This is a genomic window from Asprobacillus argus (genome assembly GCF_032248395.1).
Classification (GTDB): Bacteria; Bacteroidota; Bacteroidia; order Flavobacteriales; family Flavobacteriaceae; genus Polaribacter; species Polaribacter argus.
In genome coordinates this window covers 634,387-749,729 of sequence record NZ_JAVTTO010000002.1, presented here as the reverse complement: position 1 = coordinate 749,729, position 115,343 = coordinate 634,387, and the positions used below count along the sequence as shown (strand labels likewise).

Below are 115,343 nucleotides of genomic sequence, written 5' to 3'. Positions count from 1 at the left end.
AAGTTAAATTGGGATACCAATGGTTGTCGTGAATCATCTAGTCAAAGAAGGACGGGTAGATTCTTTTATAGCTCGAATGCATCCTCTTTGTCTGATTTTAAAGGAGAAGTGGAAATATCTACTTCATTGAATAACATGAAGCTAAAAGATCTTACTGGACCAGTATCCATAAACTCAATAGGAGGAAATGTTACCATAGAATTTGATAAAAAGAAGCCTATGAAGTTGTATTCTATTTATAGTAATAACGGATTTATTGATATCACATTACCAAGTGATTCTGATATTTCAGTAGATGCTCAAGGAGCAGCCATCTATAGTGACATTGATTTTAATGTATTAAGTGATACAGAAGAGAGGAATAAGCAAAAGATGAGACTTAAATTGAAGAACGGTAGAACCAAAATGAAACTTGATGCAGGCTTAGGAAATATCTATTTAAGAAAGAAGTAAAAAGGTATTATTTGAATTAAAAAAGCCGCTACAATTGTAGCGGCTTTTTTGATATTTAATTGTTTACGAGCACCCATTCTCCTTTATCAATTAAAGGGATTGCTTGTTTGTATTTTACGACCTTTTCTTCACCACTCATCACATTTTTAATGGTGACGCGTTCGTTTCTTCCAATCTTCGGTTGCTCACGCACAATAGTTTCCACAGGTTCATGTTGTTGTTGACGTGAATTTTCAATAGCTTGTTGCGTAGAGTTCTGAACCTCATCTTTTTGTAGACTTAATTTTTCTCTTTTTTGTTGACGTGCTTCAGATATTTGATTATCTGCTTGCATAGGTAATTCTCCTTTGAACAAGAAAGATAGCACCTCTCTGTTTACTTTGTCAATAGTTAACTTAAACAATTCGAACGCTTCAAATTTATAGATCAATAAAGGATCTTTTTGCTCATAAGACGCATTTTGAACAGATTGTTTTAACTCATCCATTTTACGTAGATGATCTTTCCAATTCTCATCGATAATCGCAAGCGTAATATTTTTCTCAAAATCTGTTACTAATGATTTTCCTTCAGATTCATAAGCTTCTTTTAAATTCGTAACTACCTGAAGTGTCTTAGTACCATCTGTAAAAGGAACAACGATACGCTCATATTTGTCTCCCTCGTTTTCAAATACATTTTTGATTACAGGATAGGCGAGTATGGCATTTCTTCCAATACGCTCTTTATAATGAGCTGAAATCGTCTCGTATAATGGGTCAATAAGTTCTTGATCAGACTTCGCATTAAACTCTTCTTCAGAGAATGGAGAAGTCATAGATGAAAAACGAATTAACTCAAACTCGAAATTTTGGAAATTCTTTTCAGGCTTGTTTTGAGTTACGATTGCTTCACAAGTATCGTAGATCATATTAGAAATATCAATTTGAAGTTTTGTACCATCTAAAGCATGACGCCTTCTTTTGTATACAAATTCACGTTGAGCGTTCATTATATCATCATACTCTAATAATCGCTTACGAATACCAAAGTTGTTTTCTTCCACTTTTTTCTGAGCTCTTTCGATAGATTTTGTAATCATAGAATGCTGAATTACTTCACCTTCTTTTAAGCCCATTCTATCCATCATCTTCGCAATTCTATCAGAACCAAATAGACGCATTAAGTTATCATCTAAGGCTACATAGAATTGAGAAGATCCAACATCTCCCTGACGACCTGCTCTACCACGTAACTGCCTATCTACACGTCTAGAGTCGTGTCTCTCGGTACCTACAATAGCTAAACCTCCTGAAGCTTTTACTTCATCGGAAAGCTTAATATCGGTACCACGACCAGCCATATTTGTTGCAATGGTTACAACTCCAGGGTTACCCGCTTCAGCAACAACGTCCGCTTCACGCTTATGTAGTTTTGCATTTAAAATATTATGAGGAATCTTACGCATTTGAAGCATTCTACCTAATAACTCAGAAATCTCCACTGAAGTAGTACCCACTAATACGGGTCTTCCTTGCTTCACTAGTTCTACAACATCATCAATAACTGCGTTGTATTTTTCTCTTGTGGTTTTATATACTAAATCTTGTCTATCGTCTCTTTGTATTGGTTTGTTTGTTGGAATTTCTACAACATCCAATTTGTAAATCTCCCAAAACTCACCTGCTTCTGTAATTGCCGTACCTGTCATACCAGATAACTTGCGATACATTCTAAAGTAATTCTGAAGCGTTACTGTTGCAAATGTTTGCGTAGCATCTTCAATTTTCACATTCTCTTTAGCTTCAATTGCTTGATGCAGTCCATCTGAATAACGACGCCCATCCATAATACGACCTGTCTGTTCGTCAACAATCATTACTTTATTCTCAACTACAACATACTCAACATCTTTTTCAAAAACAGTATACGCTTTTAAAAGCTGATTCATAGTGTGAATACGCTCGCTCTTTATACTAAATTCTTGATATAAGTCATCTTTCTTTTGTGCCTTCTTTTCTGGGCTTTCTTCACTTTCATCAATTTCTCCAATCTTTATGCCTATATCTGGTAAGACAAAGAAATTCTCATCACTTGTTTTTGTAGATAAATGTGCGATACCTTTATCTGAAAGATCAATAGAATTATTTTTTTCTTCAACCACAAACCACAATTCGGCATCTACCTCTGGCATCAACTTATTATTGTCTGCCATATAGGTATTCTCTGTTTTCTGAAGAATTTGTTTTATCCCTTCTTGAGATAAGAATTTAATTAAGGCTTTATTTTTAGGTAACCCTCTGTATACTCTTAATAGTAGAAAGCCTCCTTCTTTGGTATCTCCAGCTGCAATTAGTTTTTTAGCTTCTGCTAAAACTCCTACTAAATATTTACTTTGTAGTGATACAATATCTGAAACTAAAGGTTTTAACTCGTTAAATTCATGTCTGTCACCTTGAGGAACTGGGCCAGATATGATTAAAGGTGTTCTAGCGTCATCAATTAATACCGAATCTACCTCATCAATAATGGCATAATTAGGTGCTCTCTGTACAAGATCTTCTTTAGCATTGGCCATATTATCACGCAAATAATCGAAACCAAATTCATTGTTAGTTCCATAGGTAATATCTGCATTATATGCCTTTCTTCTATCTTCTGAATTAGGTTGATGAAAATCAATACAATCAGTGCTTAATCCATGAAATTCAAAAATGGGAGCCATCCATGCTCTATCACGCTTTGCTAAATAATCATTTACTGTAACAACATGTACTCCTTTTCCTGTTAGCGCATTTAAATATACGGGTAGGGTAGATACCAATGTTTTTCCTTCTCCGGTCATCATCTCAGCAATCTTACCTTGATGTAATACGGAACCACCAATTAACTGAACGTCATAATGTATCATATCCCAAGTGACTGGTTTACCAGCAGCATCCCAGGAATTCTGCCAAAACGCTTTATCACCTTCTAAAACAATATGCTCTCTAGTGGCAGATAACTCCCTATCAAAAGGAGTGGCGCTTACTTCAATCTCTTCATTGTTTACAAAACGAGTAGCTGTTTCTTTAACAACAGCAAAAGCTTCAGGCATCAATGCTTCTAAAATAGCTTCAGATGCTTGATAAGCATCATCTTTTAACGTGTCTATTTCTGTATAAATAGCTTCTTGTCTTTCTATTTCTGCTGTAGTTGCTTCTTCAGTTAGTTTTTCAATTTGCTCGTCAAAAGTTTTGGTAGCTTCCTTTATCTTTAACTTGAACTCAAGTGTTTTTGCTCTAAGGTCATCATTGGATAAGCTAGAAATAGCACTTTCAAAAGCATTGACATTATCTACAACAGGTTGTAGAATTTTTAAATCTTTCTTTTGTTTGTCTCCAACAAAGACTTTAATGACAGAGTTTAGTATACTCATTGTATTATAATATTTTATATTTTGACCTCACGGATCAAAAAGGATTTAAAAGTAAACAAAAAAAAAGCCTCGATAGAGACTTTTTAATTGTATTTTATTGTTTTAGTATTCATCTTCATTCCAGAGATAATCCTCTTCCGTAGGATAATCTGGCCAGATCTCAATGATTGAATCATAAGCGTCTCCTTCATCTTCAATCTCTTGTAAATTTTCTGCAACTTCTAAAGGTGCACCTGTTCTAATAGCGTAATCTATTAATTCGTCTTTAGTAGCTGGCCAAGGCGCATCTGCTAAATATGAGGCTAATTCTAGAGTCCAATACATTTCTATAGATTTTATTTTCTGCAAAAATAAATTTTTTACTGAAATAGCCAAGTTTTTTTATAGAAATATAAATCAATAAAAAAAGAACGTCTTAATATTTTTCAGGAATCCACTTTACTTCCTTAGCTGATAAGTCATTCGACAACTTTCGTGCCAGCACAAAAAGGTAGTCAGAAAGTCGGTTTAAGTACATCAAAATGTCAGAACTTAAAGGTTCTTGCCCATGTAAAGTAACTACCAAGCGTTCTGAACGCCTACAAATACACCTTGCGATATGACAGAATGACACCGTCTGATGCCCTCCGGGTAAAATGAAATGCGTCATTTGAGGAAGATCATTGTTCATTGCATCAATTTCTTGTTCTAAAAAAGAGATGGACGACGTATTTACTTTTAAAATATTTAATCGCTCCTTTCCACTTTTTAATGTTTCCTTTTCTGGTGGAGTAGCCAACATTGCACCTAATGTAAATAGATCGTGTTGTATTTTAATAAGTGATTGTTCGGTATGAATATCAATTTCCTGATCTTTGATAAGACCAATATAGGAGCTTAATTCATCTATGGTTCCATAAGATTCTATTCGTAAGTGATCTTTAGGAACTCTACTTCCTCCAAATAATGCAGTTGTACCTTTGTCACCTGTTTTTGTATATATCTTCATCGTGTTTCCTGTATAAGGCTTTTACAAATTTAAAGCTTTAAACTCTGACAATAAAATGTTCTTTGGCTTGTTCTTTTCTGAAGAATGCAATTCCCCAGAAGAATGTGTCTACAGTTACAGTTACATCGTCATGTTGCTTTATTTCCTCCCATGATGCTCTCATTTCTTTAGACCAGTTAATATCATCGAATATAAAAACAGATTTATTATGCACCGTTTTAAGGCAGGTTTCAAAATAACGGAGCGTTGCTTCTTTTGTATGATTTCCATCAAAATATATAAGGTCTAAGGTTTTATTAGTTGTTACTTTTTTAAGAGAAATATCGAAGGGGGCGACAATCAATTTAATATTTTTTAGCCTTAATTGGTTAAATTGACTTTTTGCAATAGATGCTGTATTCGGACATCCTTCTAGAGTTGTTATAGAACCTTCATTGTTTCCCAGTGATAATGCTACCGTTGAGATTCCAACTGAAGTGCCTATTTCTAACATGTCTTTAGACGAAAAATAAGAGACTATTTTTACTAGGAGTTTTCCTTTCTTTTTTGATATTCCTGCAATTTTCGCAATATCCGAAACTTTACGAAGATTAGTCTTGAAAATCGTAGATCCTGCACCGAAATCTTGTACTTCAATTTGCTGATTATTGGAAAGAAGTTGTTGTCTATTTGCTAAAAAACTGGACCACTCAGAAAACTTCTTTTTGGAGTACAAGCACTTGGTTACAAAATCATATATAAAGGGAGAATGTATTCCATGCTGATTTGTAGATCTGAAAAAAAAGAGTAAATACCTCCGAAACTTTGTGAACATAACAAACAATGATGGAACGAAATTAATAGAAAATTTGCTAGAATAGGCTGAGAAAATTTATATTTGTGAGTATAATTAATTTTCTGAATGAGAAAACTTGCCTTTTTGCTTTTTGCTTTTTCTTTTTTTTGCTCCTGTATTCCAAGTAAAGACTTAGTGTATTTACAAGGAGAACCCTTGTCAAAAAAGGAGATCCATAGGATAAATAATATACCTTATAAACTACAGGTTAATGATATCATCATTATTGATATCAAGGCTGCAGATAGTAAATTGGTGGCATTGTTCAATAAAAAGCAAGCGAATGGCGCAAATCAAGAAGCACAGAATGGAGGGGGTTACTTTTCAGGATTTACGGTAGATGCTCATGGAAATATTAGAGTGCCATATATTGGAGAAATAAATGTTTTAGGATATACAACCAAAGAAGTACGATTGAAGATTGAAGGAGAACTTGCCAAGTTATTTAAAAAAGCGGAAGATATTTTCGTTTCTGTTAAGTTAGATGGTATTCGATATACGATATTCGGAGAAGTGGCAAATCCTGGACCAAAGGTGCTCTACCAAAATAAGGTGAGTATCATAGATGCTATTTCAAATGCGGGAGATATAGCCTTAACAGGAGATAAAAAGAAAGTTGAAGTGTTAAGACTTTCTCTGGGCGGACGAAAGAAGTTTTTAATAGATCTAACAAAAATTGAAGCATTGGATTCAGAAGTTTTTTACATTGAACCTAACGATTATATAAATGTGATTCCTCTTAAACAAAAATCTTGGGGAACAGGTACAACTGGACTACAATCCCTGACCACTATTATATCTGTTTTCACTTTAGTTACATCTACTATTTTATTAGTAAGAGGATTATAGTTTTATGGCCGAAAATAAAAAATACTTAGATACTAGCTCATTACAAAACTCTATTGATGTTAAGGCCTACTTTTTTAAAGTTCTAGGCTATTGGCAATTGTTTTTAGTGACTATCACTATAGCATTGATTATTGCTAGGTTCATGAACGGTTATAAGCAAAAGAGATATAGCCTTTCTACAATGATCTCTGTTAAGGAAGAAACGAATCCTTTATTTTCTACTGGAACAAATTTAACTTTTAATTGGGGTGGAGCTAGTGATTTATTAGAGACTGTAAAGATTATTTTAAACTCGAGATCTCATAATGAGAAAGTTGTTTCTAAACTTAGATTTTATGTCGACTATTTAAAAGAGGGTAGATACTTTTTGGAGGATATTTATGGCAAAACACCTTTTGAAATAGATATTGATACCAGCAAATACTTTATTGGAGATACAAAAATAAAGCTGGAAGTAAAAGATGCAAATACCATTGCCGTATCGTTTGACTTTAATGAGAATGGGAATCATAGGTTGTATAATTATGGGCAAAGTAATGACATAAACTACTCAACTCAAGAAAAGAAATTTTATCAAGAATACGATGTGAAATCTTTGATTTCATCTCCATTTTTCACATTTAAAGTGGTGCCGCGTGAAATCTTAAAACCAGGACAAATGTTTTATGTTCGGTTTAGAAACTTCAATGGGGTAGTAGGAGGATATAGAATCGTAAAAGTATCGAACGTAACAGATGGTTCTTCTTTATTACGATTGAGAATGCAAGGAGTTAATAAGAACAGGATCGTAACGTATTTAAACGCTTCTGTAAAGATCTTAGAAGAGACCAAAAGAGAACAGAAAATTTTATATGCCACAAATACTAAAGAGTATATAGATAAACTTCTTAAAAAGGAATCAGACAGCTTAAAGAACTTGGCTATAGAACTAGGTAACTATAAGAAGAAAAATAATATTTATGACCTATCCTTAGAAGGAGAGGAAGTATTTGCACAGACACTTGGTATAAGCGAGGAAATTAGGAAAATTAAGAATAGTCTGGAAGATCTAAATGCGCTAGAATCCTATTTAAGATCTCATACAACATATGATAATAATATTCCTGTCCCTGCGTCTATTAGAGTTGCTGACACTAAAATTCCAAATGGTATTAATGAATTGATTCTAAAATCTAAGATTAAAGAAACATTAAAAAATACAGTTACACCAAGCCACCCAGAATATAGAAAAATAGAGAATCAGATAAAGTTGACGAAGGATATTTTATTTGAAAATATTACTAATAATAAAACTTCATATAACAAGATAAAGATTAAACTAGAAGGAAGATTGTCGGGATATAATTCTAAGTTGAACGCCCTACCACAAAAAGAACAGGACCTTCTAAAAATTCAAAGAAATTATAGCATTTTTGAATCTAACTATACCTTGTTAAAACAGAAAAGTTATGAGGCGGGAACTGCCATTGCTGCCAATGTCTCTGATGTGAAAGTTATTGATACGGCTATTGACTTAGGACAAGGACCTATTTATCCTAAACCTCAATTTAATTATGTAGTGGCACTCATGCTAGGGATTGTTTTTCCGTTGTTCTATATTATTATTAGAGAACTTTTGGACAATAAGATTCATCAGGTAGAGGATATTGAAAAAAGGTATAGCATTCCTGTGTTGGGTGTTATCGGTAGAAATAGAAATTCAAATAATCTAGCGGTTTTTGAGAGACCGAAATCTTCTGTAGCTGAGTCTTTTAGAGCGATACGGTCTAACGTTCAGTTTCTGTTTAAAAACGAGATTAGTAAAAGATCTAAAACATTATTATTAACATCTTCTGTAAGTGGAGAAGGAAAGACAATGGTATCTATTAATATGGCTACAGTCTTTGCCTTAAGTGGAAAGAAAACAGTGTTGATTGGATTGGATCTTAGAAAGCCTAAAATATTCGGAGATTTTGACCTAAAGAACGATGTCGGCATTGTTAACTATTTAATTAATCAAAAATCTATAGAAGACATTATTACGAACACTAAAATTCCTAACTTAGATTTGATTTTATCAGGACCCATACCTCCAAATCCATCTGAACTTCTATTAGGAGAAAATTGTGATAGGTTATTTGATTACCTAAATAAGGAGTATGACTATATCGTGATAGATACTCCTCCGGTTGGCTTGGTATCTGATGCACTTGAATTATTTAGATATGCTGACGCGATTGCCTATGTGGTTAGACAGAATTATTCTGAAAAGGGAATGATGAGAATGATCGATGATAAGTATAGAAATAAAGAGGTTACCAATATCAGTTATATCTTTAATGACTTTACTCTAAAGAACAAATATGGTTATGGTTACGGTTATGGTTATGGCTATGGTTACGGATACGGTTATGGTTATGGTAAGTATGGAAATGGATATCACGAAAATGAAAAACCAGTAACCTTTACGAGCAGGATTATTAACTTCTTTAAACCAAAGAAATAACTAAACTACTTTTTCTCCATTCAGATAGATGGATGCTATTTGATGATTTCCAAAATTATATGGAATAGCACCATAGCTAAGTATATTTTTCGTTATTATAAAGTTTGCCTTTTTTCCTTTGGTAATACTTCCAACACTATTGCTCAAATCCATGGCATAAGCTCCATTTATGGTTGCAGCATTAATGGCTTCTTCAGGAGTCATTTTCATCTTTATGGAAGCAGCGGCAACGACAAAATTCATATTTCCTGATGGTGAGGATCCTGGGTTAAAATCACTGGCCAAGGCCAACGCTAAACCACTGTCGATTATTTTTCTGGCTGGTGTATACGGTATGCTTAAAAAGAAAGAACAACTGGGTAAGGCAACAGATATCATGTCAGGGTTTTCCTTCAAAATAGCTAAATCAGCGTCTGTTAATACTTCTAAATGATCAACCGAAAGTGCTCCGTGTTGTGCACTCTTAGCAATACCTCCTATAGCATTGAATTGATTGACATGTACTTTTGGAACCAACCCATAGTTTTTTCCGGCTAATAAAATTTTATTTAGGTCTTCCGTTGAAAAGTATCCTTGCTCACAAAAACAATCAATAAAGTCTGCCAATTCTTCTTTTGCAATAAGAGGAAGCATTTCATCTATGATAAGATCTAAATATGCCTCTTTATCACTTTTGAATTCACCAGGAACTGCATGGGCTCCTAAAAATGTCGCTTTAATAGGAACCGAATAATTTTCTCGAAGCCTTTTAATAACTCTCAACATTTTAATCTCAGCATCCACAGTTAATCCATAGCCAGATTTTATTTCAATAGCACCTGTCCCTAAAGCAATTAATTCTTCAAGCCTCACTTTGGATTGCTCATACAATTCTTCTTCCGAAGTTTCTTGAAGCTTTTTCGCGGAGTTGAGAATACCGCCGCCTCTGTTTGCAATCTCTTCATACGATAACCCATTAATTCTATCCACAAATTCTTGTTCTCGGTTACCGGCAAAAACTAAATGCGTATGACTATCGCACCAAGAGGGTAAAATCATGCTGTCTTTTACATCAATAATTTCGTCGGCTTCGTTACTTGTCAAATCACTCATTGACCCGTAATCTAGGATAAGATCATCTTTGATTAATAAAAAAGCATTCTTTATAGTGGGTAAAATACTCATTTCTTTTCCAGAAACTTTCATAACTGAAGGTTGTCTAATTTGAATTAGTTCTTTTATATTTAGGAATAATGTTGTCATCTAAATTGAGTATTTTAGCTACGCAAACATACACAAAACTTATAGAATGATATCAACAAAAGAGTATGCTCCTTATTTTTCCAGATATATAAATCCGACTTTGACAAATGGAAAATCCATGATTGAAAATTTGATAGATAGTCAACAAAGATTTGAAGATGTATTACGCAACGTTCCTAAAGAAAAGCACTTGTTTTCATATGCAGAAGGTAAGTGGACGTTAAAAGAACTCATTCAACATATTATAGATACAGAACGAATATTTTGTTATAGAGCACTCTGTTTTTCGAGAAATGATGCAACTTCATTACCCGGTTTTGATCAAGATCTTTTCATTAACGAAGGCAATGCTAATGAGAGAATGTACGAAGCTCTTTTAGATGAAATGGCAGTTGTTAGGATGGCAACTATCCATTTGTTCAAAAGTTTTTCTGATGAGGCATTAGAAAGGGTAGGAGTAGGTTCTGGGAATAATATGTCGGTAAGAGCTGCAGGAATTATTATCTCTGGTCATCAAAATCATCATGTACAAATTGCAAAGGAAAGATACCTAGAATAAAAAGGACCTTGAAATTCAACAAGGCCTTTACATGATTATACCTAAATTTTAGTACTCGATCTTATCTTCTTTTTGAGACCATTTTTGAAAGGGCTCTAAAGCAATCGCTCTACCTACCTGTTCAAATGGAATACTCCTTTTTTCGTAAGGTAGCGGTATCTCTTTATAAATAAACTCATCATCAAATCCTATATTGGCTGCATCCACTTGATTACTCCCGTAATACACTTTATCAGGTCTTGACCAGTATATAGCTCCTAAACACATAGGGCAAGGTTCGCAAGACGTATATACAATACATCCATCTAACTGAAAAGAACCTAAATTACTACAAGCATCTCTTATAGCAGTAACTTCTGCATGTGCAGTGGGGTCATTAGTAGATGTTACCTTATTATTTCCTCTTCCAATAATTTTACCATCTTTAACAACAATACAACCAAATGGACCACCTTCGTTGTTTTGCATTCCTTTTAAAGCTGCTTTTACAGCTTCACTCATAAATTCTTCGTGATTTGTCATCTTTCTTATTTTAAACTACCGGTCATATCTTCTGGCTTTACCCACTCATCATACTGTTCAGGTGTTACATAGCCCAATCTTACAGCTTCTTCTTTTAAAGTAGTTCCGTTCGCATGTGCTGTATTAGCGATCTCTGCAGCTTTATAGTAGCCAATCTTTGTATTTAAAGCAGTAACTAACATTAGAGAGTTGTTTACCAATTCTGTAATTCTACCATGATTAGGTTCAATACCAGCAGCACAATTTTCATCAAAAGAAACACATGCATCTCCAATCAACTGAGCAGATTGCAATACGTTTGCAGCCATCATTGGTTTAAATACATTTAATTCATAATGTCCTTGAGTTCCACCGACGGTAACGGCCACGTCATTACCCATTACTTGCGCGCAAACCATGGTCATAGCTTCTGCCTGAGTAGGATTCACTTTTCCTGGCATAATAGAAGAACCCGGTTCATTGGCAGGTATGATGATCTCACCAATTCCAGAACGAGGACCTGAAGCCATCATTCGAATATCATTTGCAATTTTATTTAGAGAGACAGCAATTTGCTTTAAAGCGCCATGTGTTTCAACCAAGGCGTCGTGGGCCGCTAATGCCTCAAATTTGTTTTCGGCAGTTACAAAAGGCAATCCTGTAAATTCTGCAATATACTTTGCAACTAATACATCATAACCAGCAGGAGTATTTAATCCTGTTCCTACGGCTGTTCCACCTAAAGCTAACTGAGATAAATGTTCTAGTGTATTGTGTAGCGCTTTTAAACCAAAATTTAACTGGGCTACATATCCTGAAAACTCTTGACCCAAGGTTAGGGGAGTTGCATCCATTAAATGTGTACGTCCAATCTTTACAACATTCTTAAAAGCATCTGCTTTGGCCTGTAAAGTATCTCTTAATTGTTCAACTCCAGGAATCGTTGTTTCTACAATCTTTTTATAAGCAGCGATATGCATTCCGGTAGGGAAGGTGTCATTAGATGATTGTGACTTGTTTACATCATCATTAGGTTGTATAGTTTTCTCTCCTTCACCAATAACGTTACCAGCTAGTTCATGCGCTCTATTTGCAATCACTTCATTAACATTCATATTAGACTGAGTCCCCGAACCAGTTTGCCAAATAACCAAAGGAAACTGATCGTCGTGTTTACCTGCTAAAATTTCATTACAAACTTGTGCGATTAAATCTCTTTTTTCACTTGCTAAAACACCTAATTCTGCATTGGTGTAGGCAGCAGCTTTTTTAAGGTAAGCAAAGCCATACACTACTTCTAAAGGCATGGAACCGGCAGGTCCAATTTTAAAATTATTTCTTGACCGTTCTGTTTGAGCTCCCCAATATTTATCAGCAGGAACTTCAACGTTACCCATAGTATCTTTCTCTATTCTATACTTCATAATTTTGCTACTATTTTTGATCCTACAAAATTACAAAATCTAAGCCGATTCGTTATTAACAATTCTCGCTATTTCTTTGTTGAAATAATTTTTCAAATACTAGTTAGTATTCAAAATATGTTTTACTTTTGTGGAATAATAATTAGAAATAAAAAAGATGTTAGATTTTTCTCAATTTTCAGGATTTGTTTTATTCATGTTTATTTTTACAGCTGGTTTTTGGTTGTTAATATTCTTACTAACATTTGTAGTTCCTTATTGGATAGGCGGAACGATTTGGGAGAACATTAAATTAAAAAGAGAAGCAAGAAAGGCTGCTGAAGGAAAGTAGTGCTTAAATATATATAATAAAAAAGGCTCGCATTTGCGAGCCTTTTTTATTTTGCTATCCTCCGAATTCTTCTCCGCCTTCATCATCTCCGCCTCCTCTTCGTTGTCTATTTCTTTGATTCTTCTTTTGATTAAAACGATAGGTGAAATTCAATGAAATTTGACGTACTCTCCATTGAAATTCCTGATCGTTAATACTTGAAGGGTTATCTATACTAGGGTTATAGGTAATCGATTGTCTTTTTCTTGAATTGAAAACATCACTAACATTGAAAACTAATGTTCCCTTTTCTTTAAGAATATCTTTACTGAACGCAAGGTTCATGGAAAAGATCCCCTTTATTTCACTTTGTGCTGTTTCTCTTGGTCCTCTGTAGAACAATCTTGTTTGCCATTGTATTTTAGCTGGTAATGTAATTCTAGCATTGAATCTGGTAAACCAACTACTGTTTTTGTTTCCTAAGTCCTGCTCTACAGGAGTAGATGTGATAACTCCACCTGCATCCTGTGTAAATTGTTCATAGGTGTAAAAACCTTTTGTTTCTGATTGGAATACATTAAAACTAGCCGATAAACGTACTTTTCTAGAAGGATTGTAGTTGGTAGTCAACTCAAAGCCATATCTATCTTCAGAAGCTAAATTAATAGGCTCTCTGATCGTAACAATCTCGTTAGCTCCTCCTATACCAATAGGTCTTATTTCGTCTCTAGAAACACGAGAAATATTGTTTACTGAATGCTGGTAATAAATAGAGGAATTTAAAGTGACTTTTCCAACCTTTTGTAAATACCCTAGATCAAAAGAGTTGGTAAACGTAGGAATTAATCCAGGATTTCCTTTAAAAATTACATTCTGACTGTTTCTTGACTCAAAAGGATTTAAAAACCAAAATCTAGGCCTTCTTAAACGTCTGCTATATCCTAAGGTAAAGCTTTGTTTTTCAGAAGTTTCTAGTCCTAAATTAACAGTTGGGAATAGTTCTGTGTAATTGTAATCAAAATTATCACCTGTATTGGTAAGCCTTACTTTAACATCCGTTATTTCCGTCCGTAGCCCTAATAGAAATGAGAATTTTTTAATCTTGCTCCCATATTGGGAATACAAAGCATTCACATTTTGTTTAAAAACAAGATTGTTTGAAGGGTCTGGAGTAAGCGTTGGTGTCACTAAAAAATCTGATGTTAGATCTTGGTAGCTTCCTCTAAAGCCAGCCTCAAACTGAGAGCTCTCACCAATAGGTAATACATAATCTGTTTGTAATAATGTGTTTTTAGAGTTTTCAGTAGTAATATTATTTTCTATACCTGTAGCGTCATTAATAAATGCAGTTTCTATTTCTTCACTATCGCTGTATTGAAAGTCTGCTGTAAACTTATGCCCGCTTTTATTAATATTGTTCGTGTAGTTCAAAGAAAACTGTGTTGTTTTATCTGTTTCACTTTCATTTTGAATACGAATATCAGCAAGTGTTTGAGCTCCAACGGCATCAAAGACACTAATATTATTATTAGAAAGACTACCATTATCGGCATCTCTAAGGAAAAATGTACCTGTTAAAGAGCTTTTATTTGTTAGAAAATACTCTAGTCCTAAATTTATGTTGTAATTACTACGATCTCTTTCAAACTCCCTATCTTCAATCCGTAAGCTATTAACAACTCCGTTTTCTAGGGTAGATAATTTAGTTAGAGAATTTCCAGGTCCGGTTCTTTTGCTATAACCTACATTGGTGAAAAGGTTTATTTTTTTTGTTCTGTAATTGATATTTGCAGCTACTCTATACTGTTTAGGGTCACCAATAGTTGTATTTATAGAACCGTTAAATCCGGTTGCTTTCCCTTTTCTCAAAATAATATTAAGAATACCAGCCGTTCCTTCTGCATCATATCGTGCAGACGGAGAGGTAATTACTTCAACACGTTCAATAGCATCAGCCGGCAATTGTCTTAAGGCGTCTGTTCCACTTAAACCGACTAGTGCAGATGGTTTCCCATCAATTAAAATTCGAACATTTTCGTTTCCTCTTAAACTCACATTTCCTTCTACATCAACATTTACAGAAGGGACATTGTCCAGGACATCGGAAGCAGTACCACCTTTTACGGTCATGTCTTTACCAACATTATAAATACGTTTGTCTAGACGTATTTCTACAGTAGATTTCTCAGCCACTATATTAATTTCATCTAGTCGCTCTGAACCTTCAGCTAAAGTTATTACCCCGAAGTTCGTGTTCTTGTCAAGTAATTTTGGTGGTAGTTTTTTTGTTTTAAACGAGATATACTCAAAGCTTATCTCGTACGTGCCCTTAGGTGTTTTTATTGAAAAATTCCCTTTCTCATCGGTGATTCCTCCACTTATTTTTTTTGTCTTTACATGTTTTAAAACAATAGTTGCATACTCAAGAGGTTCTTTGGTTTTTGCATCAATGATCTTTCCTGAAATAGTAATCTGTGGGGGTGTTGGTCTTTGTGCATGAAGTATTGAGGTTCCCATCACAATAACAGCCAACAACAGTAAGGTTTTTTTCATTATATAGTATTAGTCGTTTTTTCTTCGACTGCAAAAGTCTGATTAAGTTTAACGATGAGTTGTTAATTATATGTTAAACAAAGTCACGTCTTGTTAAAGACAACAAAATCATAAAATTTGTTTAATATTTTCTGGAGGTCTACCAATCCTGACTTTTTCATTATTGATAACAATGGGTCTTTCAATAAGCTTAGGATTTTCAATCATTGCTTTAATCAATTCGTCATCTGAAAGTTCTTTCCCTTTGTAGTTTTCCTTCCAGACGACCTCGCCTTTTCTTATGAGATCTATGGGTGAGATATCCAATAACGAAATTATAGAAGAAAGCTCCTCGAAACTGGGAACCTCTTTCAAGTATTCAATAATTTCAAACTGTTTTCCAGATTCTTGTACTATTGCTAATCCTTCTCTCGACTTTCTGCAGCGTGGGTTGTGGTAAATTTTAATCATTAGTTTTTCGGTATAAATCATAAATATCTCCAGCATTATATAGAGAGTCTATATCTCTTTGAGATATGTAAAATATTTTTCTATTGTAAAAGTCTCCGACTTTGTTTTTTTCCTTTTCATAACTATACTCTGAGGGAGTTCCTCCTTCATAGACATAATTACAAAAATTAAGCTGCAAAGTATCGTTCTTTACTTCCTGAACTTCACCAAAGTAATAGGTTTCATCATCATTCTTAAACACCAATACATCTTTAGGTTCTGGGTTAGCCATATTATAAGCAACTTCTTTATCATGTGCATCAATAGAATACATTCCCCAAGAAATTAAAGCTATAATAATCGCACTACCAGAGAATAAATAAAACGGAATTTTAAATCCGCTTTTCTCTAGCTTAATCCTTTCTAACGTTCTTTTTGGAATATGTTTTTTAGGTAATTCCTCTTCACAGTTTCCACAAATAGTGAATATTTTTTTTGAAACGGGAAAAAGTGGAATCCAAAATATATGTACGTATTTACTATACCCCGTAATATGCATTTCGTTAGATTCGCAATTTTCACATTTGATCCCTTTTAATCGTTTAACGCCAAATTTCTTGGCGCCTGTTCCATAAATTATCATTTTTTTTTAGTTTAGTTAGTTGCTCAAGTTACTTTATTTTTAATAAGGTTTTATCTGTTCGGTAAAAAGTAGTTTTTGACAACGTATCAAACTTTGTAGAACTGAAGCTTTTTTTTAGATTTTGATTCGGATAAACAATGTTTGCGAGATCTAAAAGTGTATGAAAAGTATTTATGGTTTGAACTCTTTTGGATGTATGACTCAAAAGGTTTTCTATTTTGTAATGATACTGCTCTTTGTACTGCTTTGAATTCCATACAAATAAAGGAATTTCAATTTCATATTTTGTTGGATTGATATATGCATGCATTAATTTGTTGGCACTATCATCATATAAATTCTCACCATGATCTGATATGTAGTAAAGATAGGAGATGGCACTTTGTGCTTTTAATTGTGCTATAAATTCACTTAAAATATGATCTGTATATAAAATCGAATTATCGTAGCTATTTATAATTTTATCTTTATTAGCAATATCGGTAGAGTTCTCTATAGAAAGCCCTTTTGCAAGATTTGGAGTAAATTTTTCGAACTCTTTAGGGTATCTGTAATTATATCTGAAATGACTACCTAACGTATGAAGGACAATAAATTTTTTACGAGAGGTATTGTCTTTTAATACTTTCTCCAATTGAGGAATTAAACCTTCATCATAGTTCAACGCATCTAAGGATACAGAGGTGTTTTTGTATTCATCTGCCAACCCAGAATAAAAACCAAACACACTTCCAATACCACTAGGGACATTAGTAAGCCAATAGGTTTTGAAGCCTACTTCTTTAAAAGGAGTAATAACGGCGGGTTCTTCAAATTTTACCGAAGCGTTTTCTGGAGTTGCCCTTGTGAGCATAAAAGGAATACTTAACGAAGTTAAATTGGCATTACTATTTACATTATTGAAAGGGATAATATTAGCAATAGTGTCTAGGTTTGGTGTAGTGTTTCTTTGATATCCATATAAACTAAAATTGTGTTTTCGTGCAGTTTCTCCAATAACTAAGACATAAATTTCCTGTTCTCTTAAACTGTCATTTTTTACAGCATTAAACTTAAAATTCTTAACATTTTCTATGTAGTTTTTCCTTTTTTGCAATCCTGTGTAGGCTCCATTAGTCTTCATTAAGACATCCGTTGGGTATATCTTGCGTAATTGTACTCTTAATGAATAGTTCGCCATACCTACGGTCTCAGAAAAGTTATCATTCAACTTAGAAGCCATCATATAATTTCGAGCGTATAATCCTGCAAATATTAACAATGAAAAAGCAAGTATTCGCACCCGTACTTTTTTAGATAATTTGTAATCCTTAGACATAAAATAGGTCAGGAAGAAAATGAAAACAATGGCGATAATTAAAGATAAGATGGTTATAATTCCACCATCTAATAACTCAGAAGCCTCTCCATAATTTGTAAAAAAAACGGAAGCTACGGCTTCTTCCGAAGACGGAGCTTTAAATGTGTATACATTGTACAACTCGAATAGTAAGAAAGGTGATAATAAAAAAACCAACCAGCCATACCATTTAGGTTTTAAAAAACTTAATGGAAATATTATAATTGCCAAACCTAAAGCCAGATATACCACTTTTTTTGTGAGGGTACCCACCACTGAATCTTCGCCAACAAGCACAAGTAAAAGGTTAGGAAGCATACAAATGATCACTAAAACACATAAAAGAATGAAATTTTTCTTACTTCTCATTCTTCTGCCCATTTAACATCAAGTATGCTTTTAAGAAAGAGTTGATGTTTCCATCCATTACGGCATCTACATTTCCAGTTTCATGAGATGTTCTAACATCCTTTACCAATTTATAAGGATGCATAACGTAATTACGTATTTGACTTCCCCATTCATTTTTTAATTTGTTAGCTTCTATATCATCTCGGGCGGCTTGTCTTTTTTGAAGTTCTATTTCGTATAATTGAGACTTTAACATTTGCATTGCCGTTGCCCTATTGTCATGTTGTGATCTAGAATTTGAACATGAAATCTGAATGCCCGTAGGTTTGTGGGTTAATTGTACCTTGGTTTCCACCTTATTAACGTTCTGTCCACCAGCTCCACTCGATCGAGCCGTAGTTATTTCTATATCTGCTGGGTTTACTTCTATTTCGATAGAATCGTCGGCAACAGGATATACGTATACCGAAGCAAAAGAAGTATGTCGTTTAGCATTACTATCGAATGGAGAGATACGAACCAACCTATGTACACCATTTTCACCTTTTAACCAACCAAAAGCATAATCGCCATCAAACTCAATGGTAACCGTTTTAATACCTGCTGTATCCCCTTCTTGATAATTCAATGTTTTCGCTTTGAGCCCTTGTTTATCAGCCCACATGCTATACATACGCATCAACATTTCTGCCCAATCACAACTTTCTGTACCTCCGGCGCCAGCAGTAATCTGTAATACAGCACTAAGGTTATCACCTTCATCAGATAGCATGTTTTTAAATTCAATATCTTCTAGAAAAGAAAGTGCTTTTTCAAATTGATCTTGTATTTCTAGTTCTTCTATTTCACCCTCTTTATAGAAATCATATAGTACAAGTAGATCATCATTAAGAGTAACAATCTGATTATAATCTTCTACCCATTTTTTCTTTAAACGTAAAGATTTCATAAGAATTTCCGCTTCTTTTGGATTGTTCCAAAAGTCAGGGTTTGCAGTTTTCTCCTCTTCATTGCTAATTTCTATAAGCTTTTTCTCGATTTCTAAATAAGATTTCAGCTTAGAAATGCGCTCAGCAATATCTTTTAATTGATCTTGTGTTACCATATTTTGAACAAAAATAAATTAAATATTTACAATTCTAGGTTCTTATTAATAATTGTATTTTTATGAACTCTTTTTTAAAGATCCTTACTTATGAAGAAATTTATGTTGCTGCTTTTTTTGGTAGCTTATAGCAATTACGGGTTTTCACAGTTCTTAGCAAAAAACCAAAAAGTAACCAAGCATGAGGGTTATATGGATTTTTATTATGATAGTGGTTCTGACAAGATATACCTACAAATAGATGCATTGGAACAAGAGTTCTTGTATGTCTACGCACTTTCTGAGGGTATAGGTTCAAATGATATTGGTTTAGATAGAGGTCAATTAGGAGATGGGGTAGTTGTGTATTTTAAAAAAGCGGGAAATAAGCTGTTATTAATTCAACCGAATCAAACCTATAGAGCAATTACCGATAATAATGAAGAAAAGCAATCTGTAAAAGAAGCCTTTGCAAAATCTGTATTGCATGGATTTAAGATCGAAGAAGAGAAAAATGGTGTTTATCTAGTAGACGCAACGTCTTTTTTTATGAGAGATTCTCATGGTGTTGCCAGAAGACTTTCTAGAAACGGTCAAGGAAATTATAAATTGGATGCTTCGAAAAGCGCATTCAACATGGATCGAACCAAAGCTTTTCCAAAGAATAGTGAAGTAGATGTCATGATCACTTTTAAGGGAACCCCTAAGGGATTCAATATCCGAAGTGTAGCACCTGATGCCTCTCTTGTTACCGTAAACATGCATCATTCTTTTGTTGAACTACCTGACAATAATTATAAACCTAGAAAGTTTGATACACGATCAGGATCCTATGGGATGACCTTCTTGGATTATGCTACACCGGTAGATCAACCTATTAAAAAAAGATTTATCTACAGGCATAGATTGGAGAAGAAAAACCCCAAAGCAGCTGTTAGTGAGGCTATAGAGCCTATTATATATTATTTAGATAGAGGTACACCAGAACCTGTTAGATCTGCTTTGCTGGATGGAGGAAGATGGTGGAATCAAGCTTTTGAAGCTATTGGGTATAGAGATGCATTTCAGGTTAAAATGCTTCCTGAAGGGGCAGATCCTTTAGATGTAAGATATAATGTTATTCAGTGGGTACATAGATCCACGAGAGGATGGAGTTATGGTGGGTCTGTTTCTGATCCGAGAACAGGAGAAATTATAAAGGGACACGTTAGTTTAGGGTCATTGCGAATTAGACAGGACTTTTTAATCGCTCAAGCGTTGCAGGCTCCGTATAAGAGTAATAATAAGAATGATGACTTTGCTTTACAGATGGCCATAGCAAGAATACGACAACTTTCGGCCCATGAAATAGGACATACACTAGGTTTTGCACATAACTTTGCCGCGAGCACCAACGGAAGAGCTTCTGTAATGGATTACCCACACCCAATGTTATCTCTTAAAAATGGTAAGATCGATTTTTCTAAAGCGTATGACAACAAAATAGGGGCTTGGGATAAAGTTACGGTTGCATATTCTTATCAAGATTTTGAAGGAGATGAAGAGGTTCAATTGCGTAAGCTATTAGAAGATGCATTTGCTAAAGGGTTACGTTATATTTCTGATGCTGATGCAAGACCAAAAGGAGGGGCGCACGCTTATGGTCATTTGTGGGATAATGGGAGCGATATTGTGCAAGAGCTCAATAACATTTTAAATATTCGAAAATTTGCTATCAGTAAATTCTCAGTAGACAACATAAAATCTTCTCAGCCGTATTCTGTATTAGAAGATGTTTTTGTTCCGCTATACTTCTTTCATAGATATCAAACCGAAGGTGTTGTGAAAATGATTGGAGGCTTGGATTACAACTATGCTGTAAAAGGAGGGAACCAGACTATTGTAAAGAGAATAGATGGTAAAGAAGAGCGAAATGCTTTGACTGCTGTTTTAAGAACACTTGACGTTAAAGAGATTGGTATTCCTAAGAACATTCTATCTATTTTTCCGCCTAGAGCTATGGGGTATGGTAGAAGTAGAGAATCTTTTAAAAGCAAGAATGGAGTGGCATTTGATCCTTTTGGAGCAGTAGAGACATCTTCTCAAATGACATTGGAGCTCTTATTACATCCAGAGAGAGTTTCAAGATTGGTACAGCATAAAAGTTTAAATAAAGATCAGATTGGATTGGTAGAGGTTTTAGACCAGCTCATTAAAGAATCCATAAATAAAAAGTACAAAGATCCTTATTATCAAGAGTTGCAAAATGTAGTGAATGTACAGGTGTTAAACCAATTGTTTAGTTTGATCTCAAATAAAAACACATACAAACAAGTTACTGCAATAACGAGAGCAAAGCTATTGGAGATTAAAGATATCTATAGGTCTTCTAAGCGAAAAGGGCTTGAGAAAATCTATGGAGATGAGATGGTGACTATGATCAATAGTTTTATGAAGAATCCAAAGAGCTACAAGAAAATAAATTCACCTAAAATACCAGATGGTTCCCCAATTGGAAATTAATATGAAAGAAATCGACCTAATAAGCGATACAGTAACAAGACCTTCATCGGAGATGTTAAATGCAATGATGACGGCTAAAGTTGGAGATGATGTTTTTAAAAACGACCCAACAGTAAATGAATTACAAGAAAAGGCAGCTGCCATGTTCGGTATGGAAGATGCGTTGTTTTTTCCTTCTGGAACGATGGCAAATCAAGCAGCCATAAAGCTGCATACCCAGCCTGGAGATAAATTATTTTGTGATAAATGGGCGCATGTCTACAATTACGAGGGAGGAGGCGTAGCTTTTAATTCGGGAGTTACTTGCAGCCTTATTGATGGAGATAGAGGAATGTTCACAGCCGATCAACTGAAGGATGCAGTAGCAGGAAGAGCAGATATACATGTACCATTTTCAAGGCTTGTTTGTATTGAAAATACAACCAATAAAGGAGGAGGAGCTTGTTGGGATTTTAACGAGCTGAAGCGCATTGAGAAAATTTGTAGGGACCATCAACTGGATTATCATTTAGATGGAGCAAGATTGTTCAATGCACTGGTAGCAAAGAATGAATCGGCAATACAATATGGAGCATTATTTGATACTATTTCCATATGTCTATCAAAAGGATTGGGAGCTCCTGTAGGTTCTATTTTACTAGGAACTAAGACACATATAGCTAAAGCACTTCGCATAAGAAAACTGTTGGGAGGGGCTATGCGGCAAGTTGGATTTTTGGCCGCGGCTGGTATTTATGCTTTAGAAAATAATGTGGAGAGATTGACTGAAGATCATCAAAAAGCAACGCAGATAGGTGACTTACTAAATTCGCTAGATTATGTGAAAAAAGTAGAACCTATAGAGACTAACATCGTTATCTTTTATGTCCATGATGAAATTGGTGATATGAATTTTATTGAAAACATGAAGTCCAAGGGAATATTACTAACTCCAATGGGGCAAGGTAAGATCAGAATAGTAACCCATTTAGATTTTACAGATGATATGTTAAAAAAATTGCTACATGAGTTACAATCTTTTAAATAAAAAAAAGCAGCTTTAAAGCTGCTTTTTTTTATTCGTTATTTTCTTCCAACTTACTAAGTTCTTTATAATTCTTATTTAGTTTCTTAAGTAGTATTCCGTACAATAAGTAATAGATCAACCATAAGATTAACACCATAAGACCAATTGTCAATATCTGCGTAACGATAAGAACAGCAATCATTTTACCTCCTGTTAAATTAGTATTCTCCACACCAGTAAGTAATGAAAAACCGTCAGGAGTATTAATGATTAAAATATTTAAAATAATACTCAATATAATAACGCTAATGATATTGTAATACACATACCATTTCACAGTCTTACGAGTCTTTAAAATTTTACGCATCAAAGTTTTCGTATTGTCAATGGTGGTTATAGCGGAATAATTTCTATAAAAAAGTACTAGAAATAGTAGAATTACGGCATAGTGCAAATAGGTAGTGTAGTTCAAGAAACTCATTAAATTGAGTCGTTCATAAGGTTCGAACCCACCTGCTTGTGTCACTACATAGTTGATGCCTATCCAAAAGGCAAATTCTAATAGGCCTATGATAAATATCCATTTTACGATAGACGTTGATTTGGATTGAGACATCTTGTAAATGTCTAACGCGGTCAACTTTTCTACTGATTCTGGTTGATTGTCCCAGGCTTTTTTATATTGATCTAAATCCATAGTACTCATATGTTATGGGTTTAATATGTTTTTAAGTTTTTCTTTTGCTCTATTCATTTTCACTCTAGCATTCACTTCAGAAATACCAAGAGTTTCAGAAATTTCTTTATAAGGCTTACTTTCTAAATATAAGAAAATGAGCGCTTTATCGATATCATTTAAAAGATGTATCGCCTTGTACAAAGCTTTTAATTGTCGTTCTTCAGTATCGTCATAATCATGAGACTGAATTTTGAAAGCCACGTCACTTATATCTTGTGTTTTAATGGTTCTGGTCGACTTTCTGTACAGTGAAATAGCTGTATTTAACGCAACTCTATACATCCATGTGCTAAACTTAGAGTCTCCTCTAAATTTTTCATAATTCTTCCACAGTTGAATGGTGATTTCCTGAAATAGGTCTTTATGCGCGTCCTGATTTGTAGTATAAATCCTACAAACCTTGTGAACGATGTTTTGATTCTTTTCAAAATCTAACAAAAAGCTTTCTTCAGTTTTTTTATCCACTCTTTAAGTGATTAGTTTTATCATAAGTAGCTGTAAAGGTAAAAAAGTTACAAAAACTTAGTTTTTTATTAAATATAAAATAAAATAGTACCTTTGTTTAATAAATAAGAGAATATCTTGAACAGCATAAAAACGGATTTTACAATTAAAGACCTTGAAAATATTTCAGGAGTTAAGGCGCATACGATACGTATTTGGGAAAAGAGGTATGGACTTCTAAACCCTCAGAGAACAGACACCAATATTCGTTATTATTCGAACGAGAACCTGACAAAACTTTTAAATATTGTTTTACTCAATAAGAATAATTATAAGATTTCAAAAATTGCCAAGATGCCGGAAGAGGCAATTACGTTAAGTGCTAGAGAACTTGCCTTTAAAGTTGCTGTAAATGATGAAGCAATAAACGCTTTTAAAATTGCTATGTTCCAGTTTGATAAGACCTTATTTAATAACACATATAATAAGTTGTTACATAAAAAGACGTTTAGAGATATCTTTAAGGATGTCTTTATGCCTTTTTTACAGCATATAGGACTGCTTTGGCAAACTGAAACGCTGTTGCCCGCGCACGAGCATTTTATTTCAAATTTGATTGCTCAGAAGATTCAGATAAATATTGAAAAACTTCAATATAATGTTTCTAACTCTTCAACCACATATGTTTTGTTCCTTCCAGAAAATGAGATTCATGAATTAGGATTACTTTACTTAAATTATGAGTTGGTGCTTCGAGGGAACCATACTATATATCTTGGGCAAAGTTTACCTATAGATAACCTAAACTATTTTTTCGACGGTGATCAGAAAATTTGCTTTATCACTTCATTAACCGTTCAGCCTTATGATGACAAAGTAGAAGATTATTTTGAACATTTGAACGATGTTTTAAAAGGAAGTGAGCATAAGCTAATAGCCGTTGGAAGGAAGACTACGGAAGTTCAAAATCATTCATTTGAAGCGAATATAGACCTGTATCTTAGCATCTCCGATTTGTTAAATGTATTATAAAAGTCCTCTCTTTTCATAAAACTGTTTAACATTTTATTATATTTGTTAAACAGATGAATAAAACCGTTCACATTATTGGCTCAGGATTTTCCGCTCTTGCGGCTTCTTGTTACATGGCGAAAGCTGGATATAAAGTTACTGTACTTGAAAAGAATGCTACTGTTGGTGGACGCGCTAGGCAACTAAAAAAAGATGGTTTTACATTTGACATTGGCCCAACTTGGTATTGGATGCCAGATGTTTTTGAGCGCTTTTTTGGAGATTTTGGAAAAAAACCTTCAGATTATTATGACCTTGAAAAATTAGACCCAGCATATAGTGTATATTTTAAAGATGGAACTTCTGTGAATATTAGCGCAGTATTGGAAGAAATATATGAACTGTTCGAGTCTGAAGAAAAAGGAAGTTCCGAGCATTTGCAGAGATTTTTAAAGTCAGCAAAATTCAACTATAAAACGGCTATTGAAGACCTTGTTTATAAACCAGGAGTTTCACCGTTAGAATTAGTTACTCCAGTGACAATAACAAGGGTTACTCAGTTTTTTTCTACTATTTCAAAAACAGTTAGAAAAAAAATTAAAAGTAATAAGTTAATACAAATTCTTGAGTTTCCGGTTTTGTTTTTAGGGGCTAAGCCTACTAATACACCGGCCTTTTACAATTTTATGAACTATGCCGATTTTGGGTTAGGCACATGGCATCCAAGAGGCGGAATGTATAAGGTAATTGAGGCTATGGTTAGTTTGGCGAAAGATCTGGGAGTGCGTTTTGTCACCAATGCGAATGTGGAAAAGATTAACGTAAACCATAAAGGAGCTGTGGAAAGCATTATAGTGAATTCAGAGAAGGTTGAAGCAAACCTTGTGCTAAGTGGAGCAGACTATCATCATACTGAAACCTTGTTGGACGCACAATTTAGACAATACTCAGAAAAGTATTGGGAAAAGAAGATCTTTGCGCCATCTTCATTGTTATTTTATGTTGGTTTTGACAAAAAGTTAAAGAATGTAAATCATCATACGTTGTTCTTTGATGCAGATTTTGATGCCCATGCTGTAGAAATTTACGACCAACCCGCGTGGCCAAAAGATCCTTTATTTTATGCCAGTTTTCCTAGTAGAACGGATTTAGATTGTGCTCCAGAAGGTAAAGAAGCCGGTATTTTTTTAATACCCTTAGCACCTGGTATAGAGGATACCCATGCATTGCGTGCAAAATATTTTGACATAATTATTGAAAGATTTGAACGCCTCACAAATCAGGGAGTTAAAAATAATATTATCTTTAAAGAGTCTTTTTGCGTAAATGACTTTATAAAGGATTATAATTCTTACAAAGGGAATGCATACGGTATGGCAAATACACTCTTGCAAACTGCATTCTTAAGGCCAAAAATTAAAAGCAAAAAAGTACATAATTTATATTTCACAGGTCAGTTAACTGTGCCAGGTCCCGGGGTTCCCCCGTCGCTAATTTCTGGAAAGATAGCTTCTGAGTTAATCCTAAAAAAACACTCGTAAAATGAAACAATTATTTGATGAAGTCTCTTTTGATTGTAGTAGAATAGTTACTAAGAAGTATAGCACCTCATTTTCTATGGCGGTTAAAATGCTTTCCCCTAAAATACGAACGGCCATTTATAATATTTATGGATTTGTGCGATTAGCAGATGAAATTGTTGATTCGTTTCATGATTTTAATAAGGAGGAATTGTTGTTAGATTTTGAGCGCCAGTACTATCAAGCCTACAAAACAGGGATAAGTCTTAATCCTATTTTAAATGCTTTTCAAAAGACGGTAAAGCGATATGGCATATCTGATGATATGGTTCAGGCATTTTTGAAAAGCATGAAAGCTGATCTTTATAAATCCACGTATAATACAAAAGAGGAGTACGATGAGTACATTTATGGGTCTGCAGATGTTGTAGGTTTAATGTGTTTAAAGGTTTTTGTGGATGGGAACGAAGAGAAGTTTAATGAACTAAAAGATGCCGCCATGAGATTAGGTTCAGCTTTTCAAAAAGTAAACTTCTTACGAGACCTTAAAGATGATTATGAACTGTTGAATAGATCCTATTTTCCAAATATTAACTTAGCTTCCTTAGATGCAGGGTCTAAGCAATTAATTATAGATGAAATAGAAGCTGATTTTGAATATGCTTTTAACCATGGTGTTTTAAAGTTGCCAGTTGAGGCTAAATTTGGTGTCTATATGGCATATAGGTATTATCGAAGATTATTAAAGAAATTGAAAAAAGTACCTTCAGCAAAAATTATTGAAACGCGAGTACGGATTTCTGACCCAATGAAGCTAAATTTATTGGCTAGAAGTTATGTGAAGTATAAACTAAATATGATATAAAGTTATGTTATTTGCATTGATCACTATTGCTACTTTTTTAACCATGGAGGGCATTACGTGGTGCACACATAAGTTTGTAATGCACGGTTTTATGTGGTATTTTCATGAAGATCATCACCAACCGAGATATGAAAATCCGCTGGAGAGAAATGATATCTTTTTTGTAATATTTGCCGCACCAAGTATTGCACTGTTCTATTTTGGAATTAACCCCACATTGAACTATATGTTCTTCATTGGCCTTGGGATACTTTTCTATGGAATAGCTTACTTTTTAGTGCACGACGTGTTGATACATCAGAGATTTAAATGGTTTAAGAATACTAATAATCGTTATTTAAAGGGGTTGAGAAAGGCTCATAAGATTCATCATAAGAAATTATATAAACACGATGGAGAGTGCTTTGGAATGTTATTTGTTCCTTTCAAATACTTTCAAAAACCTAGGATCTAGTGTATCTTTATTTACTTCTTAATATTGCTTCTTTGAGTATACCATTAGCCTATTCTTTCAATAAGAAAATGCGGTTTATAAAGCATTGGAAAATTGTCATACTTTCTCTCATATTAATTTCAAGTATTTTTTTGGTTTGGGATGCCATATTTACAAAGAATGGTGTTTGGGGATTTAACCCAGACTATCATTTAAATATACTGCTCTTTGGTATGCCTCTAGAGGAGTGGCTATTCTTTTTTTGCATTCCGTATGCAAGTGTTTTTATTCATTATTCACTAGTATATTTTAAACCTAAAGCAATCTTACCTAAACCACTAACAAGAGTAATTACTCTTTGTTTGATCGTTATTCTCGCAGTTGTTATTTATAATAATGTTGACAGGGATTATACGTTTGTCAATTATACGTTTCTAGTATTTGCACTTGCTATTGGTTTACGATATGGGATTGTGTATTTGCAACGATTTTATATTTCTTTTTTGATAATACTCATCCCTTTTTTTATTGTCAATGGAATCCTTACTGGTACGGGATTAGAAGAACCAGTAGTATGGTATAATAATAATGAGAATTTAGGAATACGATTACTGACCATTCCTATTGAAGATATTGGCTATGCATTTACCATGATCTTTGGAAATATCTTTTTAATAGAAAAGTTTAAAAGAGCATCTTCGGACTAAGCTATTTGTTTCTCTAATGCCAAAAAGTGTGTGGTCTTATGATAAGTTAAAGGAAAAATGTGTAACTCACATTTATACAATGTGTTATCTTTTTTTTTGTTTACAATAATTGCTTTAAAAGGTTTATTTTCTCTTAGCTTTTTTCGGATATGATCTTTTGATTCTTGGCTCGTTTCTTTTGTCTGTAAGAAAGACGGCGTATTACGTAAAGCATTATTCTTGGTATATCCAGTCATCTCTGTGAAACCATCATTTACCCATAAGATGTTTCTGGTTAGATCTGTCAGTACTAATGCTTCGTAGGTATTATTGAGAAGGATTTGATCAATTTCATTCTCCCATTTATATTTGGATGCAAAACTTTTAAGAGTACTAAGGTCTTGTTTTTTTTGCAATTCTTTTAAAGTATTAAAATAGCCAAGACCGCTTAGATCCCAACTTAAAAGAGGTGTAGTTTTCATATTAATTTAGTTAGTTATATCCTTTCTTTATGGCATTTTTACGTTCGTCATTACGTTCTTTCAAATACCATAATTCGGTGCCATCTTTTGCTTGTGATTTAATAGCACCAACTTCTGTTAATAAAATTCTTAGATCATCGTCTGAGTAGGCTCCAATTCTTTTTCTTAATGTAACATACTTTCTTTCAGGATATTTCTTATGATTTAGTAACTCGATGAGGTAATCTTTCACATTTTCTCTACTCGTGTTCTGCAAATAATACATTTCCTTATTGTGTTTGAATTGCGACCTTTGAAGTAAGTAATTGATAAGACCAGTAAGCAGTCCACCAACTAATACACCAATTAAGGCCCATATTTCAGGTCCAAGAGTAGCTTCAAAAAACAAGGGTAGTAACATGCTTATCCTCTATATATATTTTCGTAAAGATCATTGTATATTCCTTTAATGATCTTGCGTTTCATTTTCATAGTTGGAGTTAAGTGACCTCCATCAATGGACCATTCATCTGGCGTAAGTTCAAACTTTTTAATTTGCTCCCATTTGCCGAAATTAACATTACAAGCATCAACCTCTTTTTGAATTCTAGCAATTACGATGTCTGAACTGGCAATTTCTTTATGGGTCTTACCAATATTTTTCCCTTTTCTATCTATCCAATCTTGAATGAACACAAAATTAGGCTGAATAAGAGCAGCTGGCATTTTCTCTCCTTCACCAACCACCATAATTTGTTCAATAAAACGAGATTGTTTTAATTCTCCTTCTAAAAGAGCAGGAGCGACATATTTACCGCCCGAAGTTTTGAACATTTCCTTTTTCCGATCTGTGATCTTTAAAAAGCCATCCTCGCAAACTTCTCCAATATCTCCAGTATGGAAATAGTCACCTGTCATTACTTCCTTGGTTTTTTCAGGATCTTTATAATAGCCTTGCATCACATTTGGGCCTTTCACCAAAATCTCTCCATCCTCTGCAATTTTTACTTCAACTTCATCAATAATTCTACCAACGGTCCCTATTTTGAAACCTTTGTTTTTTTGATCATTTACTGATACAACTGGTGATGTTTCTGTTAAACCGTATCCCTCCATTATTGGCATACCGGCAGCGGCAAAAAATCGAGTTAACCGAGGCTGCAACGCGGCACTTCCAGATACCATAAGATCCAATCTACCACCTAAGCCTTCTTTTATTTTTGAGAATATTAATTTTCGGGCAATTCCTAGTTTTTTCTCATACCACCATCCATTTGCGCCATAAGGTTCATATTTTAGACCTATTTCCATAGCCCAATAGAATAATTTTTGCTTGATACCTGACAAATCTTCACCACGGCCATAGATCTTATCAAATACTTTCTCATAAAGTCTTGGTACAGCTGTCATAACATGAGGTTTTACCTCTTTAAGATTGTCGCTCATGGCTTCTATAGACTCTGCAAAATACACCGTGATTCCACAATATTGATAAAGGTATAGCATCATTCTTTCAAAAATGTGGCATACGGGAAGGAAGCTTAACGATACAGCTTGGCCTTTTTCTAGAGGCACTCTCTTGTCACTGGCTAATACATTAGAAACAATATTTCCATGCGAAAGCATAACACCTTTAGGCCTTCCTGTGGTACCAGAAGTATAGATCAATGTAGCTAGGCTTGATGATGTAACACTATTCTTTCGTTCATCAACTTCAGTTTGGTTCGAAGTATCGCTACCCAACTCTAAAACATCAGTCCAACTTTTTTCTCCTTTTATCATGTCAAAAGTAAATACCTCTTTCAGTTTGGTATTTCCTTTGATCTGGTTTAATTTTTCTAAGATCGTTTCATCAGAAACAAAACAATAAGTAGCTTCTGAATGATTTAAAATATACTCGTAGTCTTCTTTAGAAATAGTTGGGTAGATAGGCACATTCTGAGCGCCAGTTTGCAAAATACCAATATCTACAACATTCCATTCTGTTCTATTGTTAGTTGATATAACTGCAACTTTATCATTAGGTTGGACACCTAATCGTAATAAACCTCTGCTAACAGCATTGGCCTTATTTATATATTCTTTTGAAGAGGTTGCTTCCCATTTTCCATCATATTTGGTAACAAAAGCTTTTTCTAAATTGAACTTTTTTTCCGCATAATATGGGAAATCAAATAATCGAGTGATTTCTATTGACATGTTTTGACTTGTTTGTAGCAAGCAAAATACAAAAAAGCAAAGGAACCCACAACAAACTAATACTCTTAGCCAGCGTAAATTTTGTCAAATAGAGATTGGTATTTATTCTTGATTATTTTTCTACGCATTTTCAGGGTAGGAGTAAGATGCCCTGACTCTACGGACCATTCGTCAGGTGTTATTTCAAACTTTTTTATTTGTTCCCATTTTCCAAAGCCATGGTTACAAGTGTCGATCTCTTTTTGAATACGATCGATAAGCCTTTGATCTGTGGTTATACCTTTAACAGGATATGACTTTCTTTTGGCCCACTCTTGAACAAATTCAAAATTGACTTGTATAAGAGCGGCTGGCATTTTTTGACTTTCTCCAATAACCATAACCTGTTCTATAAACCTGGATTTTTTCAACTCACTTTCTAAAACAGCAGGAGCAATGTACTTGCCTCCAGAGGTCTTGAATATCTCTTTTTTACGGTCTGTAATTGTTAAAAAACCATCAGTATCTAGCTTTCCAATGTCTCCTGTATGCAAATAATTAGCTTGAATGGTCTCTTGTGTTAGCTCGCCATTCTTATAATATCCTTGCATTACGTTATGTCCCTTGATCAATATTTCTCCGTCTTCTGCAATTTTAATTGCTACTCCTTTCAATGGTTTTCCTACAGTACCAATTTTAAGTCCATTGTTTCGCAGATCGTTTAAGGTTGCTCCAGGAGAAGATTCTGTCATACCGTATCCTTCAAAAATGGGAATTCCTGCAGCTGTAAAAACCCGAATCAATCTGTCTTGCAAAGGCGCACTACCTGAAAGCATGAACTGTAATTCTCCTCCCAAAGCTTGACGCCATTTGGAGAATATCAATTTTTTTGCAATACCTAGCTTAAAATGGTACCAAGCTCCATTTTTCCTATAAGGTTTGTACTGTTCACCTAAGGAAAGCGCCCAAAAGAAAAGCTTTTTCTTGACACCTGATAATTGACTTCCTTTATCTACGATCTTATCAAAAATCTTTTCTAAAAGCCTAGGTACAACGGCCAAAAAATGTGGTTTTACTTCTCGAATAGTATCTCCAAGAGTTTCTATACTTTCAGCAAAGTACACCTCAAAACCCATATATTGGTAGTAATAAGAGGCCGCTCTTTCAAAAACATGACAGATAGGTAAATAGCTGATGACTCTTTTATTTTCCCCCTCTAGATCTAATCTATCTGCGGTAGCATAAATGTTGTCAACCAAATTTTGATGAGACAACATCACGCCTTTAGGTGTACCTGTAGTTCCAGAAGTATAAATAATAGTTGCTAGATCGGTTGGTAATACGTTTGACTTTAAGTTTTCAACCTTAGATTGACTCATTTCATCTTTACCAATGGTTAGAAAACTTTCCCACCCCGACTCATTATCTAATTCTTCAAAACTATATATCCCTATTAATTGGGTTTGATCTTTTACGTTGGTTACTTTTTTAAATAAGTCATTATCAGAAACAAAGCAATATTTAGCATCGCTATGATTTAAAATATACGCGTAGTCTTTCTCAGACAATGTTGCATACAGAGGCACATTTAATGCTCCAGTTTGAAGGATTCCAATATCTAGAATATGCCATTTTGGTTGATTATTTGTAGTAATAACCGCAATTTTATCGCCAGGGTTGATTCCTAATTGCAAGAGAGATCTACTAACATTATTGGCAAGTTCAATGTATTCTTCAGTCGAAACATTTTTCCAGACATTATCAGATTTATAAACAAAACAATTGTTAAGTGGAGTGTTTTCCATTTGATATCGAGGGAAATCAAATAGTAGCGATATAGAAGAGTTCATATGTGAAGGTTAGTGACAGCCCAATATATCAAAAAAGAAAAACACCTACAATATGCAGGTGTTTATAAAATTGTAGTTGATTTGAAAGCTTATCTGTTATCTAAAAGATATCTGTTAAAGCTTTTTCCGTTGATCTTTGTATATTTTGAATTGATATCGTATGCTACTTTCATTCCTTTAATATCGAATTCTCCACGTACGTTCGTATATTTGATATTTAAATCCTCTTGAAAATCTGTATTGTTAAAGGATACACCGTCTTTAAATTTAGTGTATTTAAACGTTGCTGTTTCTTTAAAAACCGCTTTCGCAAAACTCACATTATTATCAAATTCAGCGTATTTAAATGTTGTGTCATCTTCAAACTTTGCTCCTGCAAACGACGCTTGTTCATCAAATTTTGAATACTTGAACATCGCTTTTCTCTCGAAAGTACAACCCTTAAAAATGGCATCATCTTTAAAACTAGCTACAAAGGTATAACCACTGTTTTCAGAGTCTGGAATGTATGCCAATACATTATCTTCAAACGTACAGTTTACGAAGGAAACTTTTGATTTAATGTAATGTTTTACCGTATTACTACCTCCATTTTTCCACCAACTGTTTCGTTTTCTTTTAGGTAGGTCAACCAATTTTTCTTCCATGTAAGTGAAGTCTAGATCACCAACAATCGTTGCATTGTTGTAAGATATGTCTTTTCCATTTTTCATATCTTTCATAATGTCTGAAGCTTTTATGGTCTTCTGAGCAAAACCGACAGAAGTCATTAAGAAAGCCATTAATGCTATTAGAGTAATTTTATTTTTCATGGTATTATAAGTTTTCATTCACTCTAAAGACATCCCATCTTTTTATTTGTGACAGTTGCCTATTTGTTTTTCTTTTCAATCCACTTTCTAGCATTTACAAAAGCCTCTAACCATGGAGAAACTTCATCTTTCCTTTCTTTAGGATAGTTTGCCCAGTTCCACTGAAATGTAGAACGTTCTATATGCGGCATCGTTACTAAATGTCTCCCAGTTGCATCACACATCATCGCAGTATTAAAGTCAGAACCATTTGGATTATGCGGGTATCCGTCATAGCTATACTTAGCAACAATATCGTATTGATCTTCCGAATAAGGCAACTTGAATTTGCCCTCTCCGTGAGATATCCAAACTCCCAATGTCGTTCCCGCTAATGAGGATAACATTATCGAGCTGTTTTCTTGGATCTTCACAGAGGTAAAGGCACTTTCGTGTTTACCAGAATCGTTATAAGTTAATTTACCATGTACATCATGATCAGGGTTAATAAGATCTAATTCCATCCACAATTGGCACCCATTGCAGATACCTACGGATAATGTATCTTCTTTATTAAAAAAGTTCTTTAAAGCGGTGTTGGCCTTCTCATTGTATTTGATGGCACCTGCCCAACCTTTGGCAGAACCTAATACATCTGAATTCGAAAAGCCTCCGACAGCGCCTATAAACTGAATATCTTCTAAGGTTTCTCTTCCAGATATTAGATCCGTCATATGTACGTCTTTGACATCAAATCCAGCTAAATACATTGCGTTTGCCATTTCCCGCTCAGAGTTACTTCCTTTTTCACGTAAAATTGCAGCTTTCGGTCTATTGGCAGGAGAAGTATCAACAACATCAGCTATCTTTCCTGTAAAGTGTTCTGGAAATCTATATTGTAATGGTTGATGTTTGTAGTTATCATATCGATCTTGAGCCAATCCTTTTGCGGTTTGTTTTTGATCAAGAAGAAACGAGGTTTTATACCAGGTATCTCTTAATTCTGATACCATCAAAGAATAATTCGTATGATTATTTTGAATATGCAAAGTATCACCTTCCGTAACTTCTCCAATTTTGATAGCAGTAATGTTGTTTGCAGCTAGTACTTGCTCAATACTATCGTCCTTGGCTTGTATGACAATTCCACTATTTTCAGAGAATAACAATTTAATATCATCTGATTCTCCTAATTCGGTAAGATCCAAGGTAGCCCCCGTATCTGTATTTGCAAAGCACAATTCAAGTAGAGTTGTAATTAATCCACCAGAAGCTACATCGTGACCAGCAATGATCTGCTCATTTCTTATAAGGCTCTGTATTGTATTGAATACATTCTTTACATATGTAGCATCTTTAACTGTCGGAGCATCATTCCCTATTTTATTGACAATTTGAGCAAATGAACTTCCTCCAAGTTTAAAATCGTCTTGAGAAATATTGATATAATAAATGGACCCACCATTTTTCTGAAATACCGGCTCAACAATTTTGGTAATATCATTACAGTTACCAGCAGCAGAAATAATAACCGTACCAGGAGAAATAACTTCTTCGTTCGGATATTTTTGCTTCATTGATAACGAATCTTTTCCCGTCGGAACATTGATTCCCAAATCGATTGAAAACTCTGAAATAGCTTTTACTGCTTTATATAAACGAGCATCCTCACCTTCATTCTTGCAAGGCCACATCCAGTTTGCCGATAAAGAGATAGATTGTAAACCTTCTTTTAACGGTGCCCAAATAATATTTGTTAACGCTTCGCTTATGGAATTTCTACTTCCAGCTACCGGATCGATCAACCCTGAAATAGGGGAGTGTCCGATAGAAGTGGCAATACCTTCGTTGCTGTTGTAATCTAAAGCCATAACACCAACATTGTTTAACGGAATTTGCAAAGCTCCAACACATTGTTGTTTTGCTACCTTACCACCAACACAACGATCTACTTTATTTGTTAACCAGTCTTTACATGCAACCGCTTCGAGTTGTAAAACTTGTGATAAATAATTGTGAAATTCAGAAGAATTATAAGCAACAGCTTCATAATTTCTGTCAATTGTTTGATCGGTCATGATCGTTTTAGGAGAGCTCCCAAACATATCTTCTAGACCTAAATCCATAGGTTTGTTACCATTAGTAGAAGATTCAAAGGTGAAGCGATCATTTCCAGTAACATCTCCAACTTCATACATAGGAGAACGTTCTCTTTCTGCAATGCGTTCCAACGTATCAATATGTTCTTCAGCAATAACCAATCCCATTCTTTCTTGAGATTCATTACCAATGATTTCTTTGTTCGATAGTGTAGGGTCTCCAACAGGTAATTTATCTAAGTCTATTTTACCTCCAGTTTCTTCTACCAATTCTGACAAACAATTTAGATGTCCACCAGCTCCATGATCATGAATAGAAACAATAAAATTTTCTTCACTTTCTACCATACCACGAACAGCGTTAGCAGCACGCTTTTGCATTTCAGGATTTGATCGTTGTACAGCATTCAATTCTATTCCAGAAGAGAATTCACCTGTATCAGCAGAAGAAACAGCCGCTCCTCCCATTCCAATTCTATAATTATCTCCTCCAAGAATAACGATCTTATCGCCAGTTTCTGGTGTATCTTTTAATGCTTGACTTTGCTTTCCATATCCAATTCCTCCGGCTTGCATGATTACTTTATCAAAACCCAATTTTCTGGCATCCTCTTCATGTTCAAATGTCAGTACGGATCCTACGATTAATGGTTGTCCAAACTTGTTCCCGAAATCTGATGCTCCATTAGAAGCTTTGATCAGAATATCCATTGGTGTTTGATATAACCATTTACGTTCTTCTAAATTTTCCCAAGGTCTATTTTTCTCTAATCGAGAATAAGAAGTCATATATACCGCCGTTCCTGCTAAAGGAATTGACCCTTTTCCACCAGCCAATCGATCTCTAATTTCTCCACCAGAACCTGTAGCTGCACCGTTGAATGGTTCTACCGTAGTAGGGAAGTTATGCGTTTCAGCTTTTAAGGAGATTACAGAATCAAATTCTTCTATTTGATAATAATCTGGAATATCTGCTCTTTTAGGCGCAAATTGTTCCACTTTTGGGCCTTTAATAAATGCAACATTGTCTTTATATGCAGAAACAATGTCATTAGGATTTTGTTTTGATGTTTCTTTAATCATTTTAAACAACGAAGAAGGTTGCTCTTCTCCATCAATAACAAAAGTTCCATTAAATATTTTGTGTCTACAATGCTCCGAATTTACTTGAGAGAATCCGAAAACTTCAGAATCTGTTAATTTTCGACCTATCTTGTTGGACAAGTTCTCGAGATATTCTACTTCGTCCAAGCTTAATGCTAGACCTTCTTGCTGATTATAGGCTCCTATATCATCAATCTCTAAAATAGGTTCGGGTTGTATATCAATAGTAAATGTTTCCTGATGTAAACCATTAAATTTTTGAAGGATCATAGGGTCGAAGTCAGAAAAATCCTCATTTACATGTTTAAATTCTTCAATTCTCATGATACCCGAAACACCCATGTTTTGAGTAATTTCTACGGCATTGGTACTCCAGGGAGTAATCATTGCTGCTCTAGGGCCAATAAAAAAGGCGTCTAAAGACGCCGAATTTATTTTATGTTGGTTGCCAAAAAGCCACGTTAATTTTGATATGTTTTCAGCTGTTAGTTCTTCTGCTGTTTGAACAGCAAAAACTTTGCTGTTTACGTTTCCAAAGAAATTAATCATTCTATCTAAGTTTGATATTATATAAGAAAGTGTAAAGTTAAAATATTAGGATGAATTGAAAGGTAAAAACAAGCTATTATTTTGCGATTTTTAAACGGTTTATCAACATCTCAAAATCATTTATAATAAGAGACCTGTCGTTACTGAACAACTATCTTTTTAGTGATATTCTGCTGGTCATTACTAATTTTCACTAAATAGATTCCTTGTTTTAAGTTGCTTATTTCTAGCTTGTTATTTGCCAAGGTAGGATTGTTCAAAGATTGAATTTCTTTTCCTAAAATAGAATACACTTTTATCCGTTTGATAGTAATTGAACTAGGAATACGTAAAGTAACTTTATTGATCGTTGACGGATTTGGGTATATAGATACCTGTTCTAGTGATGAAAAGGTTTCAACAGATAGTACAGATCCCCAGATTGTTTGTACGTACTCAGGATGATCGATAAATGGATTTCTATTACCTTGAAAAGTATATGCAGCATCATTCCTAGTAATTTCACGTTGACTTACCGGATCATCTGTGTGCCATTTATAAAGTAGTTTTATATACCAATCCTCATACACTTGATCATTTGTGCCATTTAAGGGATTATTAACTGATGCATCATGACTATCCCAGGTAGCATCTGTTACTACATCCTCATATCTTGTAGCGAAATAAAGAAGCATTCTAGCGATATCTCCTTTAAACTCATCAATGGGCTCAAATACAGTTCCTGAATGGGTGTCAAAAGTGTTGGGCCCTCTTTTCGAACCGTTATTGGTGGTATAATCAGGATTTGAAACTTCACCGAAAGGAAAACTACCTCGAATACCATTTACATACCCATCCGATGGTACTACATGATGAATGTCTGTTCTCATAGGTACTTGAGAGTTAAAAAAACCTTGAGGAAAAATATGTTCTCTATTATAGCAGTCATTTTCTGAATTATAATTTCCGCAAGTTCTACCATTATGACTATAATTATAAGGATCTGCTCCGGCTGGGTTTTCAGAGTACATATCTAACACTGTATTGTCATTTTCATAAAAACTGTCGTTATCTGAAGTTACGTAAGCATTGTATAATGCACCGTACCCCTGATCTATATGTCCGTTAGAAATGATTGCTTTTAATTGCGTTTTTAAGGTGTATCCACTTCCCGTTGCTGTATCATAATATCCATTTGGGATTTGAGAAAATACAGATATGGTCACAAAAAGAGTACTAAGTAAGAGTAGTTTTTTAAAAATCATAAAGAGGTTTGATCATTTTTAATGTGACAAAGTTACTAATATAATTCTCTGAAACGGATATGTTTTAAGCATAAAAAAAGTGCCATTAAGGCACTTTTTTATCTAATTATAGATATGTATTAAATTTTGATGAACTTTTTAGAGACTGCTCCTGTATCCGTTGTAGCATTGATAATATAAACACCGCTTTTAAGAGAAGAAACATCTATAGTGTCGTTTACTTGATCAAGCGTTCCTTCTAATATCTTTTTTCCAATAAGGTTGTAGATGGATACTTTTAATGTTTTCGTTGTCGAAATATGTATGGTATTTCCACTTACAGGGTTCGGGAAAATTTTAAATGAATCCAAAGTATCATCACCCAAACTCGCCGTACTAGTGTAACTTCCTAAGTCATCTACAGTATCTACAGGAAAGCTATCCCATTCATTAGCTTCATCGAAGGTAGTGGTAGGTCCTGTTACTGAAGACTTTCTACGCAATGTAGTGTTTTGTGCAAAATTTCCTGTACCGCCGTCAAATACACCAATTATATCAATAAGTGCATTGTCTTTAAATAACCCTACAGGGTCATTTCCATTGAAGTTTAAAGGCTCTCCAAATGGAGCAGTACCATTATTTGGAACTGTTATATCAGCCTCGGCTAAAATGGTAGCATCGATTGCTGCGCCATTAATAACAACAACAACATCTCCGGATGTTAGCATACCAGACAAATCATATCTTGTAGACCAAGATCCAGAACCGTTAGATTGCCTTCTCAAATTGTATAAAGAAAGGTCTATAGTGCTACCTGTTATATTTGCTATTTCAATGGCTTTGTTATTTCCTGATCCTTCTATGTATTCTGAAAAGAACAATTCGTTTCCACTACTAGAAGCATTTGTGGTACCATTAACTGGTGTGCTTGCAGCTGATTGATTACCTACTGCGTCCTTTGCCTTGACAGTTACTGCATAGGTCGTAGATGCCGTCAGACCAGAAACATCATACATAGTGGCAGTTGTGGTTGACCCTTCTAAATTCCCATCTAAATACACATCGTATCCAGTTACTGCAGTATTATCTGTCGAAGCTGTCCAGGTAATTGAAAATGCAGTATCCGTTTCATTACTGATAGCAACATTTGTAGGAACTGTTGGCGCTTCAGTATCTTCTAAAGTAGTTCCGTTTACAGCTGTACTTTGCGCAGAAGCATTATCGGCAAGATCTTTTGCTGATACTCGAATGGCATACGTTGTATTTGAATTTAAATTACTTAAGGTAGTAGAAGTACTAGAAACAGCAGTGGATAAGTTTCCATCTACATAAATTTCATAACTCGTAACTCCAACATTATCTGTAGAAGCTGTCCATGAAATATCTAAGGAGAATGTTGTTTCATTACTAACAGTAACATTAGTAGGCACCGTTGGAGCTTCTGAGTCTACGCTAGTATAGATTCCCCAGGTATCTTCAGCTTCTGGGCCTCCCCATATTCTGGTTGCTAACCTTGGGTTGTCAATAAATGGGTTTCTATTTCCTTGTGCATAGGTATTCCCAGTGTTTTCATGGTAGGTATTTCGTTGTCTTTCAAAATCGGAAACAGGATCATCGACATTCCACTGTAAGAAAAGATCGATCATATCATCAGGAGTACCAGTACTACTTCCAACACCGACAAACGTTGGCTTACACTGATTTCCATATCGTAAATACATATACATGATCATTCTTGCTACATCGCCTTTCCATTCGTCTCCGGGGTACCATCCATCGTTAACAGCTCCAGAGTTTCCTGACCCGATTGCGAACTTTTTATTTCCTCTTGACGAATTCGTAGGAGAGTCGCACGGTCTTAAATTGTGTGCATCTGCATATGGAGGTCCACTGGTTCCAGAGGCATCTAGATCGGGATCTGCCAATGAATTTGCAAATACGTGTTCTCTATTCCAAAGCCCTATACAACTTCCGCCACCACAGGTATCATTAATACCTCTTTCTCTATCATTATTTGAGTCTCCATCGGAACCATTTTCCCAACCATAGATAAGCAGTACTTCGGCACTATTAGTAGGGTTTACATCTGTAGCCATAGAAGCATTCCATATACCAGGAGAATAGGATAAACTATTGGTGTGGGTATTAATGATCTTAGTAGCTAATACATTCTTTAACGCAACTCCGGTTAGATTTAAATCTAGTCCATTGTAATATGCTTCTTGTGAAAAAGCATATGACGAAAGCACTATAAGTATAGTACTTAAAATTCTTTTCAACATGTAATTGTTTTTGGGGTGTTAGTATTTTTTTACCAGGGTATTTAATTAATCTTTCTTAAGTAGGGCCATATAAAATCCGTCATATCCGGATGTATGGGCAAATACTTTATTATCTTTTACAAAAGTAAAGTTTTTTCCTAATTCTGATGATAAGAATGTTTCAACTTGATTTTGATTTTCGGATGGTAACACAGAACAGGTTGCATAAACTAACTTTCCGCCTGGTTTTACCATCTTTGAATATTCTTGTAAGATTTCCTGCTGAGTTTCTCGAATAGCATCTAAAAATTCTGGTTGTAACTTCCATTTAGAATCAGGATTACGTCTTAAAACACCTAGTCCCGAACAAGGTGCATCTATAAGCACTCTATCAGCTTTTCCTTGTAATTTTTTAAGCGGCTTTGTAGATTCTATAACGCGATTAGTAATGTTATGCACTCCGTTTCGCTTTGCCCTGATCTTCAGTTTTTTCAATTTACTTTCATAAATATCCATAGCTATTATTTGCCCTTTGTTTTCCATTAAGGAGGCAAGGTGTAGCGTTTTTCCACCTGCGCCCGCACAGGTATCTACTACTTTCATTCCAGGAGCAACATCTAAATACGCTGCAACTAATTGCGAAGATGCATCTTGGACTTCAAATAAGCCATCTTTAAATGCTTGTGTTCTAAAAACATTTGCACGCTCTACAAGTTTCAATGCATCATCATGTCCAGAAATAAATTCAGTAATGATATTTTCTGTACGTAACTTCTTTTGTAAATCCTCTTTTGAAGTTTTTAAGGTATTTGTTCTTAAGATAACATCGGCCTGTTTGTTCAATGCTGTTATTTCTTTAGACCAAATCGTTTCACCAATTTCAGATACGCCAATTTCATCGATCCAATCAGGAATCGACTCTTTATACTTTCTAATTTTAGACAGTTCGTCAAACCTGCCTTTTATTCTTCTTGTTGGAGTTGGTTCGATCTGATTCCAATCTGGTAACTGAATTCCTTTTAAAACGCACCAAACAGAAAACAAACGCCATAAGTTTGGCCTGTCAAAAGGCTCTTTTACTTCAGCAATTTCAGCATATAAACGCTTCCATCGTACAATGTCATAAATCGTTTCTGCAACAAACTTTCGATCTCGACTTCCCCAACGTTTATCTCTTTTTAGTGCTTTTTCTACCGCTTTATCCGCGTATACACCTTCATTAAAGATATCTCTGATTGAATCAATAACTGTAAATACTAAATTTCTATGTAACCTCACGTAACCCTCATTAATAAATAGGCTGCAAAGGTATAAATAACCACTAACTTTTGATTCTTTATTTGATTTATTATTGTGATATTCTGTATTTTCGTTACGGATCGAATAAAATTGTTTTCAGATTGAGTTTATTGAATCAACCTATATCATATTTAAAAGGAGTAACTGTAAACAAGGCTAATTTACTATTAACTGAATTGGGTATAAGAACCTGTAATGATTTATTACACTTTTTCCCATTTAGATATATAGATAGAACGCGATATTATAAGATAAATGAACTGCTAAATACCAATTCTGAAGTACAGATTCTTGGTAAGATAATTAGCGTAAAATCAGTAGCACAAAAAAGAGGGAGTAGGCTTGTTGCTAAATTTTCGGATGGTACAGGGACCATAGAGCTTATATGGTTTAAAGGACAAAAATGGATCAAAGATTCTTTAAAAATCAATGAATCGTACGTTATCTATGGAAAGCTAAATTTTTACAATGGTAATTTTAGTATTCCTCATCCCGAAATGGAATTGGAAAAAGAAGCAAACAAGAAAATAAAATCCAAACTACAAGCTGTTTATCCGTCTACTGAAAAGCTACAGGATAAAAATGTGACCAATCGTGTTATTAGAGGATATATACAAACGTTATTAAAGGAAATATTCGAGGTACTTGGTGAGAGTTTGTCAAATGATTTTAAAGGGAAGTATAGTTTAATCTCCAAAAGAGATGCTCTTTTAAATATTCACTTTCCCAAAAGTAATGATGCTTTAGCGAAGGCCCAATACAGATTGAAATTTGAAGAGTTATTTTTTATTCAATTGCAATTGTTGAGAAAGAAGTTAATAAACAAGCAAAAAATCAAAGGATATGTTTTTGAAAGCATTGGAGAGCATTTTAATAACTTCTATGCCAATTATTTACCATTTGATCTAACCAATGCGCAAAAAAGAGTTTTAAAAGAAATACGCAAAGATGTTGCTTCTAATGCGCATATGAATAGATTGTTACAGGGAGATGTTGGTTCGGGAAAAACCATTGTAGCATTACTCTCGATGCTCATCGCTATCGACAATGGTTACCAGGCTACAATTATGGCCCCCACAGAGATATTGGCGATTCAACATTACAATGCGATGAAAGAGTTATTGGAGCATGTGAACATCGATATTGCTTTGCTAACAGGATCTACAAAAGCCAAGCAACGAAGAGAAATTCACGAAAAATTAGAAGACAATTCATTAAAGATTTTGATTGGAACCCATGCTTTAATTGAGGATAAGGTGAAGTTTCATAACCTTGGAATTGCAATAATAGATGAGCAGCATAGATTCGGTGTGGCGCAGCGTTCTAAGTTATGGCAAAAGAATGAGTTGCCTCCTCATATTTTGGTTATGACGGCAACACCTATACCTAGAACACTTGCTATGAGCGTTTACGGTGATCTAGATATTTCCGTGATAGATGAATTACCTCCTGGTCGTAAAGAAGTAAAGACTGTACATCGGTATGATAGTAATCGATTATCGGTATTTAAGTTTATTAAAGACGAAATTACCAAAGGAAGACAGGTGTATGTGGTATATCCGTTAATCCAAGAATCTGAGGCTATGGATTACAAAGACCTAATGGATGGTTACGAGAGTATTTCACGGGAATTCCCATCTCCAAAATATCAAATCAGTATCGTACATGGAAAAATGAAGCCCGCTGATAAGGACTATGAAATGAATCGATTTGTAAAAGGAGAAACGCATATTATGGTAGCTACTACGGTTATTGAAGTAGGTGTAAATGTTCCTAATGCTAGTGTTATGATTGTTGAAAGCGCAGAGCGCTTTGGATTAAGTCAACTGCATCAGTTAAGAGGCAGAGTAGGACGAGGAGCCGATCAGAGTTACTGTATACTACTTACAAGCTTTAAACTATCTGCAGATGCCAAGGTAAGATTGAAAACGATGGTAGACACGTCAGATGGATTCAAAATATCAGAAGTGGACCTTAAATTAAGAGGGCCTGGAAACATGATGGGAACCCAACAAAGTGGTGTACTCAATTTAAAAATAGCAGATGTTGTAAAAGATACTCCTATTTTACAACAAGCAAGAAATGCAGCTATTGAATTACTGGATGATGATCCGAACCTTTCTAAAGAGACTAACGAAGAGATCTTACGGACCTATTCTTTACTTAAAAGAACTTCAGGAATTTGGTCTAATATTAGTTAATAGCAGGAATTAATCAACACTTTTACAATTCGTCCTTAAAAAAATACAACTCGGTAATTTTTAGTTTATAGAACCTTATGTGTGTTGCACATTTGTATCATAATTAACCAATAAAACAATAATTATGAAAATTTTTGCAACAGTATTAACAGCAGTAATGATGTTTTCAGCAGGTATAACATCAACTAAAAAACAACGTGTAACGGCTACCGTAGTAAATGTATCAACAGATAGTGGTAAGGTAAGTTTTGCGCTATATGACAAAGCGAATTTTATGAGACAACCATTACAGTCTAAAAATGGAAAAATTGTGGATGGAAAAAGCACAGTAACTTTTGAGAATGTAGCACCTGGCGATTATGCCATTATTTGTTTCCATGATAAAAATGATAATGATACCATGGATTTTGAAACAAATGGAATGCCTATGGAAGATTATGGAGCTACCAATAACATCATGAATTTTGGTCCGCCAAAATATGACGATGCAAAGTTTACTGTATCAGATAAAGACGTAACGTTTGAAATTAAGTTTTAAAAAAACAAACAACAGGTTTCAGAACTTTAACTAAATTTATATCCAAGAACCTAAATAATTCTCAAAGATGAACAAGTATAAAGATGTTTTTACCATGAAGAACCTCAAAAAAGGTTTTATAGTATGTTTTAAAATAACATTGGTATTTACCTTTTTATTTGGAGTGATCTTTCAGGAGTTTTCTTTAGAAGGATTATGGAAATCATTTATCATCTCAGGATTGTTCTCTTTTGGAATGGGGTTTGGAAATGGATTTATAAATAACTATTTGAATACCAAGTGGGACTGGATCAAACAAACAAATGAACGAGTAACAGCAGGAATCATTGCGACGGTTTTATATACTATACCGTTAGTTTTGGGAATTAACTACTTAATATTGATCGTTTGGGGAAATATAGACCCATCTAATTTTTTTAATGGCAATAATTTTTGGATGCATCTTTTTTATATCATCCTGTCATTAGGGGTTTCTACATTTTTCCATGCCAGAGGGTTTATGAGAAATTGGAAAGCGGCCATGTCTCAAGAAACAACCAAACAGGAGATTGTAGCGAAGACAGAAACAGCCAAATTCGAATCTTTAAAAAATCAATTAGATCCACACTTTTTATTTAATAGCTTGAATGTGTTGACATCTTTGATTGGAGAAAATCCAAATCAAGCGGAGAAGTTTACGACAAAACTCTCTAAAGTATATAGATATGTTTTAGAGCAGCGAAATAAAGATCTTATACCGCTTTCTGAAGAGTTACAGTTCGCAAGAACGTATATGGAATTATTGGGTATGCGCTTTGAGGATGCCGTAAAATTTACTATTCCTGAAACGGTGAGTAATGAAGAACTAAAAATTGTTCCATTATCATTACAGCTACTTCTTGAGAATGCAGTAAAACACAATGTAGTTTCATCCCTTAAGCCTTTAGAGATTACTATATATGAGGAAGAAGGATACTTAATTATACAGAATAACATAAATCCAAAAGAGGCAATAGGTAAAAGTACCAAAGTTGGCTTACAAAATATTGCGGACAGGTATGGATTGATAACATCGAAAGGTGTTAAAATAGAAAACAATAACAAAATATTTAAGGTGTGTTTACCACTCTTATTTAAAATGAATACGATTATGCAACCGGAAGAATTAGAAAATAGCAAATATGTGCGTGCCGTAGAGCGCGTGGAAAAATTAAAAGAATTTTATCAAAACTTGGCATCTTATGTAATTGTGATCCCGTTTTTGATATTTATAAACTTACAATTTTCGCCACAGTTTCACTGGTTTTGGTTTCCCGTTTTTGGATGGGGGTTTGGAGTGTTGATGCATGGATTAGATGCTTATAATTACAATATCTTTTTAGGGAAGAATTGGGAAGAGAAGAAAATAAAAGAATTGATGAATCAAAATAATAGAAGAAGATAAAGTCATGGAATCTAATTTTATACAGGAAGAACGGTATTTTAAGGCTCAAGAAAGAGTAAAAAACATCTTAGGCTTTTACACACATTTAGTATCCACCATATTTATTGTTCCTTTTATAATTATCCTTAATTTGGAATTGGTACCGCAGTATTACTGGTTCTGGTTTTATATAGCAGCTTGGTTTGCTGGCCTTTTTATTCATTGGCTCATTATTTTTGGACTTTCGAAAGTAACCACAAAAAAAAATTGGCAGCGCAATAAGGTTAAAGAAATCATGGACGAAGGAATTAATGAAGAACCAGATTACACTCAAGAATTGTTATATATGAATGCAAAGAAAAGAGTAAAGGAAGTTAAAGGTTTTTATGCCTTTTTAATAGTAACGATAATCACAGTTCCTATAGTAACGTATATCAATTTGGAGTTTGTTCCTGGGTTTCACTTTTTCTGGTTTGTGGTTGTAGGAATGTTATTTGCACTTTTTATGATGTGGCTGGGGATCTTTGGATTCGAACAGTTTGGTTTAGGAAAAAGTTGGCAACAAAAGAAAATTAAAGAACTTATTAAGAACGATTCATTTAAATAATAGCATATGGAATCTAATTTTACAAAAGAACAGCAATATCTTAAAGCGAGAAAGAAGGTAGAAGAAATAAAAGGTTTTTATACACATTTGATAGTCTTCGTTGTTATCATGCCCGTAATTATTTATATTAATTTAAGGTTTGTACCTCAATTTCACTGGTTCTGGTTTTCATTAGTAGGCTGGGGAATGGGTGTTTTCTTCCACTGGTTTGGAGTTATGGGAATGGATAAGCTAGGCTTAGGAAAGGATTGGGAAGAGAGAAAAGTAAAAGAATTTATGAATAAAGACACTAAACATTAGAAAATGGAACCAAATTATACAAAAGAACAGCAGTACTTAAAAGCAAAAAAAAGAGTAAAGGATATTAAAGGTTTTTATTCTCATTTAATGGCTTACATTTTTGTAAACATATTTATTAGTATCGTAATTCTATATGGACTTACATCAAGTGAAGATTTTTCCTTTTCAGAAGCGATACGGCATTTTGGAGTATATTCTACATGGTTGTTTTGGGGAATTGGACTGTTTTTTCACTGGCTTGGAGTATTTGGCTTTGGTTCTTTTATCGGAAAAAGTTGGGAAGAGAAAAAAATTAAGGAATTGATGAAAGAAGATGATGACAGATCGAATAAAATTTTAAGAAAATAATATCATGGAAATAGATAATAACAAATTGGACACTAAGTACCTACGCGCAAAGAAGCGAGTGGAAGATATAAAAGGGTATTACATTCATTTAGCCGTTTATATTGCCGTAAATACCTTTATAAGTGTAAATAAAGTAATGAATGATTTGGAAGACGGAGAATCAATTGGTGGAGCTTTGTCAGATTTTGGAACCTATGCAGTTTGGTTGTTTTGGGGTATTGGTTTGGCTATGCATACATTCAGAATTTTTGGAACCAATCTTTTAATGGGAAAAGAGTGGGAAGAACGAAAGGTTAAAGAACTAATGGACAAAAAGTAGATTATGGAAACTCAATTATCAAAAGAAAAAAAGTTAATCAAAGCCAGAAAAAGAGTAGAGGAGATAAAAGGCTTTTATAAACACTTGACCGCATATTTAGTTGTAAATTTATTTTTGACATTTGTCGTATATTATTTTGACGTAACCATTAGAATCTTTGAAGGGTTGGAACTGAGTGATCAGGTTTCAGGATCTCTATTAGTACGTTATCCTGTTTGGTTCATATGGGGTGCAATCTTATTAGTGGATGCTATAAGAGTATTTATCTTCCCAAGAGCTTTAGGGAAAGGTTGGCAAGATCGAAAAATAGAAGAATTCATGAATGAAAAAAATACATAATAATGAACGTAATCATTATAGAAGATGAGAAGCCAGCAGCAAGAAGGCTAAATAGAATGCTTAATGCATTAGGAATAGAGGCACAAACTATGCTACATTCCGTAGAGGAATCTTTAAATTGGTTTCAAGATAATGCACATCCAGACCTTATATTTTTGGATATCCAACTTTCTGATGGTTTATCCTTTGAGATTTTTGAAGAGATTCCAGTAAAAAGTGCTATTATTTTTACAACCGCTTATGACGAATATGCGCTTAAAGCATTCAAACTGAATAGTATTGACTATTTACTAAAACCTATCGATGAGGATGAATTGAAAAAAGCTGTTGAGAAGTATAAAGATCAACAACCCAAAGAAACAGATTTACAAGTAAATATTGATGATATAAGAAGGCTTTTGATAAATCCTGTAGATAGAAAATTTAAAAAGAGGTTTACCATTAAGATTGGTCAACACATCAAGATTATTCACGTAGACGAAATAGAATGTTTTTATAGCGAAAACAAAGCAACATATATTCATACCAACGGAAAGAGAAATTACCTAATTGATAATTCTTTGGAACACTGGCAAGATCAATTAGATCCTGAGCATTTCTTCAGGGTAAATAGAACATTTATTGTGCACATAAATGCGATTAAAGATATTATATCTTACACCAATAGTAGACTTAAACTGATATTACATTCCTATAATGAATCTGAAATTATTGTGAGTAGAGAGCGTGTAAAGGATTTTAAAAACTGGATCGATTAAATCTTATTGTTTTCTGTAATGCTAGTTTGATTGTTTTACTATATTTACCAAGTAATTTGTAGTAAAGAATAACATTTCCCAAAAATCAACGTTTAAGGGATATCTTTGTAAGAAAAAAGAATGAAAAAAACAGTACTCTTAGCTTTTGTATTTACTGTATGTGTAGTTTTCTCTAGTTGTAACAATAATAACAAGTTTCAAATAGTTAAAGGAAAAGTAGGGCACCTAACTCAAAAAACCACCATTAAAGAACTTGAAACGATCTTTAAAAATGATTCTATTGTTAAGAATTTAAGCGAAGGATCACTCGGTTCTAATTATTTCCAGGATGACGATGAATATCAGATATATGAAAAAGGAGGGAAGCATCTTTTAACCGTTGTTCCTCAAGACCAACTTGATACGTTGTCCACTATTAAGAGTGTTCAGATATTTGATGAAAGATATGAAACGCAGACAGGAATAACCTTAAATTCTACTTTCTCAGATATTAATTTAAATAATGAAATAACCAAGATTGAGACGTCGTTAAATTCGGCAACCTTGTTTATTGATGATTTGAATGCTACGATTGCAATTGACAAAGAGCAATTAGGGTTAAGGCAATTCACAACACAAAAAGTAAGTTTGGAACAGATTCCTGATCTTGCAAAAATGAAATCTTTCATTGTTTGGTTTAATTAATGGGTACTAAGAAGTATCAAATACAAACATCTCCTTTTGTTGTTCCTACAACTGATGGAAAGCTTATCGAAGAACATTTTGGTCAGGCTACTGACGGAAATGCAAAGATTAGTATTGCGCATATGGTTGCTCCTTCTGGTTGGAGTGAACCTTTTCAAACACCAGAGTTTGACGAATATACGTACATCATCAAAGGGAAAAAGCAATTTATTATTGATGGGGAGGTCGTTATCCTAGAAGCGGGTCAATCGATAAAGATTCAAAAAAATACACGTATTCAATATTCAAACCCATTTGAGAATGAGTGCGAATATATAGCAATTTGCTTACCTGCATTTTCTATGGACTTAGTAAACAGAGAGGAAGAATAATGCTCCGTTAAAGTTTTCCTAAACTACGTTAAAACTCACTTTTAAATAGTTGATTTTATGTAATTTACTACATAAATCAACTACACATGAAAACAATTGTCACTTTTTTAGTCACCTTGGCGTTTACTATCTGTTCTTTAAGTGCTCAGGAAAAAACCATGAAGTACGAGGCTTCTAAAAAACATCCTTTTGGACAGTATAATCCTGAAGCTCCTAAACAGTTGCAAGATTACAAAGAACTGATTGGCATTGCTAAATGCGAATCTGTAAATAGAAAACCTGATCAATCTTGGGCCAAGCCTATAAAAATGACTTGGAAATGGAAATATATTATGAATGGTAAAGCTGTTCAGGATGAAACATTAAAAGAAGATGGAGGCCATTCGGGAAGTATCCGTCAATTTAGTAAAGACAGCTTGCGGTGGAATGTCCACTATTATTCATCTCGAGGAGTTTCTTCTACACTACCTGTTTGGAATGGGAATAAAAGTAAAGATGGAAAAATCGTCTTATACAGGAAGCAAAACGCGCCAAACGGCACAGAAGGCTTTTATCGACTTACCTTTTATGATATCTCTAAAGAAGGTTACAAGTGGGTAGGAGAATGGGTAGATACTACTGAGAAAATTGTATTTCCTACCTGGAAAATCTCGTGTATTAAAGAGGATTAATTACTTCTCTTTCTAGCTAATAAAGTATTCTTTAATAACATAGCAATAGTCATAGGACCCACACCACCTGGAACAGGTGTTATAAAATCTGCTTTTGTAGAAACTTCTTCAAAAGCAACATCTCCTAATAAACGATATCCGCTTTTTTTAGTAGCATCTTCAACTCTGGTGATTCCTACATCAATAACTGTGACATGATCTTTTACCATATCGGCTTTTAGGAACTCAGGAATACCTAAGGCAGCTATAACAATATCGGCTTGTAACGTAATCTCTTTTAAGTTTTTTGTCCTACTGTGTGTTATGGTTACTGTAGCATTTCCTACTTTTCTTTTTTGAGAAAGTAAAATACTCATAGGGCTACCCACAATATGGCTTCTCCCAATTACCACAACATGCTTCCCAGAAGTTTCAACATTATATCTATCCAATAACTCCAAGATCCCGAAAGGGGTAGCTGAGATAAATGTAGGAAGGTTTAAAGCCATTTTACCAACGTTTGTAGGATGAAAACCATCTACATCTTTGTCAGGATGTACTGCCATAATTACTTTCTGTTCATCAATATGTTTAGGCAACGGAAGTTGTACTATAAATCCATCAATGTTATCATTATTGTTTAAGCTCTCTATTTGAGACAGTAATTCATTTTCAGAAATATCTTCAGATAATTGAACCAAGGTAGATTCGAAACCAACGTGCTTACAAGCTTTCACTTTTGCATTGACATAGGTTAAACTTGCTCCATCATTACCAACAATAACAGCAGCTAAATGTGGTACTTTGTTTCCTTGTTTTTTGATTTCTGCAACTTCTATTGCAATTTCGTCTTTGATATCCGAAGATGTTTTTTTACCGTCTAGTAAAATCATACTCTAGTTTTTGATATAAAAAAAGGCTACAAATTTTCGTTCGTAGCCCATATTGTTATTGCATTCCTTTCATCATTTGCATCATCTTTCTGCCTCCTCCTCCTTGCATCATTTTCATCATCTTACTCATTTGGTTAAATTGCTTCATCAGCTGATTTACTTCTTGTACCGAAGTTCCTGATCCCTTCGCAATTCTTTTTTTCCTACTGGCATTAATACTCGTAGGAGTACTTCTTTCCGAAGGAGTCATTGAGTGAATAATAGCTTCAATTCCTTTAAAGGCGTCATCATCTATATCTACATCTTTTAGGGCTTTTCCAGCACCAGGAATCATACCCATTAGATCTTTCATGCTACCCATCTTTTTGATCTGTTGAATCTGGCTTAGAAAATCATCAAAACCGAACTGATTCTTAGCAATTTTCTTTTGTAATTTTCTTGCTTCTTCTTCATCATACTGTTCTTGTGCTCTTTCTACTAAAGATACAACGTCTCCCATTCCTAGGATACGATCGGCCATCCTATCCGGATAGAATACATCGATAGCATCCATCTTTTCACCAGTACCAATAAACTTAATGGGCTTATCTACTACTGATTTAATGGATAGAGCAGCACCACCTCTGGTATCACCATCTAATTTTGTTAAAACAACTCCTTCAAAATTTAAGATGTCATTAAAAGCTTTGGCAGTATTTACGGCATCCTGACCTGTCATAGAGTCAACCACGAATAATGTTTCTTGTGGATTTACGGCTTTGTGGATGTTTGAGATTTCTGTCATCATCTCCTCATCAACTGCTAAACGACCAGCGGTGTCAATAATAACAACATTCTTACCATTTGCTTTTGCATGTTTGATGGCATTTTGAGAAATCTCCACAGGATTTTGATTTCCTACCTCAGCATATACTTCTACACCTATTTGTTCACCAACAACTTGCAACTGATTGATAGCAGCAGGACGATACACATCACAACCAACTAATAATACTTGTTTGGATTTTTTGGTGTTCAGGTAATTTGCAAGCTTTCCAGAAAATGTTGTCTTACCAGAACCTTGTAATCCAGACATTAGTATTACTGTAAAGTTTCCGCCTAGATTGATCCCTACAGAATCTCCACCCATCAATTCGGTTAGCTCATCTTTTACAAGCTTCACCATTAATTGACCAGGATTTAAAGTAGTCAATACATTTTGTCCTATAGCTTTTGTTTGTACTCGTTTTGTAAATTCTTTAGCAATCTTAAAATTTACATCGGCATCAAGTAACGCTCTACGAACTTCTTTTAGTGTTTCTGCAACATTTACCTCTGTGATCCTACCATGCCCTTTTAGGGTGTGTAAGGCCTTATCTAACTTTTCACTTAAATTATTAAACATATTGTTTATGTACTTTTTTTGGAAGCACAAATATAAAAATTACTCTTCGCTTATAAAAGGTTTACCCGTGTTATTCTCGTTTGGCAAGAAGACTCATAATAAAATTAACGAAGTGCACTATAGTTGCTATTATAAATAAAGCAAAAGAAACTATAAACAAGCTGTTTTCGTCAATAGGAGATGGGTACGCAGTTCCCGAATTATTGTTTCCTGGAATTGAAAACATAAAGTAAATAAAGAATAGTAATGAGGCTATTTGTAATGTAATATGGATTGAGGTCAGGGCCTTCTTATGTGCTTTTCTTGCCCAATGTAATACGTAATAATTGATACCTACTAGTCCAAAAAAAGCGGCGGACAAATAACAGAGATAAGGTATCGCTATGGCAAAATATGTATTCTGAAAATTAAAATCAAAACTTGTATCGCTTCGAAAAAAAGAAATCAAGATAAAAATAGGAACAAGTCCAAAAAAGAAAAGATGTGGAGTTTTAAAAATTTTATTCATTTAATAATGTTCCTTTAAAATGGTTGTATGATGCTCTGTATGGTGTGCTGTCCACATAATAATCTCTCGAATAATCATCCTTCCCATTAAAGGGTGAGGAAGCAATACGGTATCTAAGTTATGATCAGACCACTTATTAGTCTTGTACTGTAGTTTTTTATTCTGAATCTGAAGAGAAGCTAGTAATCGTTGTTTTTGCTTTAAAGAGGGTTTGTTCAGATTTTTATTAAAATCTCTTGATTTTTCTAAGTTGGCGGTCAATCGTTCTTCGTATCGTTTTGCAACCTCGTTATAAGATCTAACAGGCCTATTAGCCACTCCAAATTTTCGCTTCAATAAAAATTTAGGAGTCCTTAACGCCTTGTTCAATAAGCGTATGCTTTCAGCTAAATGCAAAATATGTTGCCCACTTGTCCATTTACCTTCAGGTCCCATTTCCCATTTTTCTGATGAGTGATTAGCTACCCAATCAAATAGATCGGTATGTTTCTTTTCTAAAACTGCAATGATTTCTTTTTTCTCCATATTGAAGTATAAATGAGCTAGTAATATACAAAAGTTCAAAGAATTTACAATTCACTACAAAAAAGATACAATTGAAGACATCTCGTTTTTTTTAAGAGAAGTTCAGATATACATTTGAAGCATCAATTAGAAAAAAAAGAACCATGCAAACAACAATTCTAAAAAAACTATTCTGGGGATTAGTAGTAGTTATTACTTTTTTAACCAATCCATCAGAATTATTCGCACAAAAAAACTCATATTCTATAAGCCATAGTAATGGCACACATAGTATTCGAGTAAACAACAGCAAACAAAACTTTAATATTGAATACGAAGGTGATATTACCATTTCTGATGACGATAAAGATATCGTTGCTATTTCTAGAGGAGGATTTATTGAGATCAAAAAATCTCGATTTGGTAAAAGACGTCGATTAGTCGTTGAATCAGAAGGAGGGAAGTTAACTCGTAAGTTCTTTATAGGTTGGACGGAAAAACCGTATGACCCCGAAGGAAAGAACTGGTTGGCAGATATTCTACCAGATATTGTTAGAAGTACCACGATTGGTGCACAGAGTAGAGTAGATCGCTTTTACAAAAAAGGAGGTACCAATGCAGTAATGTCTGAGATAGGAGAAATTGAAAGCGATTATGTAAAATCGAAATACTTTAAATTATTGTTGGAAAAGAACTTGAACACCAATGAACTGGTACGTGTAATTGAAACAGCAGGTAGAGAGATTGATTCTGACTATTACTTAACACAGATATTAAAATCAAATCAAAAAGCTTTTTTAGCAAATGCTAAAACGATTACGGCTTATATTAATGCATCTGGCAATATTGATTCAGATCACTATTTAACACAACTAGTTAAAACGGTAATAAAAGACAAGAACATTTCGGATAGCCAGTTGGGAAGTTTATTACAGATTACTGAGAAAGTAGATTCTGATCATTACAGAACTGAGATCTTAAAAACAATCATGGACAATCGAGAGTTGAACAAGGCTAACATGAATAAGATCATGAATCTCTCTAAGGATGTAAATTCTGATCACTACAGAACGGTGATCTTAAAGAAGGCACTACGATCTAATAAAGTAACGGGCGATGTACGAGAGGTGTTTTTAGAATCGTTAAATGATGTAAAATCAGATCATTATACTACAGAAATTGCAAAGGAATTATTACGTGATAAGCTAGATAATGCATCGTTAACAAAATTACTAAACATTGTAAAAAGCAATGTGAGTTCAGACCACTATGCAACGGTTATATATAAGAAAATTGGGAGTAATTCAAAATTAACAGAAACTCAATTGATCCAGGTGATGAACACCGCCGCTAGGAACATTCAATCTAGCTATTACTTGAGTCAAGTATTATTAGCATACGTTAATCAAGTAAAAGGAGGTTCTGAGAAATTAAAATCAGCATATATGAACGCCGCAAAGTCTATTAAATCTGATACTTATTTAGGGCGTGTAATGAAAGCACTATACTAAAATACTAAAGTAATCAATCTTATTCTGTAAGATTGATTACTTTAGATTTATGCAAAGACTAACACAACTAACCAAAACCGTTTTGTTTAAAAAACATCTTTTCATTGTAGTATTAGGATCCTTATTAGGGTTTTTAATTAGTTTTTACTTGGTTGAAAGTGAAACAGTCGAGGCTGTTTCATTTTCTTCATTTCAAGTAGTTTTATCATGTTTAATAGGAATTGTTGTAGCATATTTAATATACATGTGTTCTTTGTTTTTGGACAAGCTTCTTCCTTGGAGAAAGTATGTTGAAGCGAGACTGTTTATAGGAATTATTACACTATTCTCACTGAGCTACTTGCTCATCTTTGGAGCCATATATGTATTTGATTATACAATGAACGATTCGTTAAACTTCATGGCCATTTTTCAACCGATGCTTATTAAGCTAGCAATTATAGTATTCATATTGATCTTGATCTTTGAGATTATCTACTTTGCACTGTATTCTTATTACTCCTATACAACCCTGCAAATTGAAACGGTAAAACAAGAAAGAAAACAAATAGAGTTACAGTTGAACGCCTTAAAGTCTCAGTTAAGTCCACATTTTTTATTTAATAGCCTAAATACCATATCCTCTCTAGTATATAAAGAAAAAAAACGAGCACAACAGTTTATTAGAAAGCTAGCTAATATGTATCAGTATACGTTACAAAGTTATTCTGAAAAATTGATCACGCTTCAGGAAGAATTGGACTTCGTGAAAGACTACTTGTTTTTATTGGAAACTAGGTTTGAAAATAAATTGACCTGCACCATAACTGTTTCAGAAGAACTATTGGATTCTAAGGTGCCTCCATTGGCTGTACAGATGCTCGTAGAGAACGCTGTGAAACATAACCAAAAAGATGAATATGAGCCGCTGCATATAACAATCACATCTACAAAGAAGCACATTATCGTTCAAAACAATATTACCGAAAAAGCAACCAATGTTACCTCTTTTAATATAGGGTTGAAGAATATTAATTCGAGATACTTACTCTTACATACAGAAGGAATTACTATTTCTAATGGAGAAAATTTCTCAGTTAAATTGCCATTGATCTAAGATGAAAAGATTATTTATACATCATCCGTTATTTCGCTTGCTAAGCCCTGTTTTTAGCGGTGTTATTGTGTATTTGCTCATCATCCTTTTTAGCAATGATGTTGGACAATTACAAGAGCAATTTCTTGGAGAGGATTTATATGTATGTATCGGATTGTCTTATGTTATTCAAGAAGTATCAAGATTATTGATTGTACTTTTCAAAAAACTACCCATATATAAAAGCAATATAACTACAATAGTATTGCAGGTACTCTTTTCTATAGCCCTGACAATAGGATTGGTTACAATGTCTATATCGCTCTATTATAAATATATCGTTGGGTTTTCTGTTACCAGCGATGATCTTTTTATGTTTAACAGTGTATTTAGCGTTATTAGTATTATTTACATTTTATTGTATCTGAGCCACCTTTATTTATATAAAATGAACTCGGATAAGTTAAAATTAGAAGAGCAGATAAAACAGCATATTGAAGAAGATTTTTATGAATTTAAAAAAGGGATTAATCCGGAGCTTTTATTTGAAAGTTTTGAAGCGCTATTAGTATTAACACAAAACAGTCAAGACAAAGCCGATGATTTTATTGACTATTTAGCCACTATTTATCGATATTTATTATCGAGTAGAGAGAAGCAATTGGTTTCTGTTTTAGAAGAACTAAAAGTATTGAGCGAGTTTGAGAAACTCATGAACTCCTTACCGTATAGAAGTGTACATATTCAGCAAAAAATAACCTCTGACTTCTTAGTAGTGCCAGGGTCGTTATTATCAATTATAGAAAAGATAGTAAAAGAAACAATCGTCTCTAAAGACATTCATTTATTAATCACATTATCTGAAGAAGAAACGCATGTCGTTCTTAATTATGAATATCAAGATAAAATACAGACTCGATTTAATATAGATCAATTTGAAGAAATAATCCATGTATATGAGATTTACAGTACCCTAAAAATTGATCTTAAAGAAACAGAAACGGAGAGATCTCTATATATACCAAAGTTACTAACCAAACCGTAAATTATGAAAATTGTCATTGTTGAAGATGAAAGCCTAGCAGCAGAAAAGCTAGAGAGATATCTTTTAAAGTATGATACTTCGATTAAAGTTGTACATGTCTTAACGAGTATTAGAGATGCTGTTTCCTGGTTCAATAGCAAGGCAGATTATGACATGGTTTTTATGGATATTCAACTTACAGATGGTCTTAGTTTTGAAATTTTCAATCGAACAAAAATTAATACTCCAATCATTTTTACAACAGCATTTGACGAGTATGCGATAGACGCTTTTAAAGTAAATAGTATAGATTACATACTGAAACCTATTACATTCACAGACGTTTCAAAAGCAATGAATAAATTTAAGTCTTTAAGAAAATTATATGCTAACGAGAATGTATTAGAGAATGTAGCGGAAATGATGACGCAAAACAAAAAGAAAGATCGTTTTTTGGTGCGCCTGGGAAATCATATCCATTCCATTAAAACGGATGAGATATCCTTGTTTTATGCAGAAGGGAGAACTGTGTATTTGGTAACAAAGGAGAACAAAAAGTACATTCTAGATTATAAACTGGAAGACCTTACTAATGTCTTAGACCGTAAAGTATTTTTTAGAGTAAACAGAACATTCATTATAAATATCCAATCCATAAATGATGTGGTAGTATACTCCAATAGCAGGCTTAAAATAGCAACGCATTTTAAATCAGAAAAAGAGATTGTTGTAAGTAGAGAGAAAGTGGGTGCGTTTAAAACATGGCTTGAAGGGAGTTAAGATTTTAACTCGTACAAAACGCAATTTTGATATTCAGGAAAATCTCGTAGTAAAGGATGTGTAAACTCCTTGATTTTATGCATGCCTATTTTCTTCATTACACCGATAGAAGGAGTATTTTCTTTAGTTGCAACCGAAACAATCTTTTTAAGCTTTAGCACATTGAACATGTACTCAAGACATGCTTTTGCTCCTTCAGTAGCATAACCTTTACCCCAAAAATTTTTATGTAGTCTCCAACCAATGTCCACGGAAGGGTTAAAATCGATTTCATAGGTTTGTTCGCAACATCCTATAAAGCCAATAAAATGTCCTGTTTCCAAAATCTCAACGGCAAAGTAGCAAAACCCATTTTTATTGAATTGATCTTGCATTTTTTTTATAAAGTTAGCTGTATATTCTTTGGATTGCGTAGAGGGGAAGTGTTGCATCACTTTAGGGTCTGAACTGATCTCAAACATTTTTATTACGTCAGATGCCTCCCAGGTTCTAAAACCTAAACGATCGGATGTAAATACGTACTCTTTTGACATAGAGACAAAAATAATGAGTTTAGGGATAAATCTGAATAAAAAAGCACTGAATACTTCAGTGCTTTTTATATCTCTATATAGGGAAACAACTATTTTTCAGGAACAAATTTTAGCGCTACACCATTTATACAATGCCTTTTCCCTGTCGTTTTTCTAGGGCCGTCATCGAAAGAATGTCCTAAATGACCACCACAAGTATTACATTTTAGTTCGGTTCTGGCATATCCTATTTTGTAATCAACATCAAGTTCTACCGAATTACTAATGGCCCTGTCAAAAGATGGCCAACCCGTTCCCGAATCAAATTTGTGTTCAGATTTGTACAATGGAGTTTTACATGCAGTACAAACGTACGTTCCTTTTTCATAGTTTTTGTTGAGCGGACTACTAAAAGATCGCTCCGTTCCAGCCTCGCGCAATACATAGTATTCCATTGAGGTAAGTATTTTCTTCCATTCAACATCTGTCTTAGTTACTTCGTATACTTTTTTTGTTTTTTTTGATTCTTTTTTTTGTGCAAGTCCAGTGCAACTAGTTAAAATGGCAATGATACATAATAACGCTATTCTTCTCATGTGTTTTGAATAATGTGTTCTACAGTTTTGTTCACGATGTTTTGATCTCTTAAGATCTTGGTATGCCCTAATCCATGTGTAATTAGTAAGCTACCATTCTGTAAGTTTTGACGGATATTGTATGCATTACTTACGGGAACATCGCCATCTTCTGTATCGTGAATCACAAGAACCGGAATATCAATGTTAGATGCGACGTATCCACTGGCATAATCGTCTACGAGAACTCCCCATTTTTTTTCAATAAACTGTTGCAATTTTAGGTATGCACTTTTATTTAGTTTTAGGTTTTTTATGAACTGTACTAGGATATTTGAAACCTTATCTCCAGCGCCAATGGTTACAAATGTTTTGATCTTTAGAAAATCTGAGACGGCATTATACAAAGAAATGCCCCCAAAAGAATGACCAATGGCAGCTTCAAACGGACCATGTTCTTTGTCTATCTGTTTAATGGTGGCTAGAAAATCTAAAAGGTCTGTTGTTTTTCCAGATGATTTCCCATGTGCCGGACCATCAAAAGAAATAACCATATAACCTTTCTCTAGCAATTTATCGGCAAAAGCAAACAATTGTGTACTTCTTCCTGCCCAACCATGGACCAGTAATACCTTTTTTTTAGAGTACCCGTACGATAACAGGTGTATTCTTTTACCAGTCTCACCTACAATCAGTTCTTTCTTTTGAGCACTTTTAGCCATGGCTAATTCTCTTTTAGGAGTTTTAAAATTAATAGGGGTCGTAAACATTTTGGCCGCCAGTCGTATTGCTAATCTCGAAGAAAAAAAATGTACAGACCTAGATAAAAAGACAACAGGCTTAGGAATGACCAAACTTGGTTTTAATTCTTTTTGTTGAGACAATAAATCCATTTAGAAAACTGTTTTTAATGAAATAGAATATGTAATTTTAAAAAATAGAACAACCAACTATTCAGTGTGACTAAAATACAAAATATGTGTCATAACTTGTAGTTGAAGTATAATATCAAAGAAATGAGAAAAATAAGTATAATAATAGTGCTGGCGTTCTTTTTAACGGAATGCAGTACAGTTCCAATAACTGGAAGAAAGCGTTTAAATTTTGTTAAAGATTCACAGGTTTTACCAGCAAGTTTTGCACAGTATAAAGGGTTTTTAGAAAAGAATAAACTATCAGAGGATAAGAAGATGACAGCACAAATCAAAGATGTTGGGGCTAAAGTTTCTGCAGCTGTAGATCGTTTTATGAGAGCAAATAATATGCAAACTGAAGCCGATTCTTATAAATGGGAGTTTAACCTGGTAGAAGATAAAACCATAAATGCCTGGTGTTTACCAGGAGGAAAAGTTGTTTTTTATACTGGAATCATGCCCATTTGCGCAAATGAAGATGGCGTGGCTGCTGTTATGGGGCATGAGGTAGCACACGCGTTTGCGAAGCATGGTCAGGAAAGAATGTCTTCTGGTCAGCTACAACAGCTTGGAGGAATTGCAGTAGCATTGGGAACATCAGGTAAAAGTGAAGATGCACAGAAAATATGGAATACGGCATACGGCTTAGGTTCAGGTGTTGGCATGCTAGCATTTAGTAGAACACATGAAACAGAGGCAGATAAGTTAGGATTAGTATTTATGATCATGGCGGGTTATAATGGAGAAGAAGCAGCTGAAGTTTGGGTACGAATGAGTGAAAAAGCCAAAGGAAAGAAAGCGCCGCCTCAAATTTTAAGCACACACCCTTCGAACGAAACTAGAATTGAAACGCTAAGAGCATATTTACCAGAAGCAAAAAAGTTGGCAAAGCTATATAACGAACAAAGTAATCATACGGGGAAATAGTATAGTTATATTTTATATCTTGTAAACCGTTCTCATTAGAGAGCGGTTTTTTAATTTATAGATTATGTTAAAAATTGGTGACAAAAAATTGATCAATGCCTGGGCATTCTACGATTGGGCAAACTCCGTATATTCTTTGGTAATTAGTACTGCTGTATTTCCTATCTACTATGCAGGATTGACAGAGGCTGAAGGTTTTGCAAATGCGGATGGTAAAATTGCATTTTTAGGGACACTGTGGACACCTACAACATTATATAACTATGCATTAGCTTTTTCATTTTTAATAGTAGCCTTTATTTCACCAATGTTGTCAGGAATTGCAGATTATGCAGGAAGCAAAAAGAAATTCTTAAAAGGTTTTTGCTTGTTGGGGTCTGTATCTGTAATGGCTTTATTTTTCTTCACAGGTAAAGAAACACTCTGGGTTGGAATTACTTTTACTATTTTGGCAAGTATTGGTTTTTGGGGGAGTATTGTTTTTTATAATGCGTACTTGCCTGAAATTGCTCACCCAGAACAACAAGATAACGTAAGTGCTAAAGGGTTCATGATGGGATATGTAGGTTCTGTTATCTTACTGCTATTGTGTCTGGTACTAATAGAAACTTCTGTTTTTGGAATGTATGATAAAGCAATAGGATCAAAGGTTTCATTTTTATTAGTAGGCCTTTGGTGGATTGGTTTTGCACAAATAACTTATAGAAGGTTACCAAATGATGAAAAAATTGCCTTGCCAAAGGATAACTACTTTAAAAAGGGCCTTAAGGAAATATCGCAGGTGGCAAAAGAACTATTTGCTTACCCAGAACTAAAAGTATTCTTAGTAGCTTTCTTCTTATTGAGTATAGGAGTGCAAACCATTATTTTAATGGCGGGGATTTTTGGAACGGTTTTAGGATTACCTGTATTAAATCTTATAGCTACTATTTTGTTGGTGCAGATCGTAGGAATTTTAGGCGCTTTTCTTTTCTCAAGATTGTCTAATAAGATAGGAAATATCAAAACTTTAAAAATCATAATTGCTATATGGACAATAGTTTGTTTTATAGGCTTTAACCTAACCAAAGAAACACCTAATGTAGATATGTATTTTTATGTACTAGGAGCCTTAATCGGACTAGTTATGGGAGCCATTCAGTCCTTAGCTAGGTCTACGTATTCTAAATTGTTACCAGAAACAGAAGATCATGCTTCTTATTTTAGTTTTTTCGATGTTACCGAAAAGATTGCTATTGTAATTGGTATGATTACGTATGGATTTTTAATCTCCTTGACAGAATCCATGCAGTGGTCGGTGTTAGCTTTAGCCATTTTCTTTTTAGCATCTTTTATCACTTTAAGTATGCTTAAAAAGACAAAATACGTGAGATAACCAATTAATATAAATGGGCGGAAAAGAGTTTCCACCCATTTTTTAGACGCAATTAAACTATTGTGAATTCAAAATCTGCAATTTTGACTTCTGTTCTCACGGCAATAGCATATAAACCATCATCATCACTATTCATAGGGACTAACAAGCGACTACCATTCTGAAAAGAGGGAGGCCAATAAATAGCAGATTTTTTCGTCGTTTTTAGATCTTCTTTTGGTTTTTTAGCAGGGACCGTAGAAGCTCCTCTCCAGATAACGGAATCAGCTAGTTTACTATAGCCAGACATATTTTTTAAACCTTTTATGTAGAGCTTTTCTGGTTTCTTTTTGCCATGTTTTATCTTAAAGTGATTGACAATTGACCAAGGTCTTGAACCTTTAAAATAAACCGTTCTATGAAAAATAAATAATGTTTCAAATTTTGAACCTTGTAGTTTATCTTTTAACCATGAAATGATCTTTAAAATTAATTTCACAACAGCCGTAGAAGCGGCTCCTGCCGCAGGACTAACGAGTTTACCCAAAGCGCTTGGTAGTCCAGAAGTTATGTCTCCCAGAAGATCTGTAATCGACTCTTTAATTTTGTCTTTGGTACCACTGCTTTCAATTTTTTCATACATCTTCTTTTCTAACTCGGTCCAATCGTATAATTTATCGGTCCCATCGGGTTCCTGTATGGTTACCATATTTACAAAGGATTTGTAGCCTATAGGAAGTGCTGTCATTCGCCGATCTTCAACCCAGTATTCTTCTACTTTTTTATTCCATGTTTTAGTCACGTACATCCCATTTTTGTCTACAATATCATCCTTTTCTGAAGTTTGTATTTTCCCTCCAGGAATTTCAGAAAGTGTAGGTTCATCATCTTCTTGAGTATTAAAAAGCCCTCCAAAACCAATAACGGCAGATCCTAAATTTTCAGTTCTTTGATGACAATACATCATATGCGAATCTTTTAAAAGAGGTGGCCACTCAATAGCCGACCATCGGATATAATATTTCCCCTTGGTCGGAGAACCACTCTCAACAGGAGGATATAGATCATCCCATACTTCTTTAGTTGTTTTTGGCCTGTAAGGCACTTTTTTCTTTTCTGCTTTCTCTTTATCATCTGTACTAATAGTAGTTGTTTCCGTAGCTATTTCTGTAGTAACCTCGACATCACTAATGCTATCTAAAACTTTTTCAATGGTTTCTTTACTTAAGCTACCATTTTCTGCCATGTACATGGTGAGTTCCTTAAAATCATCTATTTTTTTTGAGGTTCGTTCTAGATGTATATCATTAATAATTTCGCTGGTCATAATCTTTTCCAGTTCATTTTGTTGATAATCATTAAGATCAACTAAACTATTCACAATTTCAGAAACCATGGGAACAACTTCCATTTGGCCGTGATTAATGGCAGTGTTTTTTAGTTCATCCCATTGACCAAACCAATAGGCAATGGCTGGATTAAACATATTAAGTTGAAATATAAATTCTCTATCTGCCATTTTATAGACAGCGTCTATTCCTTCGGATAGATCTACTTTTAGACCAAACCGCTTGATTACTTTTGCTCGGAGCTTTGCCTCTGGCAAAGAAACCGTTTCAATTAAATGATTCATGATGGTAATATTTAGAATGTTAAACAATATATAATGTCTCTAACTCAGATTGGTAGTTAGAGCAATTATCTCAAAGCATATGTTTGTAAATGGAGGGGTGATTTAATATTCTAAATATAAGATGCAATAAGGGTATTATTCTGCGGATAATCGCAAATAAAAATGCGGTATTATGTGTTAATTAGCTGATTAGCAATGTTTTCTGTAGTGTTAGGAAGTTTTGATTCTCATGACGAACATTTCATCTAATAAGGCTATAGTATTCATTGCCGCTTCCTTAGGACTAAAAGCAGTATCTGATATTCCCGAAACTACCTTTGTAATATTATGATCTATCAGACCCTTAATACCCCAAGTATCCTGAGTGGCCACCGTTAAATATGCCGAAAAATTATGATGACCAGAACCGGGTCTTTCTCCAATAATATGAACAATACCCTTGCTTTTTGTTTTTTTGTTTTTCTGACCAAATAGTAGTTCACCAGAGGCATAACCAGCACGAACCCTTCCATTGGTGATCACTATATGTCTTGGACTTAAAGCATATTCTTTTTCCAATAGTAATTTCTCAAGTTCTTGTAAATACGGGGATAAATGCCCTTTGTCCATCAACGCTCGAGCATTTAGACCATCAGAAATGACAATTTGAATATCTGGGATAGTGGTTCCCCAAGTATTCTTAAGAGAAATTAATCTTCTTTTTGCAGCATTACTTAAAAGTTCCCCAGATTCTGGATGATATACATAATCTTTTCGATCTTTTGATTTGGTGATGATCGGTAAAGCCGCAGGAATGCTCTTTACAAAACTTGTTGACATTTCTGTCCATAAACTAACCTTAGCATCTTCATACAGCGCTTGGACCTGTTTTTCCAAAGCAGGCTCTAGATCCCAAATGTTTTTACCATACCCTTGGGCAATAGGCACACCTCTTTTTTCAATTTCATCAATGAGAACCATGCCTTCAGCGTATATCTCTTCTTTACTTCTTGGATCTTTTTTTGCTTTCAGGTATTGATAATATACCCATATAGGATCGCCAAAATGGGCTGTAGGTTTATTATTTTGGCCAATGATATCAATAGATTTAAAGAAATCCCACATAGCATCATTTACCTTATAACCAAATTTTTCTCTGATCTTGATATGATTGTGAAAAGCTGTCGTTAAATAGCTTAACATCGGATCGTTCTTTGTTGGAAGTGCCATTAAATATGCAGGATTTGCAGGCATGATCTGGTCAATACACCAATCCAAATCTTCCAATGATATATCCATGTGAAGTGTTGAACAGATATCCAATCCAATGGTAAGACCGTGTAGTTTACCCATAACGGTATCTTCTAAACAACATCGTACCAGCTGGTCCTTGGTTTTAAATACCTCAGGACCTATAAACCCCGCTACATCATTTACATACACCCACGGTTCGTGATCATTGTCAGCAATCATTCTAAGCTTTAAAGCTCGTAAAAACCCATACTTCCTCGATTCATGCATCACCATGTCAAAACCTTCTCCATGACCATTCGTAAAATCTGCTCCCTGACCGGTTTCTGCATATAACCCGTATTGTCCTTTTCTTTGAGAAGCATATTTCAACATCTTTTCAATACTGACATCAAATGTTTTATTTGCATGTACGGTTCCGGCAAGACTTTGAAACCAAATTCCTGTAGTACCAGGTTGAATTTCTTCTACTTCAGATTGAACATCTATATGAGATAGCACGCAATTAGGAATTATTTTCTCGAGTTTAAAAGTAGAAACAATATCAAATAATGTTTTTTCAATAGCAGCGACAGAGCTTACCTCGCTAGAAACTGGATTGGTACCTAAAACTAAATCTCCAACACCGAAGGACCATGCGTTAAAAACCTGCCACATAATATCATCGGTATTATCCGTAGGTGAATTCGGTTGAACACGTGCGCTTAAATATCCTTTACTACCGATCTTTGAATTAGGTAAAGGGTTAAATACTTTTTGCCCTACAGTAATGAGTTCATCATTGGTCATTACCTTTACTAGACAACCAATAATATCACTTGTAAGCCCTGGCATGATCTGTTTAATGTCTGCTTCCGAAGAATTTAATACAAATTTTTTAAGGTCATTAACAGTCCAATCGAGTAAATAGGAATGCTTATCCACGGCAGAATTGGTCTGTATAAACTCTTGTAACTCATCTTTAAATGGAGTAGTGGTATATATGTCTTTTAGTTGGGTATTGCCCAATAAGATTCGTGCGTGCTTTCTAGAATCCTCATTATAAGCTGCAACACCAAGAATCTCATCTCCTTCTTTGAATTCGTTGGCTGCTCCTATGATTTGACGATATAAGGTAAGGTCCATTTTACCATGAACTCTTTTGATATAAGAGAAAATATCCTCTGCATCTAAAGGGGGTAGAATTGGACCGGCAGGTACATTAACACTATTGATATTTGATTCCCAAAGTCGACATCCGTTCAATAAGACAACAGATGAACTTAATAATCCCAGCTTCGTTAAAAACTCTTTACGATTGATTTGTTGCATGATACTAGACTATGTGGGGAGACAGTACCTTAAAGATATAAAAAAAGCGCTACATGTGTAGCGCTTTTTCTTTACAATAAAATGTATTTATTGTACGGTAATCGCAAATGTAGCTTCAATATCTGTTTCTCCACCAGCATTTGTAATATCACCAGCGCTTACACCTGTAGCCGTTTTAACTGGCTCGTGTCTTAACGTAATAGTTAAATTTCCAGTACCTGCATTGGTAGTTGTTAAGGTAAACGTAATACCAATTGGTCTCCCATTAGCATCCATATCTGTATATGCAGAGGAAACTAAATTATTATCAGAAGTAAAAAAGAACTGGTGCTCATCACCTTCTGATTCAACCTCCAGCGTTACATTTTCAGCAGGAGTTTCTGTTTCATTTAATACACGTAATATACCATTATAGGTAGTGTTAGCCGCTAAATTTCCTGAAACTGTGATTACGGGAGCATTTGGACCATCTCCATCCAAATCTTGACTTTGTAAGGTAATATCAGTCACTCCACCTTGAGGTGTCAAGGTTGCAATTAATGTGGTAATTACCTCTTCTTCATTTACTGGCACAGGATCACTGTCATTACAAGATACGAATACAGTCGTGGCAATAAATAGTAATGTTAATAATTTAAAGTTTTTCATTTTTTTGATTTTTATTAATAATTAAATTTTAATTGTAGCATAATGTTTCTTCCAAGTTCATCAGCAAAATATCTTAATCGATTTAAATATTCTCTATACGAGGTATTAAGAATATTGTTCATTGTAAAACCAACATTTACCATATGCTCTTTACTAATCTTCCAGTCAAAATTCGCACTGAAATTAAGAACGTGGTACGCTGGTGGTGGTGTACTTATATCTACCAGAACATTTGAATTCGTTCTAGGGATAAAAGCCATAAAATTATTATCTGGATAGTCATTTTGTCTGGATACCCATTGACTCTCTAATTCGACTTCAAAATCAGACCAAGCAGGATTTGAATACCGAATAACATTTATCGTTTTAAATGCAGGAATGTCTATAAGGGGCCTATTGGCTGTTATATCTGTCCCTTTAATATAGGACGACTTATTTTGGAAACTCCAGTGTTGATCAAAGCTGTGTCTAAAATCAGTATCAATTCCAAATAAGGCAGCATTGGTCTGTTTATACTCCCAGACAGGAAATGCACCTCGAACGGTTGTTTCTACACCAGTAGGTTCTAAATAAATAAAATCTTTAATATTATTGTAGAAAGCTTCTATGTGAAAAGTTGTTCTCGGTCCATTGTAAGAATATGTTGTAGAAACTCTGTTAGACGTTTCTTTATCCATTCTTAAATCACCTAATTCAATTCTAGCGGCCGAATGATGTAATCCGTCACTAAATAGTTCAGAAGGGTTAGGAGCTCTATTTGACAGACCGTAATTGAAAATAAGCTTACTATTCTCATTTAGAATGTGATACCCTCCCAAAGAAACCGATATATTGTGATAGTTGAATACTGGATTTACCAATAATTGAGTATTTAGGTCTTGAATGACCAGATCAGCAAAATCCACATTATAACCACGTTCTATCCAACGTGATGTTTGATAGAATTTCTTGGCATCAATTCGATTCCAATCATATCGCAAACCTGCTTCAAGGCTAAAAGTATCACTTATTTCAAAATTTCCAATAGAAAAAATACCTAGATCATATTTTTTATAATCAGGAATAAGGCGTCGAACTCCTGTGTCCGGATTGGCAAAGTTCTCTTGATAACTCGTAGCAATACCAAACTTATAAGAGCTATTTTCGTAAGCATCCAACTTTAGTGTAGATTTCAATGTATGTGTAGTTAACTTCAAATCTACCGCTGGCACATCTCGGTCATCCCCAACTCTAATATCGAACTCAAATCTTCTGTTCTTTTGATAATCATATTGTAGGTCAAATCTGCCTAGATCTTTAAATCTTTTGTAAAAGTTAGTCTTTAATATCTGATGCGTTACTTCTTGTCTTGGCGCACTAATATCGTAACTAAAGCCATTTATAATGTGAGGTTGTTGAGAATTGATGGCATTTACCAGATCCTCAACATTTCCAATATGAGAAGAACGCAGTATGGCGATCTTATTTTTTAAATAACTGTAGTAGATATTAAAACCATGTTCGAATTTTCTAAGACCAGTATTAATATTAAAACTGTTAGATTGATTTCCTGTATTTGTCAAAAAGTAATCAGGAGCCCTATAATCCCCAGAACGCTTGTAAGAGGCTTGTCCGTTGGTATACCATCCTTTCGAAGATGATTTAGTCAACGAAGTACTTAAACCATAACCTCTACCATTGCTATTTCCATGCACGATGGTTTTACCAAAGATAGAATCACGATTATACACTCTTTTAGGATTTAATACAATAACACCACCAATAGCGTCCCCACCATATTCTAAGGCATTGGCACCTTTGATCAAAGAAATACTACCTGCTGCATTTATATCTACATTAGGAGCATGTTCGATTCCCCATTCTTGATCCTGAAGCCGAACATTATTTACCATTACAAGAACACGACTACTGTGTAAACCATTTATTACTGGCTTTACAATAGCGTTTCCAGTATTGATAGAAGAAACCCCTGGGATTTCTTTAATCGCATCCCCTAAACTAAGTGAACTATATTTTTCCAAGACCTCTGTTTTTAACACAGACTCCTGAGCTGTCTTGGTTTTTTTAGTACTTGTCGCTTTAACAGTTACTTCATGCAACTCTTCTATATGATGCTCAAGTCGAATTTCTCTAAAAGGTTCTTTTTCTAGATCTATTGCTATCTTTTTGGTATCACAAGAAATGTGAGAAACGATAATGGTAAAAGAGGAACTGCATAGATTTTTAAACACAAAATTCCCCTCAATATCTGAAGTAGCATATTTTTTTGAGCTTTCAATCTGTAAAGCGGCTCCTATAATCGGAGTTCCATCATGGAAATCTTTAACCACCCCTTTAAAGGTGTAGTTACATTTTTGACCTATGGCCGTTGCGGATAAACCAACAAAGACGAAAATCAAATATATTTTTTTTGACATGGGTATTCGTTTTTAACTTATACAAAAGACTTGTAATTAGCTAAAAACTGGTGGACCTCTTAAAGAAAAAGATAATTGCTGATAATTTGAAAGAAAATTATATTGTATACTCGCTTGTAGTTGCTCCTGAATGTTAAAAACTAGAAAATCATTTTCGCCGATAACTGCATATGTTTCACCTTGCAAATGACATAATACACAATCCGGGTCTTTTTGATGAAAGTGCTGATCGTCTTTAGAAATACAAATACCATGCTCATGCTTTTCAAATGTATGAACAAGTTGCACAATTGCAGGTAAGAAAACCACAATAGATAAACAAATGATACTATATTTCTTCAGGGTTTTTAACAAACTATTTCTTACGTACTTTAATATTTAACATTTCTACTACTAAAGAAAATGCGATCGCAAAATACAAATATCCTTTTGGAATGGCACCTACTGTTTTGTTAAAAATTTCGGCATTTGATAGATGTGCTGCTTCTGTAATCAGCATAAATCCTATTAATATTAAGAAAGAAAGCGCTAACATTTGGATCGTTGGATTCTCACTTACAAAACGATTGACCGGGTTTGCAAAGAACATCATAATGATCATCGAAATAACCACGGCTACAATCATAATAGGTAGCGCTCCTTCAATACCATTGGTCATTCCTACCGCCGTTAAAATGGAGTCGAATGAAAAAACGATATCTATTAAGATGATCTGAACAATTACGTTTGAAAAGGAAGATGCTTTTTTGGGTTGATCTTCTTCTTCAGTAACAGCACTTTTATGCACTTTACCTCTAATCTCCTTCGTACTTTTATACAGTAAAAACAGTCCACCTAAGAGCAATATGAGACTTTGTCCAGTTACTCCAACTTTTAGCCATGAGGTATTGATAGTCCAAAAAGGTTCTTTTAACGCAATTAAATAAGAAACACTTAATAATAACAATACTCTGGTAATCATTGCAAGAGACAGTCCTAAATAAGTAGCTTTCTTACGTTGGTTTTTAGGGAGTTTATTCGCAGAAATAGAAATAAAAATAATGTTATCTATTCCTAGAATAATCTCTAAAAGTGTTAGTGTTATTAAGGCTACCCAGGCATCTGCACTCAGGAAAATCTCCATACTATTTTATTTTGTATACGGTACCGTTTTGTTTAAAATCAGAAAAACCAATTTTTGCTGAAAAGTTATACGAGCTATCTGTTACTTTCGTAATCTGAACAAAGATAGGGTCGTGATCTATTTCTTTTTTGGGAGACTTCATTCTTAATGTATAAAAGAAGTTGTTCTTCCAGGTAATATATAACGTATCTATCTTTTTAATTTCTTTTCTAGTAACGATACTATCAGTAGAAACTTCCACAAATTTTGTGTATTCTTCTATTTGCAAACTGTCTTTGCGTGTAATAATTGTTTTACTATAACTTTCTCCTGCCGGGATTTCAAAAATACCTTGTTGAAATCTGCTGGCATCTCCTTTCGGTCCTGTTTGACATGCGAAAAGGACAATTGTTACAATAAAAAATGCTAAAATTTTTCTCATTAGATTCCTGTATAATTTGACGGAGTAATCGCTTTCAACTCCTCTTTGATTATATTGGAAACATCCAAGGTGTCAATAAAGTTCGCTATTGATTGCTGATTGATTTTCTCGTTGGTTCTTGTGAGCCCTTTTAGTGCTTCATAAGGATTAGGATATCCTTCTCGTCTTAAAATGGTCTGAATTGCCTCGGCAACAACGGCCCAATTATTTTCTAGATCTTCTTTAAATTTTGTTTCATTTAAAAGTAACTTGTTTAAACCTTTTAAAGTAGAGGCAAAACCTATTAATGTATGTCCGAATGGAACGCCTACATTTCTTAACACGGTACTATCTGTTAAATCTCTTTGCAAACGAGATACTGGTAACTTTACCGCTAAATGTTCAAAAATGGCATTTGCAATTCCTAAATTCCCCTCCGAATTTTCAAAATCGATAGGGTTTACTTTATGAGGCATTGCAGAAGATCCTACTTCGCCTTTCTTTATTTTTTGTTTGAAATAATCCATAGACACATACGTCCAGATGTCTCTATCAAGATCAATGATTATGGTATTAATACGTTTCAAAGCATCAAATAGGGCAGCCATATGATCATAATGCTCTATTTGCGTTGTAGGAAATGAATGATATAGTCCTAACTGCTCATTTACAAAGCGGCTTCCAAAAGCTTTCCAATCGGTATTTGGATAGGCTACTTTGTGCGCATTGTAATTTCCTGTCGCACCTCCAAACTTTGCAGCATTGGGCACTTCTTTAAGGTACTTAATTTGCTCTTCTAATCGAACTACAAATACATCGATCTCTTTTCCTAAACGAGTAGGTGAAGCCGGTTGACCATGTGTTCTGGCTAGCATGGAAATATCAGACCACTCTGTAGCTAGAGTTTTTAGTTTACTAATAAGGCTTTCAAAACTAGGCACATATACTTCAGCAATAGCATCTTTGATAGACAATGGAATTGCCGTGTTATTAATATCTTGAGATGTTAATCCGAAATGAATAAACTCCTTATATGCCTGCAGCCCTAAAGCATCGAATTGTTCTTTAATAAAATATTCAACAGCTTTTACATCATGATTGGTTACCTTTTCAATATCCTTGATCTTCTGAGCATCTTCGCTAGAAAAATGAGTATAAATTTCTCTTAGTTTTTCAAATAAAGCAGTGTCAAATTCAGAAAATTGAGGTAATGGAATTTCGCATAATGCGATAAAATATTCTATCTCTATTAGCACTCGATATTTTATAAGAGCTTCCTCAGAAAAATAATCGGCTAATTCAGAAACTTTACCACGGTAACGACCGTCAATTGGAGAGATAGCATTAAGCTGTGAAATGTTCATTTTTTGTTGTTGTGTTGAAAAATGCAAAAATACAGAATTACAAAAGATGTTTAGGCATTAAAGGGTCTGATTTTATCTAAAAACTTTCCTTTTTATGATCTGAACTTCGTTTTTAGCCTCTAAGTTCTTAATAGCACGGATTACGGTCTCTACACGAAGGCCTAAAATATCTGCAATTTGTTGTCTTGTATAAGCTATTTCAAAATTAAATGTACCTTCAATTTTCTCAACATCATGTTTTAGATAATCCATAAAGCGTAATACTCTATGCTCGGGTTCCTGACTCGATATTTCTGATGCAATAATGGCTTTATAGTGTAATCTCTTTGCTAAATTCCTAGTAATGTCTAAATGCACTTCAGGATGTTCAAATAAAAGAGCGAGCAATTGCTTTTTGGGTAATACTAAAATGGTACACTTAGAAAGCGTCATAGCATTGGCAGGGTAGGTGATATCTACAAAAAGTGGAGGCTCACCAAAACTTTGCCCTTTGTAAAAAACGCCTTGAATAAACTCCTTCCCATCATCATTAAAATTGTTCATCTTTACCATACCTTCTACGATTTGATAATAATAACGAGCAGTATCGTTCTCCGAAAAAATAAGTTCATTCTTTTCGTACATTTTTTGATGAGCATCAAAAGCCAATAATAGTTCTGTATCGATCATTATGATTTAAGTCATAAATTGCACCTTCAACAAAGGTATATTTTTGAGATCAAATTATTTTATATGAATTCTAGAGATATTAACAATAGACAAGATATATATACATTGGTCTCCACGTTTTACGATAAGGTCAAAAAAGATGAGCTGATCGGCCCGATATTCTTAGGCACTATTCCTGATGAACAATGGGAAGGGCATCTTCAAAAACTTACAGATTTTTGGCAAACAAACTTATTTTTCATTAGAAAGTACAAAGGAAACCCAATGCGCGTTCATAAAGAAGTTGACCAGAAATTTGAGCATAGTATCTACCAAGAACATTTTGATAGATGGCTCTCTCTATGGTATACTACTGTAGACGATCTCTTTGAAGGATCTAAAGCAAATGATGCGAAAGAAAGAGCCAGGAATATTGCGAGTTTATTGTTGATAAAGATATTTCAATCAAAACCTAAGCCAATAGATCAATAATCTGATAGATTAACAACAACGAATTAACGGTTATATTTAAAATAAATGCCCAAACAATGGTTTTAAAAGGTTGCTGACTTATTGCCGTAGCATTCGCTCCCATTGCAAATAAGGTAGCTGTCATTAAAATAGGTATTGAGACCTCTCCGTTTACAGATAAAGCTGCTGTAATGGATGCTATTCCAGTACCAAGCATAATGAGCATAATAGTAATACCAATAGCATTGGTTTTTTCACGTTCAATGATTTGATGTACGTACTGTAATAAGTTAAAACTTCTTTGCTCTTTTTGCCCGATTTTGTGTGTGATTTGTACTTCCATAATTCTCTTAATTATGAAGTAAAATTACGGGCTACACTAGAGACTATTTATGACTTCAATCATAAACTAAATTTTCCTTTTTCGATGTTTTTCGATCAACGCTAAGATATGCCTTCCTCTTGCTTTACATCCTTTGCTCTCATGGATGATTTTTGTTCTGATCAAATGCTCCAACTCTGGATGAATCCACTCTTGATCTTTGCCGAACAAGTATAATGTAGTCATAGTATATGCTCTTACAGCTATTTTCTGATCGGTAATCAACCAGTCAAAACCTGCCTCAATAATCTGTTGAATATGATCTTCGTTAAGCGCCTCTCTAAAGGCAGGATCATTTTTATAATATGCAGTGGTAATGTGTTCACATATTTTTGCACAGGGCCTAATAGCACTATCAAAAGTTAGATGCTTTAGTCTTGAAGCGAATCTGTCTAAATGTGGAATAATAAGATGAAGATCGTTATGAGTACATATCCATTCTAAGATCCAGGCTGCCTTAATGGAAGTTTTATTAGTCACATCAAATGTAATTTCTACCAGAGGGCTAAATAAATCTTTCTGCTCACAAACAATATTTGCCACTCTTTGTCTGTTTTCTCTTTTAGCATTTGCGATGTTTTCGAGCTCGGATGTTAAATAATCAATGGACATATGAATAGTTCGAAATATGTATATTTACGTTAAAATGGAATCGATGTTAAAGATAAAAAGTCTTGCTTTTGTTTTGTGTTTTATGAGTTGTTTTTTTTTAAGCAATAGTATAAATGCACAAAAGATCAATCAGTTTGATAAAAATAAAAAGAGAACTGGTATTTGGAAAAAATACTATAACAATAAACGTATACGATATGTTGGTAGATTCAAGGATGGGAAGGAAATAGGGACTTTTAAGTATTATGATGTTAGAACTTCAAAGTTTCCAACAGCAGTTAAAACGTTTAAAGCTAAGACTGACTCGGCCTATGTAAAGTTCTTTACACTCAGCGGTAAATTGCAAAGTGAAGGTTGGATGCTGTTAAGAAATAGAATAGGTGAATGGACCTATTATTTTTCAAATGGTAAATTATTTTCAAAGGAGTTTTATAAAGAAGGAAAACTGGAAGGTACAGTCACAAACTATTATAAGAACGGCAAGATGTTAGAATCGACCGAATATATAAATGGCATGAAGAATGGCATTTCAAAAAAGTATTCAGATGAGGGAATTCTTATAGAGGCAGTAACTTTTAAAAATGATGTGCTTAACGGAGAAGCAAAGTATTTTGAATTAAATGGGAACTTAAGAGAGCGGGGAGTATATCAGAATGGTAAGCGTTATGGAAAATGGGAGTTTTTCTTGGATGGAGAAGTAATTGATGAGAAAAAGAAAAGAGAATTAAAGAAATTTAAACCCAAAAAAGGAGGTAACGATAAAAATTAATTATGAGAAAAGTACTTGTATTTTTTGCGTTGTTGTGTGTACCCTTGGTAAGTTATACGCAAAAAAACAAATTGCCCGATCCTGAAGCCCATTTTTCAGCATTGATCGTAGATAATATTAAAACATCTATAGATTGGTATAGTACATACCTTGGTTTTACCGTTATAAACGAACGAGCGTTGCCAGATGCAGGATTTAAACAGGCCAACCTAAAGAGAGGCACTATCTTACTTGAACTTATTGAATTAGATGCTGCCGTATCACCAAAAGAAGCTATTCCTAATTATACTGCAAAGACGCGGGTTAAAGGAATTTTTAAAATAGGCTTTCGAATTTCAGCATTTAATGAATGGATTCATCATTTAACCAAGTTAAATGTCGAGTTTCACGGTAGTGTTGTCAAAAGTAATGAATCGGGAAAAAAAATGGTCATTATTAAAGACCCAGATAGTAACAGAATTCAACTTTTCGAAAAGTGATTATTCAGATCTTAACGTTAACATTTTTAAGTAAATATGGGTTTAAGGTGTTAAAAGACACTTAAAAAAACGTTAAAGCCCTTCAATTACTGTAACATTTTTAATTTATTGGCGTAGTTGTTGATATAGAATATCAACAAGTGTTTTTTTAAGACGCAACCATTTTTGGTTCAATTCATCTTATAAATACACAATAACCAAATTTACAAAATGAAAAAAATCGCTATTATTTCCGTTCTAATTTGGGCTGCAATTTTGTTAACAGCCTGTAAATCTAAAGAAAATAACACATCTATTGAAGGTTTGTGGTTGGTAGAAAAAGTGCAAATGGGTACACAAGAAATGACCCCAATCGCCCGCTGGACCCGATTTAATGCAAACTACACCCAATCTTCTGGAAATGGCTGGTTACAGCATTCCGTTGGAAGTTGGGGCCTAGATGGAAACAAACTTAGTGTGGAAAACACTAATGGAATTTCAGATGGTTTTGAACCTTTTCAGGTTTCTCTAGAAGGTGAGAAAATGATTTGGAAAAGAAAAGAAGAAAAAGATACAGTGCATGTTTTTTTGAAAAAGATTGAAAAACTTCCCACGTCAAAAGGAAACGATTTGTTTGGTTTATGGAAACTTGTCGGTTATGCCGAAAATGGTGTAGATGCAACTTCAAAGATAAATGTACCCGAAAGAGCAATGATCCACTTTCGATGGGATAATGTATATGTGCAGCATAATATGCCTGCAGGAAAGCGTTCAGGAGTATATAAGATACATGGCCATAAACCAGAGATCCAAATGATCAATTATGGCGATGGAAATTCATTTGACTTTTGGAAATTTGAAATAGTCGATGATATGTTGATTATGACTTCCACAGACAAAACCACCGAAATAAAGTTTAAAAGAAGTCATCAATTCCCTCAATAAGCGTATCAATTCTTTAGATACAATAATCTAAATCTTATTCGTAATTTTGTACCCTATTTTAAATACAAAATGAAAAGAGTAATTGTAGGACTTTCAGGTGGAGTAGATAGTAGTGTAACGGCATACTTGCTAAAAGAGCAAGGATATGAAGTTATTGGACTTTTTATGAAGAACTGGCATGATGATTCTGTGACGATTTCCAACGAGTGTCCATGGTTGGAAGATAGTAATGATGCTATGATAGTTGCGGATAAGTTAGGAATACCCTTTCAGGTTGTGGATCTAAGTGAGCAGTACAAAGAACGCATTGTTGATTATATGTTTAGCGAATACGAAAAAGGGAGAACACCGAACCCTGATGTATTGTGTAACAGAGAGATCAAATTTGATGTTTTTATGGATATTGCTATGAACCTTGGCGCAGATTATGTAGCCACAGGTCATTACTGTCGAAAAGCAGAAGAGGAGATCAATGGGAAGAGAATCTATAAATTGCTGGCAGGAAAAGATAATAATAAGGATCAATCATATTTCTTATGTCAATTATCTCAAGAGCAATTAGGAAAAGCATTATTCCCTATCGGTGAGTTGACCAAACCTGAAGTGCGTGAAATTGCTAAAAAAGCAGATCTGATCACTGCAGAAAAGAAAGATTCTCAAGGACTTTGTTTTATTGGTAAAGTAAGACTCCCGGAGTTTTTACAACAAAAACTACAACCTAAAGAAGGCGTTATTGTAAGAGTAGATGATAATGCAAAGCCTTTTCAAAGAGTGGTGCCTAACTTTTCTGATAAATATGAAGAACTGGATTTTTTCGCAACTAAATATCAATATGACCAAGAGGATGGTAAAGTAGTTGGGAAGCATCAAGGAGCACATTATTTTACAAAAGGTCAGCGCAAAGGATTGGCTGTTGGAGGAACCAAAGAACCACTTTTTGTTATTGAAACAGATGTTAAAGAAAATGTGATCTATACAGGAGAAGGGAAGAACCATAAAGGACTATATAGGAGCGTACTGTTTGTGTCAGACAAAGAACTACACTGGATTCGAGAGGATTTAGCTTTGAAAACCGATGAAACCATGCAGGTGGAAGCGAGAATACGTTATCGCCAGGCTTTGGAAAAAGCAACCTTGTATAAGGTGGATAACGGGCTATTTGTTGAATTCGAAAATCCGCAATCTGCTATACAGGAAGGACAGTTTGTTGCATGGTACAAGGATGAAGAGTTACTAGGCTCAGGAGTTATCTCTTAATTTTTTTCAAATTGCTATAAAAAGCAGTATTTTAGACCTATGCTAAGAGTACTCCTTATGATATGTCTATTTTATTGTACCATTGCTATTGGGCAAGAAGACGCTTGGGTATATTTTACGGACAAGCCAAATGCAAGTACGTACTTGAACAATCCAGCCTCGATATTAAGTCAGAGAGCGATAGATAGAAGGCAAAAGCAAAACATTACTTTAGATACTAGAGATGCACCCATCGAACAGGCGTATTATGATGCTATTAAAAATACCAGTGGTATTAGTGTCATGGCAAAATCGAAATGGTTAAATGCAATACATGTAAGAGGTAGCGAAGCTGCTATTGGAGATTTAATGAACACATTTTCATTTGTTACTTCCATTGACTTTGCTAATAAGTTATTGAATAATAGAGCATCCAATCAACAGCAACAAGCAAACCATCTGAACAAGCTGGCCGTGCAACAAGATTTTAATTATGGTAATGCCACTAATCAGATAGAAATGTTAAAAGGTGATTATTTACATCTACAGGATTTTACCGGAGAAGGAATGATCATTGCGGTATTAGATGCGGGGTTTCCTAATGTAAATACACTGGGAGCATTTCAAAGATTACGAGACAACAACAAGATATTGGGTGGATATAATTTTGTTGAGAGAAGTACGAACTTCTATACAAGAAACTCACATGGAACACACGTGCTTTCTGATATAGGCGGATACATAGAAGGGCAGTTTGTAGGAACGGCTCCAGACGCTTCTTTCTATTTATTCATCACAGAAGATCATCAAAGAGAGAACCCATTAGAAGAAAGTTTATGGGTAGAAGCAGCGGAAAGGGCCGATAGCTTAGGCGTAGATGTTATGAATACCTCTTTAGGATATTCTACTTTCGATGACAGTAGTTATAATTATAGCTATGCCGATATGAATGGTCAAACAACGTTTATTACCAGAGGAGCAGAAGCAGCGGCTTCCAAAGGAATGCTGCTCGTAAATTCGGCTGGAAATTCAGGCAATAGCGCATGGTTCTATATTACGGCACCTGCAGATGCTGCATCCATATTAACGGTAGGAGCCGTAAATGCTTCCCGTAACCTGGCGTCCTTTAGTTCTAGAGGACCTACCTCAGACAATAGGATAAAACCTGATGTGATGGCTCAAGGGAGTTCATCCGCAATTGTTAATTATATTTCCGGAGTACCTGTGGGAGCAAGTGGAACATCGTTTTCTTCACCTATAATGGCAGGCGCCGTAGCCTGTTTATGGCAAGCATTTCCTAATAAAACAGCATCAGAAATTATTGAAGCTGTAAAGATGAGCGGAGACAGAGCCGAAACTCCCGATAATAATTATGGCTATGGCATTCCAGACCTTGAAGTGGCATTTACGAGGTTGACAGAGGAAAATGATATCGCACTATCCGATGTTAAGATATATCCTAACCCTGTTGGCAGCCAACTTACGTTTACATTTACAAATAGTTTGGCGGAATATTATATAGAACTCTATAATGTATTAGGAAAGAAGGTAAGAACATATGCAAATTTAACTACAAATACGGTTGATGTATCTGGGTTTTCTAAGGGAATCTATATATTAAAAATGATGTATCAAGATGAGTACAAAACTTTTAAGTTGATTAAAAGATAAATGACAAACAAAATAACAAACCTATTCGGTATCGAATACCCAGTTGTTCAAGGAGGAATGATATGGGTAAGTGGATGGAAACTAGCCTCAGCAGTCAGTAATGCTGGAGGGCTGGGTTTAATTGGATCTGGATCTATGTATCCAGAGGTATTAAGAGAACACATTCAAAAATGTAAAAAAGCAACAGACAAACCTTTTGGCGTTAATGTGCCCATGTTGTACCCTCAAATAGAGGAAATCATGGATATTATTGTAGAAGAGGGGGTAAAAATTGTTTTTACGTCTGCTGGTAATCCCAAAACCTGGACGTCTTTTCTAAAAGAGAAGGGAATTACAGTAGTTCATGTAGTAAGTTCTGTAAAATTTGCATTAAAGGCACAAAATGCTGGTGTCGATGCAGTAGTCTGTGAAGGATTTGAAGCTGGCGGACACAATGGACGCGAAGAAACTACAACATTTACACTAATTCCTATGGTAAAAGAGCGGGTGGCTATTCCGGTCATTGCAGCTGGAGGAATTGGATCGGGTAGAGGAATGTTGGCAGCGATGGTACTTGGAGCAGATGGAGTTCAAATAGGAAGTCGATTTGCTGCAACTATTGAGTCTTCTGCACATGATAATTTCAAACAAACTATTGTCAATGTCCAAGATGGTGATACCCATTTAACGTTAAAGGAATTGGCCCCTGTACGATTGATAAAGAACCATTTTTATCATCAGGTACAAGAATTATATCAAGAAAATCCAACGATAGATCAGATTAAAGAACTGTTAGGAAGGGCCAGAGCTAAGAAGGGAATGTTTGAAGGGGATCTCGAGAATGGAGAGCTCGAAATTGGTCAGATAGCGGGGATTATTCATGAAATTAAATCGGCTAAAGAAGTACTCGAAGAAATTATTTCAGAGTATAAACATATCAAAATGACCATATAATACTATTTAAATGCAACTTAAAAGTTGCACAATTTAAAAATAGGATATATATTAGCAACCGTAAAGTTGCATATTAATATTAAAATCAAATAGGATGAAAGACGTAATTACCAAAGAACGAGTATTTAAACAGCCCATAGACAAAGTGTGGAATGCCATCTCAGTAGGAGAGGAGATCTCAGCATGGTTTATTAAGGCCGATTTTAAGGCGAAAAAAGGATATGGATATACATTTACCGCCAGTGAAGAAAAAGGATGTGTAAACATTACGGGAGAGGTTAAACAATCAGATCCTTATACCTTGTCTTATACTTGGATTGTAGATGGTACAACAGCCGTAACCACGGTAACCTGGAAATTAGAATCTGTAGATGACGGAACAAAACTATTTCTAGAGCATTCAGGAATATCTAACTATGAAGGCGAAACTGCAGTAAAAATGTTTGAAAACTTTAGTGGAGGTTGGATGAATTGCATGGATCAATTAGACAATTATGTAAACACTACCGTGCATGCAGGATAAAGTAACAAAGCTTTTTAAGGCTATTGCCGACCCTACAAGGCGTGAAATATTTCACGCCTTGGTTATCGCCACATCAGCATTATCAATTACGCAAATATCTGGGCAGTTTTCTATGACGCGTCAAGGAGTTACCAAACATATTAAAACATTGGAAGACGCTGGGTTGGTTCATATTAATAACCAAGGTAGAGAACGATTTTGCATGGCAAATCCAAAAGAGCTCAAAACACTCAATAAGTGGCTGTCGTTCTATGCGAAATTCTGGGGTGATTCTTTAGATAACTTAGAAGATTATTTAGATAGTTAATTTCGGGAGCAAAACTTCGAAAATTGCTGATCCATATCAATATGTACCACGCAACTAGTGACTATATGGTTAGGTTGTCTCGGTCAACAGCTATTGGATTTTTTAGGGTAATTTTTAGCTTATTGAAAAAACTTACATAAACGGATTTACAGTCATAACATTTATACAGTTTATTGCTAGGAAGTAACTTCAGAAAAAATTTTCTCTTTTTTCTTTTTTGATGGATTGAACCACAATGAGGGCAGCTCGACATGATATAACTATTTTAAAATGAGTACTCTGCAGCAGACATTATTTGCGTATGAGTTTACTATAAAATTAAATAGTGTCATAGAAACCTTTAAAGGAAATCTGTTTCATGTAATATACAGCACACTTTATGTATTAAGTATGCTCCTTATAAAAACAATTTGACTTACGATTTATTGAAGATCAATACGTAACGGGGATTTTAATTTCGTACAACCTTCGAGATTTATTATTCAATCTGTTTTGGCGTAACCAGGGATTGTGTAATTTCAATTCTTTATAGTTGGTGCCAAATTTCTTAGCGAAGGATGCAATATTGTGAATCACAGTATCTACTTTAACAATACGTGTTTTTGGCAAGGTATAAAGATCTTCTTGCTCAAATTCAAACCCATAATGCTTAGGATTAGACATGATCTCTTTTAAAGCCACAATTCTAAAAACATATCTTGACGTTTCTGAGTTTAATAAAAGATCATAATAATCCGTTACTTGTTGGACTTCCAAACGTTTGGCTATTCTAGCGTTTCCAGCATTATATGCAGCTGCAGCTAACGTCCAATTACCAAAACGTTTTTTAGATTTTTTTAAATAATCTGCCGCTATTTTAGTAGCCTTTTCTAGATGATAACGCTCATCCACGTTTCTATTTACCTCCAATCCATATTCTCTCGCAGAATGCTTTAGAAAATGCCAAAAACCTGATGCACCTGCAGGCGAAGAGTTGTTTTGTAAACCACTTTCCGCTACAGCTAAATATTTGAAATCATCAGGAACACCATACTTTTTTAACAACGGTTCAATAATCGGGAAGTACTTGTGTGCTCTTTTTAGTAATAGCAAACCATTGGATTGCCAATAGGTATTTACCAAAAGCTCTCTATCCATTCGCTCTCTGATATCAAATCGCTCAACAGGAATTTTTTCTCCTGCAAAAGAAATTCCATCTGGAATCTTTAGCGCCTTTATTTTATAGGATTCAGCCGTATTTCTCTGAGGCCCAACGTCCGATTTATAAACTGCATTGATAAAAAATAATGCGATGATAGCTGTTACCGAAAATGATAAAAAGCGTAATGATCCTGTCATAAGAGTTCCCTGTTTTAGTAGATCTTAAAATTAAGGAATTGTTACCTAGATGTCAAGTTAAAGTATTGCAAATTATTTGTGAAATGGTCTTTGCTTTCATCAAGATCATCACATGGGTTCCTTTTTCCACTAAAACGAAATTTTCAATGTGTTTTACTGGAAAAACATGGTCTTCATTCCCATGAATGTGCGTCAAATTCGGAATCGGTTCTTCTTGTTTCCAATGCAGTACATTATAAATAGCCCATTCCATGTAACGTCTGTTGCGAACAGATAAGTACATTTTATACAGTTCTCTACGTTTCTTTAAATAATCACCTAAAAAGTATTTGCTATATTCTTCAAAGTTTTCAACAAGCCACGTCGGAAATAATTTATAAGCTTTGGTAACCTTTGCAAGTTTCAGACGATTTGGAAGCTCATCATGTGTTTTTACACTAGATATAATTATAACACGCGATACTTTGATCTTCTTACTCATTTCTTGCACGATCATTCCTCCAAAAGAAACGCCTACAAGTACAGGATTTTCATGAGTTATATCTAGGCACATTCTATTCGCATAATCTTGAATGGATTCTTCTAATGAGATTGGAATCTTCCATTCGAGTAAGTGAATCTCGAATTGATCTTCAGGTAAATAGATATGCTCAAATATTTTTGGGCTGGCACCCAAACCTGGCATACAATAAACATGAATTTTTGACATTATTTTAGATACTTATTATCGTATAAAATATCTTCTATAAACACATAAATATCTGTGAGTCTATCAGGAGCATCCTTCCAAAGACGCACAGTTACTTTTTTACCGTTATACCTAAGAATTGTTTCTGGGAAGTCTTTTGTACCGCTAGCTGTGTACCTACTTTTTAGTTTAGAAAACTTGGACCGCTCTAAGATTTCAGAAAGCTTCATGTATTGTTTTGTAGACAATTTAAATGTCTTAATACCTTTCTCGTTTGTATATCGAATACCTTTATATGTAAAGGTACTATCTCTTGAGATGGTTACGTCAAAAACGGGACAATCTCCAGAGCAAGCTTTTCTTTGCAAACGAACAAGTGTATTATCCACTTTTTTTACTTCTTTTTCTACAACTATCTCTTTTGGAACTTCCTTGACAACTGGTTTTTTCTTTTCTTCTTTTTTGATAGGCGTTTCACAGCTTAAAATCAAAAGAGAAAGAAAAATAAACAGTAATTTTTTCATAGTATTTGTTTCTATAAAGCTACAATTTCTTGCACAAAATCAAATCGAACTAATCCATCTTCATCAATCTTGGACAGTGTTACTTCATGAAGTGTATTTACCAATTCAGGGTTCCAAGGTGCTTTTACTTTCACGTAGTTTTCTGTAAATCCGTGAATATACCCATCCTTGTTCTCACTCTCGAATAAGACGGTCAGCGTATTGCCCAGTTGAGACTCGTAGAATGCTCTTCGCTTCTTTGCGGATAACCCACGTAACATCTTACTTCTTTTTGCACGAACACTTTTAGGAACCACTCCTTCCATTAATACAGCTTCTGTATTAGGCCTTTCAGAATAAGTAAACACGTGTAAATAGGAAATGTCCATATCGTTCAAGTAATTATAGGTTTCTAGGAAGTGTTCGTCCGTTTCTCCGGGAAAACCAACAATCACATCCACACCAATACAGGCATTTGGCATGACCTCTTTTATTTTTGAAACTCGATTCGTATATACCTGACGTAAATAGCGACGCTTCATTTTTTTCAATAGATCGTCACTACCACTTTGCAAAGGAATATGAAAATGCGGAACGAATGTATTCGAATTGGCCACAAAATCAATCGTCTCATCTTTTAAAAGATTTGGCTCTATAGATGAAATTCGCAAACGATGAATGCCATCTACTTTATCCAATTCTTGCACCAATTCTAGAAAAGTATGTTCATGCTTTTTATTACCAAATTCTCCTTTTCCATAATCACCAATATTAACACCAGTTAAAACGATTTCTTTAATCCCTTTTTCAGAAATCTCTTTGGCGTTCTTTAATACATTTTCTAACGTATCGCTTCTAGAGATTCCTCTGGCTAATGGAATTGTACAATAGGTGCATTTGTAATCGCAACCATCCTGTACTTTTAAGAAGGCACGTGTACGATCACCAATAGAGTAGGATCCTACGTAAAAGTCGGCATCACCAATTTCACAAGAGTGGACCTCACCAATATCATTTTTGGTCAAATCGTTTATGTAGCTGGTAACATTAAATTTTTCAGTAGCACCCAATACCAAATCCACACCATCTACGGCAGCTAACTCTTCAGGTTTTAATTGAGCATAGCATCCCACAGCAATTAAAAAAGCGTCTTCATTCTTCTTTAACGCATTTTTTACAATTGTTTTAAAACGTTTGTCGGCATTATCTGTTACAGAACATGTATTGATGACATATACGTCGGCTGCTTTGTCAAAATCAACACGCTCAAAGCCTTCGCTCACAAAATTACGAGCAATCGTCGATGTTTCCGAAAAATTAAGTTTGCAACCTAAAGTGTAAAAAGCTACTTTTTTATCTGCATTCATTCCTGTACATTTGGACGTGGCAAATTTACAATAAATATTAGGATAGAAATGGGAAAGAAATTGATTTTTGAAACAGATCATTTTTTGGTTAGAGCGCTTTTAATGAGTGATTTGGAGCCTTTTCATGAAATGCACTCAAATATCAATGTTATGAGGTATGTTAGAGGTGCAGCGATGACGCGTGAAGAGAATGAAAAAGAACTTCCAGAGCTTATTAAAAAATATACTGAAGCCGGTAATGATTTCTGGATCTATGCTATTGAACGAAAGTCAGACAGTATGTTTGTAGGTACCGTGGCTTTGGTTAAAGATGATCAAAATGATGATGAATTAGGATATCGGTTTTTAGAAAAGTATTGGGGAATGGGCTACGGATTGGAAATATGCCAAGGATTAGTTGACTATTGTAGATCAATAGGATTTCCGAAACTAATAGGATATGTAGCCGATGTGAATGTTGCTTCTGCCAAGATCTTAGAAAAGTGTAACTTTAAAGAAGTTTCAAAAGGAATAGAACCCAATTTAAAAATACCAGAAACCAAATACGAATTGATCTTATGATTGCAGCACATTTAAAACCTCCATATTATGCAGTGATATTTACTGCTTTGCTCACGGATAACATAGAAGGTTATATAGAAACAGCAGAAAGAATGGAAGAATTGGCAAAGGAGCAAGAAGGATATCTAGGGATTGAATCCGCAAGAAATGATGTCGGGATTACGGTGTCTTATTGGGAAGACCTGAACGCTATTACGCGTTGGAAAAATCAGGTAGAACATACGGAAGCGAGAGAAAGAGGGAGGAAGCAATGGTATCAGCAGTACCAATTACGCATTTGCAAAGTAGAGCGTGAATATGGATTTGTAAAGCAATAACATGTACGCAACTTTAACAAAATATCTCTCTAGGATCTTTAAAAAGAAAACCATCTTTAGATACGGTTTTAATATATCTCCTATGTATAGGAGGTCGACGGGAAGAATTATTGAAGTGTCCGAAGATATTCTAAGCGTAAAAATTAGAATTCCATTAAGTTATAAGAATAGCAATTATGTAGGCTCTATTTTTGGAGGGAGTTTATTCTCGGCTACGGATCCAATTTATATGGTACAGTTAATACATATCTTGGGAGATAAGTATGTGGTTTGGGATAAAGAGTCTACCATAAAGTTTAAACGCCCGGCTAAAGAGGCGGTATATGCCGATTTTAATTTCTCTCCAGAAGAAATAGATCAGATAAAGAAGGATGTTGCACAGAACAATGAGATCGATATAAAAAAAACGTTGAACATTACAGATCAGCAGGGCTCTAGCATTATTGCTGAGGTTTCCAAAATTATTTATGTTGCAGATAAAACCTATTTTAAAAACAAGCGGAAAAAGAAGTAAAGAGAACAATGGAAAAACGCAGGGTAATGAATAATATGAATTGTCATTTCGAACAACGTGAGAAATCTCCTATTCAATACTTTGTATTGATGTTATGTACTGTTATTTTCACTAGTGCATGTACTAATAAAACATCTGGCTTTGACGATTCCCAGGTTTTCAGATACAATCAGCATGCAAACCTTACGACATTAGATCCTGCTTTTGCGAAGGATTTGAGAACTATCTGGGCAGTTTCACAATTATTTAATGGATTGGTACAGTTAGATGATAGCTTGCATGTACAGCCAGATATAGCCAAAACATGGACAATCTCGGAAGATGGTAAAACATATGAATTCATTTTACGTAAAGATGTTAAGTTTCATAAACATGAGTCGTTAGGAAAGGATAGTACAAGAAACGTAATAGCAAGTGACTTCGAATATTCTTTTAATAGATTATTAGATCCCAAAGTAGCCTCTCCGGGTAAATGGGTATTGGATTTTGTAGATACATTCAATGCAAAAAATGATTCTACGTTTACCATACAATTAAAGAGACCTTTTCCTCCATTCTTAAGTCTATTAAGTATGCAATACTGTTCTGTTGTTCCGAAAGAAGCAGTAGACTATTTTGGTAGTGAATTTAGAGCGAATCCAATTGGAACAGGGCCATTTCAATTTAAACTATGGGTAGAAAATATAAAACTCGTATTTAGAAAGAATCATCACTATTATGAGAAGGACGCCGATGGTAATCAGTTACCTTATTTAGAAGCGGTTTCCACTACATTCTTGCCAGATAAGCAAAGTGAGTTTTTACAGTTTATCCAAGGAAATTTGGATTTTTTAAACAGTATCGATGCTTCCTATAAAGATAATATCTTGACTTCTAAAGGAACCCTTCAGCAGCGATATGCAGATGAGATCAATATGGTTATTGGACCGTATTTGAATACAGAGTATTTAGGGGTGTATCTAGATGCCGAAGAAAAGGAAACCAATTCAGAAAAATTGCGTAAAGCGATGAACTACGGTTTTGATCGTGTAAAAATGATCAAGTACCTGAGAAACGGTATTGGTACTCCTGGAGTTAATGGATTTATTCCTAAAGGTCTCCCATCATTTAACCATATGAAAGGGTATACATATCAACCCGAAAAAGCAAAAAAACTAATCCATGAATACATAGCCGAAACAGGAAATAAGAATCCGTCTATTACGATTTCTACCAACAGTCAATATCAAGATATGTGCGAATTCATTCAACGTGAAATGCAGAAAATTGGATTAAAGGTTGCAGTTGATGTGATGCCGCCGTCTACACTGCGAGAACAAAAAGTAAATGGGAAACTATCTATTTTTAGAGGAAGTTGGGTAGCCGATTATCCGGATGCTGAGAACTACCTTTTCATTTTTCACAGTAAGAACTTTTCACCAAATGGACCCAATTATACACATTACAACAATAAAGAATTTGACGATCTATTGGAAAAAGCGATCAATACCACGAATACAGAAGATCGTCATCGCTTATATCAAAAAATGGATAGTCTATTAATGTCTTCTGCGCCAGTCATACCTTTGTATTATGACGAGGTAGTCCGTTTTACACATAAGAATATAAAAGGCTTGGGGATAAACCCTATCAATCATTTGAATTTAAAAAGAGTACGAAAATTAAAAAACTAACTCCTTGATCTTTTGAGTCATTCGTTTTTTAATATCAGTAGGATAGGAGCGATCTCCCATAAAAATATCAGCCATAGCTTCACTAAAACGTTGCCCATATTTTTTTAGTAGTAAATTTCGAATTGTCTTTTGTTCATAGAAGAATTTAGCCAGCCATTCACCCGTCTTTAATTCAGGAATCAACTTTTCGTTTAATTTTTCCATATATAGTTTTTCAGCTTCACTCATGTTTAGATCAGCTTCAGCAATGGCCCGTGCCGCTAGCATACCGCTGTAAATAGCATTTGAAATTCCTTCTGCGGTTACAGGATCTGCAAAACCGGCAGCATCGCCTGTTAAGAAAACACCATTCTTCACAAATCCATCGGTTCTTGCTGCCACAGGAATCTGAAATCCATGTTGCGTTTCGCTAATAATATCTTTTAGGCCAATATGCTGCACATATTCCTGGTAATACTTCTTAAGATTGATTTTCGTTCTTCTAGCCGATGCAATACCTACTGATAGATGATTTTTCTTGGGAAAATTCCAGGCGTACCCAAATGGAATAGCATCCATGTCAAAACGAACCTCGTCAACATGTCTTTTAAATTCTTCATCAGAGACTTTTACCTCGTATTCCAATGCAGGAATTAGAAAGCGTGTGTCAGTTTTCCAACCAGCCATTTTTGCCGTTGGACTTAATGCACCGTCAGCAGCAATCACAAATTTAGCGGTAATGGTTTGTTGAGATGTCGTCAAAATAATTTTATCACTTTGATGTTCTATAGATTTTAGCTTGTTACCCTGTAAGATGGTAACACCCATTTCTTTTGCTTTCTCAACGATTAAATTGTCAAAAGAATCACGCATGATCATAGTAATGATTGGATCCTTTCTTTCCGTTTTAAAATGTAGTTTTTTGCCTAAATAAACATCTACTGTATTAAATTCTCTTTCTACCACCGAATCAATAGAAAAAGGTAAATCTTTACGCCCTCTATACACAAAACCACCACCGCAAGTTTTATAGCGAGGCAGGGTTTCTTTTTCTATAATAACAGTAGAAATACCATTTTTTGCTAAGTGAAAAGCCGCACTTGCCCCAGAAGGACCACTACCAATTACTGCAACATCAAAGTGATTCATACATACAAATTTTGCGTTGGAAAAATACCACTTTTTTTAATAGAAACAACAAACAAAACATCTCTTTATTTAAAGCTAAAAACCTCTAAATAAAGAGATGTTTAACCGCGAAATGACTTTTGATTAATGAAGATTAGCCATGATAGGAAAATGATCTGAATATTGTATACGATGCGTTTTATAATTATCTGTAACGAAACTTTCATCGGTTAAAATGAAATCTATTCTTAGTGGGTATGGGTAATTATAGGTTTTACCAAAGCCTCTTCCTGCTTCTAGAAAGGCGTCTTTCATTCCGTCAGAAATTTCATTATACACCCATGAAAAAGCCGTATTGTTAAGATCTCCACAGATAATACTCTTTCCTTTCCATGCATTTTTATGGGTTAAGAATAGTGCTGTTTGCTGCGCTTGTTTTGAAAAAGTTCTTTTTAATCGTCGATATAATTTTTCTGAATTCTCCTGGCCAAAGTTTTCTTTATTAGGATTGACACCTAACGATTCTAAATGAACGTTATACACTCTAACCGTGTCTGAGTCTATTTTTAGATCGGCAAAAATGGTATTGTTTTGGCTACCCTCAAAATCTAAAGAACCTGAATGAACGATTTCGTATTTGGAAAAGACGGCATATCCGAATTTACTTTTGGGCTCTTTAGTCTTGATATATTGATACGGGAAACCATGATCAATCCCTGAATTTATATAGTACTCCTGAATAGCCAACACGTCTGGATCTTCAGTTTTGATGAAGTCAAATATTTTGACACTTGTACTCGATTTGTTTTTCCAGCCTAGATTACTAAACCCTTTGACGTTATAGCTCATTACCAAAAGGTTGTTTTCTTTGATATTGCTTTTTCCAGAAATTAAGAACAGCGAGGTCACATAGTTAAAACCTAAAATAAGAGTCACCAAAGAAATACACAATTCCTTTTTTCTGCGTAATAACCAATAGATGAAGAATACTATGTTTAAGATGATCAAAATAGGAACTCCTAAACTTAGGACCGCAAGTGCAGGAAAAGTCTTTGGTGAAATAAAGGGCAGAAAATAAGAGAAGAGTAGCAGTATGGCTACCAATGAGTTTAAAATAAATAAAAACTTGCGAATAGCACGTTGTGTTTTCATCTTACTTCTTTCCCTGTTTAAATAAAAAGGCTTTCTCTTCTGAAGATAACGTATCATACCCTGATTTACTAATCTTTTCTAAAATGACATCTACCTTTTTCTGATAATCGGCTTTGGTACTCTTAGAGGTTGGTTTGGTTTTACGAGACTTCGATTTATGTACGGTACGTAGCGGTTTTCTTTTTACTTTAAAAAGTTCCAAAATCCGATCAAAAAAATTGATCTTTTTATTACTTGCCTGGTTCACGTATAAAAATCCGAAAAGCGCACCTCCAATATGTGCTAAATGCCCTCCTGAGTTGTTCCCTGGAATTTGGATAAAGTCTAACAAGACCCAAATGGCCGCCAAGTGCCACAACTTCACATAACCGATCAAAGGAAGTTTAAACTGATAATTAGGTGCATAAGTAGCAATACCTACAAAAATGGCAGAAATACCTGCAGATGCTCCTAAAAGATAGCTTCTATCCAGTTCATCTGTAAAGGCAGGGAAATAATTATAACTCAATAGAAATATCAAACCGCCAAATAGCGTTCCTAAAAAGTAGAAACTCAGTAATTGTCGTTGGGTAAAATATTGGATAAATAAGTTACCCACAAAGTACAGGGCTATTAGATTAAATAAAATATGTAAGAATTGTGTATGGATAAAACCATAGGTAACAATTGTCCAAGGCTTGGTTATAAAACCTTCAAATGTCGCAGGTAAGATAAACCAGTCTGTGATGAAATTGCCATTATAGTTGATCAAAAAACCAAACGTATTAAAGAGAAAGGTTAGAATAAATACCCCAAGGTTCACATAGATCAATTTCTCTACAATCGTTCCTTTTTTAAATCGTTGTTGTATGTCTGTTATAAAACTCATGCTATTATTTCCAGCGCTTAAAATGATTTCGTTTCCAGTAGTAGGCAATAATAAAGCCTATTAGTGCACCTCCTACATGGGCAAAATGTGCTACATTTCCAACAGAATATTTCGTCATACCAAAGAATAAGTCTCCAGCAATTATTAGCGGGATAAAGTATTTTGCAGCTATTGGAATTGGGAAAAATATCAAAGCCAATTTTGCATCTTTAAAGTACATTCCGAAGGCTACAAGAACCCCATAAACGGCTCCCGAAGCTCCAACAGCAGGTGTATTGTAGAGACTATAAAACTTTTGCATGGTTTCAAATGGAATGTTAATGGAATTCTGATCATATTTTCCAACTGAAAGTATATTTTGAATATCCGAGGCAGAAACACCTAAATTAATTAATTGATCATAGATTGCGTCAAATTGATAGTAATTAACCAATGTATATATTAATGCCGCTCCAATTCCTGCAGAAAAGTAAAAGAATAAGAATTTATTGCGGCCCCACATTTGTTCTAATGGTGTCCCAAACGCCCATAAGCCATACATGTTGAAAAGGATGTGTGCAAAACTACCGTGCATGAACATATGAGTTACATACTGCCAAAACCCAAAATGTTCGTTCTGTGGAAAATGTAATGCTAGGACATTGGTCAAATCAAGTTCTAACAATGCCCCAGGAAGGAATAAAATAACATTAATTATTATTAAATGCTTTATAGCTTCTGTAAGTCTATTCATATCAACTAGTGAATAACGAATCTAGTTCGTGTAGGGTTAATGTCTTAAACGTTGCTTTTCCGTTAGGTGCTACGTTAGGTTCTTTACAAGAAAAGAGGTCATGTACCAATGTTTCTTGTTCTTTTTCAGATAAATATTTACCTGTTTTAATGGCTAAGGTCTTTGCAAAAGACTTTGCCATGATATCAAAGTGACTAAAACTAGCATCGGGAATCTCAAGATTTATGTCTTCAAGCAATTGCTCCATTACCTGGGAAATCTGACTTTCCGTAATAGAAGTAGGGATTCCTGCAATCGTAATACTCTCTTTAGTAAATTCATCAAATACAAATCCAGCATTTTCCAGGTCCGATTTAATGGTATAGATCATCTCGATTTCTGCTGAAGAAAAATTGATTTTTACTGGAAACAACAGTTGTTGACTGTTGGCCTCTTTCACAGTAATAGCTTCCAAGAACTCTTCATATAAAATACGTTGATGAGCCAAGGATTGATGTATTAATACAATTCCAGACTTAATAGAGCTCAGGACATACTTTTTTTGTATTTGGAATGTTTTTCCTGTGTCTCTTTTAGATTCATTTTCAAACAACTCTTCTTGCTGCTCTGTTTTCGAAGGCTCCAAATTGGCATATAGTACTTCCCAATCTTGTTCTTGTTTCACAGGGATATGTACGCGTTTTTGCTCTTGTTTTACAAACGGATTAAAGTTAGGGTCTACAGCTATTTTTGGTGCAGAAGCGAGCGCTTTTTTACTGTAATCATATGGTGTGTCTAGATTTGAATCTCGATTAAAATCAAGTACGGGTGCCACATTATACTGACCTAGACTATGTTTTATAGTTGCACGTATAATAGCGTACAAATCTTTTTCATTATCAAATTTAATTTCCGTTTTTGTAGGGTGAATATTAATATCGATACTTTTCGTAGGGACTGTTAAATATAGAAAGTAGGAAGGGTGTGACCCTTGTTCTAGCAGTCCGTCAAAAGCCGCAACGACAGCATGATTTAAATAAGCACTTTTAATAAATCGATCATTTACGAAGAAAAATTGTTCCCCTCGCTTCTTTTTTGAATATTCATGCTTGGTGACAAAACCTACCATAGAAAGAATGTCTGTCTGCTCATCAATAGGAACTAACTTTTCATTCATTTTAGCACCAAAAATAGAAACGATCCGCTTTCTAAGATTGTCAGATTGTAAATGATATACCTCATTACCATTATGATGTAATAGAAAACTAATTTCAGGGTGTGCTAACGCTACTCGTTGAAATTCGTCAATAATATGACGTGTTTCAACGGCATCCGACTTTAAAAAGTTTCTTCTGGCAGGGATATTATAAAACAAGTTTTTTACCGCAATACTGGTTCCGGTAGGAGTAGCCGCAAAATCCTGACTACCAATTTTACTTCCTTCGATCTTGATGTGATTTCCTAACTCATCTTCTTCCGTTTTGGTCTTAAGCTCAACATGAGCAATCGCCGCAATGGAGGCCAATGCCTCTCCGCGAAAACCTTTGGTATGTAAATTAAATAGATCTTGGGCACTTCTTATCTTAGAGGTCGCGTGTCTTTCAAAGCAAAGACGTGCATCTGTAGTACTCATTCCCTTACCATTATCAATTACCTGAATGAGTGTCTTTCCGGCATCTTTTAGTAACAGTTTAATATTGGTCGCACCGGCATCAATTGCATTTTCTAATAATTCTTTTACCACAGAAGCAGGTCTTTGGACGACTTCTCCCGCGGCAATTTGATTCGCAACATGGTCAGGCAATAGTTGGATGATATCTGACATTAAATCAATTTATGGAGTTCAAAAACATAAGCAACAATTCCAACTAAAATAGCAATAATTATGGCTAAGCGCCTTGTTGATTTTACATCAGCACTAGTAGTCTTATTTTTTTTCCAAGCATTTCTTAGTTGTGTTTTTGAAAAACTAAGTTCAGGAGCATCTTCTGTTTCTTCATCAGAAGGAGCATCGCTATACTTTTGTTTTAATTTTTCAATACGCTCTTTTCGCTCGTCATAATATCGAGGTTTATAGTCAAAAACATAATATTTTCTGGGCTTAAAAGCGTTACCTAATCCAAACATGTTAAAATCTTTAATGTGATGTGAACAAAAACTGCACCAACCTTTGTTCTCTGTCAAATTTAAAGAATTAAAGCCTAGCGGTCAAGATATGTTAAGAAGTATCTTGTTAAAGATGTCTTAATGCTGCCATTTTAACAGCTGCCACAGCACATTCGATTCCTTTGTTTCCTAATTTACCGCCAGAGCGATCAATAGATTGTTGTTTTGTGTTGTCCGTAAGCACGCAGAAAATGACAGGAGTGTCATACTTGATATTAAGGTCCACAATACCTTGTGTAACTCCGTCACACACAAAGTCGAAATGCTTGGTCTCGCCTTGAATCACATTTCCCACAGCAATAATAGCATCTACAGGTTGAGATTCAATCATTTTTTTGCAACCATACACCAATTCAAAACTACCAGGAACTTCCCAGGAAATAATGTTTTCTTTTTCTGCGCCACAATCTATAAGTGTCTCAATAGCGCCTTGTTGCATACTTCGAGTGATTTCAGGATTCCACTCAGAAACAACAATCCCAAATCGAAAAGGTTTCGCATTTGGGATTGTAGCTTTATCGTAATATGATAAGTTCGTAGTTGCCATTATTGTGCATACTTTACCATACTAATATACTTATCTATATCATTACCCTGTTCTGATTTAGGGTAATTTTCTTTTATCTTAGTGAATAATGATAATGCTTTATCATATTGTTTTAGGTTCATAGCTACATTTCCAGCTTTAAATAAAAACAACGGAGAAGTATACTCATTATCTTTTTTGTTAGCGGCTTTTTCGTAGTATGTTAAAGCGTCTTGTTCTTGATTCAAATCAGAGAAAGCATCACCGATAGCACCTAAGGCAATTGGACCTAAGGCTTCGTCATCAGAAGAAAAATCCTCCAGGTGATCTATTGCTTTTTGATAATCTTTTAATTGTAAATAAGCCATACCTGCATAATAGTTTGCTAGATTTCCTGCTTTTGTACCACCATGTTCACTGATAATATCTAAAAACCCGTATTTACCATTTGCACCATCTAAAGACAACGTTAATAGTGAATCTACTCCTGATCCTGCAAGGGATGCTTCATCAAAATACTTTCTTGGAAAGGCAAGATCATTTGCAGCTTGAATTTCAGCTGGTTCAGCGATAAATTTGTTATATCCTAAAAATCCTAAGATAATAACAGCAATCAATGTTAAACCATAGAACAAAGGCTTGCTATTTTTTTCAATCCATTGCTCTGACTTAGAAGCTGTTTCATCTAGAGTGTTAAAAACCTCTGCAGTGGTACTCTGCATATCTTGTGCCTGTTGCTCTTTCTTATCCTTCGGTTTATATCCTCTCTTCTTGTATGTTGCCATATTTCCTTTAAAATTTGTAGGCGCAAAAATAGTTTTTTTAATTGGATTTTAAAAGCGCTTATTTCGCAAAATTTTCAATAATTTGCATGCCCTTATCCAGAATAATTACAAAACATGTATTTACAGAAAATTTCGATACTGAATTTTAAGAACATTGCGACTAGGACATTTGATTTTCATGAAAAGATAAATTGTTTTGTAGGTGACAACGGTATTGGAAAAACGAATATCCTGGATGCCATCTATTATTTGTCTTTTGCAAAAAGTTATTTTAACCCGGTTGCAGTGCAAAATATAAAGCATGGTGAGAGTTTTTTTGTGTTGGAAGGGGACTATATAATTAGTGATAGAAAAGAAAAGATCATTTGTAGCCTAAAAAAAGGTCAAAAGAAAGTACTAAAGCGCAATGGAAAAGCATATGAGAAGTTCTCCGATCATATAGGCCAGTTACCATTGGTAATTATTTCTCCCGCAGATAGGGATCTTGTTACAGAAGGTAGTGATACTAGAAGAAAATTTATAGATGGTGTTATCTCTATGCAAGATAAAACCTATTTAAAAGACCTCATTGCTTATAACAAGGTAGTGTCTCAAAGAAATGCACTGCTAAAGTACTTTGCGGCTAATAGAACTTTTGACGCTCTAAATTTAAAAGTTTATGACGAGCAATTATCGTTGTTGGGAGTAAAAATATATGAAAAGAGACAAGATTTTTTATCAGAATTCACGCCTATTTTTAATGATAAATATCAAACGATCTCAGGAAATAAAGAGCAAGTGAACTTGCTTTATAAAAGTCAACTACACGATACTGATTTTACTCAACTTTTAGAGATGTCAGTTGAAAAAGATAGAATGGTACAATATACCACGGTTGGAGTTCATAAAGATGATTTGAGTTTTGATATTGGAAATTACCCGATTAAGAAATTTGGTTCGCAAGGACAGCAAAAATCATATTTGATTGCCTTAAAACTGGCACAATTCGAGTTTTTAAAGCAGCAGTCTAATATTGTTCCTATCCTTTTATTAGATGATATTTTCGATAAGTTGGATGAAAGTAGAGTTTCTCAGATTATTGAATTGGTGAATAATGATGAATTTGGTCAGATATTTATTACCGATACACATAAAGAGCGGACAGAAAAAGTAATACAGCGTACGAATAGTTCGTTTGAAATCTTTAACTTGTAATTATGGCTAAGAGAGAAAATGATTCCTTTTCAGTAAAAGATTTAATGAAATCCTTTATTAAGGAGAACAATTTATCTAAAGGTATGCAGAAGATGAAGATTGAAGAGTGTTGGGAAAAATTAATGGGGCAAGGAGTAGCCTCATATACCGAATCTGTACAATTACAAAATAAAACTTTGATCATTAAGCTAACGTCTTCGGTATTAAGAGAAGAGCTTAGCTATGGTACGGAAAAGATTATTAAGATGCTGAACGAAGAGATGGGAGAGAAGGTAGTCGGTAAATTATTATTGGTATAAAAAAACTCGCTACCTATTTGGCAGCGAGCTAATATATGTTGTAAGATTGCTACTACTTAAAATATTTCTCTTCCAGAAAAATGGAAAGCACCTTCAATTGCTGCATTCTCATCAGAATCTGAACCATGAACAGCATTTTCTCCCATTGACGTAGCATATAATTGTCTAATAGTTCCTTCAGCCGCTTCAGCTGGGTTTGTAGCTCCGATTAAAGTTCTAAAATCTTCTACAGCATTGTCTTTTTCTAAGATAGCCGCAATAATAGGACCTCTAGTCATGAATTCCACTAATTCTCCAAAGAAAGGTCTTTCGTTATGAACAGCGTAAAAAGTTTCCGCGTCATTCTTTGTCATTTGTGTTTTCTTCATTGCTACGATTCTAAATCCTGCAGCATTAATCTTTTCTAAAATTGCACCAGTGTGTCCGTTTTCTACACCATCTGGTTTAATCATAGTAAATGTTCTATTTGTTGCCATTATAGTTTTTTATAAAATTTGGTGCAAAAGTAAAACTTTTAATGTTAAAAACAAGTTAAGGATACTCTTGAATATATTCTTGTTGCAATATATTGTTAACTCCCCTCATTTGCATGATGACTGTTTTTCTTGCAAAATCAAATTTTAAAAGACCAAAACTGATATCCGATACTACTTTTTTAACTCGATAAGAATTCTTTTCAGATGTAAAACCTGAGTAAGCATGTGTAAGACCACTTGAAGTAAAATCAACTAAGGGGTAAGGTATACCAGGTAGTTCAGTTCTAGAAAACTCTGAAATGTGTCTATCGCCAGATAAGATTATCACTCGGTTGGGTTTCGTAATGGAAAGTAATTTTGTAAATCGATCTACCTCATGAGGGAAATTACTCCATGCTTCAAAACCGTGTTCCGATGATAAAAATTGAATACTGCTCACTATGACGGTGAAGGTAGCTTTAGAATTCGTTAGCTCCTTTTCTAACCATTTCCACTGGGTTTCACCCAAAATAGTACCTTGGCCATACCTATTTGGAGTATATCTCTTTCCTTTTACCGCAGATTTGGTAAGATTCGTTCTAAAATACCGAGTATCTAGCACAATAACTTTTACACTGCCATTTTTTGAATTGAAAACTTCTGAATTGTAAATGCCTTCTTGTTTTCTTCTGGAATGGCGTTTGGGGATTCCAAAGAAATCTAAAAATAATTGTTGTGCTTCTTTCTTTTTTTCAAATTCGACACCTCCATCGTTTAACCCATAATCGTGATCATCCCATGTAGCCATAACGGGAATATCTTGTACAAGATTTATGTATCCTTTTTGTAGATATAAATCTTCATAATCCTTTTTCATTTTCAGCATGTCATCTGTATCCGAATAAATATTATCGCCGCCCCAGACCCATACGTCTGGTTTATTTTTTTTGATCTCTTTCCACAGTTTGTTTGGTTGGTACTGTTTATTGCATGAACCAAAAGCAACAATAAACTCGCTCTTGGATACCGTTGTTTTTTTAGGGATCAGTTTTTTTGAACAAGTAACACTAAAAATGACACATAAAAAAAGCGTCAAAAAATGAGAAAGTTTCATATTATTTTTAAAGGATTCTTAACAAATGTAATTCAAAATTTGCTTTGAACAATATTAATAAATTGTATCTTCGCTGTTTATGATTCAAGAGAAATTAGAAGAGTTAAAAACGTTTTTATCATCACCAAAGAGTATGGTGATTGTTGGTCATAGAAACCCAGATGGCGATGCCATGGGATCGACTTTAGCGTTATATCATTATTTTAAGCAAAAAGGCCACAAACCCACAGTGGTTGTGCCCAATGAGTATCCCGAATTCTTACATTGGTTACCTGGTTCCAAATCTACCTATAGATTTGATTGGCAGAATAATCAATCTCAAAGAGCAATTAAAGGTTCTGATATTATTTTCTTGCTAGACTTTAATGCATTACATCGTCTTGGAAGTGATATGCAAAATACACTAGAGAAATATCCGAATGATTTTGCCATGATCGATCATCATCAACAGCCAGATGACTTTACATATATGTATTCGGATACAAGTATATGTTCTACATGTCAGATGGTCTATCATTTTATTGAAATGATGGGAGATGTAGATTTAATTGATGCCGATATCGCTACCTGTTTATATACTGGAATTATGACAGATACTGGATCTTTTAGATTTAGATCTACAACCAGTACAACGCATAGAGTTATTGCCGACCTTATAGATAAAGGTGCTGAGAATGATAGAATACATAACAATGTATATGATGCTAATTCGTACGGCAGGCTGTTATTATTAGGGCAGTCATTGAGTAATTTAAAAATATATCCGGAGTATAAAACAGCGTTTATTACGCTTACTGATGCGGAGAAAAAGAAGTTCGACTTTCAAAAAGGAGATACAGAAGGCGTCGTAAATTATGCACTGTCTTTAAAAGGGATTGTTTTTGGAGTGATCTTTATTGAAGACAAAGAACAGCAAATTATTAAGATATCTTTTCGATCAAAGGGAAGCTTTTCTGTAAATGAGTTTGCACGAAAATATTTTAATGGAGGAGGGCATGATAATGCAGCGGGAGGAAAATCTCTAGATTCTCTAGACGAAACGATTAAAAAATTCGTTGAACTATTACCAGCGTATCAAGAGCAATTAAACGAATCTTATGAAGCTTAAGTCCGTATTATTTTTAGCGTCATGCATTGTATTTGTCTCTTGTTCTGAACCTCAGGCTAGAAGGCCGATCACGGCAAAAACAAGTACTACATTAGCTTCAACGGTAGCGCAAACCAAAGTTATAAACAAGATTGAAGAGCAAGCGATTCTGAAATATATTGAGTCAGATTCGATTCACAAGTATACCGTATCTAGCAATGGTTTTTGGTATACTTATAATCATAAAATAGAAGCGGAAACGTATACACCTAAAGCAAATGATAGGGTGCTAATCTCTTACGATATTAAAGACCTGAATAATGAAGTGATATATTCGTCTGAAGAATTAGGACAAAAACAGTATGTTGTCGATAAGGAGGATTTTATCACAGCACTGCAGATAGGAATTAAAATGATGAAGGAAGGAGAAAGCGTTACATTTGTTATTCCTTCTTTTAACGCTTACGGAGTAGTAGGTGATGGAAACAGAATAGGAATTAACGAATCAATTATTAGCACAGTAACATTATTAAAGATAAATCAAACAAATAGAAATGAAAACTAAATTTTTAAAATTACTTTGTATCGGTGTTGTATTTTTGACAGCATGTGATTCTAAATATAGTAACCTAGAGGATGGGTTGTATGCAGATATTGAAACAGATAAAGGTTCTATGATTGTAGAATTATATGAGGAGGATGCACCCCTTACTGTGGCTAATTTCATTACGTTATCAGAAGGAACAAATCCAAATGTTCCAGATTCTATAAAAGGAAAGAAATACTATGATGGATTAGGTTTCCACAGAGTAGTCAAAAATTTTATCATTCAAGGAGGAGACCCAAGTGGAACAGGGGCAGGTCCTTTACCTGGATATACCTTCTATGATGAATTAACTACCAAGAGAAGGCATGATGATAAAGGAATCTTATCAATGGCAAATAGGGGAGTGAACACAAACGGAAGTCAATTTTTCATTACGCATAAACCAACTCCATGGTTAGACGGATATACGGCTGATGGAGTATTAAAGGACTGTGGAAAACCAAAAGTAGGATGCCACAGTGTGTTTGGAAAAGTGGTAGATGGACTGAACATAGTTGATTCTATTGCTCAGTACGATATGATCAAATCTATTAAGATTGTAAGAAAAGGAAGTGATGCCAAGAATTTTGACGCGGTAAGCGTATTTACAAGCGGTTTAGCAAAAGCAGCTGATGTAGAAAAAGAAAGATTGGCAAAGGTTGCTTCGGCCGAGAAAAACAGATATGAAACATTTGTAAAAGAATGTGAAGCATTTTACGATAAAATGGGAATTGCTAAAGCTACCAAAACAGATTCTGGACTGAAGGTTTTAAAATTAAAAAGAACAAAAGGTAAGAAAGTAACATCATCGGCAGAGGTTACCGCAAATTATACATTGTATTTAGGTGATGGAAAAAGGTTACAATCTTCTTTAGACAAAGGAGCTAAGCCATTTGTATTTACTATAGATGATAAAACAAGACCATTAATTGCTGGTTTTAAAGAAGGAATGCTAAAATTGCGTCAAGGAGAAAAAGCAAGATTTTTTATTCCTTATTATATTGCATATGGAGAAAGAGGTGGAGGCCCGTTCCCTCCAAAGGCAGATATACTTTTTGAAGTAGAGATTTTAAAAGTAGGAAAGTAGTTTGTTAGAAAATATTTTAGAAAAAGATAGGTCACTTTTAGTGTACCTAAATAATCTCGGAAGCGAGCAATGGGATGCATTTTGGTTGTTTATAACTAATCAGTTTAATTGGATCCCGTTGTTCCTTTTTGTTTTTTTTCTGATCATACGGAAGTTTGGCTGGAAAAAAGGAGGGATTATTATTTTAACCATGGCTGTACTAGTCGCGTTCTCAGATCAATTTACAAACCTTATCAAAGATAGTGTTGGCAGGTTAAGACCTAACAATGACCCTGGAATACAACATCTTTTAAGAAAATTGATCAACCCTCAGAGTCCTAGTTTTATTTCGGGTCATGCAACCACATCTACATTTTTTGTCATGTATACTGTGCTTCTTTTTAGGAAGACATACAAGTATATATGGTTGTTATTCTTATTCCCAGCGGTTTTTGCCTACAGCAGGGTATATTTAGGTGTACATTTTCCTTTAGATATTATCTGTGGAATCTTAACAGGTATTCTTTTAGGTAACCTGTATTATAGACTTATCAAAAAGATAGGACCAAAATTATTTGTTTAATTTTTTGTTATTGTAGTATAAATACTTTGTACTGTGATAATACGAAGTGATCAAACTATCCATTTTGGAAACAACTTTTGGATACAGAGTACTAACATCTACAGTTTCAGCATCCGTTAATTTATAAAGGTTAGTAGTGTTGGTTTGATTTGTCTTTGAATAGTAAAAACCATTCTGAATTAATCCAACCGCAGGTTCTCCTTTAATTTTTAAATGCACAAATCCGAATGAATCTGTATTTAAGGTATCCATGGCATTTGATCCCAAGGTATAATTGGTGTAATTTGTCCTGGCAATACTCGCAGCAGTAGGAAAAAGATCTACTAGCTTTGCCACGTTCGTTATCTTTTTAGCTTTGACATACTTTGGAGCATGGATGAAAAAAGGAACATGATGCACTTGTATTTCTAAATCAAATTCTTTTTTAAAATTGGCTGTAGGATTCATAGACGTATTGTGATCTCCAAAGAAAACAAAGATGCTATTATCATAATAACCTGATTCTTTAGCTCTTCTTAAAAATACATCGACATTAAAATCTAAATAACGTAGTGCATTTAGTTGTGCGAGCGAAATGAATCCAGCTTTTTTCAATACATCTTCGCTTATTTCTCCTTCTTTTAATGGTCTAAAGCTTCCCTTTTCATCAGGAACCGTAAATGGTCGATGGTTAGTTGCAGTTTGAATATACGCTACAAAAGGCGTTTCTTTTTTATGTAGTTCAGATAGAATTTTATCAGACTCTTTAAACAGGTCGTAATCATCAATTCCCCAAACATCTGCTCTGTCTTCAACTTCATAACTTCCTTCTTCATAAATCTTAAGGTCTTTGATATTTGATTGAAAGACACCTCGAATATTTGCCCAATTAGCACTACCCCCTAAAAAGTAGAATTTCTCGTAGCCTTCGAATTGATCAAAAATAATGCGTTGATCGACCACTCGCGCGTTTCTAGAGGCCGTTTTTACATCATCTATGTCTGCCAACCCTGTAATGCTAGCAAAGACACTGCCGGCTGTGCCAGGTTTGTGCACGTAAAAGTTATCAAAGTGAACACTTTCTTGCATCAATTTGTCCATATAAGGAGTTCCGTTGGCTGGATTTCCATAAAAGCCCATAGGAACCACTCCAAGAGATTCAAGCATTACCACGACAATATTAGGTTTCTTCTCTGGAATGGAATCAAAAGTAACTTCTCGTTGAAAATTAATACTATCGGAAGGTATATTCAGGTAATCTGCGATAACCGGGTAGTAGGCTTTTGTTTTCTCTAGATCTACACCTTCATTTCGAAAAGCAAAACTGTCAAAAAAATTAAGCACAGGATTTAGTGAAAACTGGTTGATGGTATTGTTCTTTGAGAAAAAAGCCTGACTCCAACGCAAAGGATAATGTGTAAAACTACCATAGATCCCAAATGATAATAGTAGAAATATACCAATAAAGTAGACCGCTTTAATTTTTTTAGAAATAGGATGCATTGCGGCACTTGCCGTTTTTTTATAGTGATATCGTGTCATAAAACGAGTTGCTAAAATCAGCACTAACAATCCAAACGCACCTTTCAATACGGGATAGCTCTCCCATAGTAATTGTGTAGAGATCTTCAAATTCGATAAAAAACGTAAAGAAGCGGCATCCAAACGAGTATATAAATAACTATAATATCCAATATCTATCAAGTAGAATACAGTTAAAGCAAGATAAGCCAATACAAGGTATATAGTGGCAATGATCTTGTAGATTTTCCTTTTAAAGAAAGAATGGTTTACAATTAAAATTAAAAGTGCTAAAGGAAAAAATGTCAATATCGCCAACTTTACATCGAATCGAACTCCAAACAAGAAAGCCGTACTTATTTCGTTACCACTAACATTATCAGTATGTACTAAAGCAAAAAAGAAGATAAGCCTAAAGACAAATGAAAAAATGAACAGGAATAGGACATTTAACACAATGTATCTTATATAATTTGGAAGCTTCTTTATCATAAATGGATGCTTTATGGCGCAAATTTATAAAACGATTTGCATTAATGAATTGTTACTGAGATATTTTATAATTATGAAGTGTACTCACTTTAACCAACTCCATTTTTTCTGATGTTTTGATTCCGATACCAACAAACGGAAACTCATCAGTAGATTGAATTTGATTCCCATCAAAGATCAATTCAGTTTTCATCATACTATTTGCTTGAATACTGTCAAAATCTTTTTTTAATGGTATACTATAGATTTCGTTAGCCTTTTTGTTTTGAAAGACAAGGGCTATATCAAGATTTGGAAGATCATAGGTGTAAGGATTGTTAACTGTTACATAAACCTTGTTGATTTTCTCTGTATTGAAATCTAATGATCCTGGATACATAAATTTGATTTCAACCTTAGAAATAGATTTGTAACCTTTTACGAATGAAACAAAAATGGAGTCTTTTCCAGATGCTTTCATACCAATTTTAGAGTATGCATCTCTAACACGGGTAATATGAGCAATTGAATCTGAGCTAAATACTTCATTGCTTGGCAGTAAACCATATTGATTTTTTCTACCTAAAAAATTCTTTTGATAATGCGGTTTTTCTTGCGCATAGAACCAGTAAATAGAGGCGTTTTGATAACTGTTGATAAAGAGTTTATCTACATTCTTGGTTTGTTCTTTAATATGGGTTGCCCATGTTTTATTTCCATAGAACTCCAATTGTACAGGAATAATCCCTTCGTTTGCGATCAGGATTCTGGCGAATATTATAATGATAATATTGACCATAGCGAGATAGTTAAATAATTTTATTTGTCTAGTATGTTCAATTAAATAACTGAAAGTTATCAAGATCAATGGAATCATAATGGGTGCTAACCATTGGGCTTGTACATGCCCCCGAAAAGAAGAGAGTAAGAAAAAGATGAAAAAACCAATAATGATGTAATTCAGCCCTTTATGGAACAGCGATGGTCTTTTAAGACCTTTGAAAAACGCTTTATAGAGTATCACAAATGTTACTCCCACAATGGCAACAGCATTGACAAAATGCAATAAGGTATCTTCTATTTGATAGGAAGCAACCGAAGCTCTTTCAAAGAGGTGATACCTAATAGATGGAAAATCATTCACATACTGCCAATACAGGTGAGGAAAAAATAGAAGGATGGTTACCAAACCACTTAACCATATTTTAGGATCTCTTAGTACTTTTATATTAGAGATCAACACAAAGAAAATAACCAATATTCCTTGATACTTACTGTATAACATACCTGCCATAGCCAGCGCAATAATCAAACTGTTTATGAGTGTACGATGTTGTAAATATCTTTTATAGGCCCATAGGAATAATGCCATAAATAATAACAACGGAGTGTCTGGTACCGTTATAAATCCATATACATTTAAAAGAGCCGTAGAGAGAAAAAGTAAAAGAAAAAGAGGTTTATAGGCTGCTTTCTTAGGATGATCAATGGTGTTCCAGACCAATAGTAGCATCGCTATAAAACCAATACCACTTATAAATCGAACGCCTAACTCTTCTAAAAAGAACAGATCACTTATCCATATATATAAAGAAACTAAAGGAGGATGATCGAAGTACCCGAAAGCCATACTTTGGCTGTATACCCAATAATAGGCTTCATCAACTAATAGTTCTGTACCAACAGATTGTACAATGTTCATAATAAAAATAATCAGTAGTACAACAGGGAAAAAATAGGGAGATGCTTTTAATCTATTCATCTTTTAAATTCATCAATTTTTTGGCAGATAAAAATGGCGTTGTTGTTCCAGATTTTAATTTTTTGATTTCTTCTTCTAGCGGTTTTTCAATTTTCTTATTCTGAAAGAAAGCGTCTTTGAGTTGTTGGTTTATCGTTGAAATAAGCCAATGTGTATTTTGATCATTTCGTTTCTTGTCAAAATAACCAGATTCTTGTGCCAGTGCAATATACTCTTGTATTAAATCATGAATTTTATCAATCCCTGTGTTTTGTAATGCGCTTGCAATCAGTACTTTTGGTTGCCATCCACTTTCTTTTGGAGGATATAGATGCAAGGCTCTGTTGAATTCTGTTTTGGCGATCTTTGCTTTTTTTACATTCTCTCCATCGGCTTTATTAATCACTATAGCATCTGCCATTTCTATGATGCCTCGCTTGATACCTTGTAGTTCATCACCAGCGCCAAATAACTTAAGCAATAAGAAGAAATCTACCATAGAGTGGACAGCTGTTTCACTTTGACCAACTCCAACTGTTTCAATAATAATGGTGTCAAAACCGGCAGCTTCGCAAAGAATAATACTCTCCTTGGTCTTTTGCGCAACACCTCCTAAGGATGTACCTGAAGGTGAGGGGCGAATAAAGGCGTTTTTATCGGTTACCAACTCTTCCATTCTGGTTTTATCTCCTAAAACGCTCCCTTTATTAATAGAACTACTTGGGTCAACCGCTAATACTGCTACTTTTTTTCCTTTTTGCGTAAGGTGTTTTCCGAAGGCTTCGATAAACGTGCTCTTACCAACACCAGGAACTCCAGTAATACCAATTCTAATAGCATTATGCGCAAACGGAAGACATTGTTCTAAGATCTTATTAGCTTTTTCTTGATGTTTAACGTTGGTGCTTTCTATTAAGGTAATCGCTCTACTTAAAAAAGTAATATCACCTTTCAATATATGTGTAACAAAATCATCAACGCTAGGAATCTTTCCTCTATTAACTTTAATGTTTTTAGCTGCTTTTTGGCTGGTAGTTTCAGGTGGTGAAACTCCATCTTTTTCATGTAAAGCGGTAGGTCGACGTTTAGTCATAAAATCAAATGACGAATTATTAATGTAAATTTAGAAATAAAATAGCACAAAATGCAACACAGGAGAAAATGGTTCGTCTCTAAGGTAAGAAATCAACAATGAGTAACATCAAATTACTACATCAACCAATCATTGAGAAGTGCAAGGAAAATGATCCAAAAGCACAGATGGAGTTATATAAACTCTATGCAGATTCTATGTTTATTATCGCTCAACGATATGTAAAAGATAGGTTCATTGCTGAGGATGTGATGCAAGATGCTTTTATAAAAGCATTTAAGAAGATTGATACTTATAAGGCAGAAGTTACATTCGGTGCTTGGTTAAAAAGAATCGTAATCAATCAAAGTATTGATGAACTGAAGAAGAGAAAATTGGAGTTGGTTTCTATTAATAGTCAATTAAAAGAACCCGCTGAAGAGGATAATTGGCAGGTTGAAGACAGAACTACGGTTGATGAAGTTGTTAAATGCATCAACAATTTGAAAGAAAAATATAGAGTAGTATTATCGCTATATCTATTAGAAGGATACGATCACAGAGAGATTTCTCAAATATTAGGAATTACGGAAGTGACATCTAGAACAAACCTCCTGCGAGGGAAGAAAAAAGTAAAAGAGAATTTAAAATCCATACGTTATGCCGAAGGATATTAGAAAAATGTTAGAAAACTACTCAGAAAAACCTTCTGAACTGTCAACAAATCACAACAAACGATTTGAAGAGAGGTTATTCAAGGAATTGCATTCGGAGGAAAAGAAAAAAAGACCTGTAATACAATGGTTGTCTATTGCGGCCTCTATTGTGTTGTTAGTAACTTTAGGAGTCAAGTTTATTGATTTTGGAGGTGAGATAGAAACCGAAGACCCAGTAGAGAAAAAACTGACGTTAGGAAGTATTTCTCCAGACTTAAATACCATTGAATCGTATTACATCAATAGTATAAATTTAGAATTAAGTGAACTAGAAGTTACAGATGAAAATAAGGAGTTACTCAACGATTATTTAGAAAAGATTGGAGAGTTGACCAAAGAATATAAATCATTAACCGAAGAGCTCAATACAAAAGGAGTTAATGATCAAACCATCGATGCATTAATAAGCAATCTTAGATTGCGATTACAGTTGTTACAACGCTTGAAAAAACAATTAAACGATTTTAAAAAATTAAATCTAAAACAAAATGAAATTCAGCAAGTATAAAATAATAACTATGTTTTTGGCAGTAGGTATTGTATGCAGTGCCTTTGGACAAAAGCAAGACAAAACATATAAAGAAACCTTTAATGTAAATAAAGATGTTATAGTAGAGATCAACGCTTCTAACAACGATATTGAGGTAACTACATGGAACAAGAATCAAGTGCAGGTAGAAGCAACAATTGAAATAGAAGGTTTAACCAAAGAAGAAGCCGCTAAGTACTTTAAGAACTATAAGTTTGAAGCTTTAGGAAATAGTAAGCGCGTGGTAATAACCTCAAAAGGAAGTGGCTTTTATGGGTTAAATAACAATTTTGTTATTTTTAATAAGGATGATTTCCATTTCCCTGAAGTGGTGATCCCAGATATGGATTTTGATTTCAACTTTCCTGAGATGGAAACCATTGTGATCCCGGATATTGATTTGCAAAATGTATTTAAAGGCTTAGAGAACATGGAGTTTGACTTTGATAAATATAGCAAAGATGGAAAGAATTACTTCTTTCAATGGAAAGACAGTGCAAGAAATATTAGCATCAAGTCCAAAAAAGAGTGGGAAAAGTTTAAAAAGTCGAAAGAATATAAAGAGTGGAAAAAAGAAATGAAAGTGAATGCTGCAAAGATCAAGAAAGATCTTGCAAAAGCTAGGTTGGAATTGAAAAAAGTCAATAAAGAGACCATTGAAAATGCTTTCAAAGAAGCGAAAATAGCGATGTCAAAGATTGACAAAGAAAAAATCAATATAGAATTGGCTAAAGTAAAAAAAGCCATGGGTAAAGTTAAAGGAAATTACTTCTTTGATTCGGATGGAGATGTAATCATTAATGATAAGAAGGTGAAGATCAAGAAGAAGATTACGATTAAAGTACCAAAAGGAGCTACGTTTGAATTGAATACGAGACACTGTAAGGTTAAGTTACCAAATACTACGGCTGCTTCAGGAAAATCGTCGTATGGAACCTTTAGTGCAACCGGATTATTAGGAGGTGATTTAAAGATCTACTACGCTCCTGTAACCATCAATATTCTAAAGAACGCAGAACTATCATTGCATAATGTAACCGATGCTACTATTGCATCGGTTGCTAATGCAACGTTGTCTTCTAGTTCTGGTCTACTGAAGATAAATGAAATATTCTCAGATGTAGATCTTGAATCTTCGTTTGGCGAATTAACCATTGGTAAACTAAATAGCTCGTTGTCAGATTTCAATTTGACTTTGAGACAATCAGATGCAAAAATTGGAAAAACCTTTTTCGTGAATAATATAAAGTATGGTAAATATAAAGATACATTTACGGGTAATTTTACTTTAGAAACAAAGAAGGGTGGAGTATCTATTAATGGAAAATATAGCTCATTAGAACTCATAAAATAAGATAGCCAATGTTATAGTACTACTTTAAAAAATTACCAAACTTCTAACAAAATTCCATTTCTGTATTCTTCATAAAGTGCCTATCTTTAGCAAATCTAAATAGACGCTTTTTTTTATGGAATTATATAAAGAGAACCCAATAAAAATATACAATTCACTTACGAAAACGAAAGAAATTTTTACTCCAGTTACGGAGGGGTATGTTGGAATGTATGTTTGCGGTCCTACCGTATATAGCAATGCACATTTAGGAAATCTGAGGACATTCATGTTCTTTGATGTTGTTTTTAGATACTTTTTACATTTAGGTTATAAGGTACGTTACGTTAGGAATATTACCGACGCTGGACACTTAGAGAATGATGCCGATGAAGGAGAAGATAGAATTGCTAAGAAGGCACGATTAGAAAAAATAGAACCTATGGAGGTGGTGCAACGTTATACAGTTGATTTCCATCAAGTATTAAATGATTACAATTTTTTGCCACCAAGTATCGAACCCACCGCTACAGGTCATATTGTAGAACAAATAGAAATGATCAAAGAGATCATGGATAAAGGGTTTGCATATGAGGTAAATGGTTCTGTATACTTTGATGTACATGCGTACAACAAAGAAAATAACTACGGAATTCTTTCAGGTCGAAAAGTCGAAGATCTAATTCATAATACAAGGGCTTTAGATGGGCAATCTGATAAGAAAAACCCACAAGATTTTGCACTGTGGAAAAAAGCAGATGAAAAGCACATTATGCGCTGGCCATCGCCATGGTCTGATGGTTTTCCAGGATGGCACTTGGAATGTTCGGTAATGAGCTCTAAATATTTAGGCGAACAGTTTGATATTCACGGAGGAGGAATGGATTTAAAGTTTCCGCATCACGAATGTGAAATTGCACAGTCAAAAACATGTAGCGGACAAGATCCAGTAAACTATTGGATACATACCAATATGTTACTGTTAAATGGTCAGAAAATGGCTAAATCTACTGGAAATTTCATTTTACCAGGAGAAATTTTAACGGGTGAAAATGATGTATTAAGCAAAGCATTTTCTGCGAGTGTAGTACGCTTTTTTAATATGCAGGCTAATTATAGAAGTATTTTAGACTTTTCTAGCGATGCATTAGAAGCTTCAGAAAAGGGATATCATAAATTAATGGATGCACTTAGTGCATTAAATAGAGTAGATGTAGGAAAATCATCTGGTTTTGATGTTAAGGATTGGGTGGCGAAATGTTATGCCGCAATGAGTGATGATTTTAATACGCCCATTTTGATTTCTCATTTATTCGAAGGCGTAAAGCATATCAACCAAATGAAGGAAGGGAAACTAACCCTCGCAGCAGAAGACCTTGAGATGTTTAAGAATAAAATGCATGCTTTCGTATTCGATGTTTTAGGTTTAAAGGATGAGGCTAAAGAAGAAGGTTCTTCGAAGGTTGAAGGTATTGTTGAGTTGTTGATCAAGCTTAGAAAGGAAGCAAGAGACAATAAAGATTGGGCATTATCCGATCAGATAAGAGACGAATTACTTGCTTTAGGTATTCAATTGAAGGATGGAAGAGAAGGAACTACTTTTTCTGTAAATTAGTTTGAAGAGAATTCTGACATATCCCTTTGTCGCATTAGTTCGATTCTATCAAGTGGCAATTTCGCCATATACACCTTCTACCTGCAGATATACACCTACATGTTCTCATTATACCATTGAAGCATTGCAGAAAAGAGGTTTGTTTATAGGTGGCTGGTTAGCGATAAAGAGAATATTTAGTTGCCACCCTTGGGGAGGTAGTGGTCATGATCCAGTACCAGAAAAGAAAAATAATTAATAACTACATTAGTAACATAATAAAAGATATATGAATTTTTTAGCAATTACATGGGATCCATCAATAGGAATCAATTTAGGTTTCTTTACCATTAGATGGTATAGTTTAATGTTTGTGGCGGCCTTTTTGTTAGGGTATAGATTAATGACTAAGATGTATATCAAAGATGGTATTCCTAAGGAAAAAATGGAACCCTTATTCATGTATACCTTTGTATCGATGCTGGTGGGAATGCGTTTAGGAGATGTGTTCTTTTATAGTTGGGGGTATTATAAAAATCATTTACTTGAGATTATTCTACCGTTTAAAGAGAAGGCAGGGTCTAGTGCTTTGTTTGGTCTTTTAGATGGATGGGAGTTTACTGGTTTTACGGGTTTTGCAAGCCATGGTGCTGCAATAGGAATCATCATAGCTATGTATTTCTATTCTAAAAAACATCTTAAAAAACCACTGTTGTTTATATTGGATAGGTTAGTAGTTGTTTCTGCATTAGGAGCATTTTTTGTACGTGTTGGAAATTTCTTTAATTCAGAAATTTATGGAAAAGCAACAGGATCTGATTTTGGAGTTATTTTTCCTGTGAGTGATCCTGAGTTAATCCCAAGACATCCAACACAATTATACGAAGCTTTTAGTTACCTAGTATTATTCTTTATTCTTTGGAGACTGTATTGGAAAACAGATAAAAAAGAGCAATTAGGTTACTTATTTGGCGTATTCATGGTAGGACTTTGGTCTCTACGATTCTTTATTGAGTTCTTAAAAGTAGCGCAAACGGAGGGTAGAGAAGATTGGGTATTTAATTCATTGAATACGGGTCAAGTATTAAGTATTCCGCTTATTTTAATAGGATTTTGGTTGATGTTTCGAAAACGAATAGCAACTGCATAATATAAAAAAAGCCTCGATCATTCGAGGCTTTTTTATAGTGGTATGAGGCGTTTATCCTTTTACTTTGTTTTTAAACTTATCAAACTTTGTCTTTTCTTTCTTCGGCCAAGAGTTGTTCTTTGTATCTACATCTGCCGTTTCTAAATCTGGGTCAATTTGAATGTTTTTAATTTGTTTCGAGGAGCTAAATACTTTCGTCACTTGCTTGTCGTTAAACCTCCAAATCTGAGCTGGGTAGGTTTTTCTTTCTTTCGTACCGTCTTGATATGTAAACTCAACGATAATAGGCATTACTAATCCACCAGGCTTGTCGTATGTAATTTCATAAAGATAGGTATCGTGTTTTTCAGAAAAGCCTAAGCCCTCTGTTGTATCTTCAACAAACTCTACTCGATTTCCTGAATCCTTAGTCGTAAATTTTTTCACTCCTTTAATTCCAATATCCGTTACATCAGTAGTGTAAAACCACCCTCTCCAAAACCAATCTAAATCCATTGCAGAAGCGTCTTCCATAGTCCTAAAGAAATCAGCAGGTGTAGGGTGCTTAAACTTCCATCTTTTTGCATACTCTTTAAAAGCATGATCAAATAACTCTGGGCCCATAATCGTTTGTCTTAACATCCATAGACCTGTAGCTGGTTTTCCATAGGCATTGTTCCCAAAACTATACACATTGTCTCCTTTTGACATGATTGGAGCAATTCTGGATTGATCTCCACTCATGTACTTGACAATATTCTTTGGATATCCTCTTGTGATAGGGAAGTTCGGGTCATAATCTAACTCAGCTAACATCTCCATATAAGAATTTAAACCTTCATCCATCCATGTCCATTGACGCTCATCAGAATTTACGATCATTGGGAAATAGTTATGTCCAACTTCATGGATAGTCACTTTGATCATTCTGTATTTTGTTCTATCCGAATAGGTTCCATCCGGATTTGGTCTCCCTGGATTGAAACATATTTGCGGATATTCCATTCCCATCTGACCATCAACTGAAATAGCTTTGTGGTATGGGTAATCAAAGGTATATCTAGAATACGTTTTTAATGTTTGCGCAACGGCTCTAGTAGAGTGATCTCCATAGAGCGGATTGGCTTCTTTAGAATATAAAGAGTACGCCATCACATTTTTTCCGTTAATATCTACGGCCATTCCGTCCCAGATAAATTTTCTTGAAGTTGCAAACGCATAGTCTCTAACATTCTCTGCAGAAAATTTCCATGTCTTTGTTTTATTAGAGCGTTTTTGTTCTGCTTTTATAGCCTCCTCCTGAGTATGAATGATCACTGGATTATCGAAGGTCTTTCTTGCTAAAGCTAATCGTTGTCTCTGCTTTCTAGTAAGCACTTCTTTTTCGTTTAACAGAACACCTGTAGCACCTAATACGTGATCTGCAGGGACTGTTATATTTACTTTAAAATCGCCAAATTCTAAAGCCCATTCACTTCGGCCCCAAAATTGGTCATTCTGCCAACCTTCAACATTATCATATACACACAGTCTTGGATAAAATTGAGCGATTACATAATTGTTATTTCCATCTTTCTCAAAGTGCTCATATCCCGAGCGACCACCCTGAGTTCTGTGATTGTTAATATTATACCACCAGCTAATTTTGAATTTGAATTCTTCTCCAGGAGCCAAAGCTTTTGGTAAATTAATGCGCATCATGGTTTGATTTACAGTATGTGATAAATCGCTTCCATCCATGTAGGTAACTCCTGTAATTTTAAAACCACCATCGAATTTTCCGTCAGGGAAGGCCCTGCTATAAAACCTTTTCGAAATCGTCTTTGGGACGTTTCTAGGGGTAATGTCTGGTGTTTTTGAGTCAGCAGCACGTCTGTTTTGATCTAATTGGACCCATAAATAAGAAAGATGATCTTCAGAATTATTATGATAGGTAATGGTCTCATTCCCTGTAATTCTTCTTTTGTCATCATCTAAGACGATGTCCATTTCATAATCGACTTTCTGTTGTGTATATTTTGGCCCTGGTGCTCCAGAAGCCAAACGCTGACTATTTGGTGTGGCCAGAACATCTTTAAGTTGTCTGAACTTGTTTTGATTTATATGCCCTTCCTGAGTTTTCTTTGGAGTATTTTGTGCAAAAACACTTATCGAAACAAATAGAAACGAAAGAACAAGAGGAGTTAATTTCTTCATGTTGTAATGATTTGATTTTTTTAACGAGCGTTAAATTAGGAATAATGATTAAGAATGTTAAGGAAATAGTGAAAATTAACAAAATTTATTTCGTTGTTTAAAATGGAAAAGCGTCCATTAGAATACACTAATAGACGCTTTTTATTTATACTATAAAAGAGTGTTTACCCTTTTACTTTTTCTTTGAACTTATCGAACTTCGCTTTTTCTTTCTTTGGCCAAGAGTTGTTCTTAGTATCTACATCTGCAGTCTCTAAATCAGGATCAACAGTGATCTTGGTGATCTCTTTATTCGAAGCAAATACACGTTTAACCTGCTTATCATTTCTCATCCAGATTTGTGCTGGGAAGGTTTGCTTTTCTTTGGTACCATCAGCAT

The 115,343-nt window shown here is 34.5% G+C and carries 115 protein-coding genes (2 of these 115 only partly in view); 55 read left to right on the top strand and 60 right to left on the bottom strand.

What is annotated here, in order from left to right; all coding sequences use genetic code 11:
- Positions 1-453, top strand: the 3' portion of a protein-coding gene (locus RQM59_RS07220; protein WP_349241416.1) for a DUF4097 family beta strand repeat-containing protein. Its footprint begins 504 nt before the window's first position; 453 of the gene's 957 nt are visible here — the last part of the coding sequence; its start codon lies beyond the left edge, outside the window; its stop codon occupies positions 451-453.
- 55 nt (positions 454-508) lie between these two features.
- On the opposite strand, the gene secA is transcribed toward RQM59_RS07220, so the two are convergent.
- The 4 genes from secA to RQM59_RS07200 all read right to left on the bottom strand — a co-directional run bounded on the left by secA (position 509) and on the right by RQM59_RS07200 (position 5,652).
- Entirely contained in the window at positions 509-3,850 is a 3,342-nt protein-coding gene (secA, locus tag RQM59_RS07215) for a preprotein translocase subunit SecA (protein WP_349241415.1), read from the bottom strand.
- 102 nt (positions 3,851-3,952) lie between these two features.
- Positions 3,953-4,174: a DUF2795 domain-containing protein gene (locus tag RQM59_RS07210; protein ID WP_347174497.1), complete on the bottom strand. Its 222-nt coding sequence runs from the start codon at positions 4,172-4,174 to the stop codon at positions 3,953-3,955.
- 91 nt (positions 4,175-4,265) lie between these two features.
- Positions 4,266-4,838 carry a cob(I)yrinic acid a,c-diamide adenosyltransferase gene (locus tag RQM59_RS07205; protein ID WP_349241414.1) on the bottom strand — a complete coding sequence of 191 codons (573 nt, stop codon included), beginning with the start codon at positions 4,836-4,838 and terminating at the stop codon, positions 4,266-4,268.
- Positions 4,839-4,875: 37 nt separating this feature from the next.
- On the bottom strand, positions 4,876-5,652 hold the full coding sequence (locus RQM59_RS07200; RefSeq protein WP_349241413.1) for an O-methyltransferase: 777 nt from the start codon (positions 5,650-5,652) through the stop codon (positions 4,876-4,878).
- Between the two features lie 87 nt (positions 5,653-5,739).
- On the opposite strand from RQM59_RS07200, the gene RQM59_RS07195 reads away from it, so the two are divergent.
- Positions 5,740-6,522: a polysaccharide biosynthesis/export family protein gene (locus tag RQM59_RS07195; RefSeq protein WP_349241412.1), complete on the top strand. Its 783-nt coding sequence runs from the start codon at positions 5,740-5,742 to the stop codon at positions 6,520-6,522.
- Positions 6,523-6,526: 4 nt separating this feature from the next.
- Positions 6,527-9,007: a GumC family protein gene (locus tag RQM59_RS07190; protein ID WP_349241411.1), complete on the top strand. Its 2,481-nt coding sequence runs from the start codon at positions 6,527-6,529 to the stop codon at positions 9,005-9,007.
- On the opposite strand, the gene hutI is transcribed toward RQM59_RS07190, so the two are convergent.
- Positions 9,008-10,249: an imidazolonepropionase gene (gene hutI, locus RQM59_RS07185; protein WP_349241410.1), complete on the bottom strand. Its 1,242-nt coding sequence runs from the start codon at positions 10,247-10,249 to the stop codon at positions 9,008-9,010. It lies immediately after the preceding gene.
- Positions 10,250-10,295: 46 nt separating this feature from the next.
- On the opposite strand from hutI, the gene RQM59_RS07180 reads away from it, so the two are divergent.
- Positions 10,296-10,808: a DinB family protein gene (locus tag RQM59_RS07180; protein ID WP_349241409.1), complete on the top strand. Its 513-nt coding sequence runs from the start codon at positions 10,296-10,298 to the stop codon at positions 10,806-10,808.
- A 48-nt stretch (positions 10,809-10,856) separates the two neighbouring features.
- Here the strand turns inward: RQM59_RS07180 and RQM59_RS07175 are convergent, their stop codons facing one another.
- Together RQM59_RS07175 and fumC are read right to left on the bottom strand one after the other, a co-directional pair.
- Positions 10,857-11,330 (bottom strand): nucleoside deaminase, encoded by a 474-nt coding sequence (locus tag RQM59_RS07175; protein ID WP_349241408.1) that lies wholly within the window; start codon positions 11,328-11,330, stop codon positions 10,857-10,859.
- Positions 11,331-11,335: 5 nt separating this feature from the next.
- Positions 11,336-12,733, bottom strand: coding sequence for a class II fumarate hydratase (gene fumC, locus RQM59_RS07170; protein WP_349241407.1), 1,398 nt, complete (start codon positions 12,731-12,733; stop codon positions 11,336-11,338).
- 157 nt (positions 12,734-12,890) lie between these two features.
- On the opposite strand from fumC, the gene RQM59_RS07165 reads away from it, so the two are divergent.
- Positions 12,891-13,064: a hypothetical protein gene (locus RQM59_RS07165; protein WP_349241406.1), complete on the top strand. Its 174-nt coding sequence runs from the start codon at positions 12,891-12,893 to the stop codon at positions 13,062-13,064.
- A 54-nt stretch (positions 13,065-13,118) separates the two neighbouring features.
- On the opposite strand, the gene RQM59_RS07160 is transcribed toward RQM59_RS07165, so the two are convergent.
- The 5 genes from RQM59_RS07160 to prfB form a co-directional block, all read right to left on the bottom strand.
- Positions 13,119-15,596 carry a TonB-dependent receptor gene (locus tag RQM59_RS07160; RefSeq protein WP_349241405.1) on the bottom strand — a complete coding sequence of 826 codons (2,478 nt, stop codon included), beginning with the start codon at positions 15,594-15,596 and terminating at the stop codon, positions 13,119-13,121.
- 108 nt (positions 15,597-15,704) lie between these two features.
- The gene (gene arsC / locus RQM59_RS07155; protein ID WP_349241404.1) at positions 15,705-16,046 is read right to left on the bottom strand and encodes an arsenate reductase (glutaredoxin); all 342 of its coding nucleotides are present in this window, start codon (positions 16,044-16,046) and stop codon (positions 15,705-15,707) included.
- Complete coding sequence (locus tag RQM59_RS07150; RefSeq protein WP_349241403.1) at positions 16,039-16,668, bottom strand: zinc-ribbon domain-containing protein; 630 nt, start codon at positions 16,666-16,668, stop codon at positions 16,039-16,041. The genes arsC and RQM59_RS07150 overlap by 8 nt, the downstream gene beginning before the upstream one ends.
- A gap of 28 nt (positions 16,669-16,696) precedes the next feature.
- Positions 16,697-18,376: a phosphoethanolamine transferase family protein gene (locus tag RQM59_RS07145; protein WP_349241402.1), complete on the bottom strand. Its 1,680-nt coding sequence runs from the start codon at positions 18,374-18,376 to the stop codon at positions 16,697-16,699.
- The gene (gene prfB, locus RQM59_RS07140; protein WP_349241401.1) at positions 18,366-19,463 is read right to left on the bottom strand and encodes a peptide chain release factor 2; all 1,098 of its coding nucleotides are present in this window, start codon (positions 19,461-19,463) and stop codon (positions 18,366-18,368) included. The genes RQM59_RS07145 and prfB overlap by 11 nt, the downstream gene beginning before the upstream one ends.
- A 90-nt stretch (positions 19,464-19,553) precedes the next feature.
- On the opposite strand from prfB, the gene RQM59_RS07135 reads away from it, so the two are divergent.
- Together RQM59_RS07135 and RQM59_RS07130 are read left to right on the top strand one after the other, a co-directional pair.
- Complete coding sequence (locus RQM59_RS07135; protein WP_349241400.1) at positions 19,554-21,944, top strand: zinc-dependent metalloprotease; 2,391 nt, start codon at positions 19,554-19,556, stop codon at positions 21,942-21,944.
- 1 nt (position 21,945) lies between these two features.
- Entirely contained in the window at positions 21,946-22,971 is a 1,026-nt protein-coding gene (locus RQM59_RS07130; RefSeq protein WP_349241399.1) for a threonine aldolase family protein, read from the top strand.
- 28 nt (positions 22,972-22,999) lie between these two features.
- Here RQM59_RS07130 and RQM59_RS07125 read toward each other — a convergent pair whose 3' ends face one another.
- Both RQM59_RS07125 and RQM59_RS07120 read right to left on the bottom strand, forming a co-directional pair.
- Positions 23,000-23,656 carry a DUF8845 family protein gene (locus tag RQM59_RS07125; protein ID WP_349241398.1) on the bottom strand — a complete coding sequence of 219 codons (657 nt, stop codon included), beginning with the start codon at positions 23,654-23,656 and terminating at the stop codon, positions 23,000-23,002.
- Positions 23,657-23,659: 3 nt separating this feature from the next.
- Complete coding sequence (locus tag RQM59_RS07120) at positions 23,660-24,154, bottom strand: RNA polymerase sigma factor (protein WP_349241397.1); 495 nt, start codon at positions 24,152-24,154, stop codon at positions 23,660-23,662.
- A 117-nt stretch (positions 24,155-24,271) separates the two neighbouring features.
- Here RQM59_RS07120 and RQM59_RS07115 point away from each other — a divergent pair, with 117 nt between their 5' ends.
- Genes RQM59_RS07115 through RQM59_RS07095 form a run of 5 tightly spaced genes read left to right on the top strand, consistent with a single transcriptional unit; the run spans position 24,272 to position 28,669 of the window.
- Entirely contained in the window at positions 24,272-25,165 is an 894-nt protein-coding gene (locus RQM59_RS07115) for a MerR family transcriptional regulator (protein ID WP_349241396.1), read from the top strand.
- Between the two features lie 53 nt (positions 25,166-25,218).
- The gene (locus RQM59_RS07110) at positions 25,219-26,685 is read left to right on the top strand and encodes a phytoene desaturase family protein (RefSeq protein ID WP_349241395.1); all 1,467 of its coding nucleotides are present in this window, start codon (positions 25,219-25,221) and stop codon (positions 26,683-26,685) included.
- Between the two features lies 1 nt (position 26,686).
- Positions 26,687-27,529: a phytoene/squalene synthase family protein gene (locus RQM59_RS07105; RefSeq protein WP_349241394.1), complete on the top strand. Its 843-nt coding sequence runs from the start codon at positions 26,687-26,689 to the stop codon at positions 27,527-27,529.
- A 4-nt stretch (positions 27,530-27,533) separates the two neighbouring features.
- Entirely contained in the window at positions 27,534-27,983 is a 450-nt protein-coding gene (locus RQM59_RS07100) for a sterol desaturase family protein (RefSeq protein ID WP_349241393.1), read from the top strand.
- On the top strand, positions 27,983-28,669 hold the full coding sequence (locus tag RQM59_RS07095) for a lycopene cyclase domain-containing protein (protein ID WP_349241392.1): 687 nt from the start codon (positions 27,983-27,985) through the stop codon (positions 28,667-28,669). Before RQM59_RS07100 ends, RQM59_RS07095 begins: the two co-directional genes overlap by 1 nt.
- Here RQM59_RS07095 and RQM59_RS07090 read toward each other — a convergent pair.
- The 9 genes from RQM59_RS07090 to RQM59_RS07050 all read right to left on the bottom strand — a co-directional run bounded on the left by RQM59_RS07090 (position 28,666) and on the right by RQM59_RS07050 (position 42,442).
- Positions 28,666-29,130, bottom strand: coding sequence for a PAS domain-containing protein (locus tag RQM59_RS07090; RefSeq protein ID WP_349241391.1), 465 nt, complete (start codon positions 29,128-29,130; stop codon positions 28,666-28,668). The two genes, RQM59_RS07095 and RQM59_RS07090, sit on opposite strands and share 4 nt — an antisense overlap.
- Before the next feature lie 10 nt (positions 29,131-29,140).
- Positions 29,141-29,530 (bottom strand): hypothetical protein, encoded by a 390-nt coding sequence (locus RQM59_RS07085; RefSeq protein ID WP_349241390.1) that lies wholly within the window; start codon positions 29,528-29,530, stop codon positions 29,141-29,143.
- Between the two features lie 2 nt (positions 29,531-29,532).
- The gene (locus tag RQM59_RS07080; RefSeq protein WP_349241389.1) at positions 29,533-31,308 is read right to left on the bottom strand and encodes an AMP-dependent synthetase/ligase; all 1,776 of its coding nucleotides are present in this window, start codon (positions 31,306-31,308) and stop codon (positions 29,533-29,535) included.
- Positions 31,309-31,373: 65 nt separating this feature from the next.
- Positions 31,374-33,137 (bottom strand): AMP-dependent synthetase/ligase, encoded by a 1,764-nt coding sequence (locus RQM59_RS07075; RefSeq protein ID WP_349241388.1) that lies wholly within the window; start codon positions 33,135-33,137, stop codon positions 31,374-31,376.
- 89 nt (positions 33,138-33,226) lie between these two features.
- Positions 33,227-33,949 (bottom strand): pentapeptide repeat-containing protein, encoded by a 723-nt coding sequence (locus RQM59_RS07070; RefSeq protein ID WP_349241387.1) that lies wholly within the window; start codon positions 33,947-33,949, stop codon positions 33,227-33,229.
- Positions 33,950-34,008: 59 nt separating this feature from the next.
- Positions 34,009-37,680 (bottom strand): phosphoribosylformylglycinamidine synthase, encoded by a 3,672-nt coding sequence (purL, locus tag RQM59_RS07065; protein ID WP_349241386.1) that lies wholly within the window; start codon positions 37,678-37,680, stop codon positions 34,009-34,011.
- Positions 37,681-37,820: 140 nt separating this feature from the next.
- The gene (locus RQM59_RS07060) at positions 37,821-38,924 is read right to left on the bottom strand and encodes an endonuclease (protein WP_349241385.1); all 1,104 of its coding nucleotides are present in this window, start codon (positions 38,922-38,924) and stop codon (positions 37,821-37,823) included.
- Between the two features lie 119 nt (positions 38,925-39,043).
- Positions 39,044-41,185, bottom strand: coding sequence for an endonuclease (locus RQM59_RS07055; RefSeq protein ID WP_349241384.1), 2,142 nt, complete (start codon positions 41,183-41,185; stop codon positions 39,044-39,046).
- Positions 41,186-41,230: 45 nt separating this feature from the next.
- On the bottom strand, positions 41,231-42,442 hold the full coding sequence (locus RQM59_RS07050; RefSeq protein WP_349241383.1) for an RsmB/NOP family class I SAM-dependent RNA methyltransferase: 1,212 nt from the start codon (positions 42,440-42,442) through the stop codon (positions 41,231-41,233).
- Positions 42,443-42,564: 122 nt separating this feature from the next.
- On the opposite strand from RQM59_RS07050, the gene recG reads away from it, so the two are divergent.
- The 12 genes from recG to RQM59_RS06990 all read left to right on the top strand — a co-directional run bounded on the left by recG (position 42,565) and on the right by RQM59_RS06990 (position 51,001).
- Positions 42,565-44,664, top strand: coding sequence for an ATP-dependent DNA helicase RecG (gene recG, locus RQM59_RS07045; RefSeq protein ID WP_349241382.1), 2,100 nt, complete (start codon positions 42,565-42,567; stop codon positions 44,662-44,664).
- Positions 44,665-44,788: 124 nt separating this feature from the next.
- Entirely contained in the window at positions 44,789-45,202 is a 414-nt protein-coding gene (locus RQM59_RS07040) for a DUF2141 domain-containing protein (RefSeq protein ID WP_349241381.1), read from the top strand.
- A 67-nt stretch (positions 45,203-45,269) separates the two neighbouring features.
- Positions 45,270-46,625 carry a 2TM domain-containing protein gene (locus RQM59_RS07035; RefSeq protein ID WP_349241380.1) on the top strand — a complete coding sequence of 452 codons (1,356 nt, stop codon included), beginning with the start codon at positions 45,270-45,272 and terminating at the stop codon, positions 46,623-46,625.
- A gap of 4 nt (positions 46,626-46,629) precedes the next feature.
- Positions 46,630-47,211 carry a 2TM domain-containing protein gene (locus RQM59_RS07030; RefSeq protein ID WP_349241379.1) on the top strand — a complete coding sequence of 194 codons (582 nt, stop codon included), beginning with the start codon at positions 46,630-46,632 and terminating at the stop codon, positions 47,209-47,211.
- Between the two features lie 6 nt (positions 47,212-47,217).
- On the top strand, positions 47,218-47,511 hold the full coding sequence (locus tag RQM59_RS07025; RefSeq protein WP_349241378.1) for a 2TM domain-containing protein: 294 nt from the start codon (positions 47,218-47,220) through the stop codon (positions 47,509-47,511).
- A 3-nt stretch (positions 47,512-47,514) separates the two neighbouring features.
- On the top strand, positions 47,515-47,859 hold the full coding sequence (locus tag RQM59_RS07020) for a 2TM domain-containing protein (RefSeq protein ID WP_349241377.1): 345 nt from the start codon (positions 47,515-47,517) through the stop codon (positions 47,857-47,859).
- 4 nt (positions 47,860-47,863) lie between these two features.
- Positions 47,864-48,178, top strand: a complete 315-nt coding sequence (locus tag RQM59_RS07015; protein WP_349241376.1) for a 2TM domain-containing protein — start codon at positions 47,864-47,866, stop codon at positions 48,176-48,178.
- 3 nt (positions 48,179-48,181) lie between these two features.
- Positions 48,182-48,517 (top strand): 2TM domain-containing protein, encoded by a 336-nt coding sequence (locus tag RQM59_RS07010; protein WP_349241375.1) that lies wholly within the window; start codon positions 48,182-48,184, stop codon positions 48,515-48,517.
- A gap of 2 nt (positions 48,518-48,519) precedes the next feature.
- Positions 48,520-49,275, top strand: a complete 756-nt coding sequence (locus RQM59_RS07005) for a LytR/AlgR family response regulator transcription factor (RefSeq protein WP_349241374.1) — start codon at positions 48,520-48,522, stop codon at positions 49,273-49,275.
- A 120-nt stretch (positions 49,276-49,395) separates the two neighbouring features.
- Entirely contained in the window at positions 49,396-49,959 is a 564-nt protein-coding gene (locus tag RQM59_RS07000; RefSeq protein WP_349241373.1) for a hypothetical protein, read from the top strand.
- A complete protein-coding gene (locus RQM59_RS06995; protein ID WP_349241372.1) occupies positions 49,959-50,330 on the top strand; it encodes a cupin domain-containing protein in 372 nt (123 codons plus the stop codon). The genes RQM59_RS07000 and RQM59_RS06995 overlap by 1 nt, the downstream gene beginning before the upstream one ends.
- Positions 50,331-50,416: 86 nt before the next feature.
- Complete coding sequence (locus RQM59_RS06990) at positions 50,417-51,001, top strand: hypothetical protein (protein WP_349241371.1); 585 nt, start codon at positions 50,417-50,419, stop codon at positions 50,999-51,001.
- Here RQM59_RS06990 and RQM59_RS06985 read toward each other — a convergent pair.
- From RQM59_RS06985 to RQM59_RS06970, 4 genes are all read right to left on the bottom strand, one after another.
- The gene (locus tag RQM59_RS06985; RefSeq protein ID WP_349241370.1) at positions 50,998-51,873 is read right to left on the bottom strand and encodes a bifunctional 5,10-methylenetetrahydrofolate dehydrogenase/5,10-methenyltetrahydrofolate cyclohydrolase; all 876 of its coding nucleotides are present in this window, start codon (positions 51,871-51,873) and stop codon (positions 50,998-51,000) included. The genes RQM59_RS06990 and RQM59_RS06985 overlap by 4 nt on opposite strands.
- 55 nt (positions 51,874-51,928) lie before the next feature.
- Entirely contained in the window at positions 51,929-53,257 is a 1,329-nt protein-coding gene (gene ffh, locus RQM59_RS06980; protein ID WP_349241369.1) for a signal recognition particle protein, read from the bottom strand.
- Positions 53,258-53,327: 70 nt separating this feature from the next.
- The gene (locus RQM59_RS06975; RefSeq protein ID WP_349241368.1) at positions 53,328-53,765 is read right to left on the bottom strand and encodes a hypothetical protein; all 438 of its coding nucleotides are present in this window, start codon (positions 53,763-53,765) and stop codon (positions 53,328-53,330) included.
- Entirely contained in the window at positions 53,766-54,290 is a 525-nt protein-coding gene (locus tag RQM59_RS06970) for a DinB family protein (protein WP_349241367.1), read from the bottom strand.
- A gap of 143 nt (positions 54,291-54,433) precedes the next feature.
- Here RQM59_RS06970 and RQM59_RS06965 point away from each other — a divergent pair, with 143 nt between their 5' ends.
- Genes RQM59_RS06965 through RQM59_RS06950 form a run of 4 tightly spaced genes read left to right on the top strand, consistent with a single transcriptional unit; the run spans position 54,434 to position 58,659 of the window.
- Entirely contained in the window at positions 54,434-55,780 is a 1,347-nt protein-coding gene (locus tag RQM59_RS06965) for a hypothetical protein (RefSeq protein ID WP_349241366.1), read from the top strand.
- A 49-nt stretch (positions 55,781-55,829) separates the two neighbouring features.
- Positions 55,830-56,876: a sensor histidine kinase gene (locus RQM59_RS06960; RefSeq protein WP_349241365.1), complete on the top strand. Its 1,047-nt coding sequence runs from the start codon at positions 55,830-55,832 to the stop codon at positions 56,874-56,876.
- Position 56,877: 1 nt separating this feature from the next.
- Positions 56,878-57,900: a histidine kinase gene (locus RQM59_RS06955; protein WP_349241364.1), complete on the top strand. Its 1,023-nt coding sequence runs from the start codon at positions 56,878-56,880 to the stop codon at positions 57,898-57,900.
- A 3-nt stretch (positions 57,901-57,903) separates the two neighbouring features.
- A complete protein-coding gene (locus RQM59_RS06950) occupies positions 57,904-58,659 on the top strand; it encodes a LytR/AlgR family response regulator transcription factor (RefSeq protein WP_349241363.1) in 756 nt (251 codons plus the stop codon).
- On the opposite strand, the gene RQM59_RS06945 is transcribed toward RQM59_RS06950, so the two are convergent.
- The 3 genes from RQM59_RS06945 to RQM59_RS06935 form a co-directional block, all read right to left on the bottom strand.
- Complete coding sequence (locus RQM59_RS06945) at positions 58,656-59,192, bottom strand: GNAT family N-acetyltransferase (RefSeq protein ID WP_349241362.1); 537 nt, start codon at positions 59,190-59,192, stop codon at positions 58,656-58,658. The genes RQM59_RS06950 and RQM59_RS06945 overlap by 4 nt on opposite strands.
- 89 nt (positions 59,193-59,281) lie before the next feature.
- Positions 59,282-59,767 (bottom strand): peptide-methionine (R)-S-oxide reductase MsrB, encoded by a 486-nt coding sequence (gene msrB / locus RQM59_RS06940; protein ID WP_349241361.1) that lies wholly within the window; start codon positions 59,765-59,767, stop codon positions 59,282-59,284.
- Positions 59,764-60,639 carry an alpha/beta hydrolase family protein gene (locus tag RQM59_RS06935; protein WP_349241360.1) on the bottom strand — a complete coding sequence of 292 codons (876 nt, stop codon included), beginning with the start codon at positions 60,637-60,639 and terminating at the stop codon, positions 59,764-59,766. The genes msrB and RQM59_RS06935 overlap by 4 nt, the downstream gene beginning before the upstream one ends.
- A gap of 123 nt (positions 60,640-60,762) precedes the next feature.
- On the opposite strand from RQM59_RS06935, the gene RQM59_RS06930 reads away from it, so the two are divergent.
- Together RQM59_RS06930 and RQM59_RS06925 are read left to right on the top strand one after the other, a co-directional pair.
- Entirely contained in the window at positions 60,763-61,587 is an 825-nt protein-coding gene (locus tag RQM59_RS06930) for a M48 family metallopeptidase (RefSeq protein WP_349241359.1), read from the top strand.
- Between the two features lie 64 nt (positions 61,588-61,651).
- The gene (locus tag RQM59_RS06925) at positions 61,652-62,962 is read left to right on the top strand and encodes an MFS transporter (protein ID WP_349241358.1); all 1,311 of its coding nucleotides are present in this window, start codon (positions 61,652-61,654) and stop codon (positions 62,960-62,962) included.
- Between the two features lie 52 nt (positions 62,963-63,014).
- Here the strand turns inward: RQM59_RS06925 and RQM59_RS06920 are convergent, their stop codons facing one another.
- From RQM59_RS06920 to RQM59_RS06880, 9 genes are all read right to left on the bottom strand, one after another.
- Positions 63,015-64,574: a hypothetical protein gene (locus RQM59_RS06920; RefSeq protein WP_349241357.1), complete on the bottom strand. Its 1,560-nt coding sequence runs from the start codon at positions 64,572-64,574 to the stop codon at positions 63,015-63,017.
- 210 nt (positions 64,575-64,784) lie between these two features.
- Positions 64,785-67,115 carry an ethanolamine ammonia-lyase subunit EutB gene (eutB, locus tag RQM59_RS06915; protein ID WP_349241356.1) on the bottom strand — a complete coding sequence of 777 codons (2,331 nt, stop codon included), beginning with the start codon at positions 67,113-67,115 and terminating at the stop codon, positions 64,785-64,787.
- An 87-nt stretch (positions 67,116-67,202) separates the two neighbouring features.
- On the bottom strand, positions 67,203-67,763 hold the full coding sequence (locus tag RQM59_RS06910) for a type 1 periplasmic binding fold superfamily protein (RefSeq protein ID WP_349241355.1): 561 nt from the start codon (positions 67,761-67,763) through the stop codon (positions 67,203-67,205).
- Positions 67,764-67,777: 14 nt separating this feature from the next.
- On the bottom strand, positions 67,778-70,180 hold the full coding sequence (locus RQM59_RS06905) for a TonB-dependent receptor (RefSeq protein ID WP_349241354.1): 2,403 nt from the start codon (positions 70,178-70,180) through the stop codon (positions 67,778-67,780).
- A 36-nt stretch (positions 70,181-70,216) separates the two neighbouring features.
- A complete protein-coding gene (locus RQM59_RS06900; RefSeq protein ID WP_349241353.1) occupies positions 70,217-70,534 on the bottom strand; it encodes a hypothetical protein in 318 nt (105 codons plus the stop codon).
- Between the two features lies 1 nt (position 70,535).
- Entirely contained in the window at positions 70,536-71,303 is a 768-nt protein-coding gene (locus RQM59_RS06895; RefSeq protein WP_349241352.1) for a TerC family protein, read from the bottom strand.
- A gap of 1 nt (position 71,304) precedes the next feature.
- On the bottom strand, positions 71,305-71,724 hold the full coding sequence (locus RQM59_RS06890; protein WP_349241351.1) for a hypothetical protein: 420 nt from the start codon (positions 71,722-71,724) through the stop codon (positions 71,305-71,307).
- Positions 71,724-73,067: an adenylosuccinate lyase gene (gene purB / locus RQM59_RS06885; RefSeq protein ID WP_349241350.1), complete on the bottom strand. Its 1,344-nt coding sequence runs from the start codon at positions 73,065-73,067 to the stop codon at positions 71,724-71,726. Before purB ends, RQM59_RS06890 begins: the two co-directional genes overlap by 1 nt.
- A gap of 72 nt (positions 73,068-73,139) precedes the next feature.
- Positions 73,140-73,736 carry a Crp/Fnr family transcriptional regulator gene (locus tag RQM59_RS06880; protein WP_349241349.1) on the bottom strand — a complete coding sequence of 199 codons (597 nt, stop codon included), beginning with the start codon at positions 73,734-73,736 and terminating at the stop codon, positions 73,140-73,142.
- Positions 73,737-73,799: 63 nt separating this feature from the next.
- On the opposite strand from RQM59_RS06880, the gene RQM59_RS06875 reads away from it, so the two are divergent.
- On the top strand, positions 73,800-74,207 hold the full coding sequence (locus tag RQM59_RS06875; protein ID WP_349241348.1) for a group III truncated hemoglobin: 408 nt from the start codon (positions 73,800-73,802) through the stop codon (positions 74,205-74,207).
- Here the strand turns inward: RQM59_RS06875 and RQM59_RS06870 are convergent.
- Together RQM59_RS06870 and RQM59_RS06865 are read right to left on the bottom strand one after the other, a co-directional pair.
- Entirely contained in the window at positions 74,188-74,529 is a 342-nt protein-coding gene (locus RQM59_RS06870) for a hypothetical protein (protein WP_349241347.1), read from the bottom strand. The genes RQM59_RS06875 and RQM59_RS06870 overlap by 20 nt on opposite strands.
- A 66-nt stretch (positions 74,530-74,595) precedes the next feature.
- Entirely contained in the window at positions 74,596-75,180 is a 585-nt protein-coding gene (locus tag RQM59_RS06865) for an adenylosuccinate lyase (RefSeq protein ID WP_349241346.1), read from the bottom strand.
- 43 nt (positions 75,181-75,223) lie between these two features.
- On the opposite strand from RQM59_RS06865, the gene RQM59_RS06860 reads away from it, so the two are divergent.
- The 8 genes from RQM59_RS06860 (at position 75,224) to RQM59_RS06825 (ending at position 82,022) form a co-directional block, all read left to right on the top strand.
- Entirely contained in the window at positions 75,224-75,949 is a 726-nt protein-coding gene (locus RQM59_RS06860; protein ID WP_349241345.1) for a toxin-antitoxin system YwqK family antitoxin, read from the top strand.
- 2 nt (positions 75,950-75,951) lie between these two features.
- Entirely contained in the window at positions 75,952-76,428 is a 477-nt protein-coding gene (locus RQM59_RS06855; RefSeq protein WP_349241344.1) for a VOC family protein, read from the top strand.
- A gap of 210 nt (positions 76,429-76,638) precedes the next feature.
- On the top strand, positions 76,639-77,352 hold the full coding sequence (locus RQM59_RS06850; RefSeq protein WP_349241343.1) for a hypothetical protein: 714 nt from the start codon (positions 76,639-76,641) through the stop codon (positions 77,350-77,352).
- Between the two features lie 69 nt (positions 77,353-77,421).
- Complete coding sequence (gene mnmA, locus RQM59_RS06845; protein ID WP_349241342.1) at positions 77,422-78,609, top strand: tRNA 2-thiouridine(34) synthase MnmA; 1,188 nt, start codon at positions 77,422-77,424, stop codon at positions 78,607-78,609.
- Positions 78,610-78,666: 57 nt separating this feature from the next.
- Complete coding sequence (locus RQM59_RS06840) at positions 78,667-80,259, top strand: S8 family serine peptidase (RefSeq protein WP_349241341.1); 1,593 nt, start codon at positions 78,667-78,669, stop codon at positions 80,257-80,259.
- Entirely contained in the window at positions 80,260-81,192 is a 933-nt protein-coding gene (locus RQM59_RS06835; protein WP_349241340.1) for an NAD(P)H-dependent flavin oxidoreductase, read from the top strand.
- A 94-nt stretch (positions 81,193-81,286) separates the two neighbouring features.
- Positions 81,287-81,715: an SRPBCC family protein gene (locus tag RQM59_RS06830; protein WP_349241339.1), complete on the top strand. Its 429-nt coding sequence runs from the start codon at positions 81,287-81,289 to the stop codon at positions 81,713-81,715.
- Positions 81,705-82,022: an ArsR/SmtB family transcription factor gene (locus tag RQM59_RS06825; RefSeq protein WP_349241338.1), complete on the top strand. Its 318-nt coding sequence runs from the start codon at positions 81,705-81,707 to the stop codon at positions 82,020-82,022. Before RQM59_RS06830 ends, RQM59_RS06825 begins: the two co-directional genes overlap by 11 nt.
- 432 nt (positions 82,023-82,454) lie before the next feature.
- Here the strand turns inward: RQM59_RS06825 and RQM59_RS06820 are convergent, their stop codons facing one another.
- The 4 genes from RQM59_RS06820 to mtaB are packed head-to-tail and all read right to left on the bottom strand — an operon-like array spanning position 82,455 to position 85,918.
- Positions 82,455-83,360 (bottom strand): lytic transglycosylase domain-containing protein, encoded by a 906-nt coding sequence (locus tag RQM59_RS06820; protein WP_349241337.1) that lies wholly within the window; start codon positions 83,358-83,360, stop codon positions 82,455-82,457.
- Positions 83,361-83,412: 52 nt separating this feature from the next.
- Complete coding sequence (locus RQM59_RS06815) at positions 83,413-84,069, bottom strand: alpha/beta fold hydrolase (protein ID WP_349241336.1); 657 nt, start codon at positions 84,067-84,069, stop codon at positions 83,413-83,415.
- Positions 84,069-84,572, bottom strand: coding sequence for a DUF6438 domain-containing protein (locus RQM59_RS06810; protein WP_349241335.1), 504 nt, complete (start codon positions 84,570-84,572; stop codon positions 84,069-84,071). Before RQM59_RS06810 ends, RQM59_RS06815 begins: the two co-directional genes overlap by 1 nt.
- 11 nt (positions 84,573-84,583) lie before the next feature.
- On the bottom strand, positions 84,584-85,918 hold the full coding sequence (mtaB, locus tag RQM59_RS06805; protein ID WP_349241334.1) for a tRNA (N(6)-L-threonylcarbamoyladenosine(37)-C(2))-methylthiotransferase MtaB: 1,335 nt from the start codon (positions 85,916-85,918) through the stop codon (positions 84,584-84,586).
- Positions 85,919-85,966: 48 nt separating this feature from the next.
- On the opposite strand from mtaB, the gene RQM59_RS06800 reads away from it, so the two are divergent.
- The 4 genes from RQM59_RS06800 to RQM59_RS06785 are packed head-to-tail and all read left to right on the top strand — an operon-like array spanning position 85,967 to position 88,983.
- Entirely contained in the window at positions 85,967-86,479 is a 513-nt protein-coding gene (locus RQM59_RS06800; protein ID WP_349241333.1) for a GNAT family N-acetyltransferase, read from the top strand.
- Positions 86,476-86,796 (top strand): antibiotic biosynthesis monooxygenase family protein, encoded by a 321-nt coding sequence (locus RQM59_RS06795; RefSeq protein ID WP_349241332.1) that lies wholly within the window; start codon positions 86,476-86,478, stop codon positions 86,794-86,796. Before RQM59_RS06800 ends, RQM59_RS06795 begins: the two co-directional genes overlap by 4 nt.
- 1 nt (position 86,797) lies before the next feature.
- The gene (locus RQM59_RS06790; protein WP_349241331.1) at positions 86,798-87,310 is read left to right on the top strand and encodes a DUF4442 domain-containing protein; all 513 of its coding nucleotides are present in this window, start codon (positions 86,798-86,800) and stop codon (positions 87,308-87,310) included.
- 26 nt (positions 87,311-87,336) lie between these two features.
- The gene (locus RQM59_RS06785; RefSeq protein WP_349241330.1) at positions 87,337-88,983 is read left to right on the top strand and encodes an ABC transporter substrate-binding protein; all 1,647 of its coding nucleotides are present in this window, start codon (positions 87,337-87,339) and stop codon (positions 88,981-88,983) included.
- On the opposite strand, the gene RQM59_RS06780 is transcribed toward RQM59_RS06785, so the two are convergent.
- The 8 genes from RQM59_RS06780 to RQM59_RS06745 all read right to left on the bottom strand — a co-directional run bounded on the left by RQM59_RS06780 (position 88,972) and on the right by RQM59_RS06745 (position 96,299).
- A complete protein-coding gene (locus RQM59_RS06780) occupies positions 88,972-90,111 on the bottom strand; it encodes a geranylgeranyl reductase family protein (protein WP_349241329.1) in 1,140 nt (379 codons plus the stop codon). The genes RQM59_RS06785 and RQM59_RS06780 overlap by 12 nt on opposite strands.
- 123 nt (positions 90,112-90,234) lie before the next feature.
- Complete coding sequence (locus tag RQM59_RS06775) at positions 90,235-91,242, bottom strand: endonuclease/exonuclease/phosphatase family protein (RefSeq protein ID WP_349241328.1); 1,008 nt, start codon at positions 91,240-91,242, stop codon at positions 90,235-90,237.
- Position 91,243: 1 nt separating this feature from the next.
- On the bottom strand, positions 91,244-92,158 hold the full coding sequence (locus RQM59_RS06770) for a rhomboid family intramembrane serine protease (protein WP_349241327.1): 915 nt from the start codon (positions 92,156-92,158) through the stop codon (positions 91,244-91,246).
- Positions 92,115-92,843, bottom strand: a complete 729-nt coding sequence (locus tag RQM59_RS06765) for a rhomboid family intramembrane serine protease (RefSeq protein WP_349241326.1) — start codon at positions 92,841-92,843, stop codon at positions 92,115-92,117. The genes RQM59_RS06770 and RQM59_RS06765 overlap by 44 nt, the downstream gene beginning before the upstream one ends.
- Before the next feature lies 1 nt (position 92,844).
- Positions 92,845-94,647 (bottom strand): DNA mismatch repair endonuclease MutL, encoded by a 1,803-nt coding sequence (gene mutL, locus RQM59_RS06760; RefSeq protein ID WP_349241325.1) that lies wholly within the window; start codon positions 94,645-94,647, stop codon positions 92,845-92,847.
- Positions 94,647-94,949, bottom strand: a complete 303-nt coding sequence (locus RQM59_RS06755) for a hypothetical protein (protein WP_349241324.1) — start codon at positions 94,947-94,949, stop codon at positions 94,647-94,649. The genes mutL and RQM59_RS06755 overlap by 1 nt, the downstream gene beginning before the upstream one ends.
- 106 nt (positions 94,950-95,055) lie before the next feature.
- Positions 95,056-95,535 carry a 6,7-dimethyl-8-ribityllumazine synthase gene (gene ribH / locus RQM59_RS06750; RefSeq protein ID WP_349241323.1) on the bottom strand — a complete coding sequence of 160 codons (480 nt, stop codon included), beginning with the start codon at positions 95,533-95,535 and terminating at the stop codon, positions 95,056-95,058.
- Entirely contained in the window at positions 95,535-96,299 is a 765-nt protein-coding gene (locus RQM59_RS06745) for a tetratricopeptide repeat protein (RefSeq protein WP_349241322.1), read from the bottom strand. The genes ribH and RQM59_RS06745 overlap by 1 nt, the downstream gene beginning before the upstream one ends.
- 114 nt (positions 96,300-96,413) lie before the next feature.
- Here RQM59_RS06745 and recF point away from each other — a divergent pair, with 114 nt between their 5' ends.
- Positions 96,414-97,493 carry a DNA replication/repair protein RecF gene (gene recF / locus RQM59_RS06740; protein WP_349241321.1) on the top strand — a complete coding sequence of 360 codons (1,080 nt, stop codon included), beginning with the start codon at positions 96,414-96,416 and terminating at the stop codon, positions 97,491-97,493.
- A 2-nt stretch (positions 97,494-97,495) separates the two neighbouring features.
- Positions 97,496-97,792 (top strand): DciA family protein, encoded by a 297-nt coding sequence (locus RQM59_RS06735; protein WP_349241320.1) that lies wholly within the window; start codon positions 97,496-97,498, stop codon positions 97,790-97,792.
- Positions 97,793-97,848: 56 nt separating this feature from the next.
- Here the strand turns inward: RQM59_RS06735 and RQM59_RS06730 are convergent, their stop codons facing one another.
- Complete coding sequence (locus tag RQM59_RS06730; protein ID WP_349241319.1) at positions 97,849-98,268, bottom strand: nucleoside-diphosphate kinase; 420 nt, start codon at positions 98,266-98,268, stop codon at positions 97,849-97,851.
- 55 nt (positions 98,269-98,323) lie between these two features.
- The gene (locus RQM59_RS06725; protein ID WP_349241318.1) at positions 98,324-99,343 is read right to left on the bottom strand and encodes an alkaline phosphatase D family protein; all 1,020 of its coding nucleotides are present in this window, start codon (positions 99,341-99,343) and stop codon (positions 98,324-98,326) included.
- 97 nt (positions 99,344-99,440) lie between these two features.
- Here RQM59_RS06725 and RQM59_RS06720 point away from each other — a divergent pair, with 97 nt between their 5' ends.
- The 4 genes from RQM59_RS06720 to RQM59_RS06705 are packed head-to-tail and all read left to right on the top strand — an operon-like array spanning position 99,441 to position 102,683.
- Entirely contained in the window at positions 99,441-100,469 is a 1,029-nt protein-coding gene (locus RQM59_RS06720; protein ID WP_349241317.1) for a DHH family phosphoesterase, read from the top strand.
- Positions 100,459-101,013 carry a gliding motility-associated peptidyl-prolyl isomerase GldI gene (gene gldI, locus RQM59_RS06715; RefSeq protein WP_349241316.1) on the top strand — a complete coding sequence of 185 codons (555 nt, stop codon included), beginning with the start codon at positions 100,459-100,461 and terminating at the stop codon, positions 101,011-101,013. Before RQM59_RS06720 ends, gldI begins: the two co-directional genes overlap by 11 nt.
- Positions 101,003-102,121, top strand: coding sequence for a peptidylprolyl isomerase (locus tag RQM59_RS06710; protein WP_349241315.1), 1,119 nt, complete (start codon positions 101,003-101,005; stop codon positions 102,119-102,121). Before gldI ends, RQM59_RS06710 begins: the two co-directional genes overlap by 11 nt.
- A 1-nt stretch (position 102,122) precedes the next feature.
- A complete protein-coding gene (locus RQM59_RS06705) occupies positions 102,123-102,683 on the top strand; it encodes a phosphatase PAP2 family protein (RefSeq protein ID WP_349241314.1) in 561 nt (186 codons plus the stop codon).
- On the opposite strand, the gene RQM59_RS06700 is transcribed toward RQM59_RS06705, so the two are convergent.
- The 3 genes from RQM59_RS06700 to meaB are packed head-to-tail and all read right to left on the bottom strand — an operon-like array spanning position 102,672 to position 107,488.
- Positions 102,672-104,675 carry an LTA synthase family protein gene (locus RQM59_RS06700; protein ID WP_349241313.1) on the bottom strand — a complete coding sequence of 668 codons (2,004 nt, stop codon included), beginning with the start codon at positions 104,673-104,675 and terminating at the stop codon, positions 102,672-102,674. The genes RQM59_RS06705 and RQM59_RS06700 overlap by 12 nt on opposite strands.
- Positions 104,676-104,727: 52 nt before the next feature.
- Complete coding sequence (locus RQM59_RS06695; protein ID WP_349241312.1) at positions 104,728-106,416, bottom strand: ArnT family glycosyltransferase; 1,689 nt, start codon at positions 106,414-106,416, stop codon at positions 104,728-104,730.
- Positions 106,409-107,488 (bottom strand): methylmalonyl Co-A mutase-associated GTPase MeaB, encoded by a 1,080-nt coding sequence (gene meaB, locus RQM59_RS06690; protein ID WP_349241311.1) that lies wholly within the window; start codon positions 107,486-107,488, stop codon positions 106,409-106,411. Before meaB ends, RQM59_RS06695 begins: the two co-directional genes overlap by 8 nt.
- Positions 107,489-107,586: 98 nt before the next feature.
- Here meaB and RQM59_RS06685 point away from each other — a divergent pair, with 98 nt between their 5' ends.
- The 6 genes from RQM59_RS06685 to lgt all read left to right on the top strand — a co-directional run bounded on the left by RQM59_RS06685 (position 107,587) and on the right by lgt (position 112,789).
- Positions 107,587-108,144, top strand: a complete 558-nt coding sequence (locus tag RQM59_RS06685) for an RNA polymerase sigma factor (RefSeq protein WP_349241310.1) — start codon at positions 107,587-107,589, stop codon at positions 108,142-108,144.
- Complete coding sequence (locus RQM59_RS06680; RefSeq protein WP_349241309.1) at positions 108,128-108,691, top strand: hypothetical protein; 564 nt, start codon at positions 108,128-108,130, stop codon at positions 108,689-108,691. The genes RQM59_RS06685 and RQM59_RS06680 overlap by 17 nt, the downstream gene beginning before the upstream one ends.
- Before the next feature lie 10 nt (positions 108,692-108,701).
- Positions 108,702-110,066, top strand: coding sequence for a V-type ATP synthase subunit E family protein (locus RQM59_RS06675; RefSeq protein ID WP_349241308.1), 1,365 nt, complete (start codon positions 108,702-108,704; stop codon positions 110,064-110,066).
- Between the two features lie 115 nt (positions 110,067-110,181).
- On the top strand, positions 110,182-111,660 hold the full coding sequence (gene cysS, locus RQM59_RS06670; RefSeq protein ID WP_349241307.1) for a cysteine--tRNA ligase: 1,479 nt from the start codon (positions 110,182-110,184) through the stop codon (positions 111,658-111,660).
- Positions 111,656-111,898, top strand: a complete 243-nt coding sequence (gene yidD / locus RQM59_RS06665; protein WP_432208136.1) for a membrane protein insertion efficiency factor YidD — start codon at positions 111,656-111,658, stop codon at positions 111,896-111,898. The genes cysS and yidD overlap by 5 nt, the downstream gene beginning before the upstream one ends.
- 30 nt (positions 111,899-111,928) lie before the next feature.
- Positions 111,929-112,789, top strand: a complete 861-nt coding sequence (gene lgt, locus RQM59_RS06660) for a prolipoprotein diacylglyceryl transferase (RefSeq protein WP_349241305.1) — start codon at positions 111,929-111,931, stop codon at positions 112,787-112,789.
- 51 nt (positions 112,790-112,840) lie between these two features.
- Here the strand turns inward: lgt and RQM59_RS06655 are convergent, their stop codons facing one another.
- Both RQM59_RS06655 and RQM59_RS06650 read right to left on the bottom strand, forming a co-directional pair.
- A complete protein-coding gene (locus RQM59_RS06655) occupies positions 112,841-114,964 on the bottom strand; it encodes a M1 family metallopeptidase (protein ID WP_349241304.1) in 2,124 nt (707 codons plus the stop codon).
- 164 nt (positions 114,965-115,128) lie between these two features.
- Positions 115,129-115,343, bottom strand: the 3' end of a protein-coding gene (locus RQM59_RS06650) for a M1 family metallopeptidase (protein WP_349241303.1). 2,014 nt of this gene lie beyond the right edge of the window; 215 of the gene's 2,229 nt are visible here — the last part of the coding sequence; the start codon falls outside the window, past its right edge — the gene reads right to left on this strand; its stop codon occupies positions 115,129-115,131.

Excerpts from the sequence above, each read along its gene's own strand:
- secA (WP_349241415.1), bottom strand. The coding sequence starts at position 3,850 with ATGAGTATACTAAACTCTGTCATTAAAGTCTTTGTTGGAGACAAACAA.
- RQM59_RS07210 (WP_347174497.1), bottom strand. The coding sequence starts at position 4,174 with ATGTATTGGACTCTAGAATTAGCCTCATATTTAGCAGATGCGCCTTGG.
- RQM59_RS07205 (WP_349241414.1), bottom strand. The coding sequence starts at position 4,838 with ATGAAGATATATACAAAAACAGGTGACAAAGGTACAACTGCATTATTT.
- RQM59_RS07200 (WP_349241413.1), bottom strand. The coding sequence starts at position 5,652 with ATGTTCACAAAGTTTCGGAGGTATTTACTCTTTTTTTTCAGATCTACA.
- RQM59_RS07195 (WP_349241412.1), top strand. The coding sequence starts at position 5,740 with ATGAGAAAACTTGCCTTTTTGCTTTTTGCTTTTTCTTTTTTTTGCTCC.
- RQM59_RS07190 (WP_349241411.1), top strand. The coding sequence starts at position 6,527 with ATGGCCGAAAATAAAAAATACTTAGATACTAGCTCATTACAAAACTCT.
- hutI (WP_349241410.1), bottom strand. The coding sequence starts at position 10,249 with ATGACAACATTATTCCTAAATATAAAAGAACTAATTCAAATTAGACAA.
- RQM59_RS07180 (WP_349241409.1), top strand. The coding sequence starts at position 10,296 with ATGATATCAACAAAAGAGTATGCTCCTTATTTTTCCAGATATATAAAT.
- RQM59_RS07175 (WP_349241408.1), bottom strand. The coding sequence starts at position 11,330 with ATGACAAATCACGAAGAATTTATGAGTGAAGCTGTAAAAGCAGCTTTA.
- fumC (WP_349241407.1), bottom strand. The coding sequence starts at position 12,733 with ATGAAGTATAGAATAGAGAAAGATACTATGGGTAACGTTGAAGTTCCT.
- RQM59_RS07165 (WP_349241406.1), top strand. The coding sequence starts at position 12,891 with ATGTTAGATTTTTCTCAATTTTCAGGATTTGTTTTATTCATGTTTATT.
- RQM59_RS07160 (WP_349241405.1), bottom strand. The coding sequence starts at position 15,596 with ATGAAAAAAACCTTACTGTTGTTGGCTGTTATTGTGATGGGAACCTCA.
- arsC (WP_349241404.1), bottom strand. The coding sequence starts at position 16,046 with ATGATTAAAATTTACCACAACCCACGCTGCAGAAAGTCGAGAGAAGGA.
- RQM59_RS07150 (WP_349241403.1), bottom strand. The coding sequence starts at position 16,668 with ATGATAATTTATGGAACAGGCGCCAAGAAATTTGGCGTTAAACGATTA.
- RQM59_RS07145 (WP_349241402.1), bottom strand. The coding sequence starts at position 18,376 with ATGAGAAGTAAGAAAAATTTCATTCTTTTATGTGTTTTAGTGATCATT.
- prfB (WP_349241401.1), bottom strand. The coding sequence starts at position 19,463 with ATGGTAACACAAGATCAATTAAAAGATATTGCTGAGCGCATTTCTAAG.
- RQM59_RS07135 (WP_349241400.1), top strand. The coding sequence starts at position 19,554 with ATGAAGAAATTTATGTTGCTGCTTTTTTTGGTAGCTTATAGCAATTAC.
- RQM59_RS07130 (WP_349241399.1), top strand. The coding sequence starts at position 21,946 with ATGAAAGAAATCGACCTAATAAGCGATACAGTAACAAGACCTTCATCG.
- RQM59_RS07125 (WP_349241398.1), bottom strand. The coding sequence starts at position 23,656 with ATGAGTACTATGGATTTAGATCAATATAAAAAAGCCTGGGACAATCAA.
- RQM59_RS07110 (WP_349241395.1), top strand. The coding sequence starts at position 25,219 with ATGAATAAAACCGTTCACATTATTGGCTCAGGATTTTCCGCTCTTGCG.
- RQM59_RS07105 (WP_349241394.1), top strand. The coding sequence starts at position 26,687 with ATGAAACAATTATTTGATGAAGTCTCTTTTGATTGTAGTAGAATAGTT.
- RQM59_RS07100 (WP_349241393.1), top strand. The coding sequence starts at position 27,534 with ATGTTATTTGCATTGATCACTATTGCTACTTTTTTAACCATGGAGGGC.
- RQM59_RS07090 (WP_349241391.1), bottom strand. The coding sequence starts at position 29,130 with ATGAAAACTACACCTCTTTTAAGTTGGGATCTAAGCGGTCTTGGCTAT.
- RQM59_RS07085 (WP_349241390.1), bottom strand. The coding sequence starts at position 29,530 with ATGTTACTACCCTTGTTTTTTGAAGCTACTCTTGGACCTGAAATATGG.
- RQM59_RS07080 (WP_349241389.1), bottom strand. The coding sequence starts at position 31,308 with ATGTCAATAGAAATCACTCGATTATTTGATTTCCCATATTATGCGGAA.
- RQM59_RS07075 (WP_349241388.1), bottom strand. The coding sequence starts at position 33,137 with ATGAACTCTTCTATATCGCTACTATTTGATTTCCCTCGATATCAAATG.
- RQM59_RS07070 (WP_349241387.1), bottom strand. The coding sequence starts at position 33,949 with ATGAAAAATAAAATTACTCTAATAGCATTAATGGCTTTCTTAATGACT.
- purL (WP_349241386.1), bottom strand. The coding sequence starts at position 37,680 with ATGATTAATTTCTTTGGAAACGTAAACAGCAAAGTTTTTGCTGTTCAA.
- RQM59_RS07060 (WP_349241385.1), bottom strand. The coding sequence starts at position 38,924 with ATGATTTTTAAAAAACTACTCTTACTTAGTACTCTTTTTGTGACCATA.
- RQM59_RS07055 (WP_349241384.1), bottom strand. The coding sequence starts at position 41,185 with ATGTTGAAAAGAATTTTAAGTACTATACTTATAGTGCTTTCGTCATAT.
- RQM59_RS07040 (WP_349241381.1), top strand. The coding sequence starts at position 44,789 with ATGAAAATTTTTGCAACAGTATTAACAGCAGTAATGATGTTTTCAGCA.
- RQM59_RS07035 (WP_349241380.1), top strand. The coding sequence starts at position 45,270 with ATGAACAAGTATAAAGATGTTTTTACCATGAAGAACCTCAAAAAAGGT.
- RQM59_RS07030 (WP_349241379.1), top strand. The coding sequence starts at position 46,630 with ATGGAATCTAATTTTATACAGGAAGAACGGTATTTTAAGGCTCAAGAA.
- RQM59_RS07025 (WP_349241378.1), top strand. The coding sequence starts at position 47,218 with ATGGAATCTAATTTTACAAAAGAACAGCAATATCTTAAAGCGAGAAAG.
- RQM59_RS07020 (WP_349241377.1), top strand. The coding sequence starts at position 47,515 with ATGGAACCAAATTATACAAAAGAACAGCAGTACTTAAAAGCAAAAAAA.
- RQM59_RS07015 (WP_349241376.1), top strand. The coding sequence starts at position 47,864 with ATGGAAATAGATAATAACAAATTGGACACTAAGTACCTACGCGCAAAG.
- RQM59_RS07010 (WP_349241375.1), top strand. The coding sequence starts at position 48,182 with ATGGAAACTCAATTATCAAAAGAAAAAAAGTTAATCAAAGCCAGAAAA.
- RQM59_RS07005 (WP_349241374.1), top strand. The coding sequence starts at position 48,520 with ATGAACGTAATCATTATAGAAGATGAGAAGCCAGCAGCAAGAAGGCTA.
- RQM59_RS07000 (WP_349241373.1), top strand. The coding sequence starts at position 49,396 with ATGAAAAAAACAGTACTCTTAGCTTTTGTATTTACTGTATGTGTAGTT.
- RQM59_RS06995 (WP_349241372.1), top strand. The coding sequence starts at position 49,959 with ATGGGTACTAAGAAGTATCAAATACAAACATCTCCTTTTGTTGTTCCT.
- RQM59_RS06990 (WP_349241371.1), top strand. The coding sequence starts at position 50,417 with ATGAAAACAATTGTCACTTTTTTAGTCACCTTGGCGTTTACTATCTGT.
- RQM59_RS06985 (WP_349241370.1), bottom strand. The coding sequence starts at position 51,873 with ATGATTTTACTAGACGGTAAAAAAACATCTTCGGATATCAAAGACGAA.
- ffh (WP_349241369.1), bottom strand. The coding sequence starts at position 53,257 with ATGTTTAATAATTTAAGTGAAAAGTTAGATAAGGCCTTACACACCCTA.
- RQM59_RS06975 (WP_349241368.1), bottom strand. The coding sequence starts at position 53,765 with ATGAATAAAATTTTTAAAACTCCACATCTTTTCTTTTTTGGACTTGTT.
- RQM59_RS06970 (WP_349241367.1), bottom strand. The coding sequence starts at position 54,290 with ATGGAGAAAAAAGAAATCATTGCAGTTTTAGAAAAGAAACATACCGAT.
- RQM59_RS06965 (WP_349241366.1), top strand. The coding sequence starts at position 54,434 with ATGCAAACAACAATTCTAAAAAAACTATTCTGGGGATTAGTAGTAGTT.
- RQM59_RS06960 (WP_349241365.1), top strand. The coding sequence starts at position 55,830 with ATGCAAAGACTAACACAACTAACCAAAACCGTTTTGTTTAAAAAACAT.
- RQM59_RS06955 (WP_349241364.1), top strand. The coding sequence starts at position 56,878 with ATGAAAAGATTATTTATACATCATCCGTTATTTCGCTTGCTAAGCCCT.
- RQM59_RS06950 (WP_349241363.1), top strand. The coding sequence starts at position 57,904 with ATGAAAATTGTCATTGTTGAAGATGAAAGCCTAGCAGCAGAAAAGCTA.
- RQM59_RS06945 (WP_349241362.1), bottom strand. The coding sequence starts at position 59,192 with ATGTCAAAAGAGTACGTATTTACATCCGATCGTTTAGGTTTTAGAACC.
- msrB (WP_349241361.1), bottom strand. The coding sequence starts at position 59,767 with ATGAGAAGAATAGCGTTATTATGTATCATTGCCATTTTAACTAGTTGC.
- RQM59_RS06935 (WP_349241360.1), bottom strand. The coding sequence starts at position 60,639 with ATGGATTTATTGTCTCAACAAAAAGAATTAAAACCAAGTTTGGTCATT.
- RQM59_RS06930 (WP_349241359.1), top strand. The coding sequence starts at position 60,763 with ATGAGAAAAATAAGTATAATAATAGTGCTGGCGTTCTTTTTAACGGAA.
- RQM59_RS06925 (WP_349241358.1), top strand. The coding sequence starts at position 61,652 with ATGTTAAAAATTGGTGACAAAAAATTGATCAATGCCTGGGCATTCTAC.
- RQM59_RS06920 (WP_349241357.1), bottom strand. The coding sequence starts at position 64,574 with ATGAATCATTTAATTGAAACGGTTTCTTTGCCAGAGGCAAAGCTCCGA.
- eutB (WP_349241356.1), bottom strand. The coding sequence starts at position 67,115 with ATGCAACAAATCAATCGTAAAGAGTTTTTAACGAAGCTGGGATTATTA.
- RQM59_RS06910 (WP_349241355.1), bottom strand. The coding sequence starts at position 67,763 with ATGAAAAACTTTAAATTATTAACATTACTATTTATTGCCACGACTGTA.
- RQM59_RS06905 (WP_349241354.1), bottom strand. The coding sequence starts at position 70,180 with ATGTCAAAAAAAATATATTTGATTTTCGTCTTTGTTGGTTTATCCGCA.
- RQM59_RS06895 (WP_349241352.1), bottom strand. The coding sequence starts at position 71,303 with ATGGAGATTTTCCTGAGTGCAGATGCCTGGGTAGCCTTAATAACACTA.
- RQM59_RS06890 (WP_349241351.1), bottom strand. The coding sequence starts at position 71,724 with ATGAGAAAAATTTTAGCATTTTTTATTGTAACAATTGTCCTTTTCGCA.
- purB (WP_349241350.1), bottom strand. The coding sequence starts at position 73,067 with ATGAACATTTCACAGCTTAATGCTATCTCTCCAATTGACGGTCGTTAC.
- RQM59_RS06880 (WP_349241349.1), bottom strand. The coding sequence starts at position 73,736 with ATGATCGATACAGAACTATTATTGGCTTTTGATGCTCATCAAAAAATG.
- RQM59_RS06875 (WP_349241348.1), top strand. The coding sequence starts at position 73,800 with ATGAATTCTAGAGATATTAACAATAGACAAGATATATATACATTGGTC.
- RQM59_RS06870 (WP_349241347.1), bottom strand. The coding sequence starts at position 74,529 with ATGGAAGTACAAATCACACACAAAATCGGGCAAAAAGAGCAAAGAAGT.
- RQM59_RS06865 (WP_349241346.1), bottom strand. The coding sequence starts at position 75,180 with ATGTCCATTGATTATTTAACATCCGAGCTCGAAAACATCGCAAATGCT.
- RQM59_RS06860 (WP_349241345.1), top strand. The coding sequence starts at position 75,224 with ATGTTAAAGATAAAAAGTCTTGCTTTTGTTTTGTGTTTTATGAGTTGT.
- RQM59_RS06855 (WP_349241344.1), top strand. The coding sequence starts at position 75,952 with ATGAGAAAAGTACTTGTATTTTTTGCGTTGTTGTGTGTACCCTTGGTA.
- RQM59_RS06850 (WP_349241343.1), top strand. The coding sequence starts at position 76,639 with ATGAAAAAAATCGCTATTATTTCCGTTCTAATTTGGGCTGCAATTTTG.
- mnmA (WP_349241342.1), top strand. The coding sequence starts at position 77,422 with ATGAAAAGAGTAATTGTAGGACTTTCAGGTGGAGTAGATAGTAGTGTA.
- RQM59_RS06840 (WP_349241341.1), top strand. The coding sequence starts at position 78,667 with ATGATATGTCTATTTTATTGTACCATTGCTATTGGGCAAGAAGACGCT.
- RQM59_RS06835 (WP_349241340.1), top strand. The coding sequence starts at position 80,260 with ATGACAAACAAAATAACAAACCTATTCGGTATCGAATACCCAGTTGTT.
- RQM59_RS06830 (WP_349241339.1), top strand. The coding sequence starts at position 81,287 with ATGAAAGACGTAATTACCAAAGAACGAGTATTTAAACAGCCCATAGAC.
- RQM59_RS06825 (WP_349241338.1), top strand. The coding sequence starts at position 81,705 with ATGCAGGATAAAGTAACAAAGCTTTTTAAGGCTATTGCCGACCCTACA.
- RQM59_RS06820 (WP_349241337.1), bottom strand. The coding sequence starts at position 83,360 with ATGACAGGATCATTACGCTTTTTATCATTTTCGGTAACAGCTATCATC.
- RQM59_RS06815 (WP_349241336.1), bottom strand. The coding sequence starts at position 84,069 with ATGTCAAAAATTCATGTTTATTGTATGCCAGGTTTGGGTGCCAGCCCA.
- RQM59_RS06810 (WP_349241335.1), bottom strand. The coding sequence starts at position 84,572 with ATGAAAAAATTACTGTTTATTTTTCTTTCTCTTTTGATTTTAAGCTGT.
- mtaB (WP_349241334.1), bottom strand. The coding sequence starts at position 85,918 with ATGAATGCAGATAAAAAAGTAGCTTTTTACACTTTAGGTTGCAAACTT.
- RQM59_RS06800 (WP_349241333.1), top strand. The coding sequence starts at position 85,967 with ATGGGAAAGAAATTGATTTTTGAAACAGATCATTTTTTGGTTAGAGCG.
- RQM59_RS06795 (WP_349241332.1), top strand. The coding sequence starts at position 86,476 with ATGATTGCAGCACATTTAAAACCTCCATATTATGCAGTGATATTTACT.
- RQM59_RS06790 (WP_349241331.1), top strand. The coding sequence starts at position 86,798 with ATGTACGCAACTTTAACAAAATATCTCTCTAGGATCTTTAAAAAGAAA.
- RQM59_RS06785 (WP_349241330.1), top strand. The coding sequence starts at position 87,337 with ATGAATAATATGAATTGTCATTTCGAACAACGTGAGAAATCTCCTATT.
- RQM59_RS06780 (WP_349241329.1), bottom strand. The coding sequence starts at position 90,111 with ATGAATCACTTTGATGTTGCAGTAATTGGTAGTGGTCCTTCTGGGGCA.
- RQM59_RS06775 (WP_349241328.1), bottom strand. The coding sequence starts at position 91,242 with ATGAAAACACAACGTGCTATTCGCAAGTTTTTATTTATTTTAAACTCA.
- RQM59_RS06765 (WP_349241326.1), bottom strand. The coding sequence starts at position 92,843 with ATGAATAGACTTACAGAAGCTATAAAGCATTTAATAATAATTAATGTT.
- mutL (WP_349241325.1), bottom strand. The coding sequence starts at position 94,647 with ATGTCAGATATCATCCAACTATTGCCTGACCATGTTGCGAATCAAATT.
- RQM59_RS06755 (WP_349241324.1), bottom strand. The coding sequence starts at position 94,949 with ATGTTTGGATTAGGTAACGCTTTTAAGCCCAGAAAATATTATGTTTTT.
- ribH (WP_349241323.1), bottom strand. The coding sequence starts at position 95,535 with ATGGCAACTACGAACTTATCATATTACGATAAAGCTACAATCCCAAAT.
- RQM59_RS06745 (WP_349241322.1), bottom strand. The coding sequence starts at position 96,299 with ATGGCAACATACAAGAAGAGAGGATATAAACCGAAGGATAAGAAAGAG.
- recF (WP_349241321.1), top strand. The coding sequence starts at position 96,414 with ATGTATTTACAGAAAATTTCGATACTGAATTTTAAGAACATTGCGACT.
- RQM59_RS06735 (WP_349241320.1), top strand. The coding sequence starts at position 97,496 with ATGGCTAAGAGAGAAAATGATTCCTTTTCAGTAAAAGATTTAATGAAA.
- RQM59_RS06730 (WP_349241319.1), bottom strand. The coding sequence starts at position 98,268 with ATGGCAACAAATAGAACATTTACTATGATTAAACCAGATGGTGTAGAA.
- RQM59_RS06720 (WP_349241317.1), top strand. The coding sequence starts at position 99,441 with ATGATTCAAGAGAAATTAGAAGAGTTAAAAACGTTTTTATCATCACCA.
- gldI (WP_349241316.1), top strand. The coding sequence starts at position 100,459 with ATGAAGCTTAAGTCCGTATTATTTTTAGCGTCATGCATTGTATTTGTC.
- RQM59_RS06710 (WP_349241315.1), top strand. The coding sequence starts at position 101,003 with ATGAAAACTAAATTTTTAAAATTACTTTGTATCGGTGTTGTATTTTTG.
- RQM59_RS06700 (WP_349241313.1), bottom strand. The coding sequence starts at position 104,675 with ATGATAAAGAAGCTTCCAAATTATATAAGATACATTGTGTTAAATGTC.
- RQM59_RS06695 (WP_349241312.1), bottom strand. The coding sequence starts at position 106,416 with ATGAATAGATTAAAAGCATCTCCCTATTTTTTCCCTGTTGTACTACTG.
- meaB (WP_349241311.1), bottom strand. The coding sequence starts at position 107,488 with ATGACTAAACGTCGACCTACCGCTTTACATGAAAAAGATGGAGTTTCA.
- RQM59_RS06685 (WP_349241310.1), top strand. The coding sequence starts at position 107,587 with ATGAGTAACATCAAATTACTACATCAACCAATCATTGAGAAGTGCAAG.
- RQM59_RS06680 (WP_349241309.1), top strand. The coding sequence starts at position 108,128 with ATGCCGAAGGATATTAGAAAAATGTTAGAAAACTACTCAGAAAAACCT.
- RQM59_RS06675 (WP_349241308.1), top strand. The coding sequence starts at position 108,702 with ATGTTTTTGGCAGTAGGTATTGTATGCAGTGCCTTTGGACAAAAGCAA.
- cysS (WP_349241307.1), top strand. The coding sequence starts at position 110,182 with ATGGAATTATATAAAGAGAACCCAATAAAAATATACAATTCACTTACG.
- lgt (WP_349241305.1), top strand. The coding sequence starts at position 111,929 with ATGAATTTTTTAGCAATTACATGGGATCCATCAATAGGAATCAATTTA.
- RQM59_RS06655 (WP_349241304.1), bottom strand. The coding sequence starts at position 114,964 with ATGAAGAAATTAACTCCTCTTGTTCTTTCGTTTCTATTTGTTTCGATA.